The 113,961-nt window shown below is 62.1% G+C and carries 107 protein-coding genes; 42 read left to right on the top strand and 65 right to left on the bottom strand.

What is annotated here, in order from left to right; genetic code table 11:
- Positions 1-55 precede the first annotated feature (55 nt).
- A complete protein-coding gene (locus PH586_RS08305) occupies positions 56-379 on the bottom strand; it encodes a c-type cytochrome (protein WP_271347290.1) in 324 nt (107 codons plus the stop codon).
- A 421-nt stretch (positions 380-800) separates the two neighbouring features.
- On the opposite strand from PH586_RS08305, the gene PH586_RS08300 reads away from it, so the two are divergent.
- The 6 genes from PH586_RS08300 to PH586_RS08275 all read left to right on the top strand — a co-directional run bounded on the left by PH586_RS08300 (position 801) and on the right by PH586_RS08275 (position 6,544).
- Positions 801-1,580, top strand: a complete 780-nt coding sequence (locus tag PH586_RS08300) for a CbbQ/NirQ/NorQ/GpvN family protein (RefSeq protein ID WP_271347531.1) — start codon at positions 801-803, stop codon at positions 1,578-1,580.
- A complete protein-coding gene (locus tag PH586_RS08295) occupies positions 1,564-2,151 on the top strand; it encodes a cytochrome c oxidase subunit 3 (protein WP_271347289.1) in 588 nt (195 codons plus the stop codon). The genes PH586_RS08300 and PH586_RS08295 overlap by 17 nt, the downstream gene beginning before the upstream one ends.
- 27 nt (positions 2,152-2,178) lie before the next feature.
- Positions 2,179-2,436, top strand: coding sequence for a cytochrome C oxidase subunit IV family protein (locus tag PH586_RS08290; RefSeq protein WP_271347288.1), 258 nt, complete (start codon positions 2,179-2,181; stop codon positions 2,434-2,436).
- Between the two features lie 301 nt (positions 2,437-2,737).
- Entirely contained in the window at positions 2,738-3,178 is a 441-nt protein-coding gene (locus tag PH586_RS08285) for a c-type cytochrome (RefSeq protein ID WP_271347287.1), read from the top strand.
- Between the two features lie 3 nt (positions 3,179-3,181).
- The gene (locus PH586_RS08280; protein ID WP_271347286.1) at positions 3,182-4,612 is read left to right on the top strand and encodes a cbb3-type cytochrome c oxidase subunit I; all 1,431 of its coding nucleotides are present in this window, start codon (positions 3,182-3,184) and stop codon (positions 4,610-4,612) included.
- Positions 4,613-4,702: 90 nt separating this feature from the next.
- On the top strand, positions 4,703-6,544 hold the full coding sequence (locus tag PH586_RS08275) for a nitric oxide reductase activation protein NorD (protein ID WP_271347285.1): 1,842 nt from the start codon (positions 4,703-4,705) through the stop codon (positions 6,542-6,544).
- A 179-nt stretch (positions 6,545-6,723) separates the two neighbouring features.
- Here the strand turns inward: PH586_RS08275 and PH586_RS08270 are convergent, their stop codons facing one another.
- From PH586_RS08270 to PH586_RS08230, 9 genes are all read right to left on the bottom strand, one after another.
- Positions 6,724-6,915 carry a DnrP protein gene (locus PH586_RS08270; protein ID WP_271347284.1) on the bottom strand — a complete coding sequence of 64 codons (192 nt, stop codon included), beginning with the start codon at positions 6,913-6,915 and terminating at the stop codon, positions 6,724-6,726.
- Between the two features lie 30 nt (positions 6,916-6,945).
- Positions 6,946-7,629: a Crp/Fnr family transcriptional regulator gene (locus PH586_RS08265; protein WP_271347283.1), complete on the bottom strand. Its 684-nt coding sequence runs from the start codon at positions 7,627-7,629 to the stop codon at positions 6,946-6,948.
- A gap of 95 nt (positions 7,630-7,724) precedes the next feature.
- Entirely contained in the window at positions 7,725-7,877 is a 153-nt protein-coding gene (locus tag PH586_RS08260) for a hypothetical protein (RefSeq protein WP_271347282.1), read from the bottom strand.
- A 192-nt stretch (positions 7,878-8,069) separates the two neighbouring features.
- Entirely contained in the window at positions 8,070-8,507 is a 438-nt protein-coding gene (locus tag PH586_RS08255; protein ID WP_271347281.1) for a putative zinc-binding protein, read from the bottom strand.
- A gap of 79 nt (positions 8,508-8,586) precedes the next feature.
- Positions 8,587-9,264: a Crp/Fnr family transcriptional regulator gene (locus tag PH586_RS08250; RefSeq protein WP_271347280.1), complete on the bottom strand. Its 678-nt coding sequence runs from the start codon at positions 9,262-9,264 to the stop codon at positions 8,587-8,589.
- Positions 9,265-9,373: 109 nt separating this feature from the next.
- A complete protein-coding gene (locus tag PH586_RS08245; protein ID WP_271347279.1) occupies positions 9,374-10,747 on the bottom strand; it encodes a 4Fe-4S binding protein in 1,374 nt (457 codons plus the stop codon).
- Entirely contained in the window at positions 10,735-11,589 is an 855-nt protein-coding gene (locus PH586_RS08240; protein ID WP_271347278.1) for an FTR1 family iron permease, read from the bottom strand. The genes PH586_RS08245 and PH586_RS08240 overlap by 13 nt, the downstream gene beginning before the upstream one ends.
- Positions 11,590-11,613: 24 nt before the next feature.
- Positions 11,614-11,946 carry a cupredoxin domain-containing protein gene (locus PH586_RS08235; protein WP_271347277.1) on the bottom strand — a complete coding sequence of 111 codons (333 nt, stop codon included), beginning with the start codon at positions 11,944-11,946 and terminating at the stop codon, positions 11,614-11,616.
- 18 nt (positions 11,947-11,964) lie between these two features.
- On the bottom strand, positions 11,965-12,498 hold the full coding sequence (locus tag PH586_RS08230; RefSeq protein WP_271347276.1) for an iron transporter: 534 nt from the start codon (positions 12,496-12,498) through the stop codon (positions 11,965-11,967).
- Positions 12,499-12,797: 299 nt separating this feature from the next.
- Here PH586_RS08230 and PH586_RS08225 point away from each other — a divergent pair, with 299 nt between their 5' ends.
- From PH586_RS08225 to PH586_RS08215, 3 genes are all read left to right on the top strand, one after another.
- On the top strand, positions 12,798-13,016 hold the full coding sequence (locus tag PH586_RS08225) for a hypothetical protein (RefSeq protein ID WP_271347275.1): 219 nt from the start codon (positions 12,798-12,800) through the stop codon (positions 13,014-13,016).
- Positions 13,017-13,146: 130 nt separating this feature from the next.
- On the top strand, positions 13,147-13,830 hold the full coding sequence (locus PH586_RS08220) for a phosphoribosyltransferase (RefSeq protein WP_271347274.1): 684 nt from the start codon (positions 13,147-13,149) through the stop codon (positions 13,828-13,830).
- Positions 13,831-13,859: 29 nt separating this feature from the next.
- A complete protein-coding gene (locus PH586_RS08215) occupies positions 13,860-14,537 on the top strand; it encodes a dienelactone hydrolase family protein (RefSeq protein WP_271347273.1) in 678 nt (225 codons plus the stop codon).
- A gap of 8 nt (positions 14,538-14,545) precedes the next feature.
- Here PH586_RS08215 and fnr read toward each other — a convergent pair whose 3' ends face one another.
- Positions 14,546-15,301, bottom strand: a complete 756-nt coding sequence (gene fnr, locus PH586_RS08210; protein ID WP_271347272.1) for a fumarate/nitrate reduction transcriptional regulator Fnr — start codon at positions 15,299-15,301, stop codon at positions 14,546-14,548.
- Between the two features lie 282 nt (positions 15,302-15,583).
- Between fnr and cfa the strand changes: the two genes are divergently transcribed.
- Both cfa and groL read left to right on the top strand, forming a co-directional pair.
- On the top strand, positions 15,584-16,756 hold the full coding sequence (gene cfa, locus PH586_RS08205; RefSeq protein ID WP_271347271.1) for a cyclopropane fatty acyl phospholipid synthase: 1,173 nt from the start codon (positions 15,584-15,586) through the stop codon (positions 16,754-16,756).
- Between the two features lie 51 nt (positions 16,757-16,807).
- Entirely contained in the window at positions 16,808-18,424 is a 1,617-nt protein-coding gene (groL, locus tag PH586_RS08200; RefSeq protein WP_271347270.1) for a chaperonin GroEL, read from the top strand.
- Positions 18,425-18,433: 9 nt separating this feature from the next.
- On the opposite strand, the gene PH586_RS08195 is transcribed toward groL, so the two are convergent.
- Complete coding sequence (locus PH586_RS08195) at positions 18,434-19,558, bottom strand: CapA family protein (protein WP_271347269.1); 1,125 nt, start codon at positions 19,556-19,558, stop codon at positions 18,434-18,436.
- 145 nt (positions 19,559-19,703) lie between these two features.
- Here PH586_RS08195 and PH586_RS08190 point away from each other — a divergent pair, with 145 nt between their 5' ends.
- Positions 19,704-21,065 (top strand): nicotinate phosphoribosyltransferase, encoded by a 1,362-nt coding sequence (locus PH586_RS08190; RefSeq protein ID WP_271347268.1) that lies wholly within the window; start codon positions 19,704-19,706, stop codon positions 21,063-21,065.
- A gap of 267 nt (positions 21,066-21,332) precedes the next feature.
- Here the strand turns inward: PH586_RS08190 and pncA are convergent, their stop codons facing one another.
- The 3 genes from pncA to PH586_RS08175 all read right to left on the bottom strand — a co-directional run bounded on the left by pncA (position 21,333) and on the right by PH586_RS08175 (position 24,123).
- Positions 21,333-21,965, bottom strand: a complete 633-nt coding sequence (gene pncA, locus PH586_RS08185; RefSeq protein WP_271347267.1) for a bifunctional nicotinamidase/pyrazinamidase — start codon at positions 21,963-21,965, stop codon at positions 21,333-21,335.
- Between the two features lie 129 nt (positions 21,966-22,094).
- Positions 22,095-23,060: a ribose-phosphate diphosphokinase gene (locus PH586_RS08180; protein WP_271347266.1), complete on the bottom strand. Its 966-nt coding sequence runs from the start codon at positions 23,058-23,060 to the stop codon at positions 22,095-22,097.
- A gap of 37 nt (positions 23,061-23,097) precedes the next feature.
- Complete coding sequence (locus PH586_RS08175) at positions 23,098-24,123, bottom strand: phosphotransferase (RefSeq protein ID WP_271347265.1); 1,026 nt, start codon at positions 24,121-24,123, stop codon at positions 23,098-23,100.
- A 369-nt stretch (positions 24,124-24,492) separates the two neighbouring features.
- Between PH586_RS08175 and PH586_RS08170 the strand changes: the two genes are divergently transcribed.
- On the top strand, positions 24,493-25,392 hold the full coding sequence (locus tag PH586_RS08170) for a universal stress protein (RefSeq protein WP_271347264.1): 900 nt from the start codon (positions 24,493-24,495) through the stop codon (positions 25,390-25,392).
- A gap of 133 nt (positions 25,393-25,525) precedes the next feature.
- Here the strand turns inward: PH586_RS08170 and PH586_RS08165 are convergent, their stop codons facing one another.
- Positions 25,526-26,068: an Hsp20/alpha crystallin family protein gene (locus PH586_RS08165; RefSeq protein WP_271347263.1), complete on the bottom strand. Its 543-nt coding sequence runs from the start codon at positions 26,066-26,068 to the stop codon at positions 25,526-25,528.
- A gap of 194 nt (positions 26,069-26,262) precedes the next feature.
- Between PH586_RS08165 and fdhF the strand changes: the two genes are divergently transcribed.
- From fdhF to PH586_RS08125, 8 genes are all read left to right on the top strand, one after another.
- A complete protein-coding gene (fdhF, locus tag PH586_RS08160; protein WP_271347262.1) occupies positions 26,263-28,356 on the top strand; it encodes a formate dehydrogenase subunit alpha in 2,094 nt (697 codons plus the stop codon).
- The gene (locus PH586_RS08155; protein WP_271347261.1) at positions 28,343-29,365 is read left to right on the top strand and encodes a 4Fe-4S dicluster domain-containing protein; all 1,023 of its coding nucleotides are present in this window, start codon (positions 28,343-28,345) and stop codon (positions 29,363-29,365) included. The genes fdhF and PH586_RS08155 overlap by 14 nt, the downstream gene beginning before the upstream one ends.
- The gene (locus PH586_RS08150) at positions 29,358-30,197 is read left to right on the top strand and encodes an FAD/NAD(P)-binding protein (protein ID WP_271347260.1); all 840 of its coding nucleotides are present in this window, start codon (positions 29,358-29,360) and stop codon (positions 30,195-30,197) included. The genes PH586_RS08155 and PH586_RS08150 overlap by 8 nt, the downstream gene beginning before the upstream one ends.
- 33 nt (positions 30,198-30,230) lie before the next feature.
- Positions 30,231-31,994, top strand: a complete 1,764-nt coding sequence (gene acsA / locus PH586_RS08145; protein WP_271347259.1) for an acetate--CoA ligase — start codon at positions 30,231-30,233, stop codon at positions 31,992-31,994.
- Positions 31,991-32,986: a pyruvate dehydrogenase (acetyl-transferring) E1 component subunit alpha gene (gene pdhA, locus PH586_RS08140; protein WP_271347258.1), complete on the top strand. Its 996-nt coding sequence runs from the start codon at positions 31,991-31,993 to the stop codon at positions 32,984-32,986. Before acsA ends, pdhA begins: the two co-directional genes overlap by 4 nt.
- On the top strand, positions 32,983-33,957 hold the full coding sequence (locus PH586_RS08135) for an alpha-ketoacid dehydrogenase subunit beta (RefSeq protein ID WP_271347257.1): 975 nt from the start codon (positions 32,983-32,985) through the stop codon (positions 33,955-33,957). Before pdhA ends, PH586_RS08135 begins: the two co-directional genes overlap by 4 nt.
- Positions 33,958-34,075: 118 nt before the next feature.
- Positions 34,076-35,251, top strand: coding sequence for a dihydrolipoamide acetyltransferase family protein (locus tag PH586_RS08130; protein WP_271347256.1), 1,176 nt, complete (start codon positions 34,076-34,078; stop codon positions 35,249-35,251).
- A gap of 11 nt (positions 35,252-35,262) precedes the next feature.
- Positions 35,263-35,508, top strand: a complete 246-nt coding sequence (locus PH586_RS08125; protein ID WP_271347255.1) for an acyl carrier protein — start codon at positions 35,263-35,265, stop codon at positions 35,506-35,508.
- Positions 35,509-35,722: 214 nt separating this feature from the next.
- On the opposite strand, the gene PH586_RS08120 is transcribed toward PH586_RS08125, so the two are convergent.
- From PH586_RS08120 to ftsH, 3 genes are all read right to left on the bottom strand, one after another.
- Entirely contained in the window at positions 35,723-36,217 is a 495-nt protein-coding gene (locus PH586_RS08120; protein WP_271347254.1) for a BCAM0308 family protein, read from the bottom strand.
- A 194-nt stretch (positions 36,218-36,411) separates the two neighbouring features.
- Complete coding sequence (locus PH586_RS08115) at positions 36,412-36,972, bottom strand: phosphoribosyltransferase family protein (RefSeq protein ID WP_271347253.1); 561 nt, start codon at positions 36,970-36,972, stop codon at positions 36,412-36,414.
- Positions 36,962-38,800 carry an ATP-dependent zinc metalloprotease FtsH gene (gene ftsH, locus PH586_RS08110; RefSeq protein ID WP_271347252.1) on the bottom strand — a complete coding sequence of 613 codons (1,839 nt, stop codon included), beginning with the start codon at positions 38,798-38,800 and terminating at the stop codon, positions 36,962-36,964. The genes PH586_RS08115 and ftsH overlap by 11 nt, the downstream gene beginning before the upstream one ends.
- A gap of 126 nt (positions 38,801-38,926) precedes the next feature.
- Here ftsH and PH586_RS08105 point away from each other — a divergent pair, with 126 nt between their 5' ends.
- Positions 38,927-39,904: a cysteine synthase A gene (locus tag PH586_RS08105; RefSeq protein WP_271347251.1), complete on the top strand. Its 978-nt coding sequence runs from the start codon at positions 38,927-38,929 to the stop codon at positions 39,902-39,904.
- A 14-nt stretch (positions 39,905-39,918) separates the two neighbouring features.
- On the opposite strand, the gene PH586_RS08100 is transcribed toward PH586_RS08105, so the two are convergent.
- From PH586_RS08100 to PH586_RS08090, 3 genes are all read right to left on the bottom strand, one after another.
- Positions 39,919-40,674: a Mut7-C RNAse domain-containing protein gene (locus PH586_RS08100; RefSeq protein ID WP_271347250.1), complete on the bottom strand. Its 756-nt coding sequence runs from the start codon at positions 40,672-40,674 to the stop codon at positions 39,919-39,921.
- Between the two features lie 107 nt (positions 40,675-40,781).
- Positions 40,782-42,200, bottom strand: coding sequence for a homospermidine synthase (locus tag PH586_RS08095; RefSeq protein WP_271347249.1), 1,419 nt, complete (start codon positions 42,198-42,200; stop codon positions 40,782-40,784).
- Positions 42,201-42,365: 165 nt separating this feature from the next.
- A complete protein-coding gene (locus PH586_RS08090) occupies positions 42,366-43,340 on the bottom strand; it encodes a magnesium transporter (RefSeq protein WP_271347248.1) in 975 nt (324 codons plus the stop codon).
- A 407-nt stretch (positions 43,341-43,747) separates the two neighbouring features.
- Here PH586_RS08090 and PH586_RS08085 point away from each other — a divergent pair, with 407 nt between their 5' ends.
- Complete coding sequence (locus PH586_RS08085; RefSeq protein ID WP_271347247.1) at positions 43,748-44,647, top strand: universal stress protein; 900 nt, start codon at positions 43,748-43,750, stop codon at positions 44,645-44,647.
- Positions 44,648-44,800: 153 nt separating this feature from the next.
- On the opposite strand, the gene PH586_RS08080 is transcribed toward PH586_RS08085, so the two are convergent.
- The gene (locus PH586_RS08080) at positions 44,801-45,676 is read right to left on the bottom strand and encodes a vitamin K epoxide reductase family protein (protein WP_271347246.1); all 876 of its coding nucleotides are present in this window, start codon (positions 45,674-45,676) and stop codon (positions 44,801-44,803) included.
- Positions 45,677-46,156: 480 nt separating this feature from the next.
- On the opposite strand from PH586_RS08080, the gene PH586_RS08075 reads away from it, so the two are divergent.
- Both PH586_RS08075 and PH586_RS08070 read left to right on the top strand, forming a co-directional pair.
- Positions 46,157-46,714: a DedA family protein gene (locus tag PH586_RS08075; RefSeq protein ID WP_271347245.1), complete on the top strand. Its 558-nt coding sequence runs from the start codon at positions 46,157-46,159 to the stop codon at positions 46,712-46,714.
- 902 nt (positions 46,715-47,616) lie between these two features.
- Entirely contained in the window at positions 47,617-48,174 is a 558-nt protein-coding gene (locus PH586_RS08070; RefSeq protein WP_271347244.1) for an antitoxin Xre/MbcA/ParS toxin-binding domain-containing protein, read from the top strand.
- 290 nt (positions 48,175-48,464) lie between these two features.
- Here the strand turns inward: PH586_RS08070 and PH586_RS08065 are convergent, their stop codons facing one another.
- On the bottom strand, positions 48,465-49,259 hold the full coding sequence (locus PH586_RS08065) for a hypothetical protein (RefSeq protein ID WP_271347243.1): 795 nt from the start codon (positions 49,257-49,259) through the stop codon (positions 48,465-48,467).
- A gap of 98 nt (positions 49,260-49,357) precedes the next feature.
- Complete coding sequence (locus tag PH586_RS08060) at positions 49,358-50,197, bottom strand: oxidoreductase (RefSeq protein ID WP_271347242.1); 840 nt, start codon at positions 50,195-50,197, stop codon at positions 49,358-49,360.
- A gap of 169 nt (positions 50,198-50,366) precedes the next feature.
- Here PH586_RS08060 and PH586_RS08055 point away from each other — a divergent pair, with 169 nt between their 5' ends.
- Positions 50,367-51,386, top strand: a complete 1,020-nt coding sequence (locus tag PH586_RS08055; protein WP_271347530.1) for an amidohydrolase family protein — start codon at positions 50,367-50,369, stop codon at positions 51,384-51,386.
- 63 nt (positions 51,387-51,449) lie between these two features.
- Here PH586_RS08055 and PH586_RS08050 read toward each other — a convergent pair whose 3' ends face one another.
- The 14 genes from PH586_RS08050 to PH586_RS07985 all read right to left on the bottom strand — a co-directional run bounded on the left by PH586_RS08050 (position 51,450) and on the right by PH586_RS07985 (position 66,205).
- Positions 51,450-52,340, bottom strand: a complete 891-nt coding sequence (locus tag PH586_RS08050; RefSeq protein WP_271347241.1) for a DMT family transporter — start codon at positions 52,338-52,340, stop codon at positions 51,450-51,452.
- Positions 52,341-52,465: 125 nt separating this feature from the next.
- Entirely contained in the window at positions 52,466-53,332 is an 867-nt protein-coding gene (locus PH586_RS08045; RefSeq protein WP_271347240.1) for a cache domain-containing protein, read from the bottom strand.
- A 60-nt stretch (positions 53,333-53,392) separates the two neighbouring features.
- Positions 53,393-54,517, bottom strand: coding sequence for an acyl-CoA dehydrogenase family protein (locus PH586_RS08040; protein ID WP_271347239.1), 1,125 nt, complete (start codon positions 54,515-54,517; stop codon positions 53,393-53,395).
- Between the two features lie 29 nt (positions 54,518-54,546).
- Complete coding sequence (locus PH586_RS08035) at positions 54,547-55,347, bottom strand: crotonase/enoyl-CoA hydratase family protein (protein ID WP_271347238.1); 801 nt, start codon at positions 55,345-55,347, stop codon at positions 54,547-54,549.
- Positions 55,344-56,417, bottom strand: coding sequence for an acyl-CoA dehydrogenase (locus tag PH586_RS08030; protein ID WP_271347237.1), 1,074 nt, complete (start codon positions 56,415-56,417; stop codon positions 55,344-55,346). The genes PH586_RS08035 and PH586_RS08030 overlap by 4 nt, the downstream gene beginning before the upstream one ends.
- A gap of 2 nt (positions 56,418-56,419) precedes the next feature.
- On the bottom strand, positions 56,420-57,568 hold the full coding sequence (locus PH586_RS08025; protein WP_271347236.1) for an acyl-CoA dehydrogenase family protein: 1,149 nt from the start codon (positions 57,566-57,568) through the stop codon (positions 56,420-56,422).
- A 106-nt stretch (positions 57,569-57,674) separates the two neighbouring features.
- Positions 57,675-58,982, bottom strand: a complete 1,308-nt coding sequence (locus tag PH586_RS08020) for an amidohydrolase family protein (RefSeq protein ID WP_271347235.1) — start codon at positions 58,980-58,982, stop codon at positions 57,675-57,677.
- 166 nt (positions 58,983-59,148) lie between these two features.
- Positions 59,149-60,423, bottom strand: coding sequence for a cytochrome P450 (locus tag PH586_RS08015; protein ID WP_271347234.1), 1,275 nt, complete (start codon positions 60,421-60,423; stop codon positions 59,149-59,151).
- Positions 60,424-60,600: 177 nt separating this feature from the next.
- Complete coding sequence (locus PH586_RS08010; protein WP_271347233.1) at positions 60,601-61,104, bottom strand: carboxymuconolactone decarboxylase family protein; 504 nt, start codon at positions 61,102-61,104, stop codon at positions 60,601-60,603.
- 2 nt (positions 61,105-61,106) lie between these two features.
- Positions 61,107-62,279: a thiolase family protein gene (locus PH586_RS08005; RefSeq protein ID WP_271347232.1), complete on the bottom strand. Its 1,173-nt coding sequence runs from the start codon at positions 62,277-62,279 to the stop codon at positions 61,107-61,109.
- Positions 62,276-63,181, bottom strand: coding sequence for a 3-hydroxyacyl-CoA dehydrogenase (locus tag PH586_RS08000; RefSeq protein ID WP_271347231.1), 906 nt, complete (start codon positions 63,179-63,181; stop codon positions 62,276-62,278). The genes PH586_RS08005 and PH586_RS08000 overlap by 4 nt, the downstream gene beginning before the upstream one ends.
- Before the next feature lie 12 nt (positions 63,182-63,193).
- Complete coding sequence (locus tag PH586_RS07995) at positions 63,194-64,048, bottom strand: fumarylacetoacetate hydrolase family protein (protein ID WP_271347230.1); 855 nt, start codon at positions 64,046-64,048, stop codon at positions 63,194-63,196.
- Complete coding sequence (locus tag PH586_RS07990) at positions 64,048-65,124, bottom strand: amidohydrolase family protein (RefSeq protein ID WP_271347229.1); 1,077 nt, start codon at positions 65,122-65,124, stop codon at positions 64,048-64,050. Before PH586_RS07990 ends, PH586_RS07995 begins: the two co-directional genes overlap by 1 nt.
- A gap of 349 nt (positions 65,125-65,473) precedes the next feature.
- Entirely contained in the window at positions 65,474-66,205 is a 732-nt protein-coding gene (locus PH586_RS07985) for a TetR/AcrR family transcriptional regulator (RefSeq protein ID WP_271347228.1), read from the bottom strand.
- Positions 66,206-66,385: 180 nt separating this feature from the next.
- On the opposite strand from PH586_RS07985, the gene PH586_RS07980 reads away from it, so the two are divergent.
- Positions 66,386-68,017: an ATP-dependent acyl-CoA ligase gene (locus PH586_RS07980; protein WP_271347529.1), complete on the top strand. Its 1,632-nt coding sequence runs from the start codon at positions 66,386-66,388 to the stop codon at positions 68,015-68,017.
- A 280-nt stretch (positions 68,018-68,297) separates the two neighbouring features.
- Here PH586_RS07980 and PH586_RS07975 read toward each other — a convergent pair whose 3' ends face one another.
- Positions 68,298-69,098: an SDR family NAD(P)-dependent oxidoreductase gene (locus tag PH586_RS07975; RefSeq protein WP_271347227.1), complete on the bottom strand. Its 801-nt coding sequence runs from the start codon at positions 69,096-69,098 to the stop codon at positions 68,298-68,300.
- Between the two features lie 107 nt (positions 69,099-69,205).
- Here PH586_RS07975 and PH586_RS07970 point away from each other — a divergent pair, with 107 nt between their 5' ends.
- Positions 69,206-69,967, top strand: coding sequence for a DUF2889 domain-containing protein (locus PH586_RS07970; RefSeq protein ID WP_271347226.1), 762 nt, complete (start codon positions 69,206-69,208; stop codon positions 69,965-69,967).
- A gap of 36 nt (positions 69,968-70,003) precedes the next feature.
- Here PH586_RS07970 and PH586_RS07965 read toward each other — a convergent pair whose 3' ends face one another.
- The 4 genes from PH586_RS07965 to PH586_RS07950 all read right to left on the bottom strand — a co-directional run bounded on the left by PH586_RS07965 (position 70,004) and on the right by PH586_RS07950 (position 73,964).
- On the bottom strand, positions 70,004-70,579 hold the full coding sequence (locus tag PH586_RS07965) for an aromatic-ring-hydroxylating dioxygenase subunit beta (RefSeq protein ID WP_271347225.1): 576 nt from the start codon (positions 70,577-70,579) through the stop codon (positions 70,004-70,006).
- A 53-nt stretch (positions 70,580-70,632) separates the two neighbouring features.
- Positions 70,633-72,033: an aromatic ring-hydroxylating dioxygenase subunit alpha gene (locus PH586_RS07960; protein WP_271347224.1), complete on the bottom strand. Its 1,401-nt coding sequence runs from the start codon at positions 72,031-72,033 to the stop codon at positions 70,633-70,635.
- A gap of 208 nt (positions 72,034-72,241) precedes the next feature.
- Positions 72,242-73,219 (bottom strand): fumarylacetoacetate hydrolase family protein, encoded by a 978-nt coding sequence (locus tag PH586_RS07955; protein WP_271347223.1) that lies wholly within the window; start codon positions 73,217-73,219, stop codon positions 72,242-72,244.
- Between the two features lie 43 nt (positions 73,220-73,262).
- Complete coding sequence (locus PH586_RS07950) at positions 73,263-73,964, bottom strand: SDR family NAD(P)-dependent oxidoreductase (RefSeq protein WP_271347222.1); 702 nt, start codon at positions 73,962-73,964, stop codon at positions 73,263-73,265.
- Between the two features lie 139 nt (positions 73,965-74,103).
- On the opposite strand from PH586_RS07950, the gene PH586_RS07945 reads away from it, so the two are divergent.
- Complete coding sequence (locus PH586_RS07945) at positions 74,104-74,499, top strand: Zn-ribbon domain-containing OB-fold protein (RefSeq protein ID WP_333908323.1); 396 nt, start codon at positions 74,104-74,106, stop codon at positions 74,497-74,499.
- Positions 74,500-74,501: 2 nt separating this feature from the next.
- On the top strand, positions 74,502-75,692 hold the full coding sequence (locus PH586_RS07940; RefSeq protein ID WP_271347220.1) for a thiolase family protein: 1,191 nt from the start codon (positions 74,502-74,504) through the stop codon (positions 75,690-75,692).
- Positions 75,693-75,722: 30 nt separating this feature from the next.
- On the opposite strand, the gene PH586_RS07935 is transcribed toward PH586_RS07940, so the two are convergent.
- The 7 genes from PH586_RS07935 to PH586_RS07905 form a co-directional block, all read right to left on the bottom strand.
- Positions 75,723-76,517, bottom strand: coding sequence for an IclR family transcriptional regulator (locus PH586_RS07935; RefSeq protein ID WP_271347219.1), 795 nt, complete (start codon positions 76,515-76,517; stop codon positions 75,723-75,725).
- 107 nt (positions 76,518-76,624) lie between these two features.
- Positions 76,625-78,226, bottom strand: a complete 1,602-nt coding sequence (locus tag PH586_RS07930) for an MFS transporter (protein WP_408636794.1) — start codon at positions 78,224-78,226, stop codon at positions 76,625-76,627.
- A 23-nt stretch (positions 78,227-78,249) separates the two neighbouring features.
- The gene (locus PH586_RS07925) at positions 78,250-79,134 is read right to left on the bottom strand and encodes a fumarylacetoacetate hydrolase family protein (protein WP_271347217.1); all 885 of its coding nucleotides are present in this window, start codon (positions 79,132-79,134) and stop codon (positions 78,250-78,252) included.
- Between the two features lie 2 nt (positions 79,135-79,136).
- Positions 79,137-80,078 (bottom strand): VOC family protein, encoded by a 942-nt coding sequence (locus PH586_RS07920; RefSeq protein ID WP_271347216.1) that lies wholly within the window; start codon positions 80,076-80,078, stop codon positions 79,137-79,139.
- 106 nt (positions 80,079-80,184) lie between these two features.
- Entirely contained in the window at positions 80,185-80,946 is a 762-nt protein-coding gene (locus PH586_RS07915) for an SDR family NAD(P)-dependent oxidoreductase (RefSeq protein ID WP_271347215.1), read from the bottom strand.
- 57 nt (positions 80,947-81,003) lie between these two features.
- Entirely contained in the window at positions 81,004-81,234 is a 231-nt protein-coding gene (locus PH586_RS07910) for a ferredoxin (protein ID WP_271347214.1), read from the bottom strand.
- 356 nt (positions 81,235-81,590) lie between these two features.
- A complete protein-coding gene (locus PH586_RS07905) occupies positions 81,591-83,246 on the bottom strand; it encodes a methyl-accepting chemotaxis protein (protein WP_271347213.1) in 1,656 nt (551 codons plus the stop codon).
- Positions 83,247-83,435: 189 nt separating this feature from the next.
- Here PH586_RS07905 and PH586_RS07900 point away from each other — a divergent pair, with 189 nt between their 5' ends.
- From PH586_RS07900 to PH586_RS07855, 10 genes are all read left to right on the top strand, one after another.
- Complete coding sequence (locus tag PH586_RS07900; RefSeq protein ID WP_271347212.1) at positions 83,436-84,713, top strand: MFS transporter; 1,278 nt, start codon at positions 83,436-83,438, stop codon at positions 84,711-84,713.
- A gap of 13 nt (positions 84,714-84,726) precedes the next feature.
- Positions 84,727-85,047, top strand: coding sequence for a 2Fe-2S iron-sulfur cluster-binding protein (locus PH586_RS07895; RefSeq protein WP_271347211.1), 321 nt, complete (start codon positions 84,727-84,729; stop codon positions 85,045-85,047).
- Between the two features lie 43 nt (positions 85,048-85,090).
- Entirely contained in the window at positions 85,091-86,326 is a 1,236-nt protein-coding gene (locus PH586_RS07890) for an NAD(P)/FAD-dependent oxidoreductase (RefSeq protein WP_271347210.1), read from the top strand.
- Between the two features lie 80 nt (positions 86,327-86,406).
- Positions 86,407-87,594: an MFS transporter gene (locus tag PH586_RS07885; RefSeq protein ID WP_271347209.1), complete on the top strand. Its 1,188-nt coding sequence runs from the start codon at positions 86,407-86,409 to the stop codon at positions 87,592-87,594.
- Positions 87,595-87,894: 300 nt separating this feature from the next.
- Positions 87,895-89,289, top strand: a complete 1,395-nt coding sequence (locus PH586_RS07880) for an aromatic ring-hydroxylating dioxygenase subunit alpha (protein WP_271347208.1) — start codon at positions 87,895-87,897, stop codon at positions 89,287-89,289.
- A gap of 74 nt (positions 89,290-89,363) precedes the next feature.
- Complete coding sequence (locus PH586_RS07875; RefSeq protein ID WP_271347207.1) at positions 89,364-89,939, top strand: aromatic-ring-hydroxylating dioxygenase subunit beta; 576 nt, start codon at positions 89,364-89,366, stop codon at positions 89,937-89,939.
- Between the two features lie 35 nt (positions 89,940-89,974).
- Positions 89,975-91,282, top strand: a complete 1,308-nt coding sequence (locus PH586_RS07870; protein WP_271347206.1) for an amidohydrolase family protein — start codon at positions 89,975-89,977, stop codon at positions 91,280-91,282.
- 70 nt (positions 91,283-91,352) lie between these two features.
- Complete coding sequence (locus tag PH586_RS07865) at positions 91,353-92,279, top strand: VOC family protein (protein WP_271347205.1); 927 nt, start codon at positions 91,353-91,355, stop codon at positions 92,277-92,279.
- Positions 92,280-92,426: 147 nt separating this feature from the next.
- The gene (locus PH586_RS07860) at positions 92,427-94,010 is read left to right on the top strand and encodes a phytoene desaturase family protein (RefSeq protein WP_271347204.1); all 1,584 of its coding nucleotides are present in this window, start codon (positions 92,427-92,429) and stop codon (positions 94,008-94,010) included.
- Between the two features lie 26 nt (positions 94,011-94,036).
- Positions 94,037-94,276 (top strand): hypothetical protein, encoded by a 240-nt coding sequence (locus PH586_RS07855; RefSeq protein WP_271347203.1) that lies wholly within the window; start codon positions 94,037-94,039, stop codon positions 94,274-94,276.
- 50 nt (positions 94,277-94,326) lie between these two features.
- On the opposite strand, the gene PH586_RS07850 is transcribed toward PH586_RS07855, so the two are convergent.
- The 6 genes from PH586_RS07850 to PH586_RS07825 form a co-directional block, all read right to left on the bottom strand.
- Positions 94,327-94,677, bottom strand: a complete 351-nt coding sequence (locus tag PH586_RS07850; RefSeq protein WP_271347202.1) for a nuclear transport factor 2 family protein — start codon at positions 94,675-94,677, stop codon at positions 94,327-94,329.
- 57 nt (positions 94,678-94,734) lie between these two features.
- Positions 94,735-96,009 carry an MFS transporter gene (locus PH586_RS07845; protein ID WP_271347201.1) on the bottom strand — a complete coding sequence of 425 codons (1,275 nt, stop codon included), beginning with the start codon at positions 96,007-96,009 and terminating at the stop codon, positions 94,735-94,737.
- Between the two features lie 51 nt (positions 96,010-96,060).
- On the bottom strand, positions 96,061-96,849 hold the full coding sequence (locus PH586_RS07840; protein ID WP_271347200.1) for an SDR family NAD(P)-dependent oxidoreductase: 789 nt from the start codon (positions 96,847-96,849) through the stop codon (positions 96,061-96,063).
- Positions 96,850-96,933: 84 nt separating this feature from the next.
- Positions 96,934-97,965 carry a hypothetical protein gene (locus PH586_RS07835; protein WP_271347199.1) on the bottom strand — a complete coding sequence of 344 codons (1,032 nt, stop codon included), beginning with the start codon at positions 97,963-97,965 and terminating at the stop codon, positions 96,934-96,936.
- Positions 97,966-98,025: 60 nt separating this feature from the next.
- Entirely contained in the window at positions 98,026-99,309 is a 1,284-nt protein-coding gene (locus PH586_RS07830; protein ID WP_271347198.1) for a cytochrome P450, read from the bottom strand.
- A gap of 122 nt (positions 99,310-99,431) precedes the next feature.
- Positions 99,432-101,090: a phytoene desaturase family protein gene (locus PH586_RS07825; protein WP_271347197.1), complete on the bottom strand. Its 1,659-nt coding sequence runs from the start codon at positions 101,088-101,090 to the stop codon at positions 99,432-99,434.
- 705 nt (positions 101,091-101,795) lie between these two features.
- Between PH586_RS07825 and PH586_RS07820 the strand changes: the two genes are divergently transcribed.
- Entirely contained in the window at positions 101,796-102,203 is a 408-nt protein-coding gene (locus PH586_RS07820; RefSeq protein WP_271347196.1) for a VOC family protein, read from the top strand.
- Between the two features lie 27 nt (positions 102,204-102,230).
- Here PH586_RS07820 and PH586_RS07815 read toward each other — a convergent pair whose 3' ends face one another.
- Positions 102,231-103,010, bottom strand: a complete 780-nt coding sequence (locus tag PH586_RS07815) for an SDR family oxidoreductase (protein WP_271347195.1) — start codon at positions 103,008-103,010, stop codon at positions 102,231-102,233.
- A gap of 189 nt (positions 103,011-103,199) precedes the next feature.
- Between PH586_RS07815 and PH586_RS07810 the strand changes: the two genes are divergently transcribed.
- Positions 103,200-103,847 (top strand): TetR/AcrR family transcriptional regulator, encoded by a 648-nt coding sequence (locus PH586_RS07810; protein WP_271347194.1) that lies wholly within the window; start codon positions 103,200-103,202, stop codon positions 103,845-103,847.
- Between the two features lie 66 nt (positions 103,848-103,913).
- Here PH586_RS07810 and PH586_RS07805 read toward each other — a convergent pair whose 3' ends face one another.
- The 7 genes from PH586_RS07805 to PH586_RS07775 all read right to left on the bottom strand — a co-directional run bounded on the left by PH586_RS07805 (position 103,914) and on the right by PH586_RS07775 (position 113,538).
- Complete coding sequence (locus tag PH586_RS07805; RefSeq protein WP_271347193.1) at positions 103,914-104,744, bottom strand: SDR family NAD(P)-dependent oxidoreductase; 831 nt, start codon at positions 104,742-104,744, stop codon at positions 103,914-103,916.
- A gap of 39 nt (positions 104,745-104,783) precedes the next feature.
- Positions 104,784-105,602: an enoyl-CoA hydratase/isomerase family protein gene (locus PH586_RS07800; RefSeq protein ID WP_271347192.1), complete on the bottom strand. Its 819-nt coding sequence runs from the start codon at positions 105,600-105,602 to the stop codon at positions 104,784-104,786.
- The gene (locus PH586_RS07795; protein WP_271347191.1) at positions 105,599-106,570 is read right to left on the bottom strand and encodes a VOC family protein; all 972 of its coding nucleotides are present in this window, start codon (positions 106,568-106,570) and stop codon (positions 105,599-105,601) included. The genes PH586_RS07800 and PH586_RS07795 overlap by 4 nt, the downstream gene beginning before the upstream one ends.
- Before the next feature lie 82 nt (positions 106,571-106,652).
- Positions 106,653-109,151 carry an efflux RND transporter permease subunit gene (locus PH586_RS07790; protein WP_271347190.1) on the bottom strand — a complete coding sequence of 833 codons (2,499 nt, stop codon included), beginning with the start codon at positions 109,149-109,151 and terminating at the stop codon, positions 106,653-106,655.
- A 34-nt stretch (positions 109,152-109,185) separates the two neighbouring features.
- Complete coding sequence (locus tag PH586_RS07785; RefSeq protein ID WP_271347189.1) at positions 109,186-110,340, bottom strand: WD40/YVTN/BNR-like repeat-containing protein; 1,155 nt, start codon at positions 110,338-110,340, stop codon at positions 109,186-109,188.
- Between the two features lie 138 nt (positions 110,341-110,478).
- A complete protein-coding gene (locus PH586_RS07780; RefSeq protein WP_271347188.1) occupies positions 110,479-111,843 on the bottom strand; it encodes a DUF1329 domain-containing protein in 1,365 nt (454 codons plus the stop codon).
- A gap of 24 nt (positions 111,844-111,867) precedes the next feature.
- Positions 111,868-113,538, bottom strand: a complete 1,671-nt coding sequence (locus PH586_RS07775) for a DUF1302 domain-containing protein (RefSeq protein ID WP_271347187.1) — start codon at positions 113,536-113,538, stop codon at positions 111,868-111,870.
- Between the last annotated feature and the right edge of the window lie 423 nt (positions 113,539-113,961).

The raw sequence follows: 113,961 nt of genomic DNA, 5'->3' as shown, positions 1-113,961 counted from the left end.
GATTTCCGCCCAAAACGCTGGGCCTGGCGAATACGCGATGGCGTGCTTCAGCAGGTTACTTGAGGCTCAGCACCCATTCGGCGAGGATCTTCGCTTCTTCGTCGGTAACCGGGTTGGCCGGCATCGGCATCGGGCCCCAGGTGCCCTGGGTGCCGTTCTTGATTCGGTCGGCCAGCAGCTCGACGGCGCCGTCGGTGCCGGCGTACTTGGCGGCTACGTCCTTCAATGCCGGGCCGACCAGCTTCATGTCGACGTTATGGCAGGCCGCGCAGGGCTTGCTCTTGAACAACGCCTCGGCGGCTGCGGTGTCGGCGGCGAAGGCCGGTTGCAAGCTCAGTGCAGCGCCCAGGGCGAACAATGGGACCAGGATTCTCTTCATGATGAATACTTCCTCAAGGCTATTGAAGCAGGGCATAGGCCCCACCAGGAATGGGTGCAGTCATTGTTGTGCGTCTTGATTGTGGGCACAGCCTGGCTCACTCGCTTCGCACTCTGCCTTACGCTGCCATCGCAGGTTGTACCTGGGTATGGACCGCTAATGCCCGGACTTGGTTCGTCGAGCAGTGCCGACAGTAGCAGTTGCATGATTGCAGGGTGAATTGGCAAACGCCACGCTCAATTGATTCTACCGTGGCGCCAGCATAACCAGGCTGATTGCCAATGGACTTGACCACAATCAAGAGATGCTCGCGTGTGCCTTGAGGGCAACGGCGGGTCGCGGGTAGCGTGCAGGCATGATTAATCACCGCGGTGAGGTACTGACTGTGAATGCGCCTGTGAAACTCGTCGAAACGGATGCCGTGCTGGATGCGCCGTTCTACCAACCGCTGGGCAATGAGCAAGTGCTGTTCGAGCAGGCCTGGCAACACGGCATGCCGGTGCTGATCAAGGGACCGACCGGTTGCGGCAAAACCCGTTTCGTTCAGTACATGGCGCACCGTCTGCGCCTGCCGTTGTACACCGTGGCCTGTCATGACGACCTGAGTGCCGCCGACCTGGTCGGCCGCCACCTGATCGGCGCCCAAGGCACCTGGTGGCAGGATGGCCCGTTGACCCGCGCCGTGCGCGAGGGCGGCATCTGCTACCTCGACGAGGTGGTCGAAGCGCGCCAGGACACCGCGGTGGTGCTGCACCCGCTGGCCGATGACCGCCGCGAGCTGTACCTGGAGCGCACCGGTGAAGTGTTGCGCGCGCCGCCTGGTTTCATGCTGGTGGTGTCCTACAACCCCGGCTACCAGAACCTGCTCAAGGGCATGAAACCGAGTACCCGCCAGCGTTTCGTCGCCTTGCGCTTCGGTTATCCGCCGGTGGCCGAGGAAGAGCGCATCGTCGCCAACGAGGCGCGGGTCGGTGCGGAGCTGGCCGCCCAGGTGGTCAAGCTCGGCCAGGCCCTGCGTCGACTGGAGCAGCATGATCTGGAGGAGGTGGCTTCTACCCGTCTGCTGATCTTCGCCGCACGCATGATCGGCTCCGGCATGAGTCCGCGGGAGGCCTGTCTGGCCTGTCTGGCCGAGCCGCTGTCGGACGATCCGCAGACCGTCGCCGCGCTGATGGACGTGGTCGATGTCCACTTCGCTTGAAGCCTTCGCCAGCCCGGCCCGGCGTCTGCCGGGCGACCTGGCGATGTGGTTCTTCATCCTCGCCGAGCTGACGGTCTTTGCCCTGCTGATCCTCACCTTCGCCGTGGCCCAGGCCTTGCAGCCGCAGCTGTTTCACGCCAGTCGCCAGTTGCTCGACAGCTCCACCGGCCTGGCGCTGACCCTGAGCCTGCTCACCTCCGGGCTGTTCGCCGCGCTGGCCCTGGAGCAGGTGCGCCAGGCGCGCGCATCGCGCGCGGCCTGGTTGCTACTCGCGGCGCTGCTGTCGGCCAGCGTCTATGTGCTGTTGAAGCTCGGCGAGTACAGCCATCTGGCTGGGGCGGGGCTGGGCATTGAGCACAACACCTTCTTCACCCTGTACTGGATGCTCACCGGCTTTCATTTCGTCCATGTGCTGCTCGGCTTGCTGATCCTCGGCTGGCTGGCCGAGCGCTGTCGGCGCCGCGCCTATGGCCCGGACAACTGCAGCGTGATGGAGTCCGGCGTGCTGTATTGGCACATGGTCGATCTGGTCTGGGTGCTGTTGTTTCCGCTGGTTTATATCTTGAACTGAGCAGCGCGCTGCATCGACGAGGTCGCCATGTCTGCTTCAAACACCCTGATTCTCTGCTGGCTGGGGCTGGCCGCGCTGTCCGTGACCAGCGTGCAACTGGGCAATACCGGGGCGACCCTGCTCATGACCGGCGCCGTGTTGCTCGCCGCCCTGGGCAAGGCCTGGCTGATTGCCGACGGCTTCATGGAGTTGCGTCACGCCCCGCGTATGTGGCGCTGGCTGCTGCTGGGCTGGCCGCTGGCGCTGGTGGCGGGGGTGCTGCTGAGCCTGGCGCTCAGGGGGTAATCCGCTGGCAAGACAACGGGCGAAGGGTGGACTCGGGAGCGCAGCGAACAGTCCCGCGTTGCTGCCGAAAGCCAGCCACCGTGACGCTCAGCAGCGGCGTACGGCTTCGCGAGTACGCCCTAGGGTTTAGTCCTGCGCCTGCTGTGGTTGCCGAGTCGGCCACGCTTGCTCTGCGCTGTTTTTCTCCCCCTGACCATATCCGAGTAAAACCATCGGGCTTTCCGGCTTTCTTGATTGCGATCAAGCAGGTTTCGTTAGCAGGCTTTCTAGAATGGATTCGCCAAGTAAAGAGGAAGCGACCATGTCAGAGACCTTCACCAAGAGCATGGCCAGGAATATCTACTTTGGGGGGAGCGTGTTCTTCTTCCTGGTATTCCTGGCCCTGACCTACCACACCGAGCAGACCTTTCCAGAACGCAGCAACGCCTCGGAGATGAACGAGTCGGTGGTGCGCGGCAAAGCGGTCTGGGAAAACAACAACTGCATCGGCTGCCACAGCTTGCTGGGCGAGGGCGCCTACTTCGCGCCGGAGCTGGGCAATGTGTTCGATCGCCGGGGCGGCGAGACGGCCTTCAAGCCGTTCCTGCATGCCTGGATGAAGGCGCAGCCCCTGGGCGTTCCAGGGCGCAGAGCCATGCCGCAATTCAATTTGAGCGAGCGGGAAGTGGACGATATGGCGGAGTTCCTCAAGTGGACTTCGAAGATCGATACCAACAACTGGCCGCCAAACAAGGAGGGCTGAGAGATGACCATAATGAATCCGCATCTCAAATTTCAATCGCAAGCCGTGGCCAAGCCGTACTTCGTGTTCGCCTTGATGCTGTTCCTCGGGCAGATCCTGTTCGGTCTGATCATGGGCCTGCAGTACGTGGTCGGCGACTTCCTGTTCCCGCTGATTCCCTTCAACGTGGCGCGGATGGTCCACACCAACCTGCTGATCGTCTGGCTGCTGTTCGGCTTCATGGGCGCGGCCTATTACCTGATACCCGAGGAGGCCGACCGCGAACTGCACAGTCCGAAACTGGCGATCATCCTGTTCTGGGTATTCGCCGCCGCCGGCGTGCTGACCATTCTCGGCTACCTGTTCGTGCCTTACGCCGGGCTGGCCAAGATGACCGGCAATGAGTTGCTGCCGACCATGGGCCGGGAGTTCCTCGAACAGCCGACCATCACCAAGATGGGCATCGTGGTGGTCGCCCTGGGCTTCCTCTACAACATTGGCATGACCCTGCTCAAGGGGCGCAAGACCACCATCAGCATGGTCATGATGACCGGCCTGATCGGTCTGGCGGTGTTCTTCCTGTTCTCCTTCTACAACCCGGAAAACCTGGCGCGCGACAAGTACTACTGGTGGTTCGTGGTGCACCTGTGGGTCGAAGGCGTGTGGGAATTGATCATGGGGGCAATGCTCGCCTTCGTCCTGATCAAGGTCACCGGGGTGGACCGTGAAGTGGTCGAGAAGTGGCTGTATGTGATCATCGCCATGGCCCTGATCACCGGGATCCTCGGCACCGGTCACCACTTCTTCTGGATAGGGGCGCCGGCGGTCTGGCTGTGGGTCGGTTCGATATTCTCGGCCATGGAGCCAATACCGTTCTTCGCCATGGTGTTGTTCGCCTTCACCATGGTCGGCAAGCGGCGTCGCCAGCACCCGAACCGGGCGGCCACCCTGTGGGCCAAGGGCACGACCGTGACGGCCTTCTTCGGCGCTGGCGTGTGGGGCTTCCTGCATACCCTGGCCCCGGTGAACTTCTACACCCACGGCTCACAGCTGACCGCGGCGCATGGCCACCTGGCCTTCTACGGTGCCTACGCGATGATCGTGATGACCCTGATCAGCTACGCCATGCCGCGTTTGCGTGGCCTCGGCGAAGCGCCGGATGAGCGCTCGCAGACCATAGAGATCTGGGGCTTCTGGTTGATGACCCTGTCGATGGTGGCTATCACCCTGTGTCTCACCGCCGCAGGTGTGGTGCAGGTGATGCTGCAGCGCTGGCCGACGGATGGCACTGCGCTGTCGTTCATGAGTACCGTCGACCAGTTGGCCGTGTTCTTCTGGCTGCGCCTGGTGGCCGGGCTGTTCTTCCTGGTCGGCTTGCTCTGCTACCTGTACAGCTTCAAGCAGCGTGGCCGGGCCACGGCCCGCGACGAAGCCGCCTTAGCCGTTTCGGCCTGAGGCCCAAGCGCTAACTAACTCTCGGCCCGGCTGGTACAGCGGGCCGTTTTGCATGTGGCTCTACGGAGCACCGCGAGTGAGGTGAAGCAGATGGCTTTTACCGTTGAACTGGAAGAGTGGGTGGGCAGTGTCTGGCACCGCTTCATCACCCGACGTGCCAGCCCGGATTTTCCCGAGGCGCGGGTCGAACTGGCCAGTATGCAGCGGCCCCTGGCGTTGCTGTTCCGCGCCATGGGCGGCGCCAGTGGCGTCGGAGTGGAGGCCGCCAGCGCGCGCGACCTGGTGCTGCGGCGTAACCTGCTGCAACAGGTGGCCGGCACCTGCAAGCAAATGCCGGTGGCCTGGTGCGATGCCAGTAACCTGCGCCTGCCGCCGAGCCTGGCGGTGTACCCAGAAGTTACCCTGAATCAGGATCTGTATCGCTGGCTGGCGCTGCTCGCCGCGCAAGCGGGGGAGATGCGCCACTGGGCGCGCGACAACCAGCGCTGGACCCAGCAGTTGTTGCAGGCCTACCCGGCCCTGCGCCCACGCTACCAGCGCCTGGTCGAGGCTCATCTGCAATTGCGCCCCGATCCCAAGCAGCTGGGCAAGGGCGAGGCGGCGCTGGAACTGGCGCTCTGTCAGGCCCTGCGCCAACCGGGCAGCGTCGAGCATTTTCCGCGTAGCGAACTGGCCCCTTGGCCGTTGCCGCTGTGGCTGTACCCGGCGGAAAACCTCGGCGAACCCCAGGCCTGTGAGCTGGGCGAGGAAAACGAGGGCAACCTGCTGACCCCGCCGGGCGAGCAGAAGGTCGGGCCCAAGCGCGCCAAGCGGGTCGAGGAGAGCAGCAGCAAGGGCGGTCTGTTGATCTTTCGCCTGGAAAACCTGTTCAGCTGGTCCGAGCATGTCGAACTGGATCGCTGCACTGATGACAGCGAAGACCTGGACGCCGCGCGGGTCGCCGAGGATCTCGACGAACTGGCCCTGTCCAAGCAGCGCCTGCGCAAGGGCGGCGGGCTCAAGTTGCACCTCGATCTGCCGCCGGCGGACGTCGACGACATCCCGCTGGGCGAGGGCATCAAGTTGCCGGAGTGGGACTATCGCCAGCAGAGCCTGCGCGAGGATTTCGTCAACCTGCAGATGATGGTGCCGCGCGGCAGCGAGCCACAGCCGCTGCCCTTGCGTCTGGCACCGCTGGCCAAGCGCCTGCGTCGCCAGTTCGAGCACCTGCGCAACGATCGCCAGTGGCTGCGTCAGCAACCCCAGGGCTCGGAGCTGGATATGCAGGCCTGGCTGGATTTTCACGTCGAGCGTCAGCACGGTCAGTGCGCCGAGCGCGGCCTGTTCATGGAGCAGCGCCACACGCGCCGCGACCTGGCCTGCCTGCTGCTGGCGGATGTGTCCATGTCCACCGACGCCCACCTGGACGATGAGCACCGGGTGATCGAGGTGATCAGCGACAGTCTGCTGCTGTTCGGTGAAACCCTGGCCGCCCTGGGCGACGATTTCGCCCTTTATGGGTTCTCCTCGTTGCGCCGCCAGCAGGTGCGCATGCAGGAGCTCAAGTCGTTCAAGCAGCGCTACGACGACAACACCCGCGGGCGCATTCAGGCGCTCAAGCCCGGCTATTACACCCGTATGGGCGCGGCCATCCGCCAGGCCACCGTGCTGCTCGGCGCCTGCAAGCAGCGGCGCAAGCTGCTGCTGTTGGTGACCGATGGCAAACCCAACGACCTGGATCTCTACGAGGGCCGCTATGGCGTCGAGGACACCCGCGAAGCGGTACTGGAGGCGCGGCGCCAGGGCCTGTTGCCGTTCTGCATCACCATCGACAGCGAAGCCGGCGATTACCTGCCGTACATGTTCGGCGCCAATGGCTACACCCAGATCCGCCAGCCGCAGCAATTGCCGCTGCGCCTGCCGCAGCTGTACCGGCAGCTGACCCAGGCATAAACAATCGCGGCCAAGGCCGCGATTATCTGCAGTTGGTTCGAGCTGCGCGCAACCGCAGGTTGGGTCGGCTCTCCCTAGGTTGGGTTAGCGGCGCTCGCGATTAAACGGACGCTGCCGCAACCAACCGCCGGGTAACCCAACAATCAGGCGCAGCAATAGGTAGAGAAACGTAGGGGTCGTCAGGCAATACTTCGCGGCAGCCAGACCACCATCACCGCGCAGAACACCGCCAGGCCGATGCAGAACCACAGAAAGCGCCGCTGCCGTCGTTCGCCGGCGGAGTCGGCCAGTGCCGGCAGGGGCATGCCGCAGTGGCGGCACTCGGCTTTCCCGGGTGGGTTGTCGCGTTGGCAATACAGGCATTTAGACATGGCGAGCGCTCAGACGCGAAGACCGGCAATTCACTCGAACTGCTCCAGACGCAGGCGATCGATGATGCTGATCTGGCGGCCTTCCTGGGTGATGATTTCCTCGTCGATCAGGCGGCGCATGATCCGCGAGAAGGTCTCCGGCTGGATCGACAGGTGCCCGGCAATCAACTGCTTGGCCATCGGCAGTTCGAAACTGTTGCCCGCGTCCGGCTGGCGGGCGAGCTGAGTGATCAGGTAGCGCACCACGCGGTGGGTGGCGTTTTTCAGCGACAGCGTCTCGATCTCGTTGACCCGCTGGTGCAGGCGCACGCAGAGCTTGCCGAGCAGTGCGAAGGTCAGCCGGCTGTTGCTCTGCAGCAGGCGCATATAGGTGCTGTTGGCGATGCGGTAGAGCTGCGTCGGGCAGACCGCCTCGGCCGAGGCGACATAGTTGGGCGTGTCCATCAGCATCATGGCTTCGGCGAAGGTCTGCCGATTGCCGATGACCTCGAACACCTTCTCCTGCCCATCCGGGGTCAGGCGGTAGATCTTCACCGCGCCGGCGATGACGAAATAGAACGAATGGGCCGGCTCGCCCTGGCGGAACAAGGGCTCGCCCTTGTCGATGCTGAGCAGTTGACTGGTGCTCATCAGTTCATCCATCTGCTCTTCGTTCAACGGCTCGAACAAATGGTGACTGCGGAGAATCTGGTGATGAACGCGATGAAGCACCATGGAAGACATCCTGATTGTTGGGCATGAAGATCGGCCTGGAGTCGGGCCCTGTGCGTGACGGGCTGACGACTCGGTCTTGCGTGGTGAACCTGGTTCTAGCAGGCGGCCCGGATGGCGGGCTGCTGCCACTCAACGCCGCTGGCGGTCAGCGCCATGTCGGTGGCGACACTCAAGGCAACGCCGCTGGCCATGGCCAATACCGAGGCCAGGACCAGGTACCAGGCGAGCGGTTGCAGAACTTTTTTCATGGAGACTCCTTGCATGGCGGTCATTCAACTCGAATCACGGTTATCGATGGTTATCCGTGAGCAAACCGCATGCCATCTTCAATCGATTGAATTTAAAGGCTTTATTGAGTGGTTATGGTGAAAAAGACTGGGCGTCTGTAGGGTAATAAATACCACAAGGGTCTTTTTAACCCTGCAGTCAGTCCACGTCACTCACTCCAAGCCTGGTGCGCCGGTACCTGGAGTCAGCGGCGATTGCATAGCGCAGCCAGGGTCGGCTTGTCCCTGACCCAGGCGGGCGATGATGCGTTGCATGTCCTCAAACAGCGCGTCGGCCTCGGCCGTGCTGCAATCTTGCCGATAGCGTTTGCGCAGGCCCGAACTGCTGAGGGTGATGTGCACGTCGGCGCCGATACCATGCTGGGCCAGGCAGGCGCTGACGCAATGCAGCGGGCAGCCGTCGATGGCCAGGATCGGCCGCCCCGAGCGGGCCTTGTTCACCAGGGCCGGGACATGCCCGCCGACCCCGGCAATGCAGGACATTTCCGCCAGACCGGCACGATCCAGGCGCACGGCAAGGGTATTCGCCAGTTGCGCCACGTTGGAACAGCCGGAGCAGGAGTAGACCAGGGGCTGGGTTGTCTTGGACATGCTGCACACCCTTCAACCGTCTAGAGGCCGTCCAGTGTGACGGCCGTGCAGCGGCTGACGATGATCACAGTCAATTCTGCTAGTCGTCGTAGTTGCTCAGCCCTGCTAGATCGATGATCTCGATGCGCCGGCGCTGCACGGCAATCACGCCCGAGTCGATCAGCCGATGGAGGATGCGCGAGAAGGTTTCCGGCTGGATGCCCAGCTTCGAGGCGATCAGGCGTTTGGGCACATCTAGCATGATCACCCCGTTGCCTTCGGCGTGGGCCTGGGCCAGAAAGCGCCTGACCCGGTGGCAGGCGTTGGCCAGGGTCAGGGTGTCGATCTCGTTCAGGCGCTGGTGCAGGCGAACGCTCAGGGTGGCGAGAATATCCAGGCAGATGCTCGGGTGTTCTTCCAGCAGGCGCCGGTATTGTGCGCCGTGCAGGCTGGCCACCTGGCAGGTCTTCAGGGCGGTGGCGCTGACCGGGTACTGCGGCACGCCGGTAAACAGCAGCGCCTCGGCAAAGGATTCGTCGGCGCGGATGATTTCCACCAGTTTCTCCTGACCGTCGCAAACCACCCGGTGCAGCTTCACCTGGCCGCTGAAGATGAAATAGAAACGCTCGGCCTTGTCGCCCTGGTGGAACAACGAGGCGCCTGCGGCAATGCGTTTGAGGTTGGCCGAGGCGCACACCTCCTGCAGCGCCGCCTCGGGCAGTCGGCTGAACAGGTGATGACGGCGCAACTGTGCGACAAATGATGGTTCAGTCAGCATGGTCTCTCCCACAATGCGGCTCGGGATTGCTCGGAATTGCATGCTAGAAGGTCGGCAGCCCGGGCTTCCTTGATTTCAAACAAGTCTGGGAGCGAGGAGCGCGCAAGGCTCAATGCCATCCCCAGAACTGCAACCACCAGCCATAACCGATCCAGGCCGAGCCCAGCAGCAGGCAGCCGAACGCCGCGAGCCGCTTCAGCCCATGGGCGCCATGCCGGCCGAGCACCTGCCAGCCCAGCCACAGGCTCCAGGCAATCGCTCCGCCGAGCAGGCTGGCGCGCGCCGGTTGCGCCCAGGCCAGGACCAGGCCCTCGTAGCGCAGCAGCTTGACGGTGGTGGCGCTGAGGCCGAGAAACAGCCCGCCGGCACCGAGCGGAATCAGGCTCAGCGCCAGCTGTTCGAAGGCATTGCCGCTGCGCGACACCAGCAAGGCCGCGGCCCGCAGCAGCAGCCACAGGCCGCCACCGAGCAGCAACGCGCTGGCCGACAGGTAGAACAGGATCAGCAGGCCATCGAGCCAGCTGAACAGGTCGTTGGCCTGCGGGTAATGGGTCAGCAGCCACCAGGGCGCATCGGCTTGCAGCAGCCAGTAGCTGTCGCGCTCGACCAGCCAGGTGGCGGTCGCCTGTTTGAGGCTGACGAACCAGGGGCTGAGCGTCCATTGGAAGGCGCCCATGGCCAGGCCGATCACGCCGAACAGCAGCAGGCGGGCGTCCCAATGGCTGCGAGTTTGGCTGCCGACGATGAGGATTTCCGCATTCGGCGAACGCGTGCTCAGCTGCACCGCGCCGCGTTGGCCGCTGCAGCGGCCGCAGGCGTGGCAGTCGGCAGCGCCCTGCATGCGGCGGATATCCAGCAGCGGTGCGCAGTTGGGTGGTGGCTGGCGCGGTGGTGGGTTGTCCAGCCAGCGTTGTTCGTCGACCTTGTAGTGCAGCGGCGCCAGGCGCGCGAGCAGGCCGAACACGCCGCTGACCGGGCACAGGTAGCGGCACCAGATGCGCTTGCCGCGGCCATAGAGAAAGCCCACCAGCATCGCCGCCAGGGTCGAGCCGCCGAGGATCAGCAACGCCGCCTGGGCATAGTCGTAGACGCTGATCAGCTGGCCATAAATGGTGGTAAGGATGAACGCCAGGGTCGGCCAGCCGCCCCAGCGGATCCAGCGCGGCGTGCCACGTCCCAGGCCGCGCCAGCTGATCCACTCGCTGAGCGCGCCTTCGGGGCAGAACACCCCGCACCAGAGCCGGCCGAACAGCACGATCGACAGCAGTACAAACGGCCACCAGACGCCCCAGAATATGAACTGCGCCAGCAGCGTCAGGTTGTCGAGCATGCGCGCCTGGCTGGATGGCAACGGCAGCAGCGCCGGCAGTACCAGCAACCCGCCATAGAACGCCACGACCGCCCATTGCAGGCCGCGAATCAGCCGCGCATGACGGCGCAGGCCGTCACCCAGGGCGGCCAGCAGGCTGTTCAGTCGACGCATGGCGACACGGCGGGCGAGGTGCGCCGCAACCAGAACGCGACCAGCAGCCAGTAGCCGGCCAGGGCGGCGACCGTGGCCAGGGAAGGCATGGCGCGATAACCGGCAAAGTTGGCCAGCACCGCCCCCAGCCCCGAGGCGTCATCCAGGCCGGCGGAGCTGTCCCAGAGCGCGTCGCCGAACCAGCCGTAGACCTGCTCGGGCAGTTCCAGGGCCATCAACTGGCCGCTGATGCGGTCGAGGCCAGCGACCAGCAGGGCGGCGCCGAGCAGCAGCAGTACGGTCTCGCTGAAGGCAAAGAAGTGCCGCCAGGAAAACAGCCGGCTACCGGCTTGCAGGACCATGAAGGTCAGCACGGCCAGGCCCAGGCCGAGCACACCGCCGAGGGCGAACTGCCAGAGTTCGGCGCCGTGCTTGGGCAGGCCCAGGCCGTAGAGAAACACCACGGTCTCGCTGCCTTCGCGGCCGACCGCGAGCATGGCCAGGAGCAGCAGGCCGAGGCCGCCGTTGCGCTGCAGATGGCTATCGGCCGCCTGTTGCAGGTTCTGCTTGAGGCTGCGGCCATGCCGGCGCATCCAGCCGACCATCTGCAGGATCAGCGCGCTGGCCAGCAGCACCAGGCCCGCCTGGAACCACTCGCCGGCGGCACCGGCCAACCACTCGCCGGCGAACAGGATGGTCAGCGCCAGCGCCGCAGACAGCAGCAGGCCGAGCGCCACGCCGCCCCACAACAAGAGCATGGCGCGGCGGCGTTCGCTCTGCTGGCTGATCCAGGCCTGCAGGATACCGATGACCAGCAGGGCCTCGATACTTTCCCGCCAGACGATGAACAGCGACTGATTCATTGCAATACTCCCGCTGCAGCAGCGTTATTGGGCGACGATGGCGCCTTCGGCTAAGTCGCGGTGGAACTCGTCGAAGAACGCATAGCGGCCGGGTCTGAGCGGATGGATCACCACGAACGACTCGACCCCGGGCGACATCACTTTCTCCACCCGCAGCGGCGTGCTCTCGAACTCAGCCGGGCCCTGGCCCTGGTTGTGCAGCACGATCTTGAAGCGTCGGCCGGCGGGCACTTCCAGGTTGGCTGGGGTGAAGTGACCGTCGCGCATCTCCAGCCGATAGGTCGGCAAGCTGGCGGCGACGGCAGACAGGGGCAGCCCAAGGGCGACTCCCAGCAGGACGAGCAAGGAACGAGGCATCGGATTCTCCAGATTGACTCAATAACCGCCTTTCTTGCCGATGCCGGCATAGGTGAACGGGTAGTGCAGTTCGCAGCGCTCGAACCAGGGGGCGACGCCGGTTTCCTTGTCGGTGTGACGGCCGAACATGGCGTGGCCAGCGGCCGGGGGCAAGATGCTCAGGGTCAGCTGGTACTTGCCCGGGCCGGACAGCTTGAGGTTGTCGCCATAGTGCGGCCCATCGTTGGCGACCATGGCGTGGAAGTCGCCCTTGAGCGACTCGTCGCTGCCCTGCTTGCGCAACTCGAAGGCGACCTTGAGGTAGGGCACGAAGCTGCCTTCCTGGAAACCGTTGGGGTTGTTTTCCAGGGCGCGGATATCCGCTTCCAGGTGCACGTCGGAGTCGGCGGCGGGGCGCATCATGCCCGGCGGATCCATCTCGATCGGCTGCAGGTACACGGCACCCACCTCCAGGCCGCCGCAGTGCTGGGGTTCGCCGATCGGGTATTCCTTGGCCTGGGCGAACGTGGCGACCAGCAGCAGGGCGAGTGAAAAGGGCAGTTGTGCGCGCATCGACGGTTTCCTTTGAGCGTTGGCTTGGTTGCGACCTAGCTTAGGGAATCGCAGGCTAAACAATACTGATTTGCATCAAGATTCAGTTCTGGTGGCGGAATAATTGAGCCAGGTCAGCGTTATGCGCACTACCAATGAAGAGGTATGGCGATTGGCTGGCAGTTGCTGGAACCTGACAGCCTGTCAAACCGGCCGGCCCATCGCCGCAGATTCAGCGTCCCCGGCAGGCGCCTGGCGCAGGTCGCCAGCGCAGCTTGGGGCCACGCCTGGATGGGCTGCCCTCAACGCAGGAACTGGATATGCACCACCAACAACTCACGACCGCAGCCCTGGCTCGCCTGCATCAGAACCAGGTCGCGCTGGGAGAGGCCGTCTGGCAGCTGGCCAGGTGGATCGAGCAGCGCGGCTCGACCGAAGTGGCGCAGGGCGTGCAAGCGCAACTGCAGTTGCTGGCGCTCAATTCGGCGGCGATCAACCAGGCCCTCGGCGAGCTGCTCGACAGCCACCTGCAGACTTGAGCCGCGATCCATCGCTGCGCGGGCGTATCACCTGCAGCGCCTGCTATCGGGTGAATGCCTAATCGAGATCAAAGACTCTGCACAAAGACCGGCGCATGTTTAAGTCAGGTTCGCCTGCGGGAGCATGCTCATGACTCGAAACGATGTTCTGGAAATCCCCATCCGCGACAGAACTAGCGCGGGCCAGGCATTGGCGCGGTTGTTGACGGCTTATCGCCAGCGACCTGAGGTGATTGTGCTGGCCCTGCCGCGGGGTGGCGTGCCGGTGGCCTACGAGATCGCCGACGCACTGCAGGTGCGTCTCGACCTGATGTTGGTGCGCAAACTCGGCGTGCCGGGCCACGCAGAGCTAGCCATGGGGGCCATCGCCAGTGGTGGCGTGCGGGTGCTGAACCGCGATGTGCTGGCGTCGCTGCAAATCGATGACGCCACTGTCGACGCCGTGGCCGCGCTGGAGCGCCTGGAGTTGCAGCGCCGCGACCGCGCCTACCGCGGCGAGCGCCCACTGCCGGTGCTGGACGGGCAGCAGGTGATTCTGGTCGACGATGGTCTGGCCACGGGCGCCACCATGCAGGCGGCGATCGAGGCGGTACACCAGCAGTCGCCCGCGCGAGTGGTGGTCGCCGTACCGGTGGCGCCGCCCGAAAGCGTGGCGCTGTTGCGGCGGCAGGTCGATGAAGTCATCTGCCCGTTCACGCCCGAGATGTTCATCGCCATCGGTCGTTGGTATGTGGATTTTTCCCAAACGTCGGATCAGCAGGTCCAGGCGCTGTTGCACCAGGCCTGGCAGCGCGAGCAAGACGCGCAGGCGTGAACGATTGCTGCTACGAGGAGGCCTGAGTCATGCAAACCATCGCATCGAGAACCTTGACGCTGACCGTTAGCGATGCCGAGCTGGCCGCCGATCTGCTGCTGCCGGATGACGCAATCGGGCTGGTGGTGTTTGCCCATGGCAGCGGCAGCAGCCGCTTCAGCCCACGCAACCGGCAGGTCGCGGATTATTTCAACGAGCTGGGACTGGCGACCTTGTTGTTCGACTTGCTGACCGAACAAGAAGAGCGCGTGGATCGGCTGAGCGCCGAGTACCGTTTCGATATTCCGCGCCTCAGCCAGCGTCTGGCCGGAGTGCTCGATTGGCTCGCTGGCAATACCGAACTCGGTGCGTTACCCATCGGTCTGTTCGGTGCCAGCACCGGCGCAGCAGCGGCGCTGATCGCGGCGGCGCAGCGGCCGCAGGCCGTCCATGCCGTAGTCTGCCGTGGTGGGCGCAGCGATCTGGCCGGTGCGGCGCTGCCCAAGGTGGCAGCGCCCACCCTGCAAATCGTCGGAGGCCAAGATCCACAGGTGTTGCGATTGAACCGTGAAGTCAGTCAACAATTGCAGTGCGAACAGCAATTGGCGGTGGTGCCCGGGGCCACCCACTTGTTCGAAGAGCCGGACGCACTGGAGCAGGTGGCGTTGTTGGCCGGGGACTGGTTCTGCCGTCACCTGCGCGCCAACCACGGGCGTCACGCCGGTTGAGTCTGCGGTCAGACTGCGAGTTGCCGAACTTCGATTCTGCCTAGCTGGTTCAGCGCCGCTGGGTGCTTCAGGCGTAACTCGCGACCGTTGATTTCCAGCAGGCCCTGGCGTCGCAAACGGCTGAACAGCCGGCTGACCGTCTCGGTGGTCAGGCCCAGGTAATTGCCGATTTCACTGCGACTCATCGACAGGATAAAACTGGTCGCCGACAGGCTGCGCCGGCTATAGCGACGCGAGAGGTTGAGCAGGAATATGGCCAGGCGCCGCTCGGCGCTTTCCCGGTTATGGCTGTAATGCTGCTGCTCTTCTTGCAACTCGTGGCTCAGGGTAGCCAGCAGCCGCTTTCTCAAGCTGGGGATATGCCCTGCCAACTCCTCCAGATCGGCAAGCGGGATGGTGCACACCAGGGATGTTTCCAGGGCCACGGCATAACTGGGGAAACTGCTGTTGCCAAAGGCATCCAGGCCGACCAGTTCGCCCGGCAGCGTGAAGCCGGTGATCTGCTCGTTCCCGTCTGGATCCAGCAGGTAGGTTTTCAATGCCCCCGAGCGCAACGCATAGACTTGCTGCATGGGTTCGCCAGCACGAAAAAGATGCTCGCCTTTGTGCAACGGGTGATTGCGTTTGATGATGTTTTCCAGCAGATCGACTTCATTGTTCTGCAGGCAACCCGGTAGGCACAGTCGGCTGAGGCTGCAGTCATGGCAATTCATCTGAAACTTTAATGATGAGGTGAAGGCGCTGTGACGACCATTAGCGTACATGGGGTCCTCCCATTGGCTTGCAAAAACATGTTCTATATCAATAACTAAGGCTTTCTAAATTATCTATTCGGGATATTTGACAGGTATTTGACTATCTTATCTTAGAGGAATGGAGGAGTCATAGGCCGGAATAATTTGAAATCAGACCAAAGGTCGCTAACGGGATCGCCAGCGTTTTATCGGCTCATTGCCAGTGGCGGCGCACTGCATGCGGTGGTGAGTGCGAGCACGCGGCGGCAGGGTGATTCCAGCGATCCTGAGCGAACCTCGTGAGGACGAGTCATGGTCCAGAACAAGCTGCCACTGCACCCGGATGAGATGGCGATGCCAGGGACTGAGTGTGTTCAGGCCCGGGATAAGGTTGAACACTTGTTGGACCGCGCCGGCATCGTCCTCAATGGCAACCAGCCATGGGACATGTGCGTGCTGGATCCGCGTGCCTACCCGCGCATTCTGTCCCAAGGCAGCCTGGGCCTTGGCGAAGCCTATATGGATGGCTGGTGGGAGTGCGAACAGCTCGACGAATTCATCCACCGGGCGTTACGCGTCAACCTCGAAGCGAAAATCCGCGTCAGCTGGCACGAAGCCTGGCAACTGACGCGCGGCTTACTGGCCAACCTGCAGTCGAAGGCCCGCGCCTATATGGTCGGCGAGCATCACTATGACCTGGGCAATCAGCTCTACCAATGCATGCTCGATACACGCATGACCTATACCTGCGGCTACTGGCGCAACGCCGCCGACCTCGAGCAGGCGCAGACCAACAAGCTCGACCTGGTCTGCCGCAAGATTGGCCTGCAACCTGGCGACCGGGTGCTGGACATTGGTTGTGGCTGGGGCAGTTTCGCCGAGTACGCCGCGCGCACCTATGCGGCCGAGGTGGTCGGCATCACCATTTCCCGCGAGCAGGCCGAGCTGGCCCGGGTGCGCTGTAGCGGGCTGCCGGTGGAGATCCGCCTGCAGGATTACCGTGATCTGCATGAGACCTTCGACCATATCGTCTCGCTCGGCATGTTCGAGCACGTTGGCTGGAAGAACTACCGCACCTACATGCAGGTCGTGCACCGCTGCCTGCGCGACAAGGGCCTGTTCCTGCTGCACAGCATCGGCGCCAACCAGAGCGGGCTGCGCAGCGATGCCTGGATCGACCGGCACATCTTTCCCAATGGCGGCCTGCCGTCGATCGCGCAGCTCGGCAAGGCCATCGAACCGGAGTGGGTGATGGAGGACTGGCATAATTTTGGCGCCGATTACGACCTCACCCTGATGGCCTGGTATGCCAATTTCGAGCGGCACTGGGCCGAACTGGCGGCGCACTATGACGAGCGCTTCTACCGCATGTGGCGCTATTACCTGTTGACCTGCGCCGGCGCCTTCCGCGCGCGCAATATCCAGCTTTGGCAGATCGTCTTGTCCAAGGGCGGCGTGGCGGATGGGTATCGCTCGCTGCGCTGAAGGAAGGCCGCGCGACAACGGCTGCTGTAGCTCAAACCTGAGGGTATCTGCATGGCCCATACAAAACTTCTGTTCCGCGGCAGTGCCCGCGAGAAGGTGCTGAAGGGGGCGACCCAATTGGCGGATGCGATCCGGGTGACGCTCGGGCCGAAATCCAAGTCGGTGCTGATTCAAAAGAAATGGGGCACGCCGCAGGTCTGCAACGATGGCGTGACCATTGCCAAGCAGGTGAATCTGGAGGATCCCGAAGAGAACCTCGGCGTGCAGATGCTGCGCCAGGCCGCCGAGCGCACCGGCGAGGCGGTGGGCGACGGCACCAGTACCTCGACGGTGCTGGCCCATGCGATCTTTGCCGATGGCGTGCGCAATGTGGTTGCCGGTGCCAGCGCCATCGATATCAAGCGCGGCCTGGATCGTGGCCTGCAGGTGGTGATCGGCTCGCTACGAAGCCAGTCCAAACCGGTGCGCACGCGCAAGGAAAAGGCCCAGGTGGCGACGATCTCGGCACATAACGAAGGCACCATCGGCGAACTGGTCGCCGATGCCCTGGAGAAGGTCGGTAGCGAAGGGGTGATCAGCGTCGAGGAATCGAAAACCACCGAGACCGTGGTCGAGGTGGTCGAGGGCATGCGTTTCGACCGTGGTTATGTCTCACCGTACTTCATCACCGACACCGACAAGATGCAGGTTGAACTGGACGATCCCTACCTGTTGCTCTGTGACCAGAAGATTGGCCTGCTCAAGGACCTGGTTCCGCTACTCGAGCAGATTGCCAAGAGCGGCCGGCCGCTGGCATTTATTGCCGAGGATGTCGAAGGCGAGGCGCTGGCGACCCTGATCGTCAACCAGATCCGCGGCATCCTGCGCGCCGTGGCGGTCAAGGCGCCGGGGTTTGGCGACCGGCGCAAGGAGATGCTCCAGGACATTGCCATCCTTACCGGCGGACTGGTGATTTCCAGCGAACTGGGAATTCGCCTCGAACAGGTCGAACTGAGCCAGCTCGGCCGGGCCCGGCGCTTGGTGGTCGACAAGGAGAGCACCACGGTGATCGGTGGGGCCGGCGAACGCGAGGCGATCGAGCGGCGCCTGCAACAGATTCGCAAGCAGATCGAGATGGCCAGCAGCGATTACGACAAGGAGAAACTCCAGGAACGCCTGGCCAAACTCGCTGGCGGAGTGGCGGTGATCCGCGTGGGCGCGCCCACCGAGGCGGAAATGAAAACCCGCAAGGACGCCCTCGACGATGCCATCGCGGCGACCAAGGCGGCGATTGCCGAGGGCATAGTCCCCGGCGGCGGTCTGGCGTTATTGCGTGCGGTGCCGTTGCTCGTCGACGAGGAAGGCAAATGCGAGGGCGATGAGCGCACCGGGCTGCAGATTTTGCGGCGAGCCCTGGAGGCACCGGCGCGGATCATCGCCGAAAACTCGGCCGTGGATGCTGGCGTGGTGGTGGCGCGGATGTTCGCGGAAAAGGCCAATGTCGGCTTCGACGCCGCGACCAACAGCTACGTCGACATGTACCAGGCCGGCATCATCGACCCGACCAAGGTGGTGCGGGTGGCCCTGGAAAATGCCGTGTCCGTGGCCAGTGTGCTGCTGTTGACCGAAGCCACCCTGACCGAGATCCCGGAGCAGGAAAGCCCTGTGGAACCGCCATTTCCGACCTGAACCGGCGGTTCAGTGCGCGGCGGGCCAGACCAGCGCGAAGCTGCTCTCGCTGGTGGGGCGAACCGTGCAGGCAAATTGCGCCGACTCGCGTTGCAGGGTGTCCTGCAACCATTGGCGATCGGCGCCTTTGGCCCGATGGATACTCAGCTGGCGCTGGCGGGTGGGCACAAGTTCCAGCGCCAGCAGGCGGCCGTCGTAGGCCAGGTCGGCAAAATACAGCAGGCCCAGCTCGCCGCGGTAGGCCGCATGCCCATCGATACCTTCGTAGTCATTCAGCAGGTCGCCGCAGCCATAGATGATCAGGCGCTGGCGGTAAACTTCCAGGCCCTTGATATGGTGTGAGGAGTGGCCATGCACCAGGTCCACGCCGGCTTCGTCGATCAGCCCATGGGCAAAGCGCTGCTGCTGCGGCGCAACGGCAAAGCCCCAGTTGCCACCCCAGTGCAGCGACACCAGCACCCGATCGCCGGGCTGCCTGAACCCTCGAATGTGCTGGGCGATGCGCTGCACGCTGCGCGGTGACAGATCGTCGAGGCGCGCGACTCCGGGGCGTTGCTCGCTGGCGGCCCAATCCGGCGGCACCCCGCAGTCGCCGGTGGCGTAGGCAAATACCAGCAGGCGTCCGCCGTCGGCCAGTGGCAACAGTGCCGGGGCCAGGGCGCTGTTACGCTCCAGGCCGGCGCCGACATGCCGCAGGCCATGGCCATCGAGGCTGGCCAGGGTCTGCGCCAGGCCGGCCTCGCCCCAGTCCAGCACATGGTTGTTGGCCAGCACGCAGCAATCGATCCCGGCGACTTCGAGCACTGGCAGGTTGGCCGGATTCATCCGGTAGTTGATGCCCTTGGGCTGCGGCCAGCCATCGCAGGTCACCGCAGTTTCCAGGTTGACCAGGCGCACATCCGGTCGGCGTTGCCTGAGCGCCTCCAGCACCATGCCCCAGACATAGGCAAAGTCCACCGGCTGGGCGATCGCGCCGTTGCGCCGTTCGGCCAGTCGCACATAGTCGCCGGCATCCTTGACGTAAGCTTCATACAGGCGGGGATCGCCGGGGTTTGGCAGGATCTGGTCGATGCCGCGGGCGCACATCAGGTCGCCCGTGAGAAACAGTCGCGCGATAGCAGGATGACCAGGCATACGGACCTCCGGTTCCGATATAGCTTGCACGCTAAAGCCCGCTGCCGCCCTGGGTCTTGATCTGGATCAGCCTGCCGGCATGTGAGCGGGTGGCACAGTGCGAGTACTTGCCAGGCGCGCTGTCCTTCGCAAGGGAGACCGAGTCATGTCGCTTGAACTACCACGCCTCGCCAGCCCCGGGGCACTGCTCACCGACCTCTATCAGTTGACCATGCTGCAGGCCTATTACGAGCGCGACATGCTCGAAACCGCGGTGTTCGAGTTCTTCGCCCGCAAGTTGCCGGCCAGGCGTAACTTCTACCTGGCCGCAGGTCTTGAGCAGGTGCTCGATTACCTCGAGCAACTGCGCTTCAGCCAGGCCGAACTGGAGTGGCTGAGCGGGCAGGGGACGTTCAAGCCGGCCTTTCTCGACTATCTGGCCCAGTTGCGCTTCAGCGGCGATGTTCACGCCATGGCCGAAGGCACCGCGTTCTTTGCCAACGAGCCGATCCTGCGCATCACCGCACCGTTGCCGCAGGCTCAGTTGGTGGAGACGCGGTTGATCAACCTGCTGCATTTCCAGTGCCTGATCGCGAGCAAGGCTGCGCGCCTGGTGCTGGCCGCACAGGGCACGCGCCTGGTGGATTTCGGACTGCGCCGCAGTCACGGCGCCGAGGCCGGCGTCTATGCGGCCAGGGCCAGCTACCTGGCAGGTTTCGATGCCAGCGCCACGGTACTCGCCGGCGCGCAATTCGGTATCCCGCTTGCCGGCACCATGGCCCACTCGTTTATCCAGGCGCACAGCGACGAAGACGCGGCCTTCGAGCATTTCGCCCACAGCCTGCCAGGCACTGTGGTGCTGCTGATCGACACCTACGACACCGAAGCCGCAGCGCAGAAGGTGGTCGAGCTGGCGCCACGCCTGGCTACTGCCGGCATTCACATCCAGGGCGTACGCCTCGACAGCGGCGACCTTGGCGACCACGCGCGCAGGGTACGCGCGATCCTCGACCGTGGCGGCCTGAATGCCGTGACCATCTTCGCCAGTGGCAATGTCGACGAGCACCTGATCCAGCGCCTGTGGCAGGAGGGCGCGCCGATCGACGGCTTCGGCGTCGGTACTCACCTGGGCACCTCGAGCGACGTGCCGGCGCTGGACTGCGCCTACAAACTGCAGGAATACGCCGGCACCCCGCGGCGCAAGCGCTCCGAGGGCAAGGCCACCTGGCCTGGGCGCAAGCAGGTGTACCGGCAGTACGACGACGAAGGGCGCTGTTGCGGCGACACCCTGACCCTGGAGGACGATGCGGCCGAAGGCGTGCCGCTGATCCAGCCGGTGATGCGTCAGGGCCGGCGCCTGCAGCCATCGCCGTCATTGGCCCAGGTGCGTGCCTCGACCCGTCAGGAGCTACAGCGTCTGCCGTTGGCGCTGCGCCGCCTGGAACCGGCGGCGGACTATCCGGTGCTGGTCGCCCCGGCCCTGCGCGCGCTGGCCGACACCGCCGATCGCCTGAGCGGGCTGCCTTGAGCGCTTAGCTACCGGCGCTGAGTGTCGTGACCCGGATTTCATTCGGGCTACGAATCTGCAGTAATCCACGGTCCGTAGGGTGTCACTCGCCGCAGGCAGTGCACCATGGTTTACCGGCACGACACAAAAACTGGCGGGCTGTCGCTGTGCTCCGAGCGGACGGCGCCCCGGCCGCCCTACCCGCAGGCAGTGCACCATGGTTTACCGGCACGACACAAAAACTGGCGGGCTGTCGCTGCGCTCCGAACGGAACGCCGCCGGCCGTGCTCACGCCGCATCCTCACGAATCTCCACCCCGGCCGCGCGCATCGCGCTGAGCGCCTTGGCCAGCGAACCATTGCTGTCCAGGCCGCGGCAGGCGTCCAGCAGCAGTACGACCTCGAACCCTTCACGGCGGGCGTCGAGCGCCGAGTAGTGCACGCAATAATCGGTCGCCAGGCCGACCAAAAACAGCCGCCGCAGCCCGCGTTCGCGCAGGTAGCCGGCCAGGCCGGTGGGCGTGTGGCGGTCGTTCTCGTAGAACGCCGAGTAGGAGTCGACCTCGGCCCGGTAGCCCTTGCGCAGAATCAGTTCGGCATGGGCGATGGCCAGTGCTGGGTGCAGCTCGGCGCCGTGGCTGCCCTGCACGCAATGGTCGGGCCAGAGGGTCTGGGCGCCGTAGGCCAGCTGCATGGTGTCGAACGGGCTATGGCCCGGATGCTGGCTGGCGAAGCTGCTGTGACCCGGCGGATGCCAGTCCTGGGTCAACAGCACATGGGCGAAGGCGGCCGCGAGCTGATTGATCTTGGCCACCACCTCGTCGCCCCCGGGGACCGCCAGGGCGCCGCCGGCACAGAAGTCATTTTGTACATCGATCACCAGCAGCAGATCCTGTGCGCCGGGGTTGAGTTGGCTGGACATCACGGTTCCTCCCCGTGCTGGTGACCAAATCGAACGCCATTGACCAGACCTGTGCCCGGCTTGCGCGGCCAGGTGCGTTAGGCGACCTCAGCCACGGGCAGTTGCAGGCGGGCGTTGTTTCACCAGCGCTCATGGTTTCAGGCCATATTGCTCGGCCAGGACTGCCGCCACCGCCGCACTGCTGTCGATAATCAGCAGGCGCCGGGCCGCCAGCTCGGGATCAAGGCGAAACGGCGGCACGCTGTCGCAGATGACGATGGTTTCCAGCAGCGGGCTGTCGAGCAGCGCGCTGCCGCCCGTGAACAGACCGTGCACCGCGGCGGCGATGATCCGCGTGGCGCCGGCAACCTGACAGGCCTGGGCGGCGCGCAGCAGGGTGCCGCCGGTACTGATCAGGTCATCGACGATGATCGTGGTCTTGCCGCGAACCTCGCCGACCAGCAGGGCGCCGGTGACCACATCGTTGCTGCGGTATTTCTCCATGTAGGCGCTGCCCACCGGCCGGCCGATACGCCGCTGCAGGGCCTGGCGGAATTGCTCGGCGCGCTTGGCCCCGCCGGCATCGGGGGACACGGCGATCACCCCCTCGTCGGCGCTCAGGCGTTCGGCGAAGTGCTCGGCAAACAGTTCGGCGCCTCTCAGGTGCTGGGTGGGGATGCGGAAGGCGTTGTCGAAGGCGGCGTCGTTATGCACCTCCAGAGCCAGCAAGCGGTCGACGCCAGAGGCTTCGAACAGGCTGGCGACGTAGCGGCTGATGATCGGGTCCTGGGGCTGGGTGCGGCGCTCCTTGCGTGCATAACAGAGGTAGGGCGCGACCACCTGCACCTGGCGGGCGCCGGCGTCCTTCAACGCGCCGCAGAAGAACAGCAGGCGGCAGAGCTTGTCGTTGACGCTGTGCTCGGCATCGCCATAGAGCGAGTGGAACACCAGCACCCGACGGCCGTCGACCGGTTGCAGTGGCCGGCTCTTGTGCTCGCCATCCTCGAACGAGCGCTCTTCATGGGCGGCCAGCGGGCAAGCGAGTCGCTGGGCCACGCGGGCGGCATATTCCTGGCTGCCGTGCAGGGCGAACAGCAGGGGAAACTCTCTAGCCATGGCGTGCGCTCCTTGGGGCTTAACTTGAGCATCGTTGTTATCCGCGTGGCGTCAAGGCTTGTCCGTCGCCGTGCAGATAGACGTTGGCCTGGTTCAGCAGCGCCTGTGCCTGCGCGGTTTTTTCCGCCCGCGCTTGCGGCTCGCTCAGGCGCAGGGCGCCGCTGGCCAGGGTGAAACAGCGGGTGGCCGCGCGCAGCGAGAGAAACAGCGGCAGCGGCCGGCAGTCCTCGGCCAGGGCGCTGTGTTCCAAGTAGCGCTGCAACAGCCTGTCGGCATGCCCGGGAAGGCCATGCTGGCGTAAATCCATGAGCACGAAGGCGAGGTCGTAGAGCACATCGATGCAGGCGATCTGCTCGCTGAACTCGATGCCGTCGAAGAGTGTCGGCCGCCCCTCGTACAGGCAGATGTTGGCCAGGCGCAGGTCGCCGTGGCAGCGCCGCACCCGGCCTTCGCGCCGGCGTTGTTCGAGGAGCCCGGCCAGTTGCTCGAGGGCGGCCCGCGAGTCATGGTGCAGGGCATCCACGGCGACGGCATCGAGCTGTGCCAGGTAGAGACGCAACTCGTGGTGATTGTCCTCGATAGCCTGGCGGATGCCGGCCGCGCCGCCGAACGCCGGGGTCAGTTCGGCGCTGGCATGGAAGCGGGCGATCTGCGCACCCAGGCGGTCCATCAAGTCCAGGCTCAAGCGTCCGTCCAGCGCCATGCGTTCGAACAAGGCGTCCTGGGCAAAGCGCCGCATTACCACCACCCAGTCGAGAACCTGGCCGCCACCATTGAAACTCAGGCTGCCGTCGGCGGCGCGGTTGATCGAACGCACTTCCAGGTAGAGGTCGGGGGCGGTGCGTCGGTTGAGGCGCAGTTCGGCCTGACAGGCACGTTCACGGCTGTCCAGGCTGAGAAAGTCGAGGGCGGCGTAGGCGATAGCGCGCTTGAGTTTGTAGGCGCGCTGGCCGTGCAGGAAGATCAGCGAGCCATGGGTTTCGATCAGCTCCACCTCGTCCCCGGGCGCGTCATAGCTTTGCGGGCAGGCGAGAAAGGCGATGACCTCCTGCTGAGCGTTCATGGCCGCCGCACCGCCGCCCGTTGCCCGTGGAGCGGGGGGGAGGTCAGGGTGTTAGGCCGCGAGGCGCTCACCGCGTACAGGCCGCTCTGAGTGCCCACGCCACAGGCGGCAACCCGGAAAAAGCCGTGAGCATAGGGCGTTCGAGCGAGAGCCATCGGTCAAGTCCCCCGAATCCGCACAAGCCAGTCAGCAAGCAGGCCATGCTGCCATTGCGTAAGCGCTATGCCCGCAGGATGCGCCCCACGCTGGCGCATCGGCTTGATGTAAATCAACACCAACGCCAGCCCCGCGGCGCAGCTTGTAAGGCATTCGCCGGCTGCGCCAATCGGTGCCCGCGCCACGTCCCGAACATCCCCACTGAGGTGTCCCATGAGTCAATATCAACGCCTGTTTCTCATCGCTGACCGGGACATGCGCCATACGCCGGCTCTGCAACGCGCCGCCGCTCTGGCCACTGCCAGCGATGCCGCGCTGCATATCGCCGCCTTCGTCGAACCTTTTGCGACCCTCTCGCTGCTGGACAAGAGCGTCCAGGATAAAACCCGTGAGAGCTACCTGCAGGAACACCGCGAATGGCTCAAGGATGAGGCTGAGTTGCTGCGCAGCACAGGCATCAAGGTCACCACTGAAGCGGTCTGGACCAATCATGCGCTGGAGGAAATCCTCCAGCATGCGGCGGAAATCCAGGCGGATCTGCTGATCAAGGATCTGCAGCACGAGCCGGCGCTCAAGCGGGCATTCATCACTCCGTTGGACTGGCACCTGCTGCGCGAGTCACCGATACCGGTGCTCCTGGTCAGTAGCCCCGGCAATGCATTGCCGCGCCGCGTGGTCGCGGCCGTCGATCCGTCGCGCCCGCAAGCGCAGGAAAGCGACCTCAACCAGCGCATCATCGAAACGGCCAATGGCCTGGCCCTGCAGTGCGATGCCGAGTTGCACCTGTTGCATACCTACGACCCGACGCTGGCCTATCTGACCAACGCGGTGGCAGGCAGCGTGTCCAGCGGCAGCGACCTGGTCGAAGAGTTGCGCAGCAAACTGCAGGCCGGATTCAACGCGCTGGCCGACGATTACGGGGTACCGGCCGAGCGCCGCCATTTCATCATCGGTTCGCCGATCAGTGCCATCGCCGACTTTGCCAGGCTCAACCAGACCGATGTGCTGGTGATGGGCACCGTCCAGCGCCAGGGCCTGGACAAGCTGATCGGCAGCACCACAGAGCATCTCCTCTACCAGGTGCCGTGCAGCATCCTGGCGGTCAAGGCTTAGCACCGCCGCGGCATTGATGAGCCTCGGCGCTTTAGGATGTGGCGGGCCGCGTACGCTTGAGCGAAGCGGTGTGTTCTAACCTAAAAAAAGGCCCCTGCGCGTTGCCGCCAGGGGCCTTGCTGACTGACTGCACTCAGCTGACTTTGATGTTGATGTGTTTTTCCGGTTTGATGGCCTCGGGCTTCTTCGGCATGCTGATGGTCAGCACGCCTTTGCTGAAGCTGGCCTCGATCTTGTCGACATCGACGCCCTTGGGCAGGTTGAAGATGCGTTCGAAGGAGCCGTAGTGGCGCTCGGAGAGGTAGTAGTCCTTCTTCTTCTCCTCGGTTTCTTCCTTCTTCTCGCCCTTGATCACCAGGTTGCCGTTGGACAGCTTGATCTCGATGTTCTTCTCATCCATGCCGGGCAATTCGGCGCTGATCTCGAAGCTCCTTTCCTTCTCGGCAATATCCACGGCGGGGATGCCGTGGTCCATCAGCTCGCGGCGAAAGAACGGCTCGATGTCGAGCATGCGGCGGCCGAAGGGCATCTGCAGCGGGCTGCGGGAAAAGTCCTCGAACAGATGATCGATCTGCTGACGCAGATTGGCCAACGGGTGCCAGGGCGTCGCCAACTCTGTGCGTTTACTCGCAGCATCTTCGGTTTTTATCGGCATTTTCTTTGCGGAACTGGGCATTTTCATTCCTCCTGGCAGGTTGTCCGGGGATGGACAACTATATTTTGCGAGCGTCCATGGACGGCAACTTTGATCTTGATCAAAGCGATTCCATTGCTCGCCAAGCCTGCACCGCGATTCGTTGATCTTGATCAAACGTCGAACAGGAACAGCGGCCTAGCCTGACTTGCAAGTAGTCCGGCGAGGAAATCGGCATGCGCGTGGTACCGAGCATTTGCACGTTCTGCGGAGTGGGTTGCGGCCTTGGCCTGCGCGTCGAAGATGGCCGCGTCATCGGCGTCGAGCCCCAGCCCGGACACCCTGTCAGCCAGGGCCAACTCTGTTCCAAGGGCTGGGCCACCAGCTTCGCCATCGACCCGTACAAACGCCTGACCCAGCCGATGATCAAGGAGCATGGCCATTTTCGGCCGGCCAGTTGGGACGAGGCGCTGGGGCGGGTCGCCGAGGAATTCCGCAGCGCCCTGGATGAGCAAGGGCCCGCTGGCGTCGGCGTGATCAGTTGCGCCCGCGCCACCAACGAGGATAACTACGCCGCGCAGAAGTTCGCTCGCGCGGTGCTCAAGACCCACAACATCGATCACTGCGCGCGCATCTGTCACAGCCCCTCGGTGGCCGGCCTGGCGCGCACCCTTGGCTCCGGGGCGATGAGCAACAGCATTGCCGATATCGACCAGGCCGACCTGATCCTGGTCATCGGCGCCGATGTCACCGAGAACCACGCGATGATCGGCGCGCGCATGCTCCGCGCCCAGGCCCGTGGCGCCACCCTGGTGGTGGTCGATCCGCGCAAGACGCGCCTGGCGCGCCTGGCGGATATCCACCTGCAAGTGCGGCTGGGCAGCAATATCGCCCTGCTCAACGGCCTGTTGCAGATCATTTTCGCCAATGGCTGGGAGAACCGCGCCTTCATCGACAGCCGTTGCGAGGACATCCAGCCGCTGCGCCAGCATCTGGCCGGACTGACGCCGGAGCAGACCAGCGCCGCCACCGGCGTGACGGTGGCCGAGCTGCAGCGCCTGGCCTTTCTCTACAGCCACGCCAAGGCGGCGTTCACCGCCTATGGCATGGGCATCACCCAGTTCCAGAGCGGCACCAACAACGTCATCGCGGTCTCCAACCTGGTCCTGGTCTGCGGGCAGATCGGCCGGCCCGGCACCGGGATCAATCCGCTGCGCGGGCAAAACAATGTGCAGGGTGCCTGCGACATGGGCTGCCTGCCGAATGTGTACCCCGGCTACCAGGCGGTCAGCGATCCGGCGGTGCAGGCCAGGTTCGCCGCCGCCTGGGCCACCGAGTTGCCGCAGGCGCCGGGTCTGACCTCGCAGGGCATGCTCAAGGCGGCGCAGCATGGCGATTTTCGCGCGCTGATGATCATGGGCGAGGATCCGCTGCTGACCGATCCGGATCAGAATCAGGTGGCCCGCGCCTTCGCGGCCCTGGATTTTCTGGTGGTGGTCGAGCTCAGCCTGACCGAGACGGCCAAGTGTGCCGATGTGCTGCTGCCGGCCGCCGCGTTCGCCGAGAAGGACGGCACCTTCACCAACTGCGAGCGCCGCGTGCAGCGCATCCGCCAGGCCATCGCCGCGCCAGGACTGGCCCGCGGCGATTGGCAAATTCTGGCCGAACTGGCCGTGCGCCTGGGCTATCCAGGCATGGCCTGGGCCGATGCCGAGGCGCTGTTCGCGGAAATGGCGGCGCTCACACCGGCGTTTTCCGCGATCAGCTACCCGGCCCTGGACGCCAATCATGGCCTGCAATGGCCCTGTGATGCCGCTCACCCCCAGGGTTCGCCGATTCTCCACGAGCACTCCTTTCCGCTGGGGCGCGGGCGCCTGTTGCCGGTGACCCAGGTGCCGCCGGACGAATGCCCGGACGCCGAGTATCCGTTTGCCATGACCACCCACCGCCTGCATTTTCACTACGGCGGCGGTTCGATGACCCGCAAGTCGCCGCTGCTCGAGCGCGAGACGCCGGCCGGGCTGCTGTTCATGCACCCGGACGACGGGGAGACGCTGGGCCTGCTCAATCACCAGGGCGTGCGGGTGAGTTCGCGCCGCGGGTATCTGGAAACCCGGGTGCAGCTTACCGATGACGTGCCCGTGGGCACCCTGGCCATGCCCTACCACTTCCAGGAAGCCCCCTGTAACCGCCTGACCAACGACGCCCAGGATCCGATCAGCAAAATGCCCGAGCTGAAGGCCTGCGCAGTGCGGGTCGAGCCACTACCGCCCGACCAGGCGCCCAGTGCCCAGGCCGGTAGCCGCGAGGTCGATCATGCAAGCCTATAGCCTGGATCAACCGGAACGCCTGCGGGCCCATCTGGCACTGCAACACCACGTGTACGAAGTGCGCGGGGACGGCCAGGGCGGGCAACACTGGGAGCTGGTCAGCGCCCGCGATTTCACGGCATTCGAGCCTGCGGCCGAGCCACCGCCCTTTTCCGCCAAGAGTTTTTTCTTCGCCGAACGCGAGTTGCTGTTCCGCTTCGACGGGGGTCAGTTCTACTCGACGCTGCCTGCGGTGGAGCCTCAGGTGTTGTTCGGCCTGCATGCCTGCGACCTGCAGGCCGTGGCCTACCAGGATCGTTTCTTCGCCGAAGACCCGCATTACCAGGCGCGGCGTCAGGCCACCCTGTTGGTAGGCGTCGATTGCCTGCACAGCTGCGAGGGCGGTTTCTGCAGCATCGTCGGCAGCGGCCCGGCGGTGCGCGAGCAGCGTGCCGACCTGATCCTGGTGCCACGCCAGGACCACGCGACCGACTGGCTGCTGCTGGTCGCCAGTGAGGCCGGCCACGCCGCCTTGCGCGGCCTGCGCTTACCGGAGGCCACCGCTGACTGGCAAGCCGAGCGCAGCGCCAACCAGGTCTGCGTCGCCGAAGAACAGGGCCCGCAGCAGGAGATAGTCGACGGCATCGTGTCCCTGAATGCCGGGAAGATCGACGCCGAGACCTGGGAGGCGCTGGGGCTGCGCTGCCTGGGCTGTTCCGGTTGCACGACGGAGTGCCCGACCTGTTCCTGCTACGCCCCGCAGGATCGCCTCAATGCGCCAGCCAGCATGCAGCGCGAACGGGTCTGGGACTCCTGCCTGTACCAGGGCTTCCAGCAAGAGGCGAGTGGCCACAACCCCAGCGCCACCCCGGGGCAACGGGTGCAGCGTTTCTGGTCGCACAAGTTCGGCGATGGATTCAAAGCACAATTCGAGGCCTATGGCTGTGTCGGTTGCGGCCGCTGTGACCGGGTCTGCCCGGGCGGCATAGGCGTACATGGGGTCATGCAGCGGGTGGTCCACCATGATTGATCTGACTCCACGCAAACTGCTGTTGCTCGACCACTACGCGGACGGTGAAGAGGCGCGTCACTTCAGCTTGCGCATCGACAAACCATTGGCCGGCGATTTGGCGGTAATTCCCGGGCAATTCTTCATGCTCACGGTGCCCGGCTTCGGCGAAGCGCCGTTCACCTACCTCAGCCTGCCGGATCAGCAGGGGCGGTTCAACGCCCTGGTGCGGCGCATGGGCGCGCTTACCCAGGGCTTGTTCGAGCAACCGGTAGGCGCGGTGCTGGGTTATCGCGGCCCCTTCGGCAAGGGCTGGCCGTTGTTCTTCTGTGCGCATCGGGTGCTGGTTGTGGCGGGTGGCTGCGGCCTGGTGCCGTTGGCCGGGGTCATCGACGAAGCCAGTCAGCACCGCCTGCCGCTGCAGTTGAGCGTCATCTATGGCGCGCGCCACAGTGCCGCCCAGGTGCTGGGGCGCGAGCGCGAGCGCTGGCGGCAGACCTTGCGCTTCATGGAAACCTGCGACGAGGCCAAACCGCTCGAACGCCAGGGTTCGCCGCTGGATCACTTCGATGAACTGTTCGCCGCTGAGGCGCCTGAAGCGGTGCTCTGCTGTGGCCCCGAGGCGCTGATGCTGGCGACCGCCGAGGCGAGCCTGCAGCGCGGTATCGCCGCGCACAAGATCTGGTTGTCGCTGGAGCGGCGCATGCACTGTGCGGATGGCCTGTGCGGGCATTGCTACCTGGGCACCGAGTACGTCTGCAAGGACGGCCCGACCTACCGTTATGACCGCTATCTGCAAGTGCGGGGCGCCGGTTACCCAACAGCCACCAAGCAGGATCAGCGGCTCTGTTGAGTCGCCCTGGCAGTGAATCGGGGGAAGAAATCTATGCGACCGGCGATCATCGAAAAAACCGCAGCGCAGCTGCGGGTCAAGCCCAACTGGGATGACAGCCCCGAGGCCCGCGCAGCCTTCTCCTGGCAGGCCGAGGCCGAGGCGTTGGCCGGCCAGCCCGGCGGCGCCCTGAACCTGGCCTACGAGGCCGTCGACCGGCATGCCCAGGGCCGGCGCAGGCGCCATGTCGCGCTGCGCATCCTCGATCGCAATGGCGGCCATTGCTCGATCAGCTACGCGCAGCTGAGCAGCCTGAGCAACCGCTTCGCCAATGTCCTGCAGGGGCTGGGTGTCGGTGCCGGGGCGCGCTTGTTCGTGCTCTGCGAGCGCGGCCTGGAGCTGTACCTGGGGGTGCTGGGCGGCTTGAAGAACGGCTGCGTGGTGTCGCCACTGTTCTGCGCCTTCGGCCCCGAGCCGCTGGAAACCCGTCTGCGCCTGGGCGAGGGCAGCATATTGCTGACCAGCGAGACCCTCTATCGGCGCAAGATCGCCGCCATCCGCGAGCGCCTGCCGGCGCTCGAGCATGTGCTGCTGTACGACGAAAACGGCGCCAGCAGCACCCCGCCGGAGGGCACCCTGAGCCTGCACAAGCTGTTGGCCACGGCGGCGGAAGACTTCAGCATTGCCCCGACCACGGCCGACAGCCCGGCTTTGCTGCACTTCACCAGCGGTACCACCGGTACGCCCAAGGGCGCCTTGCACGTGCACGGCGCGGTGCTGACCCACTACGTCAGCGGCAAGTACGCCCTCGACCTGCACCCCAATGACATCTACTGGTGCAGCGCCGACCCCGGCTGGGTCACGGGGACCTCCTACGGCATTATCGCGCCGTTGCTGCTGGGTGTGACCAGCGTGGTCGACAGTGGCGAATTCGATGCCGAACGTTGGTACAGCATCCTCGAAAAGGAGAAGATCAGCGTCTGGTACACCGCCCCCACGGCCATTCGCATGTTGATGAAGGCCGGTCCGGAGTTGGCCCATCGGCATAATTTCGCCCACCTGCGCTTTATCGCCAGTGTCGGCGAGCCACTCAATCCGGAGGCCGTGTGGTGGGGGCAAGAGGTGCTCGGCCGGCCCATTCACGATAACTGGTGGCAGACTGAGACCGGCGGCATCATGATCGCCAATACACTGGCCATGCCGATCAAGCCCGGTTCCATGGGCAAACCGCTGCCCGGCGTCGAGGCGGCCATCGTCTCCCGGGGTGAAGACGGCAGCCTGCAGCTGCTGGCCGACGAGCAGGTCGGCGAACTGGCGTTGAAGCGGCCCTGGCCGGCGCTGTTTCGCACCTACCTGGGACAGGAGGAGCGCTACCGCCGCTGCTTCGTCGGCGACTGGTACCTGAGTGGCGACCTGGCGCGCCGCGATGCCGACGGCTACTACTGGTTCGTCGGTCGCGACGACGATGTGATCAAGTCGGCCGGGCACCTGATCGGCCCGTTCGAGGTGGAAAGCGCACTGCTGGAGCACCCGGCCGTGGCCGAGGCGGCGGTGATCGGCATCCCCGATGCGTTGCTCGGCGAGCGGGTCAAGGCCTTCGTTGCGCTGAAGAGCGGCTTCGTCGCCAGCCAGGCGCTGCACGACGAACTGCTCGGCCATGCACGCAAGCGTCTGGGCGCCACAGTGGCGCCCAAGGCGCTGGCATTCCTGCCGAGCCTGCCGCACACCCGTAGCGGCAAGCTCATGCGCCGCCTGCTCAAGGCCCGCGAACTGGGCCTGCCCGAGGGCGACACCTCGACCCTGGAGAGTCCGTCATGAGTGCGCCCGTGCCGTCCCCGCGCGACTTCGCCCTGGGCCTGCTGCGCGACATGCTGCGCATCCGCCGCCTCGAAGAACGCGCCGCCGAACTGTATGGGCAAGGCAAGATCCGTGGCTTTCTGCACCTGTATATCGGCGAGGAAGCGGTGGTGGTCGGCGCCCTGCATGCCCTGGCGCCCGACGATGCGGTGCTCGCCACCTACCGCGAGCATGGCCATGCGCTGATCCAGGGCGTGCCGATGACGCGGATCATGGCCGAGATGTACGGCAAGCAGGAAGGTTGCTCGCGCGGCCGCGGCGGCTCCATGCACCTGTTCGACGCCCGCACGCGCTTCTTCGGCGGCAACGCCATCGTCGCCGGCGGCCTGCCGCTGGCAGTCGGTCTGGCCCTGGCCGAACGCATGCAGGGCGGTAAGCGGCTTGCCGCCTGCTTCTTCGGCGAAGGCGCGATGGCCGAAGGGGCCTTCCACGAGGCGCTCAACCTGGCCGTGCTCTGGCAATTGCCGGTGCTGTTCTGCTGCGAGAACAACCTCTACGCCATGGGCACCGCCCTGGCGCGCTCGCAGTCGCAGACCGACCTGTGCGCCAAGGCCGCCGCCTACAAGATCGCCACCCAGGTGGTGGACGGCATGGACGTGGTCGCCGTGCACCAGGCCACCGGTGCGGCGGTCGAGCAGGTGCGCGCGGGGCAGGGACCCTATTTTCTCGAATACCAGACCTACCGCTTCCGCGCCCATTCGATGTTCGACCCGGAGCTGTACCGCGACAAGGCCGAAGTCGAGCAGTGGAAGAAGCGCGGCCCGATCCTCGCGTACAAGGCCCGGCTCAACGCCGAGGGCCTGCTCGACGAGGCGGGCCTGGCGGCACTCGAGGCCGAAGTGGAGCAGGAGGTGGAAGCCGCGGTGGCCTTCGCCGAGGCCGGCAGCCTGGAGCCGCAGGAGGACCTGTGCCGCGATGTCTACACGCCAGCGAATGCGCAGGGCACGCCATGAGCCAGCACACAACTTACCGCGAGGCGCTGCGCGAAGCCCTGCGCGAGGCAATGCTGCGTGATTCCCGGGTGTTCCTGATGGGCGAGGATGTAGGCCGCTATGGCGGCACCTATGCCGTGTCCAAGGGTTTGCTCGAGGAGTTCGGCGAGGCGCGTATCCGCGATACGCCCTTGTCCGAGCTGGGCTTCGTCGGTGCCGGCATCGGCGCGGCACTGGGCGGCATGCGACCGATCGTCGAGGTGATGACGGTGAACTTCAGCCTGCTCGCCCTCGACCCGATCATCAACACCGCCGCGACCCTGCGCCATATGTCCGGCGGCCAGTTCTCGGTACCGCTGGTGCTGCGCATGGCCACCGGCGCCGGCCGCCAGCTGGCGGCCCAGCACTCGCACAGCCTGGAGGGCTGGTACACGCATATTCCCGGCCTGAAGATCCTCGCCCCGGCGACCCTGGAGGACGCCCGCGGCATGCTCTGGCCGGCGTTGCAGGACCCCGATCCGGTGCTGATCTTCGAGCATGCCCAGTTGTACAACCTGGAGGGCGAGCTGAATCAGCACGCGCCTGTGGACATCTGCTCGGCGCGGGTGCGCCGTGAGGGCGGCGACCTGAGCCTGATCGCCTACGGCGGCACTCTCGGCAAGGCCCTGGCGGCGGCCGAGCAACTGGCCGGGGAGGGCATCGCCGCCGAGGTCATCGACCTGCGCGTGCTGCGCCCGCTGGACGATGCGACCATTCTCGCCTCGCTGCGCAAGACCCGGCGCGTGCTGGTGGTCGACGAAGGCTGGCGCAGCGGCAGCCTGGCCGCCGAGATCATCGCGCGGATCGTCGAGCAGGCGTTCTACGAGCTAGATGCGGCGCCGGCACGGGTGTGCAGCGCCGAAGTGCCGATCCCCTACGCCAAACACCTGGAACACGCCGCGCTGCCGCAGGTGCCGGCGATAGTCGCGGCGGCCCATGAGCTGTGTGGTTAGCCGGCAGCTTCCGCCAAGGCAGCACGGCGATCTGGGCGATGCGGCCCGGCTTGCGGCGAGTGGCAGCCCAGGGAGCGAAGAGGGCGCGAGGTAATCGTGGATTGCATGGGAGCGACGCATGATCGAGTTCAAACTGCCATCCCTCGGCGCCGACATGGACGAGGGCACGCTGCTGGAGTGGCGGATCCAGCCTGGCGATGCGGTCAAGCGCGGCCAGGTGATTGCCGTGGTCGATACCGCCAAGGCAGCAGTCGAGGTGGAGTGCTGGCAGGAAGGCGAAGTCTTCGAGCTGCTGATCGAGCCCGGTGCCAAGGTGCCGGTGGGCACGCCGATCGCCAGCTTGCTGGAGGCCGGGGAAAGCGCTGACACCGCGCGTCGCCAGCTGCCGCGACAGCCGGCGGCCGAGCCCGTTGCGCCCGTTGCGCCCGCGCCCGCGCTCGGCATACCGGTCGCGGGCGCGGCACCGGCCAGCCGGCCACGGGTGTCCCCGGCGGCGCGCAAGCGTGCCGGCGAACTGGGCCTGGACCCGACTGCGCTGACCGGCAGCGGACCGCATGGCGTGATCACCCTGGAAGACGTCGAAGCCGCCAGCCGGGCGCCGGCGCCAACCGGACGCGGCCCGAGCGAGCGCACGGCCGCCATGCGCCAGACCATCGCCGCAGCCATGAGCCGGTCAAAACGCGAGATCCCGCATTACTACCTCAGCGAAACCATCGCCCTGGGCGAGGCCATGGCCTGGCTGCAGACCCGCAATGCCCAGAGCACGCCGCAGGAGCGCCTACTACCGGGCGTGCTGCTGCTCAAGGCGGTGGCGCTGGCACTGCGCGAGTACCCGCAGCTCAATGGTTTCTGGCGCGAGGGTGGCTTCCAGCCGGCCGCCGACATTCACCTCGGCATGGCCATCGCCCTGCGCCAAGGCGGGCTGATCGCGCCGGCGCTGCACGCGGTCGCCGACAAACCGCTGGAACAACTGATGGGCGAAGTCACCGATCTGGTGCAGCGCGCCCGCAACGGCTCGCTGCGCAGCTCCGAACTGAGCGATGCCAGCCTGACCGTCACCCAGCTCGGCGATCAGGGCGTGGACAGCGTGTTCGGGGTGATCTATCCGCCCCAGGTGGCCCTGGTCGGCTTCGGTCGCATCGCCGAGCGGCCCTGGGTCGAGGACGGCCAGCTCTGCGTGATGCCCTGCGTGGTCGCCAGCCTGGCCGCCGACCACCGGGTCAGCGACGGTCACTATGGCGCGCGCTTTCTCGGCGAAGTGCGGCGTCTGTTACAGCAACCCAAGAGCCTCTGAGGAGCACGGCAATGGATCGACAACAGTTGCGCCAGCAGGTGCTGCAAGAGTTGCAGCACATCGCGCCGGAACTCGAGCCCGAGGCGTTGCGCAGCGACCGCCCGCTACGCGACGAGGTCGATCTCGACTCGATGGACTGGCTGCGCTTTCTCGGCGCCTTGCACCGGCGCCTGGGCGTGAATATTCCCGAGTCCGACTACCACAAGCTGGACAGTCTCGATGCGCTGATTGCCTACCTGGAGCCGCATCTGACCTAGCAGGCGCAACGCCTTCGTCGCCGCGGACGACAACAGGACCGTCGGGGCGCTTGCCAGCTGGGATGGGACCTGGTGTCGCGACCGATGCCCTTATGGCGTCGGAGAACACCCTGCGGCATCCGCCAGGAGCGCCTGCTGCGTGCGCTCATCGCGGCGAAGTCGTCGAGCGTTCGCTCAGGGGGCACCAAGGCCCCCCAGCCGCGCGACCGCGGGTTCAGTCACGTTGCCAGTGGATGCTGACGTGGGTCTGGTCATCGTCGTAGTGGTATTGGGTCTGGCCTTTGTAGGCGGAATCGAGGGCGTGGCCGATGCGGTTGGCCAGATGGATACCGGTGGTGGTGACCTGCACGACATCATCCTGGGTCGTCACCTCGAGCAGGCGCTCCATGGCGTGCTCGGCCTTCTCCAGCCGTTCGGTGTTGTGGATCAGGTTGAGGATTTCGTCGTGATGGGCCTTCAAGAACGCCCCTGACAAGGTCAGGGTCCCCGCCGGGACCTTGTCTTCAATGCGTCGGCAGGCCGGACAGACAACCTCCGTCACGTCGCCGGAGAGGCGGGTTTGTGGGGTTTGCCAGGCCCAGCTGCCGGCCTGATAGAGCGCATCGCACCTGGGGCAGAGGGCGGTGCCGGCACTGCGAGGGCTTAGGGTCGGATCGTGGCGCTGGGGATTGAACAGCTTGTTTTTCTGACTCTGCTGGTACTTGTCCATGACATTCTCCGCGACGCAAAAAACAGTGGACTAAAAGGTTTGCTGGCCAGCTTCGACAAGCAGGCACCTGCTATCTGTTTGCACTGCTTTGCGCCGCTGCATCTTGATGTACATCAAAGCCGATTGCCGCTGGCGCGACCGCACCAGCAGCGCTGACCAACGGTGCGTTGCAGGACGCGGAGGAGGGCCCGCAGTCAGCCGCCGTGGCGCAGCACCTCGATGCGAAACGCCTGCTCGTAGGGCGGCACGTTGCATTCGATGATGTCGCCGGGGGCGATCTGCAGGCGTACGCCGACGATATCGGCATGCACCGGTTGGCTGCAGACGCAGCGATCGACCAACACCGCCGCCCGCACCCGCTGGGCACCGAGACGCGCCAGGTAGGCGCAGGTGCGCAACAGCGAGTGGCCTTCATAGAGCACATCATCGACCACCAGCAGGGTGGTGCCGGACAAGTCCAGCGCGGCCAGTTCGGCGCTCTCGGTCAATGCCGTTTGCGCATGCAGCAGGCTGAGGTCATCGGCGTAGCGCTTGACCTTGAGCGCATACAGCGGCAATTCGGCTTGCCCGGTGAGCTGCGCCAGCTGCTGTTGCAGCAGGCGGGCCAGGGGCTCGCCACGGCGTAGAATGCCGACCAGGGCACTCTGCCCGGGCGGCAACAGGGCCACGGCCTGGATGGCCATGGCACGCACGATGGCGTCGAGTTCTGCGCTGGTGTACAGGCATAGCCGCTGCCCGGCGGGTTTAGTCGGCATGCTGTTGGTCTCCCTCTAAACGCGGGGACGGGCGGGGCCGTAGCGCCGGGAATTCGTCGGGGGTCAGGGTTTCCTTTTCCAGCAGCAGCTGCGCACCTTGTTCCAGGTCGGCGCGACGACTCTGCAGCAGCGCCTTGGCCCGCGTATAGGCACCATCGATCAGGGCTCTGATGCTCAGGTCGACCTCGCGCGCGGTCTCTTCCGAGTAGTCCTTCTCGCGCAGGCTGATCGCCTGTTCGCCCAGGTAGCTGGCGCTTTGATGCTCCAGCACGGCCTGGCCGAGTTCGCTCGTCATGCCGAAGCGGGTGACGATCTGCCGGGCGATGTCGGTGACCTTGGCCAGGTCGTCGGCGGCGCCGGTGGATATCTCCTTGAAGATCAGGTCTTCCGCCGCCCGCCCGGCGAGCAGCACGACCATGCGATTTTTCAGTTCCGCCAGGGTGATCAGGAAACGATCCTCGGTAGGCCGCTGCAGGGTGTAGCCGAGGGCACCGACCGAGCGCGGGATGATCGACACCTTGTGCACCGGATCCATGCCCGCCAGGCTGGCCGCGGCCAGGGCGTGGCCCATTTCATGGTGGGCCACCACCTCGCGCTCGTGGGGCTGGAGCAGGCGGCCGCGGCGTTCGCTGCCGACCACGATGCGCTCCACCGCGGCGGTGAAGTCGTCCATGCTCACCGCATCGGCGCCGCGGCGGGTGGCGAGGATGGCCGCCTCGTTGATCAGGTTGGCCAGGTCGGCGCCGGAGAAGCCGGTGGTGATCCCGGCGATGCGATCCATATCGAGGTCGGCGGTGATCTGGATGCGCTTGGCATGCACCTTGAGAATGGCCAGCCGACCGCGCCGGTCGGGGCGGTCGATGACGATCTGGCGGTCGAAACGGCCGGCGCGCAGCAGGGCCGGGTCGAGCACTTCCGGACGGTTGGTGGCGGCCAGCAGGACCACGCCTTCGCGCGGGTCGAAACCGTCCAGTTCGGCGAGCAGCTGGTTGAGGGTCTGCTCCTTCTCGTCGTTGCCGCCAAAGGCGCCGACCCCGCGCGCCTTGCCCAGGGCGTCGAGTTCGTCGATGAAGATGATGCAGGGTGCCGACTTGCGTGCCTGTTCGAACAGGTCACGGACCCGCGCGGCGCCGACGCCGACGAACATCTCGACGAATTCCGAGCCGGAGATGGAGAAGAAGGGCACGCTGGCCTCGCCGGCCACCGCCTTGGCCACCAGGGTCTTGCCGGTGCCGGGCGGGCCGACCAGCAGGATGCCCTTGGGAATCCGCGCGCCAAGGCGGCTGTACTTGGGCTGGTCCTTGAGGAAGGACACCACTTCGAGCAGCTCGGCCTTGGCTTCGTCAATCCCGGCCACATCCTCGAAGGTCACCCCGGTATCGCGCTGGACGAAAATCTTGGCCCTGGACTTGCCGACGTTGACCATACCGCCGAATCCCTGTTTCTCGGCCAGACGACGAAACAGGAACGACCAGAGGGCGAAGATCAGAATAAAGGGTAACAGCCAGCTCAGCAGGTTGCTGATCAGCCCGCCTTGGCGGGTGCCACTGAAGGTCACATGCGACTGCGCCAGGGCTTCGGCCAGTTCGGGTTCAACCCGCACGGTGACAAATTGGCTGTGGTCGTTGATCGGTTCCTTGAGGTTGCCGCTGATCTGCTGCTGCTCGATGCGCAAGTCGCTGAGTTTCTCCTCCTTGAGCAGGCGCATGAACTCGCTGTAGGGCAGGGGTTCGACCACGCTTCGCGCCGCCCACCAGTCCTGGAACACCAGAAGCAGGCTGAAGGCGACGAGAAAGAACCAGAGGTTCCATTGCTGCTGCTTTTCCATGAGGCCTGTCCTCGCGGGAAGGTTCGAGGTTAGGTGTAACCCTGGCGGCCGGACGCGGTATTGATGCTCATCAACCCGCTGTCGCCGCTAAACTAAAAAAAGGATAGAGCAGGCTGGAGGTGAACCATGGCTATCCGCGACGGTTTTATCGGAACCATTGGCGACACGCCGCTGATTCGCCTCGGCAAGCTGAGCGCCGAGACCGGTTGCGAGATCCTGGCCAAGGCCGAGTTTCTCAACCCCGGCGGCTCGGTGAAAGACCGCACGGCCCTGGGCATCATCGAAGACGCCGAACACAGTGGCCGCCTGGGGCCGGGCGGTACGGTGGTCGAAGGCACCGCCGGCAACACCGGCATCGGCCTGGCGCATATCTGTGCGGCGCGGGGTTATCGCTGCATCATCGTGATCCCGGATAACCAATCGCGCGAGAAGTTCGACCGGCTGCGCCAACTGGGCGCCGAGGTGCGTACGGTAGCGCCCAAGCCCTACAGCGACCCGGACAATTACCAGAAGGTGGCCGGGCGTCTGGCCGCCACATTGCCGGGGGCGATCTGGGCCAACCAGTTCGACAATACCGCCAATCGCGACGTGCATTACCGAACCACCGGGGCGGAAATCTGGCGCGATAGCGAGGGCCGGGTGGATGCATTCGTCTGTGCGGTCGGCACCGGCGGCACCCTGGGCGGCGTGGCGCGCTATCTCAAGGAGCGCAAGCCGGCGGTGCGCATCGTCCTGGCCGACCCCATGGGCAGTGCCCTCTATCATTGGGTGCTGGACGGTGAATTGCGCGCCGAGGGCAAGTCGATCACCGAAGGCATCGGCACCAGTCGGGTGACCGCCAATCTGCAAGACACACCGATCGACTCGGCGCTGCAGGTGGACGATCAGCAGTGCGTGGACATGCTGTATCGCCTGCTGCACGAGGAAGGCTTGTTCGTCGGCGGCTCGAGTGGCATCAACCTCTGCGCGGCGCGCCAGCTCGCCCTGGAACTGGGGCCAGGACACTGCGTTGTGAGCTTGTTGTGCGACCGCGGCGGGCTCTACGCCGCACGCCTGTTCAATCGCGACTGGCTGCACGAAGCCGGGCTGCAACCACCGGCCTGAGCGAGTGGGCGGCGTCAATCGGGGTCTGTCTGCTGCATCAGCAGCGCTGTCAGCAGGGCGTACATGCTGCGCCAGTGCGTGCCTTGCCAGTACACACGGTGACAGCCGGGGCATTGCATGAACTGTGAATAGCTGTAGCCGATGCGGCTGGGTAACCGCTCGCGGGCTTCTTGCACATCGATGCCGTGCAACGGCAGGTTGCAATGCAGGCAGCGGCTGAACGGCTTGCTGCTGGGCGCCAGATCGAGCCGCTCGCACAGTTCGCGCAACTGCTCGGCGGGTTTGCGCGCATGCACGTAGCAGCCGTGACTGACCCGCCGGCGCTTGAGCAACTCGCGGTCGCGGGTGAGTATGATGCGCTGCTCGTGCGCGGCCATTTCGACAATCTGCAGATCGTCGAAATGGTTGTCGTAGAGCGTGTCGAAACCGGCCATGCGCAGCAGCCTGGCCAAACCGCCGAGGTGGGCATCGGCGATGAAGCGCAAGACCCGCAATGGCTGCGCTCGCACCTTGAGCAGGGTGCTGATGTCCAGGCGTTCGAACTTGGGGTAGACCGCCACCCGGTCGCCGTCCGCCAATAACCGCTCGAAGCCTACCGACTCGCCGTTGACCAGCAGCAGTTCGACCTCGGTGTGAGGCACGCCGAGGGCCTCGATCATGTGCTTGGTGGTGGCCGCGCGGGCGCACAGGCAGTCGAATTCCCGGCGCCGACGCTCGGCCGGGAGGAAGTCATTGAGCTCCTCGTAGAAGCGAAAAGTCGCGCGAACCATGAATCAAGCATAGCTCTCAGAGGTACTGAACATTGCGAGCAGCCATCGCCGGGCTGACTTGCGTCCTGTGGCAGCGGTCGCCGCGGGCGCAAGCTTTGATCGAGCGTTTACGGGGCGCGGAAGTTCTTGAATTGCCAGGGATCGTCCGGGTCGAGGTCCTCGGGAAACAAGCCGCTGTAGTGCTTCAGTGGGGTCCAGTCGCTGTATACCCCGGCAACCTCGCCGAGATAGGGCCGACACAGCTGGAGGATCGCCGTGTGGGGCATTTCGTCCGGCTCGACGATGCCGCGCCAGGGGTGCTGGATAGCCCAGATCACCCCGGCCATCACCGCGCTGGTGACCTGCATGCTGGTGGCGTTGTTTTCCGGGCACAGTGTCCGGGCCTGCTGGATGCTCAGGCGCGAGCCGTACCAGTAGGCGCCGCGCGGGTGGCCCATGAGCAGCACACCGAGGGCATCCACGCCGTCGCTGATATCTTGCTCGAGCAGACGCTGGCGCCGCTGTGCGTGCCAGTTGCGTCCGGCCAGTTCATGCAACGAGAGCACCGCCGCATCGCAGGGGTGATAGGCATAGAGCACCGTGGGGCGGTACTCGGGGGCGAGCGGATCGCCGAGGGTCAAATAGTCGGCGATGGCAATGGATTCGCTGTGCGTAATGAGAAAACCCAGTTGCGGTCCGGCCAGCGGCGTCCAGCTGCGCACCCGGGTGGCCGCCCCGGGGCGAGTCAGGTAGAGGGCGGCCTGGCAGCCGAAGACATGCCGCGCGGCGTCTTCAGGGAGGTAGCGCTCATGACTACCCCAGCCCAGTTCGGCCGGTTGGCAGGCTTCACTGAGAAATCCGGGTACCGACCAGGTATTGACGAACTCGCCAGCGGCCTTGGGTTCGGGGCCGAACTGGGTGTCGCGCTCGGCGATATGGATAGTGCACACGCCAAGGGCTTGCGCCAGCCGCGCCCAGTCCTCGCGCGAGGTCGGCGGCGTTGCGCTCAGGTCGCTGTCGGCGGCCAGTTCGAGCAACGCCTGCTTGAGCAAATGGGAAATCAGGCCCGGATTGGCGCCATGGGTCAGCACTGCCGTGGGCTGTTTGCCCCGCTTGCCGCGCAGGGCCAGTACGGCTTCGCGCAGGGCGTAGTTGGAGCGTTGCGAGAGCGACAGCGACGGGTCGTCATAACCGCCGGCCCAGGGTTCGGTGCAGGTGTCCAGATACAGCGCGCCACGCTCGCGGCACAGGCCGATCAACGCCAGGCTGGAGACATCTACCGAGAGGTTGAGGAGAAAGTCGCCCGCCGTGAGTCGCGGCTCCAGCACCTGTCGATAGTTGTCCCGGGTCAACTCGAAATGCACCTGGGTAACCCCGTGTTCCCGGGCCAGCGCCTGCCCCCAGTGATCGGCGCTGATGATCAGCAGTTGCTCGGGGTTGAGCTCGATATGCCGCAACAAGAGCGGCAATACCCCCTGGCCGATGCAGCCGAAACCGAGCATGACCAGGCGGCCGGCGAAGCGCTGTTTGGCAGGCGGCATGAGCATGTCGGCTCTCCACGTATTGCTGCGCCAAGGAACACGCAGTAAAGGCGAAGACTGGCTGCTCAATGCGATGGCGCAGGAATATGGCAAGCCAGGCCTCTAATCTCAGCTTAGGGGCGCATGCGTCCACCCCGGCATGATGTGGATCAAGCTTTCTGCCCTGGCAGGTCAGAACAGTGCGCTGGCGATAGTGAAGTAGATCAGCACCGAAAACAGATCCTGGATCACCGTAGCCAATGGCCCGCTGCCGAATGCCGGATCGAGGGCAAAGCTGTTCAACAACCAAGGCAGGGTCATGGCTGCCAGGGTTGCCGTGGCGCAGGTGGCGAACACCGAAAGCCCAATGCACAAGGCCATCTCGGGGCTGCCCCAGCGCCACCACACCAGCGGGCCGGCGACCAGGGCCAGCGCCAAACCGATAGCCAGGCCAACCTGCAGTTCGCGGCCAATCATCTGGCGCATTCCAACCCCGACCGAAAGACCGCGCACCACCACGGTTTCAGTCTGGGTACCGACGGCATCGGCCAGATAAACGATTCCCGGGATGAAGAAGGCCAGGATGATCTTGCTCTGCAATTGCGCCTCGAACTGCCCAACGAAATCTGCAGCCAGGAACGCTCCGAAAAGCCCCACCAATAACCATGGGATACGATGGCGAAAGCGCCGCCGCACCGGTTCCTCGCTGGTGCTGCGGGCGGCCTCGGCGCCCTTGATAAAGCCGCCGAGGCGCGACAGATCTTCCTCATGCTCCGAAAGCAGGACCGCCAGCAGGCGGTGGGGCGAAATCACCCCAACCAGGCAGCCTTGAGCATCGACCACGGTCAACGCTGACTCCTCATGGTTCACGGCACGCCAGGCGGCAATTTCCTGATCGATACCGGGCGCGACTATGGGCGCCTGAGCGTCCATCAAGTCTGCCAGGGTGATGTCCGCCGGTGCACTGAGCAGGTCTTCGATCCTCACCAGGCCGAGAAAGTAGCCATCTTCACAGACCATGATGTGGCTTGCGCACTCGTAGCGCTGGCCAATCATCCCCAGGCGCGCCGCGTCGACGGTGCAGTCCGGCGTAAACAACGGAACTCGGGAGGTGGCCTGCTGCGCCGCCGTTTCGAAGCTGGTGTGGGCAGTTGTTTGATGCGACATGGCGATCTCCTGACGCAGGGCCATGCCGCGTGAATAGCGCTGACCAAAGCAGCAAGGCTGTCTGGACTATAGCTCTGGCCGCTTGACTCGGAATGACCCAGGGCTGAGCCAGGCTGGCGCATGGCCGGGAAAAGCCAGTCGTCGCGCCCCCATGCTGGCAGCTTGGGGGCGCACGCTTGCCAACTGCCAAGCAGCGCTGATGACCTGGCGACGGCGCATGATATTTCACTGTTTCTGAGGCGCCGGAACCGGGTCGGTTTGATGTAGATCAACCTCACGGGCCATCTGCCAGGGCAGGCTAAAGCATGTCGATATGCATCGTCCGGCGCGAATGTCTGCTCAGGGTATCGCTTGGGGTAGGGCAGCGATGGGCATGGCGATGGTAACCAGAGCTTCGGGAGGTTCCCATGAGTCAGTATCAACGACTGCTGCTAATAGCCGACCCAGGCATGCGCCAGTCCCCCGCCCTGCAAAGGGCAGTAGCGCTGGTGCAAGCGTGCGGTGGCTCCTTGCATATCGCGGCGATCAGCGGCCCATATGCCACCATGTGGTTGCTGGACAAAAGCACAGAAGCCCAGGTGCGTGACGATTACCTCAGGCAACAGCAGGCTTACCTCAAGACTGAAGCTGACCGGCTCAGCGACACGGGCATTGCGGTGACGACCGAAGCCGTTTGGACCGATACGCCTGTCGAGGAAATTCTCCTGCACATAAAGAATGTTCAGGCGGACCTGGTCATCAAGGACACGCACCATGAGTCGATATTGCAGCGTGCCTTCATTACGCCGCTTGACTGGCAATTGCTACGCGAATGCCCGGTGCCTTTGCATTTGGTAAGTGCCGCCGAACACCCGCTGCCACGCAGGGTTGTCGCGGCAGTCGATCTGTCTGACGCAAAAAACCGGGTCAGCGACCTGAGCGAACGCATTCTGGCAGCCGCCAATGATTTGGCTGTGCAATGCAATGCAGAGCTGCATCTATTGCACGCCTATGAGCACTCACCTGCCTACCTGGCTTATGCCGCAGCCCCAGTCAGTTGGCCGCCTGAGTTTCTGGAAGAGTTGACCAGCATAATGCGCAAGACTTTCAATGAGTTCGCCGAGCAACATGGCGTGCCGCCGCAGCGGCGACACGTTGTCGAAGGTTCTCCGATCAGGATGATCAGCGACTTTGCCACGCGCGAGCACATGGATGTTGTCGTCATGGGCACGCTGGACAGCAAGGGGCTGGAAAAAGTCCTGGGCAGTACCACGGAGCAGACCCTGTATCAGGTCCCAAGCAGCATCTTGGCGATCAGGCCAACCTGATCCAGGTTCAGCGTGTAGGCGATATGTACGGGGGAGGGCAGCGATCCGTGGCCAGTTGCGCGCTTGCAAGGCCGCAGTGTTGCAGTGTGCGTGCTACCTGCACTTGTGCTCAGCTATGGTTCATAACCTGAGCGCAAGTGCAGCTAGCTGCTCTTAAGGCGTTTCCCGCCACTTGAATCTTGATAGGCGCGTCAGGTCTTCAATATTGAGCATCTGCGAATAGCGCTGCTCGCGGATGACCCAGGTTGGGTAACGGTTGATTTTCGCTTCGATGCAGGCTCGCGCAACCAGTCCGTTGCGCCCGTCCGGGGTGCATTCGACATAGGGCAGACGCTCAGCCGATGTGCCAAATAGGCGCTTCTGCTCCTGGCAGGTTGGACACCAGAAGGTGCCGTAGAACTTCGCGCCGCTACGCTGCAGGTGGCTGGCCAGGGCCTGCAACTGTGGGTCTTCGCGCGGAGCCAGCATATCGCTGTAATACAATTGCAGGCCGCCCAGGGTGACCAGTGTTGCCACCCCGCAATAGGTCAGCCAGTGCCTCCATTCGGTGCCAGGTGCCGATTTTGGTCGATTCAGACTCACTCGAATGAAGATCGCCGCCATCAGTGCCAGCGACAGCAAGCACCAGGTGCAGAATGCATCGAGTTGCAGCCAGGCAACCAGGGTCATGTACAGGCTGACAGCCAGCCCGAACCAGGCCAGCAGCCAGAGTCGCCGCCAACGCACCAAGCGGGCCGGCAAGCGCCAAGCATTAGCCGCCAACAGCCCATAAACAACGAAGCCCCAGAGCGCCAGCGGCAGCCCCAGCAAGCTCGACCAACGACTGTGCTGGATCAGATCGCAGGCCGATTCAGCCGAACAGAATGCCGGTGTGCCGCCACGCAGGGCGACATAGGTCAGGTAGCCAGTCAGCAGCATGCCGCACAGCGCCGGTCCCAGCACCACTAACTCGGGCGATTGCGCAACCCTGCGGCCGGCGCCGGATTGGGCGATTAACTCGTGAGGTCGAAGCTTTTTGGTTTTACTCATAGACCAGGCTCTTTTCCAGGAGAAGTGTCGAAAAAAACCACACGTTGGTGGTTGCCTCCCCAATTGATGGGGGCGATCTACTTGTAAACGTTAGCAGTAAAACTCAGGTGTGGATGGCCGCTTCCCCGGCAGCACCAGACCACATAGCTGGGGGCTGACCCCGCCAAATCTCAAGGAAAGCGGCCGATTGACTGCCAGGGCTTCGGTAAGGGAGCAGGTGAGGGCGCCTACCTGAGTGATGGGCGCTGCAGCCGTCTGCTCGCGTTGGGCACTCCAGGGCTGGCCGTAGTTCAAGCGCGCAATTGCCGAAACGCCGGGTGGCCAAGAAGATTGGCCCGGGGACCTGGGCGAGTTGGAGCAGTTATAATGCGTTGGCTGACGGCGGGCGTTACCGCCTAAATAACTGCATATTGCAGAGGCGTGGGCGTTACTTAGCGCGCACTTGATTCAATAGCATTGACGCCGCTGCGAGGGTACCGCATGACGCTGACGCAGTTGATCGCCCAGTACGGTTATGCCGCAATACTCGTCGGCGCTTTCCTCGAAGGCGAGACCGTTCTTCTGCTAGCCGGTTTCGCCGCACATCAGGGCTATTTTTCCTTCCCCCTAGTGGTTGTGTTCGCCTTGAGCGGCGCCACCTTGGGTGATCAGCTGTACTTCTTTATTGGGCGGCGCTATGGCGATCGCCTTCTGCGCCGCTTTCCGAACTTGACACCCAGTGCGCAACGGGTCAATCGCTTGCTCCTGCGCTATCACGCCAGCGTCATAGTCGGCGTGCGCTTCATGTATGGACTGCGCGTAGTCGGGCCCATTGCCATAGGGATGAGCGAGTTGCCAGCCTGGCGATTCGTACTGTTCAACCTGCTGGGTGCCGCCATCTGGGCCCCCTTGATCGCAGGTGCCGGTTTTATGTTCGGCCAAACGCTGCAATGGTTGTTCGCCGATATCAAACACTATGAGGAAGTCGCGTTGCTGGTCATTGTCGTCATCGGAATTGCCATCAACCTGCTACGAAAATTGCTGCACATGGGTAGGTGATCACCGAGTATAAAATCGTGAGGCAGCGACTCTTTCAGCGGGATGTACGAGCGTGATTGGTACAGGGAAGAACGTCGGCAGCCACGGCGTTCAGCGCAGCCCCGACACATTAGCATCAGCCTTCAGCGTTTCCAGCAAATCCACCAAGCCTCAGCAGTGTCAAAGCGTGCCGATCATTCTGTTGGTGTTCGCCGTGGTGCTTACCACCTGATACTTCGCATAATGTATATTATGTTAAATAGCGTATGGAGATCAGCGCTGCAATAGGTGTTTGCGTATAGTACCCGGAAGTAAATATCCAAATTTATGCGTATCAATAATCTAAATCGCGGAATTTATCCCGGTTTTGGATTTTTACTTCCCTTAGAGGAAGGCTGAGCTCTTCAGGCGCGCTCTTGCAGCTGTAGCTCCAAAACGATGGCGATATCCTTTCGCGGAAGACAATGTTGGACCTCTGGTAGGACGTGTAGTACCAGTACACCGAACTATGTTGGGGTTAGCTGGCTGTGTGAACTGCGCGAGCAGAGCCATCCGACTAGAATTCGGGATACCGCTTTCGATCAAGTGAATATCTATCCGAAAGCTCGAGCATCAATCGCCCCAAGAACAAGAGTGCTTGTGATGAGTAGAAATAAAAGCAGAACCGAAGAGCTCGAAGCACGCTACACAGAGGAAGCGATTCGCTTAATCGGACCCACGACTCAGTGGCAGCGCCGAATGTTCAAGATTGCAGCACAGAGAGGTCGTGAGCTGGAGCCGGTTGGGCTCCTCGCAGGAAGTGCTCATCGGACTCACCCGGATCCGAGCGTCTAGCCTCTAACGTCTCATGATCATGATCGGGACTAGAAGGAAGAGTGTTTCAGGGGCAGAATCATGCCTTGAGTCTGGATCTGGAGGTGCTCATGGACGCCGAAATTCCGGGTAAGCCCCCGATTGTCTCCGCTGGCAATAAGCCTGCAGCAGCCAGCACATCGAGTTTCATTGGGGCCGAATGCCTGCCGAAAGAGTCTTCAGAGCAGGCCCGAGATGCATGGACTATCAATTTCACCTTCCTGCTGACTGGGGTGTCTGAGCAGAACGATCTTTCTGCCCTGTACCGGGCAGCTGTAAGCGGCGTAACCCTTACGGCACTTTCTAAGTTCGCTCAGTCGGTTGACATGCTGTCCAGCGACTCCATGTTGATAAAGTTGATCGGCCTATCTGGGCGAACCATTCGGTGCCGGCTCAAGATCCCTCATGAACGATTGAGCTCGGACCAAAGCGCTAGAGCCATCAGAGGAGCCCTGCTCCTCGACCAAGCTGTGAAAGTTATTGGTTCACTGGAGCTTGCTGAAGAATGGATGTTGAAACCCTCCATCGGACTTGACGGCGGGAAGCCCATTGATTTGTTGGAAAACTCAATCGGTGGCCAACTGGTAAGCGATCTTTTGACACGCCTGGAGTACGGGGTATACCAGTAGGTTTGAGGTCGGCAAGCTTGGCATAATCAATTCACGGAGAAGCGCCCTCCCCGCGGGTTCTTCTCGACTATTGGCGCTGCAAATAGTCCATGACTCTGAAACTATTTAAGCCAATAGTTAAGCTGCAACTACCGCGCTGCGTATGCCCTGCCCTTACGGGCAAACAACCTCTTGTGGTCGGACATTGCATTTTCCAGTTTCTGGAATGAGTAAATCTCCAGGCATTACGATCAAGCCCCTCCGCTCTAGGTGTTGGGCCATCGAATTGCAAGCCACTATGGCAGAGCTGCTTACCCAGGGGCGCTACTGCTCAGGGCTCGTACTTGGCTATCCACACTACGCATAGCTTGCGCCAGATAGCGCTCCACAGCATTAGGGGCCCAGTTTCCAACAGGATTGAGCACGCGCTTGCGAACGAAGCGATAGTCTCGAAGTGGAACCTTCAGCGCCTGCATAAAAGTACTGTCCTGCTCGGACAACTCGGTGAAGCACCGTTCGATATCGGCATCCAATTCGCTTAGCCCCCGCTCATTGAGAATCCAGATATCGCCCCCGAAATTCGGGAAGGATGCCATTTGGTAGGACAGCAGCATCCGCCCAATATCATGGCTGAGCCCATGCAATCGACTCTGTGTCTGCGCCACCTCGGGCGCCGAGTCGTAGCGTTCGCTCAGCGACTTCTCCAGGCGGAAATGCGCCTCGATGACACCCGGCAACCAGCGTGTATAGGCGGGCCACACCGAGCGCACATCGGCAGTACTCTGCGGCAACTGCTTGAGCTGGGAGGCCGCATCGTCTAGCAGGCGGACCTGGTCGACGAGCGAGGCATCACCGGCTTGCATGGACAACTCGCGCAGTCGATCCAGGTTGTGGCTGAAGGATTCGAGATTCTCGGCTTCATAGGGCATGCCATTGAGGTTGTAGTAGAGCAGCACGCTGACCGTCGTCATTGTCGCCAGCGTACGCATTTCCTGAAGCTCCTGCCGGCTCAGCGCGGCCAGCGCTTCTCCTCGGGCACAGGCCAGCAGTACCAGTATCAACAGGTAGCTCAGCAAACGGCTTTTCTTGTTGTTTTCGCGTTCCAAAATGCTCTCCCTTTACAGGCTCTGTCCACGCAGGTCGATGACCTACAATTCAAGCCCTCACGCTGGTGACAAGGCACGCAGCCGAACTGCTGCGCACGTCATCTGAAGTCTCCATCGGTCAATACCGATAGATCACGCCACTGTTCGATCTCCTGAGCCATTGCCGCCAGTTTGCCGGTCACCACTTGCAGGGCATCGGTGCCGGCCTGATAGCGCAGTGGTGGTTTTTCTTCGGCGGCCAAGCGCACCAGCACCGCGCCCAGTTTGGCGGGATCGCCTGCCTGCTTGTGGTTGTTGGCTTCTGACGACGCTTTGATCTTGCTACTGAACCCGGCATAGTCCTCCAGGCCTTTGCCGCCCAGGGCGGCCGAGCTCACATCAAGGAAGTCGGTACGGAAGGCCCCTGGCTCGACGATGGTGACGCGGATGCCGAATTGCGCCACCTCCTGTGCGAGCGATTCGGAGAAACCTTCCACCGCGAATTTCGCCGAGCAGTACAACGCGGCGCCGCCCATGCCGGCCACACCAGCGATCGACGAGATGTTGAAGATGTGCCCGCCCCGCTGCCGGCGCATCACCGGGAGCACCGCACGGCATACATGGAACGTACCGAAAACATTGGTCGCGAACTGCCGCTCGGCCGCTTCGGCGTCGTTTTCCTCGAAGGGACCCAGTTGCCCATACCCTGCGTTGTTCACGGCGACGTCGATGCGCCCGAAACGCTGCACTGCCGCCTCGACCGCCGAAAATGCCTGACTTTCCTCGGCGACGTCCAATTGCAACGACAGCACACGATCGCCATACGCCTCGAACAATCGCTCGAGACGGGCAAGGTCGCGTCCTGTCGCCACCACATTGTCGCCTGCCGCCAGCGCCGCTTTGACGATTTCCGCGCCTATGCCACGGGAAGCTCCCGTAACGAACCATATTTTGCTCATTGTTGTTCTCCGGGTTCGATAGACCGCGAAATGTGCCGCCATCCGTCCCTGGGAGGATGAACGCGCACAAACTATATGAACAAACTTTTTAAATATGTTCAAATAATATTAGAAGATCTGGCGCAGAAATCGATGCCCGCGCCCTATGACCCATCCTGAGGAGTACGCCGTGCTGATCGATATCCATGCCCATCTCGTGACGAAGGGAATGCTCAACCGCCATGAGTTCTGGGGCCCGTTCATGAAGACCAGCGGTTTCACCGTCGGCCACTTCTCCCTTGGCACCAAGCAACCGTCCAAGGCCGCCAACGATGCAGAGGCCGAAGCCAACCTGCTGGCGCGCATGACTCACGCGAGTCGGCGCAAGCTGATGGCCGAACGCGGTGTGGACAAGCTGGTGTTGTCTGCCCCCTCGCATGCTTTCATGTACTGGGCCGGCGAATTCGGTAACGAGTACGCGCGGATCTGCAACGATGAAATGTCCGCCTACTGCCGTCAGGATCCGGCGCACTTCGACTTCTGGTGCCATGCCAACCTGGCCGAGCCGGATGCCGCGGTGGAGGAAATCGAGCGTGCCGTCACCCAGTTGGGGGCCAAGGGTGTCTGCGTGGGCGGGACTAATTTCAACGGCATCGAGACGCACGACGAACGCCTGTTCCCGGTTTGGGAAAAGATCGCCCAACTGGATGTGCCTATCATGGTGCATGGCTTCAATCAGTCGATGTACTGGGGCGAAAAGCATACCGACGACAAGTTCGAGACGACCTCCATCGTCGGCGATTGTGTCGATGAAACCCTGTTCTTCTGGTACCTGATCTGTGGTGGCGCGCTGGACACCTTCCCCACCCTCAAGGCCTACATCACCCATGCCGGCGGTATGGCGGTGTTCCAACTGGGCCGGCTTAGCGAGCTGAACCGCGCCATGGCGCCGGATGCCCGCAATCAGAAGCCACTCATGGATTACATGAACAACTTCTATTTCGATCTCGATGTCCATGCGCCGGGCCTGCGCCGCGGCGTTGCGGAGGTGGTCGGGGTGGACAGGCTGGTCTACGGCACCAATTTCGGCGGCGCCTACGACCATGGCGATCTCACTGCAGGCCTGGGCCTCGACGACAGCGAGCGTGAAAAGATCCGCAGCGGCAATGCCATCCGGCTGCTCAAGCTGGACGCGCCCGGCCCTCTCTGAGCCCACCTACTGCTCCGTACAGTCTGCGCTACACCCAGCTTTCAGAGCGATTGGTCGGTCAGGTCAGTCGCCCTGCGGCAGTCGCTCGACGGCTGGCTTGGGCCGTCCCTGCGCCAGCGCAATACCGCACAGGATCAGCCCGCCACCGATGGTGTGGTAACCGTGCAGGGCCTCGTCCAGCATGAGCACCGCGAGCACGGCGGTGAGCAGCGGCACCAGGTTCATGAATATGGCGATCCTCTCTGCGCCCAGAATGCCCAGTGCGTGATTCCATAAGCCCGGTGCCAACCCTGATGCGAAAAGCCCTGCGTAGACCACCAAGGGCATGTTCTGCGCGGTCAGTTGCACCGACGGCGCAAGCAGGAATGGCGAAATCAGCACCATCAGGCCACAGAAGATCTGCACATAGAGAGATACCCAGGTAGAAACCGGCAATTGCCAGCGCTTCAGCAGCAGGCAATACAAGGCATAGGAGATCGAGGCCATGAGCATCATCAACTCGCCCGAGCCCATCCCCTCGGTCCACAGCTGGCTGGGTTTTCCCGCGCTGATCAGCAGCGCTAAGCCAACAAATGAAAGCAGCCCGCCCAAGCAGACGCCCGGAGTGGGCCGGGTGCGCAACAGCGGGATGGCCAGAAAAATGGTCAACAGCGGCATGGTTCCCAGAATCAAACCCATCGACATCGCTGAAACCGTATGCGCCGCGAAATAGGCCAGCGATTGGTACAGCGCCATGCCGAGCACACCAAGGATGAACAGCTGCCAGAAATGCCGAGCGATCAACTGCCGTTGCCGCCAAACCCCGGGCAACAGCCAGGGACTGAGTAGCACAAAGGCCAGCAGCCAACGGTAGAAGGAAATGGCCGCGGGCTCGATAGCGCCGACCGCCAGGCGATTGACCACGGTACTGCCGGCCCAGATAAGCGCGGCCAGCACAGGCAGGAGATAGATCATGGGACGGCTGAATCCTCGACAGGCGTTGCCCTCTTACGCCAGCCTGAACCACCGATCAGTGCCGGCGTGAGTTCGTTGCGCCTGCGCGGGTACTCGGGTGGATGGTGCCCGCGACTCAGCCGAACTCAGAGCGGCTTCTGGTAATACCCCGCCGCAACCGCATAGTCGCCGACCTTACGGATCAAGGTGTGCTTTGTCTCGCTGCGCCCCGTCACCGGGTTGCGCCACAGGTAAGTGAGCTCGCCCTCGCCTTTACCGTTGACGATCTTGAGCATCTGCTCGCCGATAGGCACATGATCGACCGACTGCACGGCACGGAAGTTGGTGCCAACCAGTCTCAGGTTGTAGCCATGCGCGACATAGCGCTCCGTGCGCAGATCGGCTACGAACACATAAAGATCGTCGCGAATGAAATCCGCATCCAGGCTGTTGATGCGCTTGAAGGTTTCCTGGGGGTTCTCGGCCACGGCAGCAGCAGCCCGTTCCAGCAGAACCTCCGCCTCTTCCGAACTGGCGCGCGGCACATAGTAACCAACCGCAAAGACGCGTTCGTCGACACGCTGAAAGAACACGTGCTTGCGTTCGACTTTACCGTCATTCCAGTTCAGCCAGCGGTATTCGGCGCGGTGTACCGCACCGCTGTCAGGCAGGCGCAACGCCTCCTGGAACGCCGCGTTGAGTTCTTCGTTCAGTGCGCTACTGATATTGCGCCCGACCAGATTCACCGAAGGCCCACCGCTGGCCAGCATCACCCCAGCGGTATCCAGCACATAGACGTACAGCTCGCCGTCGATGAACTCGCCCTGCCGGCTGAACACGGCCAGCGCCGCATCGCCCTTCTCCTGATAAAACGCTACGGCCTTGTTCAACAGCCGATTCGCCCGCTCGGCCTCAGCCGCGTAGCGCTCTGCAGGCGCATCTTGGGCGAAGGCCTGCGGCAGAACAAACAGCCCCACAAGCAGCAGCACAGCATTGCGAAAGATAAGCGACATAACATGTCCCCAAATGCTCACCTTGCCTGTGGAGTTGCTTCAGGACCGGCGAATAGTGGTTTAAAGGGTCCGACCGATGATTTCCTTCATGATTTCCGAAGTCCCGCCATAGATGCGGGCAACCCGCGCGTCTACCCAGGCACGGCTGATCTTGTACTCGCTCATGAAACCATAGCCGCCATGCAACTGGAGGAACTCGTCGAGCAGCTTGCCCTGCATCTCCGAGCCAAGCAGCTTGGCCATGGCCGCGGTGTCTGCCGCCAGCTCACCGCACATCACCTTGGCCAGGCAATCGTCGACGAACACGCGCAGCATGGTCGCCTGTGCTTTGGCCTCGGCGAGCTTGAAGCGGGTGTTTTGGAAGTCCAGCACCGGCTTGCCAAACACCTTGCGCTCACGGGTGTATTCGATGGTTTCCTCCAGCAGGGTATGGATCGACTGCGCCGCGCGAATGGCGATGATCAGGCGCTCCCAGGCCAACTGGTGGGTGAGGTACTTGAAGCCCAGCCCTTCCTCGCCCAGACGGTTGCTGGCCGGCACCCGCACTTCGTCGAAGAACAGCTCGGCGGTGTCCTGGCCCTTCAAGCCGATTTTCTCCAGCAAGCGACCCTTGGAAAACCCTTTGCGGTCCTCCTCGATACAGATCAGCGTCAGCTCCTTGGCCGCCGGATTGAGCTTGGTCGCGGTGACCATCAGCCCGGCGTTGCCACCGTTGGTGATGAAGGTCTTCTGTCCTGAGACGATGTAATCCTCGCCATCACGGCGGGCCAGGGTGCGCATGGAGCGCAAATCGCTGCCGATGCCCGGCTCGCTCATGGCGATCACCCCGATCAGCTCGCCGCTGACCATGCGCGGCAGCCACTTGAGCTTCTGCTCTTCACTGCCGTAGGCCACGATGTAGGGCGCGACTATCTCCGAATGGGTGGTGAAGCCCACTGCGGTAGCGTTAGCCCTGGCCAGCTCCTCAATCATCACCGCCGAGTGACCGAAATCACCACCTGAACCGCCGTACTCCTCGGGCACGGTCGAGCACAGCAATCCCAGTTCGCCGGCCTTGAGCCAGACGTCCTTGGGCACGATGCCATTTTTTTCCCATTCAGGTAGGTGCGGGACGATTTCGCGGTCTACGAAACGCCGCGCCATTTCGCGGAACATATTGTGGTCTTCTCGGAAAACGGCACGCATAACTATCACTCCAAATTCGGTTGGTGGTCTCAACGGTCCTGGTAGTCAGGCTTGCGCTTGTCCATAAAGGCGCCGACGGCCTCATGGTGGTCTTCCGTGTGATGGGCCAGCGACTGATAGGCGGCAGACAGCTCCAGCAGCGAATCCAGACGCATGTGCTGGCCTTCGCGCAGCAGGCGCTTGCACAGACGCAGGGCATGGCCGGGGTTGCTGGCTATGCGCTGAGCCAGCGCGTGCGCTTCGGCCTGCAGGGTTTCAGGAGTACAGACCTGCTCCACCAACCCCCAGTCCAGCGCCTTGGCGGCGTCGATGGTGTCGCCGGTGAAGGCCAGCAGGCTGGCCTTGGGAATACCGATGATGCGCGGCAACAGCCAGGCACCACCGTCGCCGGGAACGATCCCCAGGCGCACGAAACTTTCCGCGAACAACGCCTTACTGGAAGCCAGGCGAATGTCGCACATACAGGCCAGGTCCAGACCGGCGCCGATTGCCGGACCGTTGACCGCGGCGATGACCGGGATATCCAGCTCGTACAGCGCCAGCGGAATGCGCTGGATGCCGTCGCGGTAGTTATTGCGCAATTCATACGGCGAACCGGCGAAGATTCCACCGCGCTCGCGCATGTCCTTGACGTTGCCACCGGCACAAAAGGCGCTACCGTTGCCGGTAAGCACCATTACTCTTACCGAATGATCGCGGCGCAGTTCGGCACAGAGGTCAACGAACTCCTGGATCTGTTCCGGTGAAGTCAGCGCGTTGCGTGTTTCCGGGTGGTTCATACGCACGGTGACGATGCCGCCATCGCGCTCGATCTGCAGGAAGGCACTCATGCCGATTTCCTCTCAAGAGTAGCTAGCTGTTGGCTGGCGTGGCCGGTCAACAGCGACCAGTAGCCTTCGCCACCCGCCCCGCAGACCATCTGACCGATGCGCTGACTCCACAGGCTCGCCGAACCGTATTCGCTGCGCCACGCCCATAGGCGTCGCGACAACAGGTGCAGCGAGTACTCCTGGGTGAAACCGATGGCGCCGTGCACCGAATGCGCGATCCCAGCGCCAACACTGGCGGCTTCGGCGGTACTGACCTTGGCGGCGGCGATGGTAAAGGTGGCAAAAACCGTATCCGACTCGGCGAAGGCGGCTTCCGCGGCAATACCCGCCGCTGCGGCTTGTTCGGCGAACACCGCTAGCTGCTGCTGAATCGCCTGGAAGGCGCCAATCGGGCGGCCAAACTGGGTGCGCTCGCGGGCGTATCCCGAGGTCATGTCCAACAGCGCATGCAGCGCGCCGGCGATCTGCGCCGAACGCAGCAGTGCGCCGCCCAACTGCAACACGTCGGCCGACAGCGACTCGGGCAGAGGCGCACAGGCCAGCACCTGGGCACCGCTGAAGTGCAGACTGTCGCGCGGTTCGCCGGCCACATTCAGGCTCAGCGTCTGGCTGGCAGCGCTGGCGGTGGACAGCAGCACCACGCTCGGCGTCGCGCTGTTGCGATCGGCGATGGCCACCAGAGTTTGTGCATGGCGGCCCCAGGGCACGTCATGCATATCCCCATCCACTGCCCCATCACGCAGGCTCAGGCTGGCCTCCGCGGCGAAGCTAAGAATGCCGGTCTGCGCCTCAAGGCCCGCCTTGCCGAGCAACCAGTTGCCCAATAGTGCCTCACCCAACGGGATCGGTGCAGCAAAGCGGCCCGCCGCGCGGGCCAACACGTAGAGGTCGGCCCAGCCGGCCTCGGCGCCACCCAGGGTTTCCGGTACGGCCGCCAGCGTGAAGCCGGATGCTTCGACAGCCGCCCAAAGTTCGGCCGGCCACTCGCCGCCTTCGCAGCCGAGCACGTATTCCGGCGTGGCAAAGTCGGCGAGCAGACGCTCGATGGTCGATTCGAATAGTTCTCGCATAATTATCGCAACCCCATTCCGCGCGCGATGATGCCGCGCAGGATTTCGCGGGTGCCTCCGCGCAGTGAGAAAGACGGTGCCATTTGGGTCAGGTAGGCGAGAACCTGGGCATGCTCGCTGCCGCCCGCCTGACGGGGCTCGGCCTCCAGCAGCAGTTGCGCGACCTCGGGAATCTCCTGCTCGAACAGGTTGCCCAAGTCCTTCACGCAGGAGGCAGCCCAGGCCGGGTGTTCACCCGCCGCCAACTGTGCGGTCACCGACAGCGACATGTTGCGCAGGGTCAGCAACTTGGCGCTGAGACGGCCGATTTCACGACTCTGCAAGGCATCAGGATGGCGACCCACGGCGCTGATCAGCGTCTTGAGCAGCTCGATGCAACTGAGGAAGCGCTCCGGACCGCTGCGCTCGAAGGCCAGCTCTGCCGTTACCTGATCCCAGCCTTTGCCTTCGGTACCGATCAACGCGTCGGCATCGAGTTGGACATTGTCGAAGAACACCTCATTGAAATGCTCGCCGCCAGCCAGGTCGCGAATCGGTCGGATGGTGATGCCCGGCAGGCTCAGGTCGACGATGAACTGCGACATGCCTTCGTGGCGTGCGGCCTGTTTTTCGCCGGTCCGCACCAGGGCAATCATGAAGTGTGCGTGCTGGGCATTGGTCGTCCATACCTTCTGCCCGTTGAGCAGCCAGCCGCCATCGTTACGCGTGGCCGAGGTCTTGATCGAGGCCAGGTCGGAACCGGAATTCGGCTCGCTCATGCCGATACAGAAGTAGCTCTCGCCACGGCAGATCGGCGGCAAATAGCGTTCTCGCTGCGCCTCGCTGCCAAAGCGGTTGATCAACGGACCGCTCTGCCGGTCCGCTATCCAATGCGCCGAAACCGGTGCACCGGCGGCCAGCAGCTCCTCGATGATCACGTAGCGGGCGAACGGCCCCGCCGCCGCGCCACCGTATTGCTCGGGGAGCGCCATGCCGACCCAGCCACGAGCACCGAGCTTGCGGCTGAAGTTCGCATCGAAGCCCATCCAGGACTGTGCCCTGGCGGTTCTCGGGTAGTCGCCGAGATTGTTCTGTAGGAACTCGCGCACCTCGTGGCGAAGTGACTCTGCCTCGGCGGGAATTCTGCTGTAAGTGAACTGAGTGATAGACATGTGTGCTCTCTAAACTGGGCACGAGGCCCGATCGCCATGCGGCAACCAGGCAAGTCGAGGCTGCCTACCCTCCCGCCGTGGACAGCGGGAGGGGCTTCGCTAGACCTTAAAGCGCAGTACCGGCGTCAGCCTTCTCGAACATCGCATTGATGTCGCCCGAGGTAACCGGCTTGCCGTCATTGCGCCCATGGTCGGCACCGCCGAGACCAAGTGCAGGTTCGATGCTGACATGCGTCGCCTTGGCACGCAGTGCGGCAACGGTGCAGTTCTCGCGACCATGGATGGAGAACGGATCGAAGGAGAACTCGCGCATGGCATTGAGGTGAGTAACTTTGTCGATGGTTTCTTTGGACAGGTGCTGCAACCCTTCCCAGGCGGATTCTGGCGAATTCGGCCAAGTGCAGTCGGAGTGCGGGTAGTCGCTTTCCCAGGTAACCATCTCTTCGTTCATGAACTTCAGGTTCTGCAAGCCGAAGTTGTCTTCGATAAAGCAGGTGACGAAGTGCTTCTTGAAGATATCGCTCGGCATCTGCCCGTCGAAGTTGGAGTTGGTCCAGGCGTTGTGGTGACGGTGAGTGAAGTCCGCTCGCTCCAACAGATAAGGAATCCAGCCGATACTGCCCTCGGACAATGCCATGCGCAGATTTGGGAATTTCTTCCACATCGGTGCCCAGATCCAGTCGGCCGCCGAGTTGGCAATCGAGATCGGCATGGACGTGATCCAGGCATCGATCGGCGACAGGTCGGAGGCATGGTTCGCCTTCACACCGGTGCCAATGTGGCAGCAGATCACGACGTTGTTATCCGAACAGGCTTTCCACAACGGATCCCAGTAATCGCTGTGAATCGACGGGAAGCCGTGAATCGCTGGGTTATCAGACAGCGACACTGCATGCACGCCCTGCTTGGCCAGGCGCTCGACCTCTGCAGCAGCGGCCTGCATGTCCCACCACGGCACCAGCATCAAGGGGATAAAACGCCCCGGTGCGGCGTTGCACCAATCGTGCAAATGCCAATCGTTGTAGGCCTGAATGGCGGCCAGGGACACGGCGCGATCGGTATGCGTCTGAAAACGCTGCCCAGCGAAACCAGGAAACGTAGGGAAGCACATCGAGCCCAGCACGCCATTGGCGTTCATGTCGTCGACACGGTCCTTGATGCTCCAGGTACCACGACGCATCTGCTCGTAGCCCAGCGGCTCCATGCCGTATTCCTCTTTTGGGCGACCAACCACGGAGTTGAGCCCCATGTAACCGGTGGCCTGCTCCTCGAACACCCAGACGTCGCGCTCGTCACGTTTGACCACATGCGGCTCGCGTCCTTTGAAGCGCGCCGGCATATGGCGAGCAAAGGCATTTGGCGGCTCAATCGCGTGATCATCGACGCTGACGAGTATCAGATCTTCAACTTTCATTGTTTTTCCCCTTCGCTTTCGGGTTCTTGATTGTGCTAACGATCATAGAGCACACCGAAGGTTAATTAAACACATTTTCTATATATGTTCAAATAATTAACGGATTACCCAGAGCCTCCAGCCGCCGAACGCGCCACACGTCGCGCTGGCAGCACCTCGCAGCAGGTTAATCCCAGATCACATGCACGCTATGCGGGCCGCGCAACTGGGCACCAACGATCTCCGGGGCGGGCTTGGAAGGGTCCAGGCGGATGTTGGGCATCAGGTCGAGAATGGCATTGAGTGCGCAGTTGATTTCCGTCTTGGCGACAAACTGGCCGATACACATGTGCGTACCGAAACCGAAGCCGAAGGATGGCCGTACGCGCCGGTCGATATCGAATACATCGGCGTTCTCGAAGGCATCCTCGTCGCGGTTCGCCGAACTGACAATGCACGACACCATCGCGCCCTTGGGAATGTTCACGCCACGAATCACCATGTCTTTGTCCGCCTGGCGCACCTTGAAGGTCGCGACGGGCTCGTAACGCACGGATTCGTCGATCGCCTTGGCCACCAGGCTGCGGTCGTTGCGCACGCGTTCGAGCAGCTCAGGCCTCTCGAGCAGGAGGGCCATCAGGGTGCCAAAGGTACGGGTGGTGGTCTCACTCGCGGCCGGCAATAGCGAGCGGACGAAGGTGGCGATATCGTGATCGTCCAGCGAGCGCCCTTCGTATTCGGCGCGAATCAGCCGGCTGATCAGGTCATCGCCCGTGGCGCCCTCCTCTCGGCGTTGCGCCACCACCACCTTGACCACGTCATACAGGGCCTTGGCCGCCTCCATGGCGGCAGCGCGCGCGGCAGCAGCCTTTTCCGGATCAACCTGTGGGCCCGCCAGAATCGCCAGCGCCCAGGCAGCGTACTGCTGGATGTCTTCGGGGCGGTCCTCGGGAAAGCCGATCAGTGCGTAGATCACGCGGATCGGGAAATGCAGGGCGAACTCCATGATGTCGGCGCCTTTACTCGCCACCATGGGTTTAAGGTATTCCTCGCGGATGACACGATCGATCCTGGTCTCCTTCCAGCGATTGACCGTCTCCGGCATGAACACCGGCTGTAGCAGGTTGCGGATGTTCTTGTGCGCCTCGCCGTCCATCGCCGTGAGGATCAACCCGTCGAAGAACGAACCCAGGCCCTCGGCGATAAAGCCGTTGGTGAAGTTAACGTGATCGCGCATGACTGCCATGACGTCATCGTATTTGAACAGGGTGAAGGTCGGGCGGTTAACGTCGAGCCCGGCGATCGAGGGCACCCCCAGGCGCGCCATGAAGTTCTCTGGCAAAACAGGGGAATTTTGACGCATGTCGCGATACACGGCATGCAGGTCGATATCGGCGCCGCGATAGTTGCTCGCCACATTGGCAAACACCTGCTCCAGCTTGCTCTGTTCTTGTTCGGACATGTTCGTCTCCTTTCTTGTTGTGCATAGCCATGACGCGGCCCGCAGAGGCCAGCTTATTGCTAGTCATCTTAGGCGCAACCCATCACTAGCTGAACGGTTTTTTACAATTTGACCAAATGCAGTGAAATTAGCCGCCAGGCACCTGATAGATCGACACCCGAATAAGCCGCGCAACCGTCAATAGGCCTGCTGGACATAGGTCATGCGACCACCGGCAAGCATCAGTGCGCAATACATGTTCAGCTCCACCACCTGGGCCGAGGTGAAGTACTGCGCCAGTTGCGCATAATGCTCATCGCCAATCGCCATATAGTCGCCGGCGAACAGCTCGGCGAAGCGCAAGGCCGCTTGCTCTGCGGGACTGAAGTGCTCGCTGTCGCTGGCCAGACAGGCAATTTCTTCCTCGCTGACTTTGTCCGACTTGCGCGCCAACTGGCAGGCCTGGCAGGTGGTGATGCTGGCGATCTTCAAGCGCAGCAATTCACGCAGGCGCTCGTCGAGGACGCCGTCGCAATGAAAGCTCTCCATCAGGGCCAGCCATGCCAGAGCCACCGGCGGACGGTGCGCCCAAACCTGAACAGGTTTGGACGAACTGAGCATGCGACTGGCCTGCCCTCGCGCAATCGCCTCGCGTAGCTCGACCGGCAGCTGTTCCAGATCGAGCATGGCTATCCGCGACATGCTCAGATCCGCTCGATGATGGTCGCAGTGCCGAGACCACCTGCGCAGCAGATCGCCTGCAGACCATAGCGCCCGCCCCGCCGCTCCAGTTCGTTCAACAGGGTGGTCATCAACCGTGCACCACTGGCGCCAAGCGGATGACCGAGGGCGATTGCCCCGCCGTTGACGTTGAGCCGGTCATGGCCGACCCCAGTCTCGTGCATCCAAGCCAGCGGTACGGAGGCGAAGGCTTCGTTGATTTCGAACAGGTCGATGTCATCGAGCGTCAACCCTGCTTTATCCAGCACCTTTCTGGTTGCCTCGATCGGACCGGTCAGCATCAAGGTCGGGTCCACGCCCACAGTGGTGAAGGCGCGGATGCGCGCACGGGCCTTCAGACCCAGGCGCTTGGCGGTATCCGCCGACATCAGCAGCAGCGCCGCCGCCCCATCGGAAATCTGCGAGGAATTACCGGCGGTGATTCGACCGGCGTCGGGGCGAAAGCTGGTTTTCAGGGTCGACAGTTTTTCCCGCGAGGTGTCACGGCGGATGGTCTCGTCCGCCAGCAGCATGCCGACGGGCTCGGTGAGCGAATGCTCACGCACCTCCGCGACCGGTACCGAGATCAGTTCATTAGCGAAATACCCGGCATCGGCTGCTTGCGCCGCACGGCTATGACTGGCGAACGCGTAATCATCCAGCGCATCGCGACTCAACGACCACTTGTCCGCCACCCGCTCGGCGGCCTCGCCCTGGCTGATCAGTTCGTAACGCTCGGCCGCCATCCAGCCGAAGGCTTCGCCATGGATCTCGCGGTTACTGCCCATGGGTACGCGGCTCATGTTTTCCGCACCACCGGCAATGATGATATCGGCGGCGCCCGCAGCAATCGCGCCGACCGCCACATGCACGGCCGCCTCGCCCGAACCGCATTTGCGGTCCAGAGTCATGCCCGGGATACTCACCGGCCAGCCAGCCCCCAACAAGGCGGTGCGCGCAATGTTGGCGGACTGCTCACCGATCTGCGTCACGCAGCCAAAGATCACGTCATCGACCTGCGCGGACGAGAGACCAGTGCGTTCCAGCAGCGCCTTGAGCACCAGCGCCCCCAGATGATCTGCACGCACTCCGGCCAGGCTGCCACGGAAACGCCCGACCGGCGTACGCACGGCATCAACGATTACGACGTCGCTCATAGGGCACTCGCCTTGAGGCCGGAGTTCGGCACCTGCATACCGTCTTCATAGCGGTAGACACCGCACCCGGTCTTGCGTCCCAGGCGACCGGCCGCAACCATCTTGATGATCAGCGGGCACGGGCGAAACTTCTCGCCCAGGGTCTGGTGCAGGTAGCGCAGTACCGACAAGCGGGTATCCCAGCCGGTCAGGTCACCCAGTTCCAGCGGCCCCATCGGGTGGTTGAAACCCAGACGCAGGGCGGTGTCGATATCTTCAGCACTGGCGGTGCCTTCCTGCAGCATGAACATGGCCTCGTTGCCCAACAGCGCAGACATGCGGCTGGTAGTCAGGCCGGGGGACTCGTTGACGATGATCGAGGTCTTGCCCATGGCGTCACACAGCGCGCGAGTGCGGGCCACGGTTTCGTCACTGGTGGCCAGGCCGCGCACCAACTCGATGAGCTTCATCTTGTGCACCGGATTGAAGAAGTGCATACCGATGACCCGATCAGGATTGGGCACTGCAGCGGCGATCTCGGTCACACTCAACGCCGACGTATTGGTCGCGATGATCGCCCCCGGCGCCAGCAGCGGTGCCGCCTGAGTGATCACGGCCTTCTTCACCGCCAACTGCTCGGACACGGTCTCGACTAGCCAATGCGCGTCTATTGCGGCTTCGCTCAGATCACGACAGATAACCAGCCGTGCCAGGGATGCTTGCGCAGACTCTTCGGATACCTTGCCGAGCTTGACCCCAGCACTGAGGATGCTTTCGATGCTGTCCCTGGCGCGGGTCAGCGAGTCGGCATTGGTATCCACCAGCAAGGTGGGAAAACCGGAACTGGCGAAACCATGGGCGATGCCGGTGCCCATGAGCCCGGCACCAACGACTACGACTTTTTCTTCTTTATTCATGCTCATATTCGCTCTCGATTAGACGCGGGACTTTTCGCTGACAACGTTGCGTAACGTACCGATGCCCTCGATCGTTGCTTCGACCACATCCCCGGGATTGAGGAACAATCCGGTGCCCATCCCCACGCCAGCGGGGGAGCCGGTGAAGAGAATGTCGCCACCGGCAAAACTGGAACGCTGCTGGACGAAGCAGATCAACTGACCGACATCCCAGGTCATCTCGGCGGTCGAGCCATCCTGGCGAGTCTCACCGTTGACCTTGAGGGTCAGGCGCACTTTGGGTGAGCCCTCGGGGAACTCGTCCTTGGTGACGACCCAGGGGCCGACACCGGTCGTGCGGTCCTGGCTCTTGGCGGCGAACAGGTCCATGCCGATACCCGCCGGACCGCTGCGTTGCAGGTCGCGGGAACTGACGTCGTTGCCGACGGTATAGCCGAGCACGCAGCCGAGGGGGTTTTCCAGATCGACTTCGGCACTGCCGATTACCACCACCAGCTCCACTTCGTGATCGAGTTCTTCGGTCAGGGGCGGATAGCGGATCGGGTCATGCGCACCGATCAGCGCACCATAGGCCTTGAGAAAGGCCACTGGTTGCACCGGCGAGGCGAGACCGAAATCTTCGGCCAAGTGCTTGGCATAGTTGGCGCCCGCCACCACGACCCGGTTCACCGGCTCTATTGGTGGCAGCAGGTGCACTTCGGACAAGGGCAGCGTCATCCCGGAAAGTCGTAACGCGCTGATCCCGGCCCCTCTGGCAACGGCGGGCGCCCAGCTGCTGAACTCCCCTTCTATAGGGTGTACTTCATCTCGCAGCGGATCGACCACCGCCCAGAACGAGCCTGTTTCATGGTAGGAGCAACGAGCAAGTTTCATCAGACACCAACCTTGCCGACCTTTGCCGGGTCAAGGCGCAACAGCTCGCAGGCGTTCTTCCAACGGATCTTCTGCAGATCTTCATCCGACAGACGTAGCCCTTCGGTCAGGTCATGCCGAACCGCATCGCTGCCACCGAAGTTGGATCCATAAAGAACTCGATCCGCGCCGATAACATCGACCATGGCCTGCCGCATCGGCAGCTCATGCAGCTCCACATCGAAGTAGAAGTTGGGCAGGTAGTCCAGGAAGGGCTTTTTGTTGTGGTAAACATCCAGGTTCGGATTGGTCTGCGCCATACGCCCCAACTGATAGGGAACGAAGCCACCACCGTGGGTGATATAGATCTTCAGATTGGGGAAGCGATCCAGCACACCGCCGTTGATCAGGTACCACAGGCACTTGGTTTCGTCGTAGTTCATGCCGACGATAGCGGTTGTTTCATAACGGTCGGTGTTGGCTTCTTTGCCCCAGGTCACGGACTGGTTGTAACCGTGCACGAAGATTGGCACGTCGAGATCGCACAGCGCCTGCCAGACCGGATCCAGTTCCGGCGAGTCATACTCCATGCCGCCAAAATTGGAGCCCCCAGCAACCAGACCCTTGGCGCCCAGTTCAGTCACCGCGCGACGGATTTCCTTGGCCGCCTCATGTGGCACGTTCAGCGGCGCATGCGCCCAGAACATCAAGCGATTGGGCGCAGCCGAGCAATAATCGGCCAGCACGTCATTGACCTTGCGGGCGAAGGGAACGGCAAACTCGGCCTCGGTCCAGTACATGTAACAGTGACTCGGAACCGACAGGACCTGAGCGTCCTGGCCTGCCGCATCCATCGCGGCGAGGCGGTTGTTCGGGTCCCGCCACTTGGCCATGTACTCTTCAACGTTCAGCGTCTCGCCACGCGCATGGGCCTCACGCAGCGCCTTCTTACGTTCCGGGGCGCCCAGCGACAGGATCCAGTCACCCACACGCAACTTGATGTCGCCATCGGGCTGGGCCTCAAAGGCCGGCCCCCAATAGGGATGCTGGTTGTAGTAATCGGGATGGGGGGCGTGAGCATGAAGGTCGATGAGCATATTCAGGTACCTCGAGGTTGGCACTTTTGTGGTTGTGTGGCGCGGGGCTTTCAGCACGATCCAACGGTCATAAACCACCGTGGAGATAAACGCACAGAGCCCGCAGTCAACTCAGAGCATAAGTTTAAACTGATCATAAATCAAAAATCTGTTCAATATATTTTCAGGCGCGCACAGAAAGCCCATGGCAGAGCCCTGTCTGGCAGCGACCACAGACAAGCAAACGCGCGAGCGGGACAGGCAACGACTCAGGGGCTTAACAGAGGAAGCAGCATCCAGGACGCCGCGTCGCCCTCAATTGCTGAGGGCAGCGGCTAAAGTCCGGGCAAGGGGGAAAGCGTGGGAGAGATCAGCGACGGTTACGCGAAGTCGAACCTAAGGCCAACGCTGCCGCCAGTTTTTTCACGCGAATCGGCAACAGGCGACGACCGGCGCTTTCCGGCACAAGAATCTCACTCAGCACATAACGGATGATCATTTCGCAGATCAATTCACGATCGAGCCTGACACCGAGGCGGGTATCCCAGTCGTCGAAAACGATGTCCAGCAGATCCTGAAAGCGCACGATGGAGTCGTGGAAGATCCGTCGAAAGAAGCTCAGTGCATAATCCGGAGCCACTACCAGCAGGCGCCGCGCTCGGCTTTGCTCCAGATAGTCATCCAGGTAGGCAATCAGTGCATTCAAGCGTGCATCGGGGTCCGTGAGGTCACCCAAGGCCAGTGTCAGCGAACTGTGGAAACTATCGCGCTTATGCCGGGAAAAGGTATCCAACAGGTCTTCCTGGGAAGAAAAATAGCGGTAGAAAGTTCCACGTGAGACGCCCGCGACCTGACAAACATCGAGGATCGAGATGCGATCCGCGCCAGAGCGCAATACCACTTCCTCGGTCGCCACCAGAATGTTGGTGATGGTCTCTTCGGAGCGTCTATTGGGTTTTACCGGGGTACCATTGGTCGATAATCCTGCGCTTTTGGACGAAGTCCTTTTGGCCACTACTGCCGGTTTCTCAGCAGCAGTGATTTTCTTCTTCCTGGGCTTGGCCGGCGCGATTTGATCGGGTTGGGTGGCGAGCTTGGGCATGGATAAACATACTCATTTAAGCTTAAAAAAATGACATTACCACAGGATATAGGCAGGACAGCCGGTTTTTGTTCAAATCTTTAAGGAAGACATTTCATAAATTTGAATCTAGAATCGCATTCTCTCTTCAAAATAAAAGCAGCTTCCCAATGGCTGGGCAGCCTCCATAGGAGAATAGTCATGAGCGGTACTGGTCAACCAGACACCTGGGCAGTGGGCGAAAGAGACACTGTCATCGCAGCACTCGAACGAGCGGTAGTAAGTCATCCGGACAGAATCCTGCTTGATTTCAGCGGAGAGTTATACACTTACTCAGAAGTTGACTCACTTTCCACCAGAATGGCCAACGCCCTGGCCGCCATGGGCGTCCAGGGCGGCGAAACCGTTTTGACCATGCTGGACAACAACATCGATGCGGTCGTCTGTTGGCTGGCAATCAACAAGCTGCGCGCGGTCAGCGTGCCCATCAACACCGCGCTCAAAGGCGAGTTCCTGCGCCACCAGATAGCCGATACCGGTACGGCGCTGATCATTTGCGAGGCGGCTTACCTGGCGCGCATGACGCCCTTGGCCGACCAGCTGACCGTGGTAAAGCAGATTCTCTACCGCGGCGAGCTCGACACGCCGAGCGCCTGCAGCATCCCGATCGCACCGCTGGCAGAGCATCGCGGCCAAGACGACACACCGCTCGCCACAAAGCCCGAGCCGTCCGACCTGGCCTGCCTTATCTACACATCAGGCACCACGGGCCCGTCGAAAGGCTGCATGATCAGCTACAACTTCATGTGCAACCTGGCCCGCCTGCAACTGCGCGCCGGACCGGCCAACGAGAACGACGTCACCATCACGCCGTTGCCGCTGTTCCACATGAACGCCCTCTGCGTCAGCATCATCGCCAGCATCCTGGTTGGCGCGCGTGCTGCCATCCTCCCGCGCTTCTCGGTGTCCAACTTCTGGCAAGAAGTGGAGCGCTCCGGCGCGACCATCGCCTCGATCCTCGGCGGCATGGGCGGCCTGCTGGCTCAGGCGCCGGACAACGATGCCATGAAGCGCTGCTTCGGCCAGATTCACACGGCGCGCGGCAACCCCTATACCGAGGAGACCAAGAAGGTCTGGCGTGAACGCTTTGGTACGCGCCTGGTCGGTGGCAACGGCTATGGCCTCACCGAGGCCTGCGTGATTACCTCGCTGGCAGCCGGCGAATATGCTGCGCCAGGTTCCTCCGGCAAAAGAATTGCCGACTTCGATGTGCGCATCGTTGACGACAATGACGTGGAAGTCCCGGCCAACACCGCTGGCGAAATCGTGGTGCGGCCGCTACGCCCGGACATCATGTTCCAGGGCTACTGGCAGCGCCCGGCAGACACTTTGAAGCTGATGCGCAACATGTGGCTGCACACCGGCGACATTGGCAAGTTCGACGACGAAGGCTTCTTCTACTTTGTCGATCGCAAAAAAGACTACTTGCGCCGCCGTGGTGAAAACATCTCCAGTTTCGAGATGGAAGCCGCGTTCGCCGTGCATCCCGCGCTTGCGGAAGTCGCCGTGCATGCCGTGCCGTCCGACAAGGGCGAGGACGACGTCAAGGTTACCGCGGTACTGCACGAGGGCGTACAGCTCGAAGCGGAAGCGCTATTTCGTTGGGCAACCGACTCGGTGCCCTACTACGCCTTGCCACGTTACATCGAGTTCCGCAGCAGCCTGCCGAAGAACCCGCAAGGCCGGGTACTGAAATACCAATTGCGCGACGAAGGGAAAACAGCCAGCACTTGGGACCTCGAAGACACCGACATCAAGGTCTCGAAACTCTGACGGCGACGCTCCGCGCGCCACACGTATCCATGCCCCCTCTCTCTTGAACGAGAGAGGGGGCATGCTCGTGGGCACTAATGTGCAAGAACGCCAAAGGAGTTGGCCGAGCAACCGCATCTGCCAGAAACGCAACAGTGAAAGCAGATACGGAATTGAGCTACAGCGATCTGTCAGGCTACACGCCGAACACCCAGCGGCGACGCTCACCGGCAAACACGCCAACGACTAGCGTTGGCGTGGATGAACCTGTTCAAGGCGCAACTGAAGTTGCGCCTATGCCTCAATATTCCCGGATAGGCACGCCGGCCGGCCGCGAGTTGTAACCCGGCAGGTGCAGACCGCCGTCGACATGAATGGTCTCGCCGGTGACGAACCGCGACATTTCCGAAGCCAGAAACACCACCACCGGCCCGATATCCTCTTCCGGCTCGCCGCAACGCCCCATCGGCCGCATCGAAGCAGACTTTTCGGCAAAACCAGGGTTCTCTTCCGCCAGCTTATGGAAGGTCGCCCCCATGGCTGTCGGCGCGATGGCGTTCACCCGAATGTTGAAACGCCCCCACTCCGAAGCTGCACTGCGCGTTAGGCCGACAATCGCCGCCTTAGCGGTGTTGTAGTCACCATGCAGCCAGGCGCCGATCTCGGTATCGATCGAATAGAAATTGATGATCTTGCCACCGCCACGCGCTTGCATATGCGGCAGTGCGGCCTTCATCGACCACCAGGCCGCCCATACTGTCGAGTCAAGGGTTTGCGCGAGCATCGCATCGGTCTTCTCCTCGAGCAGCACGTTCGGGGTGGGTGCGAAGGCATTGTTGACCAGGATGTCCAGACCACCAAACTGCTCGACGGCCAGTTGGATAGCCGCTTCGATATCACTCTTGCTGGAGACGTCGGTCTTGATGAATAGCGCCCGTGCGCCCAGGGCCAGTAGCTCCTCGGTCACGGCTTTACCGCTGTCGACATCAAGTTCGGCGACCACAACGGCCGCCCCCGCCTTGGCGAAGCTAAGCGCTACACCCCGACCAATGCCTCCGCCTGCGCCCGTGATTAACGCCACCTGTTCTTGCAGCAGCCCCATGGGGAACTCCTCTTTTGTTTTAGATGTACATTTTTGTTTATAGTGTTCATATACATCCTAATCCAACGTTCCAAGCACGGCTAGAATAACCGTAAGGATAATTAGATATGAGCACCTTTCGCCGTCGAGTGGACATCGCTTCGTCGCAGCAGCATCTTGCAGGTGAAGTGCGCGCCACGCTGGAAGACGACTTCCACCATTTCCGCGTCTGGGCACGCCATGATATTGGGGTGTTGACCGCCATCGGCGGCGAAGCGCTGCGCTATCCCTATTCCGCCTGCCCGCAGGCTACCGACCAGTTGCAGCAACTACTCGGCATGCCCCTCGATCACATTGCCCATTCGGTGACACGCCAGGTCGATGCACAACACCAATGCACCCACCTGCTCGACCTGGCCGGCCTGGCGATCGCCAATGCTGCACGCCAGACGACCCGGCGCCGTTACGACATACAGGTGCCCCAGCGAGTCGACGAGCACACCAGGGCAACATTGCTGTCTGATGGCAATGAACGGCTGGCGTGGGAGGTACAGGGCTCAATCATCCAGGCACCTGCACGCTTCGCCGGGGTCAACCTGCGCGAGGGCATGGCACGATGGGCGCTGAATAACCTGACTAACGAAGAAGCGGAAGCAGCATTGTTGTTGCGACGCTGTACGCTGATTTCCCTGGGCAGGGCATACAATCTCGACGATCAGGTGCATGCAGCCAGCACTGGTCTCTGCTACAGCCAGCAGCCGGAGCGGGCCATGTCTGCCTCAAGAATGATCGGCTCGACCTTGGATTTCAGCGCTGCGCAATCGGCCCTGTGCGCCGACGACCAAGACTGGCTCGGCCAATTGACCCAGAGCCCTGCCGGTTCCGCCTGAAGGCGGCTCCGGCAACGCTCGGAGGTGAGACGCCGGCTAGAGGAAAACCGCCAAGTTAGGCGTTCCCAGCACGGCCTGGTCGATGATGACCTCACGCCGCGCCAACTTGAAACCGTCCTCGCCTAGACGCAACACATCGCGACGCTCGCCACTGACGATATCGACGTGATGGTCCTTGAAGCGGTTACGGGTCAGCAACAGGTAGCTGGTGACAACGAACTCGTTGGCGTTTTCCGTCTCCTCGACGAAGACGTTGGTGACCAGCCGACGCGTGCGCGAGGGCGGATCCTCGGCCCAGGCGCTCTTGCCTGAGAGGCGCAGGATGCGCCCCATGATCGAACGGTAGTCGTCGTGGTAATGCTGCACGCTACGCACGATGCTAGCCGACTGATCGGCCTGCAGGCGGGTATGCCGCAGTGGTACGGTATAGACCAAGTCAGTGGCAAGCAGCTCGCTCCATTCCTTGAGGCGAATCTGGTCGAGTAGCGTGGCCTCCTCGTAGAGGAAGGTCAGCACCTGATTGTAGAGATCCGAGCCGATAGAAACACGCTTAATGCCAACCGGCGAACCCGGCTGAATCTGCTCGGCACCGCGTTCTTGTACTTGAGCCATGGGTAACTCCCTGAAACTTATTGTTGTGATCGAGAGATGAGCGGACGTGCAGGTCAGTCCTGCGCAGTCATCAGCTCATGCCAATACAACCACCAGTGCCACTGGGTATCGTCCTTGGTGAAACCTTCATTGACGATGCCTGGCCCTGGCCAGCCCTCGGGTGCGCCGGTTTCAAAACACGCCTGGTATTTCAGGGTGCTCTTGCGGCCCATGGCGCCTTTGGCGGACAGCGTCATGTGCGGCCAGGTATCGGAGTCGTCCTGCTCGACCATGCCGGAGGTGCCGAACAACTGGATGGTCTGCTTGAGCATTTTCTCACGCAGTTCGGCCGGTGCATCTTTCTCGGCGAAGATCCAATTAACGAACTCGAGCTTGTCGGGCCCGTGCGGCACATAGGCATGCAGGGTCATGGAACCGACCACAGTGCCGTCGGGCTGGGGAATGTAAACGAAACCGAAGAGAATGTTCGGGAACATGCCGCCAACCTGCGGTGGCATGGTGGTCAGCACCTGCAACTGCTCTTCAGTCAGATTGCGCGCCAATTGCTCGACCATGTCATGGGTCATGCCGGCTGGCGGCAACGCATCAAGCTTTTCCTGGACCGATAGTTCAGCAGGATCGAGCCCGGTCAGACGCTTGATCTTGCGCGCCAGATCGATGCAGCGCAGTGCATGGCCATGCGGCGAGCTGATTTCTACACCGATCATCTCCGGACTCAGATCCGTACCTTCACCCTCGCCTTCGCCTTTCTTGGCGTAGTTGCCGACCTCACCCAGCCAACGGTGCAAGGTCAGGGTATGGAAGCCATCTGCTGCCGACTGTTCGCCAGCGGTCTTCCAGTTGGCGTTGACGATGAAGCGCTGTGGCGGACCGAGCACCTCCATGCCCTTGTCGCTGCGACAGAACAGCATGTCGTAGTACCACTTGGCATCGCCGAGGAACTCGTCAAAGGAAGGCCCCTCAATGTTCCAGGTGGCGAAGACCAGCCCGCCGTAGAGCGTCACACGGGCCTTCTTCAGACCCAGTTCCTCCTTGGCCATCATCTTGCCATGCATGCACTCGCGCTCGATCGGCGAACCGATGAAGTCGCCGTTTGGACGAAACGCCCAACCGTGATAGATGCATTTGTGGATCTGCGTATTGCCGCAATCGGCAGTGCTGATACGCATGCCGCGGTGCGGACAGACGTTAAGCGACACGAATACTTCACCGTCCTTGCCGCGGGCGGCAATGACTGAATCCGACCCCATATCGCGGACCATGAAATCGCCCGAGTTGGGGATCTCCGATTCGTGCCCGAGCAGAATCCAGATCTTACCGAAGATTTTTTCCATCTCCAGTTCGTAGATTTCCCGATCCGACAGCACACGCATCCGCACTTCTCGAGTCGAGGGATAGATAAGGTCCGAAACCTTGGTTCCATCGGACAACACAGGGCTTGTTGTTGTTGACATGATTGCCTCCTGTTCAGGGCGCTACGGCTATATGAGACGCAACAAAATATAAGACACTTTTATAGAAAATGTATACCTATCGCGTTTTACCCGGCGAATAAATGCTCTTCTCTTCCAGTATTTCGCCCGGTAAAGGCCATGTACTGCGGCTCAACGACAAATTGCCGGCAGCCGGATGTACACATCAGGACACAGTTTGTTCGGCAGCTCACACACGGGTACGCAGCACACCGATGCCATCGACTTCCAACTCAACCAAATCGCCCGGCTTGAGGTAACGCAACTGCTCCAGGCCGCAACCGTTGCCCACCGTACCCGAGCCGAGAAACTCACCGGGATACAGGGTTTCCGAGCGCGACACATGGGCGATAACGTCCTCGAAGCGCCAGCGCATATCTCGGGTATTGCCGCGCCCCCACTCCTCGCCATTGACTCGCGCAACCATGTTCAGGTCGTAAGGGTCGCCGAGTTCGTCGGCGGTCACCAGGCACGGCCCCATGATGTTGCCAGTGTCGAAATCTTTGCTCTTGGCCGGACCGAGCATGCCGGGCATTTCCTTGGCCTGGGCATCCCGCGCGCTCATGTCGTTGAAGATGGTGTAGCCGACAATGTGCGAGCGCGCAGCCTCACGGCTGATGTCCTTGCCGCGCTTGCCAATGTAGCAACCAAACTCCAACTCGAAGTCCATCGCCTTGCTGTAGCTCGGCCACTGGAATTCATCGTCAACGCCGATGACCGCGAAACGGTTGCATTTGTAATAAATGGGCTGGCGATTGAAGGTCTCAATCACCCGATCGTCGGCACGGGTGTTCATTTCCCGCAGGGTGGCTTCCGGATCAGGCGTGCGCAGTGCCCGCGCCCGGCGCGCCGCGGCGAAGCTTTGCCGCAGGTGCAGCTCGAAGCAGGAGCAATCACGCATTTGCGGTGGCGGCTGGATAGGCGCGCGCAACTTGACGGCGGAGCGCTGCAACACCGCACCTGCAGGCGCTTGCGCCAGCAGCGAGCGGGCCAGTTCGAGCGCCGGTTCACCGGCCTCGACCAACGCCAGCACACTGGCAAGTTGCGCGCTATCACGGCCCTGCAGCGTGCGATAGGCCTGCTGCAAATCGAGCACAACCTGATCGTTTTCAAGCAAGGCGCCGGCGCGCTCGAAGCCTGCGCCATCGGTAAAGGTCACGAGTCTCATTGGCTATCCGCTCCCATCGAAAATATCCAGCTGGCTAAGCTGTTCATACCCGCCCGGCCACCGGCAGACAGGCGCCAGTCACCACCGCGGCGGCGTCCGACAGGAGGAAGGCAATCACCCCGGCCAAGGCTGTCGGCGAGACCCAGCGACTGGCGTCGGCATCCGGCATGTCCGCCCGATTGGCGGGTGTGTCGATAATGCTCGGCAGCACGGCATTGACCGTAATTCCGCGATCCTTCAGCTCTTCGGCCAACGCCTCGGTCAAACGCGCGACACCGGCCTTGGATGCAGCATAGGCGCCCATGCCCTGCTCGGCTTTCAGCGAGGCCAGCGCGCCGATATTGACGATACGGCCTGCCGCTGCTGCCAGCAGATGCGGCAGTGCCGCCTGGCAACTGACCACGGCTGTACGCAGGTTCATCTGGTACAGGCGATCCCAGGTTTCCAGGCTGCCGTCTTCCAGGGTTTCCCAGGCAAAGCCGCCGGCCACGTTGACCAGGCCATCGATGCGGCCGAAATGCTCGGCCACGCGGGCCAGGGCCTCCTTGGCCGAGTCCGCGGACGTCAGGTCGACGCCCCCCAATGGCAGCAGATTCTGCACGTCGCGCAAGGCGGCGGGGGCTTCCGCGCGATCGAGCAATGCGACACGCGCGCCGCGCTCCAGCAATAGCTGGCCGAGACTGCTGCCCAACGTGCCGAAGCCGCCGGTTATGATGACAATCTTGTCCTGCAAAGACGGGGACATAGTGGAGTTCCTCTTGTTGTTTACGGGCCGGCCGTGGCTAAGCCCAGCCGCACGGAGGCATAAAATATGACACTTTTCAAAAATATGTACAAATGTTAACGTGGCTTCCATGAGTCGTCGCCTCTTCCAGGAATGCCTGATGCCTAGAAAACTGCCCGCCCTCAACGCCGACAATCGTGCCTTCTGGCAAGGTGGCGAGCACGGTGAACTATTGATTCACCGCTGCCTTGGCTGCGAACGCTTTTTCCATCCGCCAGGACCGATCTGCCCGCAGTGCGCTAGCTTGGAAGTCGAGCCGCGCGCGGTCTCCGGCAAGGGCAAGGTCCTCAGCTACACCCTCAACTATCAGCCGTGGATCGCCGAACTCGAACTCCCCTACGTCGTCGCGATCATCGAGTTGGCCGAGCAGCCGGGCCTGCGCTTCATCAGTAATGTCGTGGGCATGGATCCGCTTGCGGTTCGCATAGACATGCCGGTTCGGGTCAGCTTCCTGCACGTCGAAGACGTTTGGCTACCACTGTTCGAAAGGGATTAATGATGTTCGATCACCGCTATGAGAAAGAGGTCGCCATTACCGGGATCGGTCAGTCCGAAGTGGGCCGCCCGTCGTCGAAATCGGCCATGCGCCTGACCGTCGATGCCTGCCTAGAGGCCATCGCCGATGCTGGACTCGAGCGTAGCGACATAGATGGCGTCGCCTGCTGGCCAGGCGACAACAACAACGGCGATCCCTTTTCGCCAGTCGGCCCCAGCGCACTGAAGAGCGCCCTAGGGTTGAACGTCAACTGGTTTGGCGGCGGTTATGAAGGCCCGGGGCCGCTTGCGGGGGTGATCAATGGCGCCATGGCCATTGCCGCAGGGCTGTGCAACCACGTGCTGGTGTTCCGCACCATTACCGAGGCGTCGGCACGCTTACATAATAAGCAAGCCGGCGCACTCAGCAATAAGACTCAAGGGCGTGACAGCAGCTATTCTTGGCAATGGTTCACGCCGTTCAATGTGCTGTCCGGCATCAACTTGATGGCCCTGTATGCACAGCGCCACTTCCATGTATATGGCACGCAACCTGAACAGCTCGCGCAAATCGCCCTGACCTGCCGGCGGAACGCGATGCGCAATCCGAAGGCCATCTACCGCACGCCGATGTCGATGGATGACTACATGCAGTCGCGGATGATATCCACACCGCTGCGGATGTTCGATTGCGACGTGCACTGCGACGCCTCGACCGCCATTGTCCTGTCGCGCCGGGATGCCGCGCGGGACACGCGCCAGCCGCCGATCCGTATCGAGGCGATCGGCGCAGCGCTCAACCAGCCCTGGTCATGGGATCAGATCTCGCTGACTGAGATGGCAGCATTCGATGTTGGCCGGATGATGTGGGCACGCACCGACTACGCGCCCAGCGACGTTGATTCGGCTCAGCTGTACGATGGCTTCTCTATTCTGACCATGATCTGGCTGGAGGCTCTGGGGCTCTGCCCTGTGGGCCAAAGCGGCGCTTTCGTCGAAGGGGGACAGCGAATTGCCCTAGATGGCGAACTGCCTATCAACACCAACGGCGGTCAACTATCCGGCGGGCGCACACACGGCTTAGGTTATGTCCATGAGGCATGCCTGCAGCTGTGGGGTCGAGCTGCCGGCCGGCAAGCCGCCGACCAACGCGTCACAGTAGTCGCCGCGGGCGGTGGGCCACTCGGTGGCAGCTTGCTGCTGGTCAGGGAGTGAACCACCCTGCCGTACTTGTACCGTGCGTCTTCAGAACAGCACTGTTGCCAGTTCCGAGCAGAACTCGATAAGCGCTTCGCCCAATGCTTTGACCCCCTCCTCGTCGCGCTGGCCGCGGAACAATACAGCCGACACGGTAAAGTCGATTGAATCCGAGGGTGAATAGACGGGCGCGGCGACGGCCAGGATACCGACGGAAAAATGGCCATCATCCAGCGCCCAGCCGCGATGAGCAGCAAGTCGCACCTCTTCACGGTAGGTCTCGAAGGGCAAGGGCCGCGCCCAGCGAATTTTTTCGAAGCCTGCTCGTATTTCTGGATCATCCAGGTTCATCTGGGTGGCAAACAACCTTCCGCTTGCACCCATCAGCATCGGCAGCCGCTGGCCTTCCGCCATGTCGATACGCACGTCGGTGGGGCTGGCGGCTGAACTCACGATAACAATGCGATCCGATCCTATGCGGCGCCATAGGGTCACCGTCACCCGGAGTCGCGCCGCCAGGTTCTGCAGCAGCGGTTTCGCCAGCTGCACACGCTGGCCCTGAGTGACTAAGTGCTCGACAAGCCGAGCTAGTCCCAATCCCACCGAATAGCGCTTCGACATGGCGTTGAAGTCCACCACATCCTCCATCACCAGCGTACGCAGGATGTTGAAGCAGGTACTGGGGTTGATCGATAAGCGGCGGGCAATGTCCACCGAACGCTCGGGCGTTCCGACCTGGCTCAGGTGGCGGAGGATGCGAATCGCATTGGCGACCGGTTTGACAGTCACCGCGCTGGCAGCTTTGCGAGCGTCATTGGGGTCTACAAGGTCGGTGCTGTCCATGGGGTTTCTCGATTAGCGTAGCGGGAGCCAGAACGCAATTCTATACCGAGAATGATAAGGCGCGGTAAATTTAATATGGAGATTAAATGCTGAGCAGATCTCTTTGCTCAACATACGTCTGCGGGAGCCTGATAGATATAACGCCTGGGCGTCAGAGGCTCGAAACGAAACCTGGACAAGCTACGCTCAAGGAACTCATCGTTCAGGGTCACCCGCTCTGGCTGACGCAGATAATCCAGCCAGGACTCGACGATAAAGCGCTCGACGTAGTGATCGGTTTCGCCGAGGTCACGATAAAGTCGCCAGTTCTGCGCGCCGTTGCGCCGCCGCGACTGGCCGACGGCATAGACGATGCGCAGGAAGTCGTCACGTTCGTCTGCGACCACCCGGTAGCTGATCTCCACGCAGACAGGCCCGTCGCCATGGGACACCTCACCCGCCAGCACCAGCTTATCGGTCTGCTGGGCGTCGGCGAAATCCGCTTCCTGGCCCATGGCAATTGTTCCGCCGCGGGTCAGTAGCACCCCTAGCAGGATGCTCGCCGCCGAAAGCAGCAGGCTGTTTTCCAGGCCAAAATACTGTGCCAGCGCGCCCCATAGGACACCGCCCACAGCCATCGAGCCCATCAGCACCAGTAGGTACACCGAGGCGACGCGCGCGCGCACCCAGTTCGCCGCATAGGTCTGCACCACGGTGGAGATAGTCGCGTTCACCGCCATCCAGCCCATGCCAGCGAGCAGCAGCATTACGCAGACCACCCCCTGGCTGTGCGACAGCGCCGCTGCCAGGGTTGCCGCCGCGAACGCGAAGGCGCCGGCGACGATCAGCCGGCGCAGGGCAAAGCGGCGATAAACGCTGGTGAGGCCGAGAGCGGCCAGCACCGCACCTGCGCCCATGAAGGCCATCAGCAGACCATAGCCACCTGCGCCCATGCCCAGTTCGTTCTTGGTCACCAGCGGCATCAGCGCCCAGAGCGCGCTGGCGCAACTGGTGAAGACGAACACCTGCTTGAGCGCATTGGACAACACTTGCGAGTGGCGGATATAGCGCAGACCGCTGCGCATGCCGCCGAACAGGGTTTCCGGCGGCAAACCCTCGACACGGGCTTTGGCGGGAAGGTGGAAGATGATGAAGACAATCACCACGGCCATACACAGGGTGATGACCAGGAACACCGAGGCGCTGTTCCACCAGGCGATCAGCGCGCCGGCCAGGGCCGGTCCCAGGGCGCGAGTGGCATTGATCGAGATGCCGCTGAGGGAAACAGCCGCCGGTACCTGCTCGCGCGGGATCACGCCGACCAGCGTGATCATCCAGGCCGTCATGCCCAGCGCGCTGCCAGTGCCAAGGACGAAGGTGAACAAGAGCAGCGACCAAGCCTGCAGCAGGTCGAGCCAGGCCAGCAGACAGAGCACCGCGGCCGCCACGAGAATGGCTGATTGGGTGTACAGCAGCAGGCGTCGCGGGTCCATGCGATCGGCGAGTACCCCGCCCGGCAGGCCGAAGAGGAACACCGGCAGGGTAATCGCGGTCTGCACCAGCGAAACCATCAAGGGCGAGGCAGACAACTGGGTCATGATCCAGGCTGCGCCGACCGTCTGCATCCAGATCGCCATATTGGCCACCGCACAGGCGAGCCACACCCCCACGAACAGTCGGTGGCGCAGCGGCGCCCAGAACGAGGCGTGCTCCGGTATCGTTGCGCTCACCGGGGGGGCATGCCTGTCCATGCTCATACGCCGGTGGGCAGCCCCAGCCGCCCGACCTCTCGCGCCGGACGCAAGCGCCGCGGCGCGCCGACGCGGTTGCGTAACTGGCCGATGCCTTGAATGTGCGCCTCGACCAGGTCTCCGGGCTTCAGGAAACGCCCGCTTTCAAGGCCTACGCCATGGGTCGAACCGGTGAACAGCAGATCGCCGGGGCGCAGTTCGATACGTCCATCGAGGTAATTGAGCAACTCATCGACGGGAAAGATCATGTTGCGGGTATTGTCCTGCTGGCGTTGCTCGCCATTGACGCTCAGGCTCATCTCCAACTGCGGCTGCCCACTGCCGCCCAGCTGATCGAGCGTGACGATCCAGGGCCCGAGTGGCGTGGTGCGATCCATGCTTTTTTGCGTGAACAGATCGAGACGCCCGATCTGCCGGCCGGCATCGCGCGCACTGATATCGTTGCCGACTGTATAACCGAGCAGGCAACTGCTGGCCTGCGGCTCATCCAGCAAAGGCCGGGCGACCATAGCCACCAGCTCGACTTCGTAATCCAACTCGGCTGTCAGCACCGGATACTGAATCTCATCCCGTGGGCCGAGTAGGGCCGAATCCGCTTTCAGGTATGCCAGGGTGTGCGCCGGTGCTGCGCTGCCCAGGCGCTGCAGATGACTCAGGTAGTTCAAGCCAACGCCAAACACCCGGGCACCTGGCTGCAGCGGTGGCAGCAGCCGGCAGCGAGCCAGCTCGATGCGTTCCTCGGCCAGATCCAACGCCGCGATCCCTTGCTGAGCCAGCACTGCCACCCACTCAGCAAAAGGCGCACGAATGCGCCTCAGTGGACCGGATGGCGACTCCAGCAAAGCCCAGAATGCCTCGCCAGTAACTTCAACCCGAGCCAGGCGCATGCTTAGCGTTTGCGGGCCAGGTATTCCGGGTCCAGCACTTCCTCAGGCGTACGTACGCTCGGCCCGAGGATCGGCCCCACCATCTCGTGGCCCCAGACGCTCAGCACCTCGGGATTGAGCTCATAGTGGTCACCCTGCCAGGGCTCGATCTCGGCAATGGTCTCAAACGCGAAGCCAGACGGATTGAAGTGGTAGAAGGATACATGCGGATCCTGGCAATGCTGCCCCAGCGTCATCATCATCGGCAGCTCGCGTTTCTTGACAATGTCGTAGGTCTCGCCGACATCGCGGATGCTGTTGACGACTATACCCACGTGCTGCACGCCCATGCGACCAGGCCCGTGGCCATAGGCGATATCGTGGCTAGTGTGGTTATTTAACTTGGAGCGGAAGAAGCCCGTACGGCCTTTGCCGGCACCAGCGCCGTACCAGCGGAAACCCATGACTTCGATGAGGAAGTGCTCAAGCTCCGGCGTGTATTCGGGGGTGATCAACACCACATGACCGGCACCGCGTTCGTCGGCCAGAAACCCACCATGCGGACGACCCGGCTGGAAGGAGCGTGGTGTCCACTTCTGCGCATAGAACAGCTCATGCTGATAGCCGACCGGATCGCGGAAGCGAATCAGCTCGCGCACCCCGCGCTTCTCACACAATTCGGCATCACCACGGGTGAACTCGACTCCAGCAGCGCTGAACTTCTTCAAGGCATCCTCGAACGCCATGCGCCCGATCGCCTCCCAGCCAATGTAGGCGATACGGTCGATCTTTCCCGGATGGAAGGCGAAGCGATGCCGACGGTCGTCGATGCGGAAATACAGCGAATCCGGATCGCTCTCGGGATTGCGGCCAATACCGAAACCCATCACCTGCGGGCCGTACTCGCGCCAGGCTTCGATGTTCGCGGTCTCGAAGCCCATGTAGCCAATGCCAATGATGTCCATGACTATTCACCTGTTCTTGTACGATTTCATTCGTCCTAGCGCCAGTTGAGGTCTGCGCGAACGATAGGAATGTGTCACATCCGGGCGGCAGCGCCACCAGAACCTATTAAACGGCCAGCAGGCCACCGTCGATGACAAAATCGGAGCCCGTAATGAACGAGGCTTCGCTGGACGCCACGAACACGGCCATGGCGACCACTTCCTCTGGCTCGCCGGGGCGCTCCATGAGTACGCCGTCAAGCAATGCCGCACGGGCGACGGGGTTCTCGAGAAATGGGGCCGTGCCTGGTGTAGCGATGAATCCAGGGCTTAGGCTGACCGCGCGAATACCAACAGGCGCGCCCTCCACCGCCAGCTGGCGGGTGAAGGAAACTACCGCCCCTTTGGCAGCGGCATGCGCGGCGATGCCGGCGACCTTGGAGCCACCCCAGGCGGCAGTCGATGACACGTTGATGATCACGCCGTGCTGCTCGGCGAGGTAATTCCAGGCGTATTTAGTGGTGAAGAACAGCAGGTCGATTTCATTGCGCATGGTGTAGCGCCAATCCTCGACGGATAACTCGCTGACTGCACCGAATCGTGCCGCCGAGGCATTGTTGTAGAGAATATCAATGCGCCCGTGTTCTGCGGCGGCAGACTCGACCCAGGCCTTGGCCTGTTCATGATCACCTAAATCGACAGGAGCGTAGCCATACAACCGCAGGCCCTCGGCCTGCAGCAAGGCGGCAGTTTCCTCGTTCGCCTGCGCATTAAAATCGCAGCCTACGACAATGGCGCCTTCTCGGGCGAAACGCAGTGCAGCAACCCTGCCCTGACCACCTCCGGTGCCTGTGATCAGCGCGACCTTACCTTCTAAACGACCTGTCATCCCACCCTCCAGCGTTTGTCTGTGATTGCGACCTGAAGCTTCGTGAACAGCTCAGGCCTAGTCACCTTCGGCCGTGATGTCTTCGAGCCAGATCGCCTCAGCAGGACAGGCTGCCGCGCCTTCGCGAGCCTCTTCCTCAAGCTCGGGCGGGACGATCTTGTCGTCCAGGTAGACCAGGCCATCAGCATCCAGTTTGTAGATACTCGGGCAGATGGCGGCACACAAGCCGTAACCACAGCACCGGCTGCGGTCGGCTACCACTTGGAATCGCGCTTTTTCGGAACTCATCTTGTTCTCCTTATCAGGTACCAGCACAGTAAAATAATGAACACTTTTAAGACATTTGTAAATATTTAGCTTGTGACACGCTCGGCTCGCGATGAACGGCCAACGATCTGGCACTCTATCTATGATCCAGAGGGTTTATCGCACCTGGACTGAACCCGGCAGTGGCAAGCAAAGGTTTATAAAGCCTAGAAAAACACACAGACATGAACAGATTATAGTTTTTAGTTCATATAACGCTCGACTTGCCCGCCTCAGATGCATGCCAGCCAACCGACGAGCGCCACTCTGGAAACTCTCACGAGAGCAGAGCGTTCTTCGGCACGCCATGCGGCGTACCGGGCCAAGTGCAGTGGCTGTCAAAACGCCTCGAAGCGGAAGCGGCTAACCGCCAGACTCAACTCTTCGGACAACTCGCGCAGGGAAACCACCGCATTGGATACCTGCTGTGTGATCGCGTCCCCTTCGCCGGCCATACGTGCGATATGCTCGACGTTCGAGGCGATATCCCGTCCTCCCGCGCTCTGTTCGCGCACTGCAAGAGCAATCGAGTCGACGCCACGGGTAGAGTTACCGACCAGACGCGCGGACTCCTGCAAAGTACTCTCCAATTCACCCAACAGCTTATCGCTACCGTCCAAGGCCACTGTGCCCGCGTGCAAGGCCTTCTCTACGACTGCCGACTGGCTTTCCAGCTTGAGGGTCAATTCGTTGATCGAATTTGCAGCCGTCGCAGAGCGCTGCGCCAGATTGCGCACCTCATCGGCCACCACGCTAAAGCCACGACCGCTCTCGCCGGCACGCGCGGCCTCAATGGCCGCATTCAGCGCCAGCAGGTTGGTTTGCGCCGATAGCTCCTTGACCTGATTGATGCTGGCGGTGATGGCGGAGGTACTGACAACGAAATCCCCCACCGAACCGCTAATGGCTGAAAAGGCGAGTCGTACGCTTTCAATCTCCGTCAATAGACGGTTCAAGGCCGAGTGCCCCGCTTCCGCGCCCCGCAGACTGGCCTCCGCAGAAGACCGCAGTTCCTCGGCATTGGCGGAGATAGAGGCGACCCCTACGCTCATCTGCTCGACAGTCGCGGACACCTCGATAACCGCCTTGGCCTGATTCGTGGCACTTTCAGACACCTGGGCCGAGGTAATGACCAGCTCCTCTGCCGAAGTGCCCACTGAAGCCGATACGCCGGCCACCTGGCGGACGGCGAGCTGGAAGCTCTCAATTAGTTCGTTGAATGCCTGAGCCGTCCGGGCAATCTCATCGCGCCCAACAATTTGCACGCGCTGGGTCAGGTCGCCATCGCGCAGCTTTATCGACGCCTGCTCGATGGCGCGAATAGAACGGATGATGTGCGCGCGCAACAGCAAGCTGACGACCAGGGCCAAGCCGACTGCAGCCAGCAGGGTCACCATAAGCACCTGAGTAACCGTCTGTACCACCTGCGCCGCTTCGCTAAAAGCGTGTGTCGTCAGGCTTTCCTGCAGTATCAGCAAACGGCCGAACTGCCCAAGCAAGCTGTTGTAGTCGGCGCGCAGATTGCCAAGCATCGAGACGGCCTGCATCGGATCGCTGAGGGCCATGGCTTTCAGTTCGGCAAAGCCGCCTCCCACCACCGTCGCTTGCTCCTGCAATGCGAGATAGATCGCGCGCTCATCCTCGCCCAACCGCTCTTGCGCAGTGCTCTTGTTCAACCCTGCACGCATTTCCTCAACGCTCAGGTCCATCTCCTCGAGATAAGACTGCAGTTCTTCGGTCGACGCTTCACCGTTCGACTCCAGAATCCGCACCACCATGGCATAGGCGTTGACCATGGCGGCCTGGGACGCTGCCGAGATGTCAAGTGCCTGCTTGTATTGCTTGACCCGCAACTGTTCCATTTCGTCAATGACCCCCTGCTGGCTGGCCAGACCCTGATAGGCAACCGCAGAAATAATCAGAAGGGAAAAGACGAAGAAGGCGGGCAGCATGAGTAGCTTGGCGCCAATGGAGAAGCGGCTGAGCGAGAGCATCGTTGTACCTACTTGTTGTTGTATTGGAGTGGTTCGACCAGGCATGACTAGACAGATAATCCACTCTGCCATATTCTAAAGCCAGCATTCAATTCTTAGATCAGAACAAAGATAGCCGGATTTACGTAAAATCAGCAGAAAACGCCGAGCTATTTGGCAAGATAAAATCAACAAAAAGGTGCCTGCCCGATGTCCACCCACAACAGCGACGCTGCTATTGACCTCACCGAATTTCGCCAAGGCTGGCGAATGCTCATCCTTGCAGTGGTCGGCGTGGCAATCAGCATCAATGCCGCTCTGCTCTATGGTTTTGGCACCCTGGTCGTGCCGCTGGAGCAGGCCTTTGGCTGGAGCAAGAGCGAACTACAGGCCTCCATCACCTTCCTGTTCGGCGGCGCCGTGGTCTCCCTGCAGCTAGTCGGTTGGTTCAATCTGCGCTACGGCATGAAGCGGGTCACCCTGATCTCGCTGGTGCTGCTGTCGCTGGGCTACCTGGCAACTACCCAGCTACAAGGCTCGATCTGGTCGATGTACCTGGCCTTTGCCCTGCTGCCGATCATCGGCATGGGCGCGCTGGCGGTGACCTGGACCCAATTGCTCAGCCTGTGGTTCGACCGCAACCGTGGCCTGGCGCTGGCGATCGGTCTCTCAGGCACAGGTATCACCGCCGCCACCATTCCGCGCCTGTTGTCCTGGGGCATCGAACAGTGGGACTGGCGCGCCGCTTTTGTAATCCTCGCGCTACTTAATCTATTGCTGTTACTGCCTCTGACGCTGCTCTGGTTCAGGCTACCGGGGGCCCAAACTGCCAACCCGCAGGATGCAGCCAACGAACTGCTGGGGCTGCCGGGCATGAGCTTTAAAGAAGGCATGCGCTCGCGCAAGTTCTGGACCTGCAACCTGGCGCTGGCGTTGGTGATCTCATCCATCGTCGGCATGGTCACCAGCACCGTACCAATGCTGCAGAGCCGGGGCTTGTCAGCCGGCGACGCAAGCCTGGTGTTCAGCTTCTTTGGCGTTTCGCTGATTTTCGGTCGCGTACTGATCGGCTACCTGCTCGACCGCATGTGGCCGCCAGGAATTGCCGCGTTCAGCCTGGCCTTACCCGCTATTGGTTGCCTCATCTACCTCAGTGGCACGCCGGACTTATCCCTGCTAATGCTCGCAGCCGTGATGATCGGCTTCGGTGCTGGCGCGGAATTCGACATCGCCGCCTTCCTGGTTGCCCGCTACTTTGGGTTACGCGAATACGGAAGACTGTTCGGCGTGCACCAGGGACTCAATACCGTGGCCTCTGCGCTTGCGCCTTTGCTGTTCGCCTTGATGCTGAGTCGCACCGGCTCCTACTCCTCAATGCTTCTGTACTCCATGGCCTGTAGCCTGATTGGCCCCCTGCTCCTGCTGACCCTCGGCCGCGCCCCGCATTTCGCCGTGCAACCCATTCCCGCCTCCGCCACAACCGCATAATTGGAGTCCGACCATGCCTACTCTCACCCTCATCGAACACAACGGCACCGTACATCAGGTGACTGGAGAAATCGGCCAATCGGTCATGCAGGCGGCGATGTTCGCCTCGGTGCCGGGCATTCAAGGCGATTGCGGCGGTGCCTGCAGCTGTGCGACCTGCCACGCATACGTCGACGACCAGTGGCAAGTGCGAATGCCGGAGGCAGAAAGCACCGAAGCCGACATGCTCGAATATGCCGTCGGACGCCGTGCCACCAGCCGCCTGACCTGCCAATTGGTCATGAGCGAAGCGCTCGATGGCCTGGTTTTGCATCTGCCAGAGTCACAATATTGAATCCCGCAACATACCCGCTGCACGCTAATAAGAAGGAGGTTCCATGTCACTCGCCTCGGTAGTCATTGTCGGTGCCGGCCAGGCCGGTTTTCAGGTCGCCACATCGCTGCGCCAAGCCGGCTATGACGGACGCATCAGCCTGATTGGCGACGAACCCGGTCTGCCCTACCAGCGACCGCCGCTGTCCAAGGCCTACCTGCTCGGCAAGATCGGCGCAACCAACTTGCTGTTCCGCCCCGAAAAATTCTATACCGAGCAGCGCATCGAGCTACGCCACGACCGGGTGACTGCCATCGACCGCCAGAACCGACGAGTCCTGCTCGAGGGCGGTGAAGCCCTGACCTACGATCATCTAGTATTGGCCACAGGCGCGCACAACCGCCCTCTGCCGGTTCCTGGCGCCGAGCTCGATGGCGTATTCGGTATCAAGACCATGGCCGATGCCGACACCTTGGCGCCGCTGGCCAAACAAGCGCGCAATGTGGTGGTGATCGGCGCCGGCTTCATCGGCCTGGAGTTCGCCGCAGTGGCAGCATCGATGGGGTCGTCCGTGCATGTCCTGGAACTGGGCGACCGGCCGATGGCCCGCGCAGTCAGTCGCGAGATGTCCGAACTGTTCAGCCAGGCACACCGTCGCTGGGGCGTACATCTGGACTTCCGCCAGGGCCTGACCCGTGTCATCGGCGACAATGGTCGGGTAACCGGGGTGGAAACTTCCGATGGGCGCACGCTGGCTGCCGACCTTGTGGTCTTCGGCATCGGTGTGATCCCCAATGTGCAACTGGCCAGCGAAGCCGGCCTGGACATCGCCAACGGCATCAAGGTCGATGCCAACCTGCTCACCTCCGACCTGCATATCTCTGCGATCGGCGATGTCGCCTGTTTTCCGTGCCTGCAGAACGACGAACAGCCAACCCGCCTCGAGTCCGTACAAAACGCCGTGGATCAGGGCCGCACCGTAGCGGCCCGGCTGATGGGAAAACCGGCGCCCTATAGCGCACTGCCCTGGTTCTGGACCGATCAGGGCGACATGAAATTGCAGATCGCCGGCCTTTCTAGTGGGTATGACAGCACCGTGGTAGTCGGCTCAATGGGCAGCGCGCAGGTCTCGGTACTGTGTTTCCGCGGCGACCAGCTGATTGCGGTGGAGTCGTGCAACCGCCCCGGCGATCATATGGCAGCCCGCAAGATCCTCGCGCGCCCGCCCCAGCTCAGTCCGACCGAAGCGGCTGCAACGGATTTCGACCTCAAGGCCTGGGAAGCGGCCAACCGCGACTGACTATCCCTCTGCCGCGCCCGTAACCGGGCGCGGCGCGCGGCCAAGGCCACACGCACGCACGATCCGCAAGGCGCCGACGGATGCATGTCAGTACGAAATCCCTTCCAGTCGGTCTGTCGATCGTCTCGATTGTCTGCTTCAACTTTGCCTCCTATGTCGGAAACGGGCTGCCGCTGGCCGTGCTGCCCGGCCATGTGCTGAACACCCTGGGATTCGGCACCACGATGGCCGGCCTGGTGATCGGTCTGCAATACCTGACGACCCTTCTCTCGCGTCCACTGGCCGGACAGCTTGCCGATCGCTTCGGCGCCAAGCGCACGGTGATGACGGGCCTTACCGTCCTCACGGGCAGCGGCCTGCTGACCGCACTGGCGATCGTCCTGCCGGCTTCCCCCTGGGTCAGCCTGACTCTGCTGATGGCCGGCCGAATCCTCCAGGGCATCTCTTCGGCTCTGATTTCCACGCCCAGTTGCACCTGGGCCATCGGCCTGCATGGCCCGTCACGCACCGCGCAGGTCATGTCCTGGAACGGCATAGCTGCCTATGGCGGAACCGCCATAGGCGCACCGCTCGGCGTGCTGATACGCGATCACCTGGGGCTCGCCGGCATCGGTATCGGTATCACCCTGCTCGGCTTCATGCCCCTGCTGTTCGCCCAGACCAGGCGCCCCGCGCCCTTGCTGCCAGGCATGCGGCTGCCGTTTCGCCGCGTGTTCATGGCCGTGCTGCCCAACGGTCTCGCCGTCGCCTGCAGTTCGGCGGGCTTCGGCAGTTTGACCGCCTTTGTCGCCCTGTATTTCGACAGTCTGGGCTGGGAAAACGCGGCCTATTGCCTGAGCGCTTTCGGTGTCGCTTTCATCTTCGCAAGGCTGACCTCGCCCAATGTGCTGTCGCGCTTCGGCGGCTACCGGGTGGTCACGGTGTGCATGGCCGTGCAGACCCTCGGACTGCTGCTCGTCTGGCTGGCACCTTCACCGCTGGTGGCGATCCTCGGTTCCGCACTGACCGGCCTGGGTGTTTCCTGGGTCTATCCGGGGCTGGCGGTGGAAACCCTAGCGCGCACACCGGAGGCCAATCGCAACTCAGCACTGAGCACGCTTTCGCTGTTTTTCGATCTGGCGGTGGGACTGGCGGGGCCGGTGATGGGGCTGGTCGTTTCCGGCTTCGGCCTGGCACAGGTGTTCTTCTGCTCGGCCCTGCTATCGGCAACCGGTCTGCTGGTGGTGCTATGTATCCAGCGGCACCCCGCTGCTAAACCGATACGCTAGCAGCTAATACAAACAGGACAGTTTATTCAATATTGTCCACATACATTCGCGACAAACCGCCTCGTCGCACCAGAAAGCCTCGACTAAAACTATTCCCCCTCCCTGCCCAGCCTTTCCCTATTGATTTCCCACCCCATCTCGCCAGCATCTCTGCAAATCGAGATCGGTGGTCATTCAGCACCCAACATTCGTTGACCCAGATCAATTCACAAACCGGGATCTGAGCAGATAATCGGCCGGCAATTAAACACATATACACATTCTGTTCATATGCGAGAAAAACAAGAACGGAGATCGAGCATGACCAGTAACACGAATCCGGTACTGAACGATGGCACGAGAATCTCGGACCTGATCGACTTGGAAAACCGTGAAGTGAAGATGCGGACCCTGTCCGATCCTGAACTTTACAACCTGGAGATGAAAAAAATATTTGCCAAAACCTGGGTGTTTCTCGGCCACGAAACCGAAATCCCCACCAAGGGTGATTACGTCGTTCGCGATATGGGCTCCGACTCGGTGATCGTCGCCCGCTCCGGCGACGAGCAGATCTATGTATCCCTGAACGTCTGCCCACACCGCGGCATGAAGATATCCACCCTCGACGGCGGCAACGCCTCTACCCACCTGTGCATTTACCATGGCTGGGCCTTCAAGCCCAATGGTGACTTCATCGGCGCGCCGGTGGAGAAGGAATGCATGCACGGCAAGACCCGCACAAAGGACCAGCTGGGCCTGAAGAAAGCCCGGGTAGCGGTCTATGGCGGACTGATCTTCGCCACCTGGAACATCGACGGGCCATCCTTCGAGGAGTTCCTCGGCGATGCCAAGTGGTACTTCGACACCCTCTGGTGTCGCACCATCGCCGGTATGGAGGTGCTCGGCCCGCCGCAGCGCTTCATCGTCCGCGCCAACTGGAAGACCGCCGCCGAGCAGTCCGCCTCCGACGGCTTCCATACCTTGACCCTGCACCGCTGGCTGGGCGAGGTCGGCCCTTACGCCAAGAAGCCGGATGCTGAAGGCAAGGGTGGCGACCTGACTCCAGAGATGTACGGCACCGAAGTGTGGACCGAGCATGGCCACACCATGCGTTGCATCGAACTGGATCGAAAGATCCGCCGCCTCACCGGCATGAACCCAGCCACCCTGACCTCGGAGGAAAAGCTCACCCTGCTACCGCCGCCTGGTATCACCAGGGAGATGGTGCCGGAACTGCTCAGTCGCTTCAGCGACGAGCAGTTGCAGCTGATGAGTTCGCGTCCACCGCAAGTCGGCAACTTCTTCCCCAACGGCCTGTTCGAGTTCATCTACCTGCCGCAGCCGGACGGCACAGTGCTCGGCGCCATGGCGCTGCATGCCTATGTGCCCAAGGGGCCGGACAAGCTGGAGTTCGTCAACTGGATCCTGGCGGAGAAGGACACCCCGCCCGAGATCAAGGCACTGATGCTGCGCCAGTCGATCCAATTGCTCGGCACCTCCGGCATGGTCGAGCAGGACGATTCCGACACCTGGCCGCACCAGACGATCGCTTCCAAGGGCGCGATGAGCCAGGACATTACCCTCAAGTACCAAGCCCTCTACGAGAACGGCAGGCCAGCCGACTGGCCCGGCCCTGGCAATGTCGGCGAAGGATTCACCAAAGACGATACCCAATGGCAATGGTGGAAATACTGGCATGAGCTGATGACCTCCTGACCCCGTCCCCGCGCCTTCGCACAACCGTCGTCCGCTCCACGCGGACGACATGCACAGTATTCTGGAGAAACGCCATGAACGAATTGCAGCGCCTGCTCGAGCCCACACCGCTGCCGCAAACCGACCGCGCCAAGCGCATTCCCAGCGGCGACCCGCTGTACCACGAGTTCCTCGACTTCCTCTACGACGAGGCCGAGCTGCTCGACACTCTGCAACTGCGCCAGTGGGGCGAGAGCCTGAGCCAGGATCTCGAATACAACCTGCCGATCCGCCTGACCCGCCCGGTGCGCCAGCAGTCGCAGACTGTGGTGCGCACCGTGCAGCACATGCACGACAACTACGGTTCGATGATGGTGCGGATCATGCGTATCACCGACACCAAGAGCGCCTGGGGCGAAGACCCGCCCTCGCGCACCAAGCGCCTGGTCAGCAATGTCCGCGTATTCCGTACCGACAAGGCCGACGAATACAAGGTGCTGAGCTACCTGCTGGTGACCCGCAGCCGCTTCGACTTCGACGACTTCGATCTTATCCCTTGCGAGCGCCACGACATCCTGCGCCGCGAAGGCGGGCAGCTGAAACTGGCACGCCGGGAAATCATCGTCGACCAAGCCGTGATCGGCACACCGAACCTTGGCATCTTCTTCTGATCCCGCAACACCCATGACAAGGGAGAACAACATCAATGAAACTTGAAGACATGATCCTCGTCAGCGTCGACGATCACGCTATCGAACCGGCCGGAGCCTTCGATCGACACATGCCGGCGCGCTTCAAGGGCCGTCAGCCACATATCGAACAGCACGGCGGGCGTGACGTCTGGGTGTTCGAGGAGCAGGCTACCGGCTACATGGGCCTCAATTCCGTGGTCGGGCGGCCCAAGGAGGAGTACGGCATGGAGCCGCTGGGCTACGAACAGATGCGTCGTGGCACATGGGATATCAAGGCGCGGGTCGACGACATGAGCGCCAACGGCATCCTTGGCTCACTGTGCTTCCCTACCTTTCCCGGCTTCGCCGGCCAACGCTTCCAGAACCACCCCGACCGCGCCGTGTCCCTGGCGGCGATCCGGGCCTACAACGACTGGCATTTGCACGACTGGTGCAACGCCGCGCCGGGGCGTTTTATCCCGTTGATGCTGGTGCCCTGGTGGGACATGCAGGCCGCTGCTGAGGAAGTCACGCGCTTGGCAAAACTTGGCGTGCATGCCGTGTCACTGTCCGACAACCCGGCGCTGCACGGCTTCCCGTCGATCCACAGCGACTACTGGGATCCGTTGTGGAAGGCCTGTGCCGACAACAAGGTGGTGATCTGCTGCCATATTGGCACCGGCATCAAGGCCGAGCACGCCTCCGACCTGTCGCCGATCGATGCCTGGATCACCTCCATGCCAATCTCCATCGCCAACTCGGCGGCCGACTGGATCTGGGCGCCGATGTGGAAAAAATTCCCCGACCTGCGCATGGCCCTGTCCGAAGGCGGCATCGGCTGGATTCCCTACCTGCTTGAACGTGCCGATTTTACCCACCGCCACCACCACGCCTGGACCCATGCCGACTTCGACGGCAAGAAGCCCAGCGATATCTTCCGCAAGCATTTCATCACCTGCTTCATCGAGGACGATTTCGGCCTCCGCAACCTGCCGGACGTGGGCGAGGACATGGTCACCTGGGAATGTGACTACCCGCACTCCGACTGCACCTGGCCGCAATCGCCGGAAGTCGCCTGGGAGAGCCTCAAGCGCCTGCCCAAGCAAACCATCGACAAGGTCACCCACCTCAATGCCATGCGCGAGTTTTCCTACGACCCGTTCGCCATCCACGGGCGCGAAAACTGCACCGTCGGCGCTCTGCGTGCCCAGGCCACGCATGTCAGCACCGAACCGGCGCTGGGCATGGGCGGTGCCGCACCCAAGCGCGAAAAAGGCAAGCCTGTGACCTCAGGCGACATCAACGCGATGTTCGCCCAGGCGGACGCTCAGACCGCGTTGTAAGGAGGGCCATAGCGTCCCTCCCGAGCAAAGGCCGGGAGAGGCCGGTTCAAGACAATTACAAGAGGCCATCATGGACATCATCGGTATCGGCTACCTGGGCTTCGAAAGCCCGAACCTGGGCGCTTGGCGCGATTACGCATTGCAGGTGCTCGGCCTGGGGCTGGGCAACGCTCCGCAGGGCGACCCCGATTCTCTGTACCTGCGCAGCGACGACCGCCGCCACCGCATCGCCTTCCACCCCGGCCCCGTCGATCGCATCGCCTACATCGGCTGGGAAGCCCGTGGACGGCGGGCTTTCGACGCAGCGGTCGCGCGCTTCCGTGACGCCGGTGTAGCTCTGGAAGTGGGCGACGCGGCGCTGCGCGAGATACGTGGCGTGCGCGAACTGGTGCGCTTCTGCTGCCCAGCGGGCTACCGCCACGAACTGTTCTACGCGCAGAAATGGACGCCGCGTTCGTTCGTCCCCGGCCGCCCGCACGGAGGCTTCGTCGCTGACGAGCGCGGTGTTGGCCACATCGTCCTGATGACGCCGGACTACGGCCCGGAACTGGAAGCCTTCTTCATCGACCTGATGGGCTTCCACTGGTACGGCGCCGGCGCCGGCAAGGGCCGCACCGGCTTCTTTCGCGCCAAGCTCAACGACCAGACCAGCCACGATATCGCCTTCGGCCACGCCCCCGGCATGAAGGGCGTGCAGCACATCGGGCTGTTTCTCAGGAGCCTGCGCGACCTCGGCGAGACCTACGACATTGTGCGCAAGCGCGAGCTGCCGATGCAGATGACCCTCGGCCAGCACAGCCAGGATCCGCACGTTTCCTTCTACCACTTCAGCCCGTCCGGTTTCGCCGTGGAGTGCATTCACGAACTGCAACCCTGGCACCACGACGGCTTTGAGCTCAACCCCGAGCAGTTGAGCGTCTGGGGCCACGAGCGGGTTGGGCCGCTTCTTGGCCCGAGCGTCATGCCCATAGAGCAATACCCCACTGAGAGGCTGTGAAAAAACTCCCGCCTGCTGCGGCGGCCTCCAAGCGCTCGCTACAGCGCTCGATATTTTCACAACCTCTGAGGCCCGACGCCTCTGGCCCAGGCGCGTTCCGCCTGGACCAAACGCACCCTGGTGCATCAACGAAAAAGGAAAACAACAATGAGCAAGACTTACGACATCGTCATCGCCGGTGGCGGCCACAATGGCCTGGTCGCCGCCTGTTACCTGGCCAAGGCCGGACAAAGCGTCTGCGTAGTGGAAAAGAACGACAAGGTCGGCGGCGGCGTGATGACCCGTGAGCTGACCGTGCCCGGCTTCAAGCACGACGTCTGCTCGGTGGCGCACACCCTGCTGCAGGCCAACCCGCTGCTGCGCAACGACGAACTGGAGCTAAAGTCGAAGTTCGGCCTGCAATACATCAACCCCGACAAAATGACCGCGATCTTCTACGACGACGGCACCACCCTGGAGTTCTACACCGATTTGGAGCGCACCTGCCAGGCCATCGCCAAGTTTTCCGAACGTGACGCTGAGGCCTACCGCCGCTTCAACCACCAGGTATTCCAGAACCTCGACATGCTGGTCATGGGCATGTTCAACCCGCCGCCGAGTGCCTCGCACCAGGCGCTGATGATGGAGCAAAGCCAGGTCGGCCAGGAACTGATGCGTACCCAGTCGATGAGTGCCTGGGACTACATCAGCGAATGGTTCGAGAACGACAAGGTCAAGATCGCCCTGGCCCGCTACGCCTCCGAGGCGATGATGAACCCGTTCGACAACGGCACCGGCTTTGGCTTCTACATCATTCTGCCGCTCATGCACCGCTACGGCGTGGGCATTCCAGTGGGCGGCTCCGGTGCCTTCGCCGACGCTCTGCGGGCCTGCCTGGAACACCACGGCGGCGAGGTGCGCACCGATGCAGCGATCCGCCAGTTCAAGATCGAAGGCAGCAAGGCGACCGGTGTGATCCTCGAAAGCGGCGAGGAAATACTGGCCCGCAAAGGCGTGGTCTCCACCCTGCACGCCAAACAGGTGTTCCCTGCCATGGTTCCCGGCTGCGCACTTCCCGAAGGCTTCGAGCAGCGCATCCGTACTCTCAAGCACAGCAGCTTCCAGCCGTTCAACATGCACGTCGCGCTGCACGAGGCACCGCGCTACAAGGTCGGCCCGGCGGTAGACGACTTCTTCTGGGTAGAGCGCTCGCACTCCGACCCCGAGGAGTTCGCCCGTGCCTTCCGCGACTTGGAGTACGGCATCCCACGCCGCGACTTCATCGCCTACGTTACCCAGGACACCTACGACAAGACCCGCGCACCGGAAGGCAAGCGCGTGCTCAACATGTACGCCTTCTGCCCCTACAACCTCAAGGGCGGCGCGCAGCGCTGGGACGAGATCGGCGAAGAGGTCGCCCACGCCTTCCTCGACGACCTGCGCAAGCTCACCACCAACATGGACGATGACAACATCATCGGCTTCTCCTGGATGACCCCGCTGGACATCGAACGCCACAACAACGCAATGATCGGCGCCGACATCCTGCATTTTGGTTCGTACTCCTGGCAGATCGCCGGCAACCGACCAGCTCCCGGCTACGCCCAGTACAAATCACCGGTGGACGGCCTCTATCTGGCTGGGGCCAGCACCCACCCCGGCGGCGGTGTCACTGCCGCCTCCGGACGAAACGTGGCGCGGGTGCTGCTGGAGGAATCCGGACTGGACTTCGACGATTTGATCGGTGCCTGAGCACCCTTTACAGGAGCGATCACAGCATGAAGATGTTCAGCAAGGAAGGTGTGGAGATGGTGGACGTCAAGTCCATCACGCGCGATGGCGAGCGACTGGTCATCAAGGGCAAGGTCATGGGCGCCATGGCCACCACCATCTTGGTCAACCCGGAAGACTGCTGGCAGGCCGCACGGCTACTCGGCGTCAACCTGATCCTGCGCCTGCCGATGATCCTGTTCAGGGGCTGGCTGACCGCACGCAGGAAGGCCCGGGGTAACGGCTAAACCCGGCGCAAGCAGAGCGTGACCGTGGTCGCGCTCCGCTTTGCTCCCCCTCACGCCTTGATGAAGTAACGCACCCACAGCCGACCGTCCTGAAAACGGTACAGCTCGATAGTCTCGATACCGCCGCTACCATCGCGTAGTGCGTTGCGATGATGACAGGCGGCCTCTTCGCCATTGATGATGGTTTCCTTGACCTCTACGCGGAAACGCGGCTGCTGGTTTTCCCACATACCTTCCAGGATCTGCCAGGAGTCGGTCGGCAAGGGCCGGCCGACGTACTCGATGCTCAGGCCGGCGGGCGACACCCGGCGGTAATGTTCGAAGAACCCCTCTTTGTCACCGTTGTTCCAGCACTCAATCTGGCCATGTAGGAACTGCTCGATAGCTTCTTGCGCACTCATTTATTGCTCCTCGGTTTTCATGGGCGGGCCAAGCCCGCCTGACGTTTGCACAACCCTTCAGGCGTGCTGTTGTTGGACCGCGACCACCGCTGCCGGCCGCAACCAGAGCAGGATCAATGGACCGATGATAGAGCAGGCCAGGCAGCACAACAGCACCGCCGAATAGCCGTCGTAAGCTTCGTAGAGGCGACCAAAGACCACCGGCATCAGTCCACCGAAGATAGTGACCAGCGCCAGGTGCAGGCCGAAGATCCGGGCGTAGTCGCGCAGCCCGAAGTAACGCGCCATAAGGAACGCCGCCAGGTCAAACTCCGCGCCGGCGCTGGCGCCGATGCACAGGGTGGCGAGCACCAGTAGCGCCATGCTCTGCACGTCGCCGAACAGGAAGATTGCACAACCGATGGCCGGCAGCGCCAGGCTGACCGCCGCGACCAGAATCGGCGGGTAGCGGTCCAGCAGATACCCCACCAGCAAGCGCCCGGCGATGATGGAAACGCCGAAGCTGCTGAAAATCTGGCTCGCTGCCTGAGCGGAAAGCCCCTTGCTCTGCAGCATCGGCACGATATTGGTGACCATGCCGACGGTCAGGCACACCGACAGGATCAGCGCGATATTGAAACTCCAGTAGACCGGCGAGCGCAGCACCTGGCGGAAGCTGAAGTCGCTCAACTGCGATACCGCCTCGCCACTCGACGGCGAGGCGGACTCCACTTCGCTCGGCAAGCGCAGCCAGAACAGCGCCATCGGCAAGGTAAACAGCAACGGCATCGCCGCCAGGGTGAAAAAGCCCGCCTGCCAGCCGAACTGGGCGATCAGCCGCACCAGCAGCGGCGGCAGAACGATAGCCATCAGTCCGGTGCCGCAGAGAATGACCGCCAGGGCCAGGCCACGGTTGCGCTCGAACCACAGGTTGACCAACTGCGTCCAGGTGATGGCAATGGTCCCCGCGCAAACCAGCGGCATGGCGAAGTACGCCAGGTACAGCCAGCCGATGGAATGCTCAATCCGGGTGATCGCCGCATAACCGATAACTTGCAACACGATCGATACGATCGCCACCCGCCGCAGGCCAAAGCGGCGGTACAACGGGCCGACCAACTGGGTGGATATGGCCACCCCGGCGAACAGAAAGGTGATCGACGCCTGCAGGTCGCCCCGACTCCAGCCAAAGGCCTGTTCGAGGGGAATCACCAGGGTGCCGAAGCCGTAGAGCAAGCCCACGCTGATGCTGGTGCAGATGCCGGCGAGGCCGAGGAAGAGGACGCGCCAACCGCGCTGGAATTCATCGGTGTCGATCGCGACCTTAGGTCGTGAATGGGAAGTGTCGGACATGCGGGACTCCTGGCGCCACCCGTCGTGCCGAGCGGGCGGCGCGATCTGGGCTCAATGCCCCTTGAGGATTTCTTCGACCTTCGGCAGGGTCACCATGGTGGCTCCGCCGTCGACCAGCAGCGAAGTACCGGTGATGTAGGACGCCTCGTTGGAGGTCAGAAACAGCGCAGCCGAGGCGATGTCCGCCGACTGCCCCAGACGCGGCACGGGGAAATTCTCGGCCAGCCGGTGCGGCAGCTCCTCACCCAGGGTTTCGAGCATATGGTCGGTGCCAATCAGCCCCGGTTCGATCACGTTGACCAGGATATTCAGTGCGCCGAACTCCACCGCCAGACCACGGGCGAAGGCGTTCATGAACGCCTTGCTGGAGGCGTAGGGAATCAGTGTCGGCGTGTACTTGCGATTGGCCTCGCCGGATGAGATGAAAATAATCCTGCCCTTGTCCTGCGCCTTGGAAAGATGCGGTGCCGCGTCCTTGGCCAGCCAGAACAGCGATTGGATGTTGCTGCGCACCAGATGATCGAAGGTTTCATCCGCCATCTCGGTGATCAGCCCATGAGCCGTATCGGCGGCGCAGTGCACCACTATATCCAGGGCGCCAAACGCTTCGATGGCACCGTCGACCATCGCCTTGATCGCCGCGCGATCGGCGATATCGCCGCCCACCAGGCTAGCCTGGGCGCCCAGATGGTGGATTTGCGCGACGGTTTCTGTGCCGTGCATTGCGGTACGGGCGGACACCACCACCCGCGCGCCCTCCTTGGCATAGGCCCGGGCGATGGCGCGACCCATGCCACGCCCGGCACCGGTGATCAGCACCACCTTGTCTTGGAATCTCATCGGCAGTTTCCTCTTATTCTTGTTCGCCAAGGCTCCCGCAACGGCCAGGCCGGCGGGAGCTACATCGTCGCAACTCGCTGGGTTTCAGAGATCGCGGCCCGGCACGTTACGCGCAGAGCCGTTGCGCCGATCAGACTCACCCCAGCCCAGCCAATGCGAGGGCTCGCGGGTATCGCCGACCCGGCGCCAGCGCCCTTCCTGCTGCGCGGTGATCGGGAAGCCGCCGACGAAGTCGATCATTTCGCCCTTTTCGTCCGGCAGGAACTCCCACTCCTCCTTGCCTTCCAGCACCACTTTGGCCGATTCAAGGAAGTAGCTGCCCTCCTTGTGCTTGGTCTGCCCTTCGATGTCGGTGGTGACGCTCACTTCACCCTTGTCGTTGGAGAAGATCGCGTAACCGAGGTGGTCATGGCCGACCATGAAGGAGCCGGCGTCCCAACTGCCGTCCTTGTACACGGTGACGAACGACCACCAGATGACGTGCTTGTTGTTGTTGACCACCAGGTCCTTCTTGAAGTGGATGGCACCACCCTCGGCCATGTAGAACTGGTCGAGCGCCATCGCCCCCTTCACCGGCTTGCCTTCGCAGACGCCGGAGAGTTCCCACAGCTGCGACACGTAGAACGTGCCCCACTCCACCCCCGGCAGGTACCACTGCAGGCCTGGACCGAGCAACCTGCCCTCCAGTTGGAACAGACCGTCCTCCTTCCAGGTCAGGCACTCGCTGTTGGCGGTGATCTCCCAGCCGTTGCCGGCTTCACCGGGTTGGTTGGTCCAGCGCACTGTGTCGCCATCGAGGGTCTGCAGCGGCTTGGGACTCAGTGCCTGACGGGCCATTTTCTCGTGGTCCATGCGCAGGTTGACGCCGTCGACATGGTTGTTCAGGTAGAAGAACCTGGTCGGGTTCGGCGTGCCGCCTGGGGCCAGCAGCGAACGCACGAAGGAATAGATGTTGCCGTCCTCGTCACGCACCGAGCCAAATGGCGAGGATTTGCTCAATTGCAGACCGAAGAAGCCGCGGCTGCCGCCCATTGAGGCACCGCTGACCTGGTGCGGGCCGACCAGTTGCTGGAAGCCAAAGTCGCCGCGCTCGGGAATCGTCTTGAAAGTTCGCATGGGAGTCGTCTCTTGTCGTTATCATCGAAAGTCACGCAAAGCAGATTGGGATAGCGCCGTTCAGTCCCAGATCACCGGGAGCGACGCAGCACCACGCAACTGCGCACCTTCGATGACCGGGGCCGGTTGCGATGGATCCAGGCGCAGGTTGGGGAACAGGTCGAGGATGGCGTTGATCGAGCAGCTGATCTCGACCTTGGCGATGAACTGGCCAATGCACATGTGCGGGCCGAAGCCGAAGCCGAAGGCGGGCTTGAGCTTGCGGTCGATGTCGAACACCTCGGGGTTCTCGAAGGCGTCCTCATCGCGGTTGGCGGAGACCACCATGCACTGCACGAAGGAGCCCTTGGGAATCTTCACCCCATGGAACTCGACATCCTTGGCGGTCTCGCGCACCTTGAAGGTGGCCACCGGTTCGAAGCGCGCGGTTTCATCCATCAGCTTGGGAATCAGCGAGCGATCGGCCCTGACCCGCTCCAGCAGGCCTGGGGTGGTGAGCAGCAGGGTCATCACCGAACTGAACATGCGCGTGGTGGTTTCGCCGGCAGCGGGCAGCAGCGAGCGGGTGAAGGTGATCACCTCATGATCATCCAGGGTGCGGCCTTCGTACTCGGCGCGTAGCAGACGCCCGACCACATCGTCGCCCTGGCTGCCCTCCGCGCGACGACTCACGACGACGTCCTGGATGGCGTCGTACAGCCCCTTTACCGCGATGCCGGCCTTCTGCCGGGCCTCGGCCATCTTCTCCGGATCGATCTGGTTGCCGCCGACCATCGCCAGCGCCCAGGCGGCGTACTGCTTGTACTTGGACGGGTCATCGGAGGGAAATCCCATCAGCGCGTACATGATACGGATCGGCAACTCCAGGCCGAACTGCATCAAGTCGGCCTTCTTCTCCGGGATCAGCGGTTCCAGGAAGCCCTTGCGGATCACCTCGTCGATCTGCCCACGCCACTTGTTCACGTTCTCCGGCATGAACGCCGGTTGCAACAGGGCACGTACCTTGCGGTGCGGCTCGCCGTCCATGGCCAGGATCACCAGGCCATCGAAGAAGGCGCCCAGGCCCTCGGCGATGAAGCCACTGGTGAAAGTATTGCCGTCGCGCAACACCGCCATCACGTCCTGGTACTTGAACAGGGCGAAGGTCGGCCGCGTCCCCTGCTGGATGCCGGCATTGGTCGGCACACCGAACTGGGTGATGAAGTCGCCTTGGTAGACGGGGGATTTCAGGCGCTGCTCCCGGCACGCTTTATGGATGTCCAGGTTCGTGCCCAGGTAGGTTGCCGATACCGCGGCGTAGGCACTCTTGAGATCGATTGGGGACTCGTTAGGGGTAGCACTCATGTTCACTTCTCGCTCTATTGAATTGTCATTGTCATTGTCATTGCCATTGACCTGTCGGGCGGCGCGGCTCGCCGCACCGGCCCCTGTGGAGCCCCAACCGATCAATGGCCGGACGGCCGCGCTCACGCCCCAGGCGTGGACTGGCCAACAGCTTGCTGGCTGGCACCTGCCGGTGCCGCTGTTCGGTCGCTTGCACGCTTACCCAGGTAACGCTTGACCCGCTGGGCAGCCAGACGCCCCGCCATGCCGTTGACACCACCACCGGGGTGGATGCCGGCACTGCCGAAGTAGAGGCCTTCGACCGGTAGGGTATCGCCGCCCAGACCAAGGGCCGGGCGCATGCTGCTGGAACGCAGGCTGGTCGTGTCGATGTGCACGACACAGCCATTCACCGTGTTCAAGCGCGCGGTGAAATCCGGCGCGGCCTCGAGACGGCGACCAATAATGGTGTCTTCACGCACGCCCTCGATGTATTCGCTGATCTGGCTGATCAGCTGATCGGCTACCCGCTCGCGCAGTGCATCCCAGCCTTCGACGGGATTGACCGGCATGGCCGGCGGGTACACGTACAGCACGTCCTGGCCGCTCGGTGCCTGCGACGGGTCGACGGCACTGGGTGCGGCGAAGGTGATGTAAGGCAGGCGTGGCACCTCGCCGCGCGCACTGGCGGCGAAGTTCTCCAGCACCGCCTCGGCGGTACCGATCAACAGGCAGGCCTTGCGCAGGTCGATGCCGTCGCCGCGCATGGCCTCGAAACGCGGCACCGATATCTGTCCGTTCAGGGCCAGGTCCAGCTTGACCGGGCCGGCACCATGGGCGTTGGCCGGCGCCAACGCCACACGGGTCAACAGTTGCTGTTCGATTGCTCCCGGAGTGACCATTTCCAGTGCCACCTTGGGGTGGCAACTGGCGACTACCACACGGGCATGGAACTCCTGGCCGTCCGCCAGGCGCACGCCGCGTACCTTGCCGTCCACGGCGACGATCTCGCTCACCGAGGCCGAGGTCATCACCTCGCCGCCCAGCTCCTCGAAGCGCGAACGCAGCGCGTCGCTGAGCTTCTGCATGCCGCCGATCACCCGGCCCACGCCAAAGCGATGGAGGAAGGCCACCAAGGCGTAGTAGATGCCGCTGCCATCCGCCGTGATCACACCGGCCAGCCCGGTCAGCGCGCACATGGCGGAGATGGTTACCGGGTGCTCGAAACGTTCCAGCGCCGCCTGGTAGGCCGAGCCAGTCATCAATGCCATCAATTCGGGTTTGAGTTTGCGATTTCTCAACACGGTTCCTAGCACCTTGAGCTTGGTGCCCAAATTGAACTTGGCCGGGTCGGCCCGCATCATCGGCAGCGCCATGTCGATGAACACATCCAGCACCTTGACGAACGCCAGGTAGGCGTCGGCATCACGCTGGCTGTAGCGGCGGATTTCTTCGGCGGTTCTGCTGGCGTCACGCCAGAACACTACCGAGGTGCCGTCCGGGTGCAGATAAACATAACCAGGCGAGTATTCGACCGCCTGGAAACCATGGCGATCCAGCTCCAGTTCAACGGGCACATGGGCATGCACTCGCATTGACATCATGTCCAATGCGCAAGGATGCACCAGATGCTCGGGAGCCTCGGGAATCAGGTAACCGGAAGATGCCATGCCGCCGACCTTAGCCTGCGCCTCCAGCACCATCACCTTGTTGCCCTCGGCGGCCAGGTAGCACCCGGCGGTCAGGCCATTGTGTCCGCCCCCAACAACGAGGACATCGAACTCGGCATTACTCAACGTCATATTTGCTCTCCATGGCTGGTCGATATGACGCCAGCCAACTTGTGTGCACTTCAATGGCCTGGTCCGTTATCGGATCATCCATGCGCGGATAATCGTCGAGGCAACCAACTCGCACGTCACTTGATCCGGCAAGGACGAACCAGCCATATTCAATCGTTTGCAAGAGACTCGCCTGGGTCAGGCCGAAGGCCTTACCGCCAGGCAACCCGCCTCCTGCGCGCTATATAGGCTGACCGGCAACAGCCGCTCAGCAAAAAAAAGAGTCAGTTCAACAAGAGCCCGCACACGGCACTAACACTGCGCACAGCACGTCCGAACTATTGAAACGCGGTAATGAAACTGCCTGCTGGCCACTATGCGTTTCCCTGCGCCTGTGCCTCGGCCAGGGCGGCCGCAATCGATGCGATGATCGCCAGATAATTTGAGACAGTGGGTTGAAGATTCATTGGGCCGATCTCCGTTATTAGACTTATCGAGAAATCGCAACGCAGTTCGCTGCGATTGCCAAGTATTACCCTAACGAATAAGCCGCCAGAGCGGCAGCGCATCCGTTTGACCTTGAGTCAAACGAAAACGGCCAGATACCTTGGTTGGGAGAGAACCCACTTGTAGCATCGGGCTAACAACGCAAGTGCACTCGCTATCAGCGCGGCCAGTTCGGCGAAACAAGCGCAGTGCCGCATTAAGCTCATTCAAGGAAACAGCATGATTACGCGCATGGATCACTTCACCATCGTCACCGATCAGCTGCAGGGCACTCGCCACTTCTATGTCGAGGTACTTGGCTTACGCGAAGGGCCGCGTCCGCCCTTCCCGGTTGCCGGCTACTGGCTGTACGTCGGCGCCCATCCGGTCCTGCACGTGGTTGCCGTCGAACGGATGCCCGAGCCGCGCCGCGGGGTTCTCGATCACATGGCCTTTCGCGCCGAGGGTCTGGCGACCACCCTTGAGCGCCTGGATCAGCATGGCATCGCCTTTCGCATCATTCGCGCGCCGGGCGAAACCCGCACCTGGCAACTGTTCTGCAACGACCCCAACGGGGTCGAGGTGGAGCTGGACTTCGCCCAGACAGAAGCCGCCCCGCCTGACTGGAAAGCCCGTTGCAAGGCATGACCGACTGCTGCGCAACCTGGGCTGCAGCTAGATCAGCCCGGCATAGCTGCCGCCATCCACTTGCAAGTTCTGCCCGGTGATATAGCTGGCCTGGACCGAGCAGAAGAACGCGCAGGCCGCGGCAAACTCTTCGGCTGTACCGAAGCGCCGGGCCGGAATCGGCCGGAGCATTTCCACCCGCGCCTGTTCCAAGCTGCAGCCCTTGTGCTTGGCCAACTGCGCGGTCATGAACTGCAACCGATCAGTTTCGATACGCTCCGGCAACAAGTTATTCAGGGTGACGTTGTCACGCACGACTTCGTTGGCCAGCGCCTTGGAAAAGGCCGTCAGACCGGCTCGGGCTGCGGTGGAAAGACCAAGTGGCAGGCGCGGCGACTTGACCATGGCCGAAGTGATATTGACGATCCGTCCGAAACGCCGGGCGCGCATGCCGCCGACCACGGCCTGGATCAACAGAATCGCCGAGAGCATGTTGGCCTCCACGGCCGTTAACCAGGCGGCATGGTCCCACTCCTCGATGCGCCCCGGAGCAGGCCCGCCATTGTTCGTGATCAGGATGTCCGGCTCCGGGCAGGCAGCCAAGAGGGCGGCACGCCCGGCCTCGCTACCGACATCGGCAACCACCGCGAGTGGCTGATGTCCGGTCAAGGCCATGATCTCGGCCGCGGTCCGGGCCAGTTGCCCAGCATCGCGGCCGTTGATCACCACCTCACAGCCTTCTTGTACCAGGGCCAGTGCACAGGCTTTGCCCAGACCACGGGATGACGCACAGACAATGGCCTTACGGCCGTCAATTTGCAGATCCATCGCGACTTCCCCTTGGTTTATTAGCTGTTTGGGACGCTTCGCCGACTCGGCGTTGATGCCTAGGCAGCGGTTGTCTTGTGTTCATCCAGCGGCATGGCAAAACCATACGCAAAGAGTCGACGTGTTAATCTGCGTATCGATATGGCGCCGATCTCGCTGCCGGCATATGGCACACGGAACAACAATAAAATGAATACCTCAGTTCGCACCGAACCCAATAAACGCAATACCCTGAACCGCTTGCTGGAAGTCGCTCGCCAAGAGTTTTCTAAAAAAGGCCTGAGCGGTGCACGCATTGAAGATATAGCCCGCGAGGCCGGGATTACCAAACAGCTGGTTTATCACTATTACGGTTCGAAAGAGCGACTGTTCAGTGCCGTACTGGATGAGTCCTCGCAGCGGATCATGGCCGAACTCATCGCCCTTGAAGTCGAACACTTAGCGCCGACGGCAGCCCTGCGCGAATTACTCAACTACTGTTTCGATCAATACCGGGATGATCCGTTTTTGGGCGCGCTGGCCCTTGAAGGCATTCGCTATCATGACGCCAATGACACGCCACGCAACATGTTTGCCGACCTGACGCCTGCCCTCGCGGAAAAGTTCGACAATATTCTAAAGCGCGGCGCGCAATGCGGGGAGTTCAAAGCCGTGGCCGATCCACGGTTGTTTCTTGCAACAGCCGCCCTGCTCACCTCCGGCGGATTTACCAACCACTATTCCATGTCGGTACTGGTAGGTGTCGATACGCGTTCTGCGCAGGGCATGCAACTGTGGCGGCAACACTCGGTCGATTTCATCGTGTCGAGCATCAGCCTCGCGCCCAACCCGGCGTAACCGCCTCAAGTTGCCGGGTAATACACACCTTTACCCGGCTCACTGGCGACACTCAGCACAACCGAGTTACATGCCGTCCTTGCCCGACTTCTGGAAGAACTCGCGCATCGCTACCAACGAGGGGGTGTGGCTGCTGAAGCCGCCGTCCGCCACCAGCGTGGTGCCGGTCACGAACGACGACTCGTCGCACGCCAGGAACGCCACGACGTTGGCGATCTCGCGAGGCGTCCCCAGTTCCGGGGTCATGTGGTTGTCGCGCAGGATATCCAGCAATTGCGCAGGCATGGAATCATGGGCGTTCTCCGCCGGTGCCAGGCCGATCTGTACGGCATTGGCGCGGATGCCCTGCTTGCCGTACTGAGCGGCGATCAAGCGCGGCAACATGATCAGCGCCGCCTTCGAGGTGGCATAACCGGTCAGGGAAAGATCGCCCTGCACGCCCAGTCCGGAGGTGGCGAAGATCACCGAGCCTTTACCGTGCTTGAGCATCACTGGAATGCTGTATTTGCTGCACAGCACCGCCCCACGCAGGTTGACGGCAATCGCCCGATCCCAGGCGGCCATGTCCAGGTTGCAGATATCGCGGTCGCGCTGGCGTTGCCCTACATCCAGCACAGCAGCGTTGTTGTGCAGGATATCGATGCGGCCGAAACGCTCGACCACCGCCGCCACCATAGCCTCGACCGACTCTTCGGAGGACACGTCGGTGCACAGGCCGATGGCCTGCCCACCTTGCGCCACAATCGAATCGGCGACCTGCTGTGCGGCCTCGCCATTGATATCGACGACCGCGATCTGCGCGCCATGGGACGCCAGCACACGGGCGCACTCAGCGCCGAGGCCGCCGCCCGAGCCGGTGATGATGGCGACTCGGCCATCCAGTTTTCCTGTTGTCATGCTGGTTCTCTCTTGTTGTCGTTCAAGCGGGGAAACGCTTCACTCACCAGTGAAGCGCGGCGCACGTTTCTCACTGAAGGCGCTGGCCGCCTCTTTCGCGTCCAGGGTGGTGGCCAGCAAGGCAAACAGGTCCAGTTCGAGATCAAGGCCACTCTTCAGATCCAGTTCCAGCGCCGCGCGCGCGGCCCTCTTGACATACAACGAGGCCATCGGTGGTTTGCTGGCGATGCGTTGGGCGAACTCAGTTACCTCGCTCAACAAGCTCGCTGCATCGCTGGCCAAGCGACTGATCAAACCGATCTGCCGGGCCTCCTCTGCATTCATCCGATCGCCGGAGAGCAGCATATCCAGCGCGCGGCCGGCTGCCACCACCCGGGAAAGGCGCTGCGTGCCGCCACCACCTGGGATCAAGCCGAGACCGGTCTCCGGCAGGGCGAAAATAGCGTTCGGCGACGCGAAGCGGATATCGCATGCCAGCGCCAGCTCCAGGCCACCGCCCATGCAGTAACCGTGGATCGCGGCAATGATTGGCTTGGCAACCTGATCCAGCGACTCGATCCAGCGAGCCCGCTGCATACGCTGGCGCACCTGCAGGGAGGTCTCGGCACCACGCCGTTCCTTGATGTCCGCACCGGCGCAGAAGCCACGCTCGCCTTCGCCACGGATGACGATGACGCGCACCAAGGGGTCCTTGTCCAGAAGCGCCAAGGCCGCTGGCACGCCCTGGCGAATCTGGTCATTGATCGCGTTGATCTGCCCCGGCCGGGTCAGCACGACCCAGCCAACCGCTGCATCGCGCTCAACGCGGACCGCCTCGTTAATCACCAAGGGCAACTGTTGGCTGGTATCGGCACTCATATGGTGCACTCCTCGAACTCGAAGACCTGACCGTCCAACTCCTTCGGGTCGATCTTGATCAGTGAACGTCCGCCAACGGCTTCAGACGACTCGATCCACTCGAAGGCCGTGCCGCGGGCGCGCAGATCCTCGGCCTTAGCGGCCAGGTCGTTGACACCGATGCGGATGTAGTAAGGACCTGGGCCCCAGTTGTTCACGTAGTGACCGGCATCGGTGTTCCAGTAGGTTGCTTCGATGATATCCAAGGTCGCGCTATTGGTGACGGTGAAGCCCATGCGTGCGCGGCGGTAGCCTTCGCTGCGAATGGCTTCTACCGGACCGCTTGGCTCCCAATCGAGATTGCTGGAGACCGTGCGCAGGGTCTCATCGAGATCGCGCACCAGGAAACCACGCGCGGTCACCCGCACCATGTCGCCTGGCTTCTGGTCGCGCGGCTGGGCCGGCGGCTGGGCGTAGGTTTCCGCCGGCATCTGCAGCGGCTCGGTGGGCATGATCTCGATGCACAGCCCGCCATCGACCGTGGGCCGGTAATAGGGCTGCTCCGGAGTCGCACCGAGCCAGAGCCGGTCGAACGGCATTTCCGGGGTGCGCTGGGCCATACGAAACGGCAGGCGGCGACGCATCAACTTGTCGACCAGCGCGTCGAACTTGTCGCCATGCAGCGCCAGAACGATAGAGTGGGTGATCATCGGCCGATGATGGCCCTGGAAGTCCTTCAGGCTTTCAAGAAAGTCATGGAACAGCGGGTCGCCCGGATTGGGCATATCCAGGTGCCATTGCGGCTCGATGCGAGTCGGCGCGACTGCCAGCGACTTGTGCACACGCAGGAAGTGCGCAATGTAGGGATGATTGTCGAACGCCTGGCGCCAGCGCTCGTGTTTGTAGATACCGAGCTTGTCCACCAGCTTTTCCGTCATCCCATCGGGATCCGGAACCATCATGTCGGCACTCATCAATAATTCGAACATAGCACTCTCCCTCCAATAGCTGGCCATGGCACTAACCTGGCCGATAAGTCAGTGGATTGCGCCGACCGTGCGGCGAATCCGATCAATGAGCTGTAACCGCCTGGGTATGGCTGTCGGTCTGCTTGCGCGAGCGCGGCGAGTCATCGGTGCCGAGGGTCTCGGTGGCCGTGACGGTAGTCTTCGGGTTGAGCAGGAAATGCGACAGAGCCGGGATGAGGATCAAGGCGCCGAGCATGTTCCAGAGGAACATGAAGGTCAGCAGAATGCCCATGTCGGCCTGGAACTTGATCGGTGACCAGGCCCAGGTAACAACCCCGGCCGCCATGGTCAGGCCGATCAGCGCCACCACGCGGCCGGTGAAATCCAACGAGCGGCGGTATGCGACGGCCAGCGTGCCACCGCGCTCCTGCACCGCGAGCTGTACGCTGAGCAGATAGAGTGCGTAATCCACCCCCACACCCACACCCACGGCGATCACCGGCAGGGTTGCCACCTTGAGGCCGATACCCAGCCAGACCATCAACGCCTTGCAGATAATCGTGGTCATGATCAGCGGAATCAGCGCGACCACAGTGGCGCGCCAACTGCGGAAGGTCACCAAGCAGAGCAGCGCCGTGGCGCCATACACCGCGAGGTACATGGTGACGATGCCCTTCTCCACTTCGATATTGGTGGCCGCTTCAATCCCGGCATTACCGGCGGCCAGGAGAAATTCGAGCGGTTGCTCGGCACCGACCTCGGTGTTGTACTCCGCGGCGAACTCTTCGGAGACTTTCAGCACACGGGTCAGAGTGTCCGCCTTGTGATCTGCCAAGTAGGCAATAAGCGGAGTAACCGAGCATTTCTGGTTAGTGATGCCTGGCGAAGAAATCATCGCCGCATCTACCGATGAGTTGGTGATTGCCTGGTCACGACTGATCGTCAACCACTTGGGACTGCCCTCGGCCATACCAGATGTCACGAAACGCACGGTTTCTGACAGTGAACTGGTGGTCTGCACCCCCTCGGTCTGGCGCAGACGCCAGGCTAGTCGATCCATGGTTTGCAGTGACTGGTACAGCCGGCAACTGTCCTCTTTGGTCTTGACGATGACCACGAACTGGTCACTGGAGAGACCGTAGTGATCGGTTATGTAAGCGCTGTCGCGGTTATAGCGCGAATCGGCACGCAGCTCGGGGGCGCCGGGATCGAGATCGCCGATCTTCAGATCGAGCATGACCACGCTGCAGACCACCGTGACCACCACCGACAATGCGATAACCACTGTCGCCCAACGGCGCTCGGTGAATCGGTCCAGACCGTGCCAGACATGCCCCAGGAGGCTGCGGTTCTGCTCACCGGCGCGATCCTTCTCGATGGCTATACGTGCAGCCTTCTTACTCACGCCGATATAGGACAGCGCGACCGGAATCAGCAGAAGCTTGGTAAAGATCAGCACGGCTACGCCCATGCTAGTGGTCAACGCAAGGTCGCGGATCACTGGAATGTCGATGATCACCAGTACGGCGAAACCGACGATATTGCACAGCAACGCGGTGAGCCCGGTGAGAAACAGGCGCCGGAAGGTGTAACGCGCGGCGATGTACTTATGTGTACCGCGGCCAATGTCCTGGAGGATGCCATTCATCTTCTGCGTGCCATGGGAAACCCCAATGGCGAAGATCAGAAACGGCACCAGAATCGAATAGGGATCCAGTTCATAGCCCAGCAGTTGCATCAAGCCCAGCAGCCATACCACCCCCGCCACCGCGATGCTTACTAGCAAAATCGTGCTGCGCAGGCAGCGGGTATAGAAGTAGACAAATAGCGCAGCAATCAACACCGAGGCGCCAAAGAACATCATCACCGCGTACAGACCGTCAATCAAGTCGCCAACCAATTTGCTGAAGCCGACGATGTGGATGCCGATCTTGTCGTTTTGCAGGGAGCGGATCTTCTCCTCCAGCAGCGTGGAGAACTCACCGTAGTTAAGTGGCTCACCAGTCTGCGGATGGATTTCGAGCAGGGGCGCGACGATCATGCTCGAGGTCGCATCATTGGCAACCAGGCTTCCAGTGATACCAGCGCGGCCAATGTTACGTCGCAGGATGTTGATCGAGGCTTCGCTGCCATCGTAATCGGCGGGCATTACCGCGCCGCCATCGATACCGTCCTCGGTGACTTCTTTCCAGCGCACAATCGGCATCCACAGCGACTTCATCCAGGAGCGATCGATACCGGGAATCAGGTACAGGGTGTCGTTGACCTCTTGCAGGGCTTGCAGATATTCAGGGTCGTAAATATCACCCTGTTTGTTCTCTACAACCACCCGAATGCTGTTACCCAGGCCAGGTAGCTGATCCTTGTAAGCCAGGTAGTTCTTGATGTAAGGGCTGGAGCTGGGGATCATTCTCTCGAAACTGGCATTGACCTCCAGCCGCGTCGCGAAGAAACCAAATACCAACGTGGCGAGCAGGCATGCAACGACGACCACCATGCGGTTACTAAAAATAATCCGCTCAAGTAGTCCTCCAGACGACTTGTCGAAGTCCTTGAGGTCTGGAATCACTGGCATTCCGCTGTTGTACTTTTGCTCTACCATGTCTGCTCACTCACTGAAGGGTCGTGCCGGCGGGTCATTCTGCCCGGGCGATCTCGACGACCTTTGCGCCGGAAAAACGAGTCACGACCAGCCGGCCGGGCTTGTCGGTTGCACTGGCTGCATAGACTTCCCCAGCATTGGCTGCTTGAAGTCTGCTGACCTGCAGAGTGCGACGGTCGAGGGAGACCATCTCACCGCTCTGGCTGACCACGATCAGTTGATCGCCCTGCTCAAGTGCACTCACCAGACTGGTTTTGAGGCCAGTCTTAATCTTCTGCCAGTCATGCCCTTGATTACGACTGACAAACAGGTTGCCACGCAGGCCATGCACCAGGAGTAGATCGCTGAAGGCACGCACACCAAAGAACGTACCTGTATAGGGCGTCGGCACCATGACGAAATGTTGCGACTGTTGATCCAGGTGCATAAACACGCCCTGTTCGCCGCTAACGAAAAAGTTGCCCTGGTATTCGGCAAGTGCATACAAGTGCATGCGCCGGTCGTTATCGGTGCGCTCGATCCAGGGCTCCCAGGTGGCGCCGTCATCAGTACTGCGCAGGATCATGCCAAAGGCTCCGACGACAAAACCCAGCCCACTGTCGTCGAACAACACATCGAGTAGAGGCGCAGCCAAGACATCGGCAGTTGCCGAGGTGCCCATGGCCAAGCTGATTTCTTGGAGCATGTCTTGCCCTACCAGGTCGCCGCTGGCGGCACGCTGACCATAAACCTCACGCAACAGCTTCAATAGGCTGCGGCCATCCAGTTGCACCGTCCAACTAAGGCCACCATCACTGGTATGCAACAGCACCGAGTCATGGCCAACGATCCAGCCATGCTGGGCATCGCGAAAGCGTACCTGCACCAGATCACTGGCGACCGGGCTGGGGATCTGCTCCCAGCTCTTGCCGCTATCGGAAGACCGCAGGATCAAGCCATGCGGGCCTACGCTGAACAGATCATCACCCGCGCGTGCCACACCGATGACCGGCGCCGGAAGCTGGAGGGCAACCTGCGCTGCCGACTCACGAAGCGGATCTATCTTGGGAGATGCCGCCGCCTCGACAGCAGCAACCGGCAGCACAGTCAATAAAAGGGTGCAGACCGGCAACACACATGCACGCAACAACAGCCATTGCCGCGGACGAAGACGCAACAGGCAGGAAATCTTAAGGTCGGGGCCAATCATTATTTTTATCCTCAACCGCGCAGGGGTAGGCATGCCGCTCATGCGTCATGCAGCGACCGCGAACCCACTGTGAGTAAACCGTCAGAATCGGCATCTCAATACGAACCCAGCGGTTCGCATCAAGATGCCGCAGCCCGATCAGCGCTGAGTTACACGCGAGACGATTGCCTCGGGCTTCATCTCACGCTCGGAGCGTGGCTCCTTGGCGAATTTGTAGCCGCCCTTCAAACCATCGTTAATCACGGCATACATGCCTTTGTTGAAGTCATAGATGACGTTTTTGACGTTGTAGGGGATGTCCAGGTCATACAACTGAACACCGCTGAGGAACATCGAACGGTACAGCGCACCACTCTTGTCCCAGGCGTCGTAAAGGCCTACACCGAAGGTGTCTTCATCAAGGTAGTAGGTACGCTTGCTGTAGACGTGGCGCTTACCAGGTTTGAGCGTCGCCTCGACGACCCATACCCGATGCAACTCCCAGCGCTCGCACTTTGGATTCGCGTGATTATCAAGAAATTGCTCGTCTTGCTTGCAATCGAAGTAGAACTTGTAGGCATTGTAAGGAATGAACATTTCCTTACGACCAACCAGTTTGTAATCGAAGCGTTCCTGGCTGCCCGAGAACATCTGCAACTCATCAAACAAGGTCACGCCACCCTGGCTAGCCACCGGGGTATCGAAGGCAAATTCAGGTGCCAACTTGATCCGGCGCTGGCCTGGCGTATAACTCCAAGCGCGGCGCGGTTTCGCCAACGGGTCGAGATAGTCGGCCAGTACAACGACTTCGCCAGCACGACGTGCGGGGTACATGTTCAGCGAGTAGACCCGGGCATACATCAGTGGATCGCGATCATCCTGATCGACCTGGTAATAGGGCATTTCTTCAAAAGTTGCCTGCTCGGCGCTTTTCGTAACCTGACCATTGGTGTCGATAACCCAGCTATTGGACGATGAAGTCGTTGAATAACCGCCACCGATCTTGTATCGCAGCTGCTGGTTCCAGATAGCCTCATTACCACTAGCCGGAATCGGGAAAGGCAGACCGCCACGGCAGGCAGGATCGACCGCCAAACCGTCTTTCTGGATCTTGCACTCGGTAGCATTGCGCACGGTTGCGTCGACTACCTTCTGCGGGTAGGCAACTGTACGGTGGCTAGGAAAGATATCCAGGTAGTATTCCGGATTTTTCTGCAGCAGAGTTTTCTGCCCATCGCTCAGCTTGTCGGCGTACTGATCGAGGTTTTTCGAATTGATCCGAAAAAGCGGTTTTTCATCCTTGAACGGGTCAACCCAAAAGCCACTATCCGGCTTGAATCCAGCTGGAGCTTCGCGTAGGCCACCTTCATATGAGGGAATTGTTCCTTCAGCATTACCAGCCTGAAGCGCGCCCCATGGCGTCAGGGATTTACCCAGTTCGGCCGCCTCTTGTGGGCTGACTGCCGCCAGTGCGCACGCCGATAAACCACTCAAGGCGATGCCAAATACGAGTTGAAATTTCATAACCATTCTCCGATCTTGGAATTATTAAAAGGAGGTTTTGTAGGTGAAGGCCAACCAGCCGCGGTCGGTACCCCCGACGTTGCCATTGCCGTTGACCATGCGAGCGCCATTGATGTTGTTGGAGTTCTTTTCCTGCGCAGCGCTATCGGCATAGCGCAGGCTGAACTCATGCTGCGAGCGGTAAGTCATCTTGGCGCCAACCGACCAGGCGAGCGCACCTTCGCTGCCACCACCAGCACTGGCGGCGTTGCCACTCAGGCCGTAGTTGACTGTCAGCGGAACATCCAGCGTCCAGGACGGCAGAATCTCTACGTACTGCGGGGTGAAGTTCACCGCGACGGCGTAGTAGTCCTTGGTCGAGCAGCCATCGGACTTATCGCCCGAACCCGCGACTCCAGGAGTCCTGATGTCACGGCAAGCAGCGTTCCCTTCGCCCTTGTACAGCTCCTCGTGGGAGGTGACCTTGTCCAGATGGCTATAGGCGAACTCGGCTACCAGCGTCGAGTTGTCGGCCAACCAATTACGCGGAACGCCGTAAATAGCGTTAGCCACGAAGTGAATGGTGTCGCCACGCGGACCTTCATCATCCACCAGACTTACGCCTGTAGCGTTGAGTGCTCCCCCCTTGCGGTAGGACAGGTCGGCACCAACAGATGCTGCACCAACGGCGGTGGAGATGCTCAAACCATAGAGTTTGACGTCGCGTGGGTAGACTAGGCGGTATTGACGAGTCGCCAGGTTGACCTGCGGTGCCAGCCACGCTTGGTAGTCATCGAATTCACGGTAGTAAGCGCCGACTGTGGCTTCGATAGCCTCGACGTCCAGCTTGCCCATCACGCCCCAGTTCTGACCATCGCGGCCGCGCTTGGAGGTCGCGTGGTTGAGGTTGAAGCCGGGAGCCGCCGGCAGACGATCGGGACCCTCGAAGAATGGGTCAGCAGCGCCAAAATAGGTGCCGCCATAGGGGAAGCGGGTGTTATCCCACTCATAGAAATATTGCGCGGCAATCGACAGGTTATCGGTGACCTGTGCTTTCGCCGAGACTTGACCGACAGGCAAAAAGACTTCTTTGGTCTCAATACCCGGACTGGTCACGGCTTTCACCGCATCTACAGGTGCCTGCGAGTAGGACATCGCATGCGCACCGATCAACACGCCCTCACCCCAGAACAGAGCGTGACGGCCCACTTTGAGGTTTACCGGGGTTGCGCCCAGGCTGAAGTTGGTCCAAACAAAGGCATCGAGAATCTCACCTGATGGACCTTTGACATAGCGCTCCACCTCGCGGCTATAGCGATTGTTGTTATAGCTGGTGGCCAGTCCCGGTACGTTGCTCTCCACAGAAGTGTCGTCGTAGGCGTTGTCATACCAACCTGCCGCACTGACGCGCCCACCAAAGTCGTTTTTGTAGGAGAGGTCGATCTCGGTTAACAAATCGAGACGATTTGTCACGAGGTCGCCTTTATCGAACTTCCCGTCGGACTCGTCGAAATTCGGGTTGTTCATGATTTTGTTGTCCTGGTCCTCCATGCGCATGCCCAGGTTGTAACGGACTGTATTGTCCCAGCGCATGCGGATGTCGGGGTTACCGACATCGATCTGCATCGCTGTTGCTCCACCTGCACAGCTCATGATCGCCAGCGCCAGGGCGCTGTGAGGCATCGAGATACGACCAAGCGTTCTAATCATCTTCATCTCAGCTCCGTTATTCTTATTTTTGCAACGACTTAGTTTAGAAAAACACCCAACAGCTGCGTTTTCGACCTCTTGCGGAGTAGCTCGCTATCTGAACACTAACGACAGATTCGTTCCACTCTTCGTGAAGGACACCTTAGCGGATAAGTACAGACAATTCCATATGCAGATTTAGATTCTTTATAGAGAATGTCACTCCATCTCATGCCAAAACTGTCTACGGAGGTGCCTGTAACCGGACGCAGACCCGGCCAGGCCAGGCGTCGGCTACAGAGCGTCGACATGCCGGCCAAGTAAACACATTACAATTATTTGTTCAATAATTGCTTTGGCCGTCGTAAGTATTGGGATTTAATGAGCGTAGCACCGAGTCCGCCTGGCGCTTTCCTCGCCCGTGGAATCGCAGAGCCGAGCGCTCTGCCA

The organism is Pseudomonas aestuarii, assembly GCF_027988105.1.
Lineage (GTDB): Bacteria > Pseudomonadota > Gammaproteobacteria > Pseudomonadales > Pseudomonadaceae > Aquipseudomonas > Aquipseudomonas aestuarii.
This window is presented reverse-complemented; position numbering and strand designations above follow the sequence as displayed.

Coding starts and splice junctions, on each gene's coding strand:
- PH586_RS08075 (WP_271347245.1), top strand. CDS start 46,157: ATGACGCTGACGCAGTTGATCGCCCAGTACGGTTATGCCGCAATACTC.
- PH586_RS07925 (WP_271347217.1), bottom strand. CDS start 79,134: ATGCGCCTGGCTCGGGTTGAAGTTACTGGCGAGGCATTCTGGGCTTTG.
- PH586_RS07830 (WP_271347198.1), bottom strand. CDS start 99,309: ATGAGTGCTACCCCTAACGAGTCCCCAATCGATCTCAAGAGTGCCTAC.
- pdhA (WP_271347258.1), top strand. CDS start 31,991: ATGAGTGCGCCCGTGCCGTCCCCGCGCGACTTCGCCCTGGGCCTGCTG.
- PH586_RS08225 (WP_271347275.1), top strand. CDS start 12,798: ATGCACCACCAACAACTCACGACCGCAGCCCTGGCTCGCCTGCATCAG.
- PH586_RS07900 (WP_271347212.1), top strand. CDS start 83,436: ATGTCCACCCACAACAGCGACGCTGCTATTGACCTCACCGAATTTCGC.
- PH586_RS08235 (WP_271347277.1), bottom strand. CDS start 11,946: ATGCCTCGTTCCTTGCTCGTCCTGCTGGGAGTCGCCCTTGGGCTGCCC.
- PH586_RS07780 (WP_271347188.1), bottom strand. CDS start 111,843: ATGAAATTTCAACTCGTATTTGGCATCGCCTTGAGTGGTTTATCGGCG.
- PH586_RS08090 (WP_271347248.1), bottom strand. CDS start 43,340: ATGTCGCATCAAACAACTGCCCACACCAGCTTCGAAACGGCGGCGCAG.
- PH586_RS08070 (WP_271347244.1), top strand. CDS start 47,617: ATGGACGCCGAAATTCCGGGTAAGCCCCCGATTGTCTCCGCTGGCAAT.
- PH586_RS08170 (WP_271347264.1), top strand. CDS start 24,493: ATGAGTCAATATCAACGCCTGTTTCTCATCGCTGACCGGGACATGCGC.
- PH586_RS08175 (WP_271347265.1), bottom strand. CDS start 24,123: ATGAACGCTCAGCAGGAGGTCATCGCCTTTCTCGCCTGCCCGCAAAGC.
- PH586_RS08250 (WP_271347280.1), bottom strand. CDS start 9,264: ATGCTGACTGAACCATCATTTGTCGCACAGTTGCGCCGTCATCACCTG.
- PH586_RS07960 (WP_271347224.1), bottom strand. CDS start 72,033: ATGTCAACAACAACAAGCCCTGTGTTGTCCGATGGAACCAAGGTTTCG.
- PH586_RS08030 (WP_271347237.1), bottom strand. CDS start 56,417: ATGCGAGAACTATTCGAATCGACCATCGAGCGTCTGCTCGCCGACTTT.
- PH586_RS08035 (WP_271347238.1), bottom strand. CDS start 55,347: ATGAGTGCCTTCCTGCAGATCGAGCGCGATGGCGGCATCGTCACCGTG.
- fnr (WP_271347272.1), bottom strand. CDS start 15,301: ATGTACGCTAATGGTCGTCACAGCGCCTTCACCTCATCATTAAAGTTT.
- PH586_RS08020 (WP_271347235.1), bottom strand. CDS start 58,982: ATGAAAGTTGAAGATCTGATACTCGTCAGCGTCGATGATCACGCGATT.
- PH586_RS08280 (WP_271347286.1), top strand. CDS start 3,182: ATGACCATAATGAATCCGCATCTCAAATTTCAATCGCAAGCCGTGGCC.
- PH586_RS07895 (WP_271347211.1), top strand. CDS start 84,727: ATGCCTACTCTCACCCTCATCGAACACAACGGCACCGTACATCAGGTG.
- PH586_RS08305 (WP_271347290.1), bottom strand. CDS start 379: ATGAAGAGAATCCTGGTCCCATTGTTCGCCCTGGGCGCTGCACTGAGC.
- PH586_RS08245 (WP_271347279.1), bottom strand. CDS start 10,747: ATGCGTCGACTGAACAGCCTGCTGGCCGCCCTGGGTGACGGCCTGCGC.
- PH586_RS08080 (WP_271347246.1), bottom strand. CDS start 45,676: ATGAGTAAAACCAAAAAGCTTCGACCTCACGAGTTAATCGCCCAATCC.
- PH586_RS07940 (WP_271347220.1), top strand. CDS start 74,502: ATGTTCGATCACCGCTATGAGAAAGAGGTCGCCATTACCGGGATCGGT.
- PH586_RS07950 (WP_271347222.1), bottom strand. CDS start 73,964: ATGTCCCCGTCTTTGCAGGACAAGATTGTCATCATAACCGGCGGCTTC.
- PH586_RS08005 (WP_271347232.1), bottom strand. CDS start 62,279: ATGAGCGACGTCGTAATCGTTGATGCCGTGCGTACGCCGGTCGGGCGT.
- PH586_RS08100 (WP_271347250.1), bottom strand. CDS start 40,674: ATGGTTCGCGCGACTTTTCGCTTCTACGAGGAGCTCAATGACTTCCTC.
- PH586_RS08130 (WP_271347256.1), top strand. CDS start 34,076: ATGATCGAGTTCAAACTGCCATCCCTCGGCGCCGACATGGACGAGGGC.
- groL (WP_271347270.1), top strand. CDS start 16,808: ATGGCCCATACAAAACTTCTGTTCCGCGGCAGTGCCCGCGAGAAGGTG.
- PH586_RS08150 (WP_271347260.1), top strand. CDS start 29,358: ATGATTGATCTGACTCCACGCAAACTGCTGTTGCTCGACCACTACGCG.
- PH586_RS07855 (WP_271347203.1), top strand. CDS start 94,037: ATGAAGATGTTCAGCAAGGAAGGTGTGGAGATGGTGGACGTCAAGTCC.
- PH586_RS07915 (WP_271347215.1), bottom strand. CDS start 80,946: ATGACAGGTCGTTTAGAAGGTAAGGTCGCGCTGATCACAGGCACCGGA.
- PH586_RS07910 (WP_271347214.1), bottom strand. CDS start 81,234: ATGAGTTCCGAAAAAGCGCGATTCCAAGTGGTAGCCGACCGCAGCCGG.
- PH586_RS07945 (WP_333908323.1), top strand. CDS start 74,104: ATGCCTAGAAAACTGCCCGCCCTCAACGCCGACAATCGTGCCTTCTGG.
- PH586_RS08220 (WP_271347274.1), top strand. CDS start 13,147: ATGACTCGAAACGATGTTCTGGAAATCCCCATCCGCGACAGAACTAGC.
- PH586_RS07995 (WP_271347230.1), bottom strand. CDS start 64,048: ATGAAACTTGCTCGTTGCTCCTACCATGAAACAGGCTCGTTCTGGGCG.
- PH586_RS07800 (WP_271347192.1), bottom strand. CDS start 105,602: ATGAGTGCCGATACCAGCCAACAGTTGCCCTTGGTGATTAACGAGGCG.
- PH586_RS07790 (WP_271347190.1), bottom strand. CDS start 109,151: ATGGTAGAGCAAAAGTACAACAGCGGAATGCCAGTGATTCCAGACCTC.
- PH586_RS07845 (WP_271347201.1), bottom strand. CDS start 96,009: ATGTCCGACACTTCCCATTCACGACCTAAGGTCGCGATCGACACCGAT.
- PH586_RS07795 (WP_271347191.1), bottom strand. CDS start 106,570: ATGTTCGAATTATTGATGAGTGCCGACATGATGGTTCCGGATCCCGAT.
- PH586_RS08125 (WP_271347255.1), top strand. CDS start 35,263: ATGGATCGACAACAGTTGCGCCAGCAGGTGCTGCAAGAGTTGCAGCAC.
- PH586_RS07880 (WP_271347208.1), top strand. CDS start 87,895: ATGACCAGTAACACGAATCCGGTACTGAACGATGGCACGAGAATCTCG.
- PH586_RS07785 (WP_271347189.1), bottom strand. CDS start 110,340: ATGATTGGCCCCGACCTTAAGATTTCCTGCCTGTTGCGTCTTCGTCCG.
- ftsH (WP_271347252.1), bottom strand. CDS start 38,800: ATGGAAAAGCAGCAGCAATGGAACCTCTGGTTCTTTCTCGTCGCCTTC.
- pncA (WP_271347267.1), bottom strand. CDS start 21,965: ATGTCCAGCCAACTCAACCCCGGCGCACAGGATCTGCTGCTGGTGATC.
- PH586_RS07885 (WP_271347209.1), top strand. CDS start 86,407: ATGCATGTCAGTACGAAATCCCTTCCAGTCGGTCTGTCGATCGTCTCG.
- PH586_RS07815 (WP_271347195.1), bottom strand. CDS start 103,010: ATGGATCTGCAAATTGACGGCCGTAAGGCCATTGTCTGTGCGTCATCC.
- PH586_RS08255 (WP_271347281.1), bottom strand. CDS start 8,507: ATGTCCAAGACAACCCAGCCCCTGGTCTACTCCTGCTCCGGCTGTTCC.
- PH586_RS08010 (WP_271347233.1), bottom strand. CDS start 61,104: ATGTCGCGGATAGCCATGCTCGATCTGGAACAGCTGCCGGTCGAGCTA.
- PH586_RS08085 (WP_271347247.1), top strand. CDS start 43,748: ATGAGTCAGTATCAACGACTGCTGCTAATAGCCGACCCAGGCATGCGC.
- PH586_RS08095 (WP_271347249.1), bottom strand. CDS start 42,200: ATGCTCATGCCGCCTGCCAAACAGCGCTTCGCCGGCCGCCTGGTCATG.
- PH586_RS07985 (WP_271347228.1), bottom strand. CDS start 66,205: ATGCCCAAGCTCGCCACCCAACCCGATCAAATCGCGCCGGCCAAGCCC.
- PH586_RS08165 (WP_271347263.1), bottom strand. CDS start 26,068: ATGCCCAGTTCCGCAAAGAAAATGCCGATAAAAACCGAAGATGCTGCG.
- PH586_RS08285 (WP_271347287.1), top strand. CDS start 2,738: ATGTCAGAGACCTTCACCAAGAGCATGGCCAGGAATATCTACTTTGGG.
- PH586_RS08275 (WP_271347285.1), top strand. CDS start 4,703: ATGGCTTTTACCGTTGAACTGGAAGAGTGGGTGGGCAGTGTCTGGCAC.
- acsA (WP_271347259.1), top strand. CDS start 30,231: ATGCGACCGGCGATCATCGAAAAAACCGCAGCGCAGCTGCGGGTCAAG.
- PH586_RS07775 (WP_271347187.1), bottom strand. CDS start 113,538: ATGAAGATGATTAGAACGCTTGGTCGTATCTCGATGCCTCACAGCGCC.
- PH586_RS08105 (WP_271347251.1), top strand. CDS start 38,927: ATGGCTATCCGCGACGGTTTTATCGGAACCATTGGCGACACGCCGCTG.
- PH586_RS08265 (WP_271347283.1), bottom strand. CDS start 7,629: ATGGTGCTTCATCGCGTTCATCACCAGATTCTCCGCAGTCACCATTTG.
- PH586_RS07975 (WP_271347227.1), bottom strand. CDS start 69,098: ATGGGGCTGCTGCAAGAACAGGTGGCGTTAATCACGGGCGCAGGCGGA.
- PH586_RS07840 (WP_271347200.1), bottom strand. CDS start 96,849: ATGAGATTCCAAGACAAGGTGGTGCTGATCACCGGTGCCGGGCGTGGC.
- PH586_RS07865 (WP_271347205.1), top strand. CDS start 91,353: ATGGACATCATCGGTATCGGCTACCTGGGCTTCGAAAGCCCGAACCTG.
- PH586_RS07820 (WP_271347196.1), top strand. CDS start 101,796: ATGATTACGCGCATGGATCACTTCACCATCGTCACCGATCAGCTGCAG.
- PH586_RS07920 (WP_271347216.1), bottom strand. CDS start 80,078: ATGGACATCATTGGCATTGGCTACATGGGCTTCGAGACCGCGAACATC.
- PH586_RS08260 (WP_271347282.1), bottom strand. CDS start 7,877: ATGAAAAAAGTTCTGCAACCGCTCGCCTGGTACCTGGTCCTGGCCTCG.
- fdhF (WP_271347262.1), top strand. CDS start 26,263: ATGCGCGTGGTACCGAGCATTTGCACGTTCTGCGGAGTGGGTTGCGGC.
- PH586_RS08195 (WP_271347269.1), bottom strand. CDS start 19,558: ATGCCTGGTCATCCTGCTATCGCGCGACTGTTTCTCACGGGCGACCTG.
- PH586_RS07805 (WP_271347193.1), bottom strand. CDS start 104,744: ATGACAACAGGAAAACTGGATGGCCGAGTCGCCATCATCACCGGCTCG.
- PH586_RS07875 (WP_271347207.1), top strand. CDS start 89,364: ATGAACGAATTGCAGCGCCTGCTCGAGCCCACACCGCTGCCGCAAACC.
- PH586_RS08180 (WP_271347266.1), bottom strand. CDS start 23,060: ATGGCTAGAGAGTTTCCCCTGCTGTTCGCCCTGCACGGCAGCCAGGAA.
- PH586_RS08025 (WP_271347236.1), bottom strand. CDS start 57,568: ATGTCTATCACTCAGTTCACTTACAGCAGAATTCCCGCCGAGGCAGAG.
- PH586_RS07935 (WP_271347219.1), bottom strand. CDS start 76,517: ATGGACAGCACCGACCTTGTAGACCCCAATGACGCTCGCAAAGCTGCC.
- PH586_RS07810 (WP_271347194.1), top strand. CDS start 103,200: ATGAATACCTCAGTTCGCACCGAACCCAATAAACGCAATACCCTGAAC.
- PH586_RS07955 (WP_271347223.1), bottom strand. CDS start 73,219: ATGAGACTCGTGACCTTTACCGATGGCGCAGGCTTCGAGCGCGCCGGC.
- PH586_RS08115 (WP_271347253.1), bottom strand. CDS start 36,972: ATGCCGACTAAACCCGCCGGGCAGCGGCTATGCCTGTACACCAGCGCA.
- PH586_RS07980 (WP_271347529.1), top strand. CDS start 66,386: ATGAGCGGTACTGGTCAACCAGACACCTGGGCAGTGGGCGAAAGAGAC.
- PH586_RS07970 (WP_271347226.1), top strand. CDS start 69,206: ATGAGCACCTTTCGCCGTCGAGTGGACATCGCTTCGTCGCAGCAGCAT.
- PH586_RS08270 (WP_271347284.1), bottom strand. CDS start 6,915: ATGTCTAAATGCCTGTATTGCCAACGCGACAACCCACCCGGGAAAGCC.
- PH586_RS08155 (WP_271347261.1), top strand. CDS start 28,343: ATGCAAGCCTATAGCCTGGATCAACCGGAACGCCTGCGGGCCCATCTG.
- PH586_RS08135 (WP_271347257.1), top strand. CDS start 32,983: ATGAGCCAGCACACAACTTACCGCGAGGCGCTGCGCGAAGCCCTGCGC.
- PH586_RS08230 (WP_271347276.1), bottom strand. CDS start 12,498: ATGCGCGCACAACTGCCCTTTTCACTCGCCCTGCTGCTGGTCGCCACG.
- PH586_RS07990 (WP_271347229.1), bottom strand. CDS start 65,124: ATGCTCATCGACCTTCATGCTCACGCCCCCCATCCCGATTACTACAAC.
- cfa (WP_271347271.1), top strand. CDS start 15,584: ATGGTCCAGAACAAGCTGCCACTGCACCCGGATGAGATGGCGATGCCA.
- PH586_RS08120 (WP_271347254.1), bottom strand. CDS start 36,217: ATGGACAAGTACCAGCAGAGTCAGAAAAACAAGCTGTTCAATCCCCAG.
- PH586_RS08040 (WP_271347239.1), bottom strand. CDS start 54,517: ATGCGTGCCGTTTTCCGAGAAGACCACAATATGTTCCGCGAAATGGCG.
- PH586_RS08295 (WP_271347289.1), top strand. CDS start 1,564: ATGTCCACTTCGCTTGAAGCCTTCGCCAGCCCGGCCCGGCGTCTGCCG.
- PH586_RS08290 (WP_271347288.1), top strand. CDS start 2,179: ATGTCTGCTTCAAACACCCTGATTCTCTGCTGGCTGGGGCTGGCCGCG.
- PH586_RS08050 (WP_271347241.1), bottom strand. CDS start 52,340: ATGATCTATCTCCTGCCTGTGCTGGCCGCGCTTATCTGGGCCGGCAGT.
- PH586_RS07835 (WP_271347199.1), bottom strand. CDS start 97,965: ATGCGAACTTTCAAGACGATTCCCGAGCGCGGCGACTTTGGCTTCCAG.
- PH586_RS08045 (WP_271347240.1), bottom strand. CDS start 53,332: ATGTCGCTTATCTTTCGCAATGCTGTGCTGCTGCTTGTGGGGCTGTTT.
- PH586_RS07890 (WP_271347210.1), top strand. CDS start 85,091: ATGTCACTCGCCTCGGTAGTCATTGTCGGTGCCGGCCAGGCCGGTTTT.
- PH586_RS07825 (WP_271347197.1), bottom strand. CDS start 101,090: ATGACGTTGAGTAATGCCGAGTTCGATGTCCTCGTTGTTGGGGGCGGA.
- PH586_RS07905 (WP_271347213.1), bottom strand. CDS start 83,246: ATGCTCTCGCTCAGCCGCTTCTCCATTGGCGCCAAGCTACTCATGCTG.
- PH586_RS08015 (WP_271347234.1), bottom strand. CDS start 60,423: ATGTCCGAACAAGAACAGAGCAAGCTGGAGCAGGTGTTTGCCAATGTG.
- PH586_RS08215 (WP_271347273.1), top strand. CDS start 13,860: ATGCAAACCATCGCATCGAGAACCTTGACGCTGACCGTTAGCGATGCC.
- PH586_RS07965 (WP_271347225.1), bottom strand. CDS start 70,579: ATGGCTCAAGTACAAGAACGCGGTGCCGAGCAGATTCAGCCGGGTTCG.
- PH586_RS07850 (WP_271347202.1), bottom strand. CDS start 94,677: ATGAGTGCGCAAGAAGCTATCGAGCAGTTCCTACATGGCCAGATTGAG.
- PH586_RS08060 (WP_271347242.1), bottom strand. CDS start 50,197: ATGAGCAAAATATGGTTCGTTACGGGAGCTTCCCGTGGCATAGGCGCG.
- PH586_RS08190 (WP_271347268.1), top strand. CDS start 19,704: ATGTCGCTTGAACTACCACGCCTCGCCAGCCCCGGGGCACTGCTCACC.
- PH586_RS08240 (WP_271347278.1), bottom strand. CDS start 11,589: ATGAATCAGTCGCTGTTCATCGTCTGGCGGGAAAGTATCGAGGCCCTG.
- PH586_RS08000 (WP_271347231.1), bottom strand. CDS start 63,181: ATGAGCATGAATAAAGAAGAAAAAGTCGTAGTCGTTGGTGCCGGGCTC.
- PH586_RS07860 (WP_271347204.1), top strand. CDS start 92,427: ATGAGCAAGACTTACGACATCGTCATCGCCGGTGGCGGCCACAATGGC.
- PH586_RS07870 (WP_271347206.1), top strand. CDS start 89,975: ATGAAACTTGAAGACATGATCCTCGTCAGCGTCGACGATCACGCTATC.